This window comes from Bifidobacterium adolescentis ATCC 15703, from assembly GCF_000010425.1.
GTDB lineage: Bacteria > Actinomycetota > Actinomycetes > Actinomycetales > Bifidobacteriaceae > Bifidobacterium > Bifidobacterium adolescentis.
This window is the reverse complement of record NC_008618.1, coordinates 807,402-922,744: the sequence shown is the minus strand read 5'-3', so window position 1 is coordinate 922,744 and position 115,343 is coordinate 807,402. Positions and strand designations below refer to the sequence as shown.

The window sequence follows — 115,343 nt, the reverse complement described above, 5'->3', positions numbered from 1 at the left end:
GCGCAGCAGACCAGACGACGTGCCAATATGCTCGGATGCCGCTCGGCGATATAGCACGGTCTGACTGGTCGACATGCTGAGTCCCAACACCAGTCCCGCGACAGCGGAGGCGGTCAACGGCAATACGACCATGCCAGCGGATGACGTGCAAGTCAACAACATGCCCACCGTCACCATCGCCGAACAGCACACCATCAACGGCAGGCGCACTATCGGCTTCTTCGCGATGGATAACGAAGCCACTGTCGCCACCACCCCCATCGGAATGATGAACATGCCGGAAACACCGGCGTTCATATGGCAGGCATCCTCCAGCCACTGGGGCAAGGCGTACATGACCACATAAGCGCCAAGCATGGTGAGCATCGCACGCAGAAAATTCAACGTCATCACACTATCCGCCGCGAGTGAACGCACATCGACGAAAGGCGTTGCCGCATGCAACTCCCACGCGACAAAAGCCAACAAAGCGATGACAGTGACGCAACCGGACACCTTGTCGAAAGTAGGCAAACTCATAAGAACAATCAGCAGCGCGCTGATTGTGATGGAGAATAGCAACAGACCCATGACATCGAGATGCGCGATGAAGAAGGATACGGTCATGCGATGTTCATGCTTCGCATCGGGCTCGATGCTTGCCAATCCCAGCACAATCGTGATGATGCCGACCAACACGTTGACGAAGAAGGTGGAGCGCCATCCCAAAAAGGTGACCAACAGGCCGCCCAACGGTGGACCGACAGCGATGAGCACCAGTCCCACCATAGCGAGAATGGAAAGGACCAACGAAGGCGGTTCCGCCAATCCCATGCGATCGGCCCGTCTGCGAACCAGCAGCATGGCAGCAGGATAGCCACAGGATGTGCCCGCACCAATAAGCACACGCGACGTCAGCAGCACGCCGAGATTCGGAGCGAAACCACCCAGTAGTCCTCCAATCATGACCAATGCCGCACCGGCCATGAACACCGAGCGAGGACCAATGATCTCAGAAAGCTTGCCCGCCGTCGGCTGCGCGATGGCACATGTCAGGTACAGCGCAGATATCAGCAGGGTCGCCCTTCCGGCATCAATCCGCAAATCATGTGAAATCGGTGCGAGCGCCGTCGAGATAAGCGTGCTGTTGACAGGGTTGAGACCGACCCCAAATATCATCGCCATGATGAAGGTCTTGGGAAACGCGGGAGTTTCTCTTGTCTTATCAGCCGTCTTCATCGCGTGTCGCCTCCCGTCGGCAGCGATTCCGTGGCGGCGATGCGTTCGATCAATGTGGTCGCAGCGGCGAGGTCCCCGCGCTCGCCGTCATCCAATGCATATTCGATGGCATGCGCCAGCCAAGTTGTTTGGCTAGCGGTTACGTGGGCGAGGAACGCATGTCCTTCATCGGTCAAGCCGACCAGTCGACGACGACGATCTTTCGAATCGGCATGCTGTGTGACATACCCTGTGGACCTCAGTAGTTCAAGACGCTGGGTGATGGCCTGTTGCGATACGTGTTCGTACGCGGCCAAAGTCGATACCGACAGTTCTCCCTCGGTATCCAGCCGCTTCAACATGGCAAGCTGCGAAGCGGTGATGCCCCGTTCCGCGATGCCGGCCTCATGCTTCATCCGAGCTTGCAGCCTGCTGACCGCAATCGCCAATTCCATGGCGACATCCGATGTCGAATATTCGTCTTTCGTATCCATTTCGATTGCCTCCAGCTGGCCGCCATAGCACTTACACAAGCTACTTGTACAATCTGCTTGCGGATTTCCTCGCATGACGCCACTCGCCGCAAGGCTTCAAACCGTTATCGCCCTGAACAACAAAAAGGGCCATCCCACTTTTGCAGGATGGCCCTCCATATAAGAACAACAGACCTCAGGCAAGTTTGCCGTAGGCTTCGGCATCCACCGGCTCGAGCCATTCGTTGCTCATGGATGCCGGATCGCCCGCAGGGACCATGAAGGCTAGATGCGAGCATGATTCGCCGGGGGCGGCGCCATGCCAGTGCTTCGTATCCGCGGGGATGCAGACGGCCTGCCCGGCCTTGAGCTCCTTTGGCTCCTGTCCCTCGATCTGGTAGTAACCGCGACCGCCGACCGCGATGAGTACCTGCGCCGCGTTGTGATGGATGTGCCAGTTGTTGCGGCAACCCGGCTCGAAGGTCACGTTATGGATGGCAATCTGCGGAGTCTCGAGCACCGGAGCAAGGTAGCTCTGTCCCACGAAGTACTGCGCGAAGCCGTCGTTCGGTTCTCCCATCGGGAATGCGCTCGGATTTTCCATTGTCGACCCGTCCTTTCATTTATGCTCTGTACCGTTCCCTATTCAACGCCCGGCGAAAAAGAATGTCCAATGTGAGTATGGTATATCGTTCCATGCGTCGATTGCATATCAAACCATTCATGCGAGGTATTGGTTCTGCCAATCGAAACGGGATATGCTGACCTTCCGAACATCAACGGCAGAAGAGCTTCAGTATGACTGACATGAGCTACGCCCCACTGGGATGGTCCGGCATCCAAGTTTCCAAGGTCTGCCTTGGCGGTATGAGTTTCGGCAAGACCTCCCCGTAGTTCCATCAGTGGACCATCGATGCCGACGCCACCGAACAGCCGTCAGTACAACATGGCGCTCACCCCATACTCCCCATGGCGTCCGGCCATCTGACCCATCCGTCCTGGGATTCCGATTCCAAACGCGGCACCACCGACGGCACCATGCGCAACAAGTACGATCAGGCACGTGCGCAGGATATGCCGATCATCGAACGCGTGCACGGGCTCGCGGAACGGCTCGGCGTGCCGATGGCGCGGATCGCCCTCGCCTGGCATTGGGCCAAGGACGTCACGGCACCGATCGTCGGCTGCTCGAAGACGGAGCGCGTGGATGATGTCATCGAAGCACTTGGAGTAAAACTCAGCGAATCCGACATCGCCTATCTTGAGGAGCCGTACACGGCGCATGAACTGGTCGGCCCATTGGCCAGGCCGGGCGAGCGCGCGCTGGCCGGCACCCTTGCGCCGACCCTGAAGGAGAAAGCCAAGTAGCGCCACACGTCGCCGGAAAGTGGCTAGCGCACCGGGATGCAGATCTCGGTCACGAACTGGGCGGGATCCGATGTCAACCCTTCATCGATCAACGCGATCTCACGTGAGAACCCGGTGATGTCGAGACCCTGCTCTGCGGTGTACCATATCAGCTCGCGATACCGGTCGGGGGCATCGCCATGACTCCCCCGGAACCGGATGCGCACGCAATCGGTCTCCGGCAATGCCACGGTGTCGCCCTCATATTCGTCCTCGTCGTCAAGCAATAGGAACACCAACCCGTAATCGGCATATCCGCCCTGTTCCAACGATTCCTTGTCAATGCCGACGCCGACCTTGCCGAGGAAGACCAGCGAATCCTTCTGATGCTGCTCCAGCTTGCGGATCGAATATTCCAGGCCGAGATACGAGTCGACCTTCGGTGAATCCCTGATCCAGACGATCCTGCAGGCGGGTTGCCGCACAACACGTATCACGTCGAATTCGGACTGCTCAGCGTCCCGCAGCCGCTCCAAGCGATGGTCGATCTTCCGCTGGACCATTTCCAGCTCATGCTGTTTGCGCTCGATCAGGGCTTTCTGTGCAACAAGCTTGTCCTCGATGACATGCACGTCGCGATTGTGCAGGAACTCGGCTATCTGCGTCAACGGCATATCCAGCACACGCAGGTACCGGATGGTGTTCAGCACCTCGAACTGCTTGGCACCGTAATACCGGTACCCGGTGCGCGGGTCGATATATTCGGGTTCCAGCAAGCCGCAACGCTCATAATGCCGAAGCGTGCCCAGCGACACATTGAACATATCTGCAACCTTGCCTATACGGAACAGTCTGCCGTCACCCGGCAAAGCGTCGCGCCCTCCACTTCGCTCACTCGCCGTCATGCACGCGCCTTCTCCGAAATTACGCCGTGACGCTTGAGCCACGCGTAGAAGCCAAGACAGATCAGCACGGAAAGCAGCGATCCGGCGGGTGCGGCGACGCCCATGGGGAACAAGGTGTTCGGGAACAGCTTGGATGCCAGATACGCCCCGGGCACACGGACCAGGGTGATGGCCACGATATTGTGGATGAATCCGATATAGGAGCGCCCGCATGCGGCGAAGAAGCCGCTGAAGCAGAAGTGGATGCCCGCGAAGATGCTGTCGACGATGTAGCTGCGGATGTACTGTGTTCCCAGCAGGATTACCGTCGCATCGGTGGTGAACAGGCCGACGATGGAGCCCGCCGTCAGTTCCACCACAATCGATATGACGATGCCGTAGACGACGGTGATCGCGGTGGCGTATCGCAGTGTCTTCGTCGCTCGCTCCATCCTGCCGGCACCGATGTTCTGCGCCGAGACGGCGGATACCGTGGCCAGCATGGACGACGGTACCAGGAACAACGCGCTGATCACCTTTTCGACGACGCCGACAGCTGCCGCATCGTTCAGGCCACGGTAGTTGGCGATGACCGTGATGATGATGAAGGCGATCTGGATGCAGCCGTCCTGAACCGCCGTCGGCACTCCGATGCCGAGAATGCCGCGGAGCATGGCCCTATCGGGGCGAAGATCGCCGAACTTCAGTCTGATGCCCGTACGCCGGCGGCGAATCGCCACCAATGTCACGGTCACACTGATGGCCTGCGCCAGTGTGGTGCCCAATGCCGCGCCCGAGGGACCAAGACGCAGCCAGCCCATAAACAGGTAGTCGAACACGATGTTGCAGAAGCATGCAACCGCAATGAAATACATGGGGCTTTTCGAATCGCCCATCCCACGGAACACCGAGCTGATAATGTTGTACGCGACGATGAACGGGATGCCGATATAGCAGATGGTCAGATACTGCGCGGTTCCCTCGACGGCTTCGACTGGCACGCCGATCAGCGAGATGATGTTGTGCACGTTCAACAGCAGAACGACCGTCAGCGCCAACGCGATTCCTGCGAACAGCGTGATGACGTTGCCGATGGCCTTGGCCGCACGGTCGAGCCTGTTCGCGCCGACCGCACGGCCGATGGTGACGGTCGCGCCCATGGCAAGACCCACGATGACCACGGTGAGCATGTACAGCACCTGGCTGCCGTTCGCCACCGCGGTGATGCCGTCGATGCCGATGAACTGTCCGGCGATGAACAGATCGGCCATGCCGTACAGCGTCTGCAGGAAATACGACAGCAGATATGGCAACGCGAAGGTGACGATCGTTCTGAACACGCTTCCCGTTGTCAGGTTCTTTCCCATGGGTTGTCTCTTATCCTCCCGTTTCGGCCTATGTCTTCCAGCAGGAAGGCTAAACCTTACAATGGTTGTAGAGTCAATCCCAAAGCATTGTCATGTCCAATATGCGGAAAACCGTCTTTCACCCCATGACCGGAGCGGTGGCTTCGTCTTCCCCGTCCGGCTCGTCGGCGAGACCCATGAGCTCTCCCATCTTGTCCGCGTACACGCCCGTCTCATGCATGAGCAGGGCCCGCACTGCCCGAAGCGATTCGCGATCCCGAGGAAGACGGTACAAGGCGATGGTCGCGGCCATTTCGCCAAGCTTTTCATAGTTGTCCAACATGCGTTTGCGATCCTTGTGCGAAGCGAGCATCGCATCCATGCGATCCTCCGGTTCGGCGAAAAAGATATATCCGGCAAGGGTAAGCAGCAGACCAGCCTTCCTCACATTGCGTGCCTGGCTGTCAAGTTCTTTGACACCATTCTCGAACATGGTTCGATCACGCAGTCTGAAGCCTTCCTGGAGAAGACCCGAAGCCGACGGCCCCATAAGGGAGATGGCAAGGTCATGCAGATAGAGCGGGTCTTTCCATATATCCTCCACTTCATATACGCCATTGTCCTCGATCTCGGCCAGTAGTTGGGCGACGGGCTTAGTGTTCTCATCCCACAGATTCCGATATGCCTCCACAATGTGTTCGGCGTCATACAGATATCTGGCATCGAGGCAAGCCGGATATTCCAATGAGCTGGTGACGCTCAGATCCACAGAACAGGCATATTCCAGATCCGCCTTGATCCGCATATCCTGCAACTGGGCGCATACATGCCTGTATCGGAAATCGGGATCACATCCCAATTCGACCACTTTCGGATCATCGCGGAGCATACACATACCCAATCCCCCATAAGCGAGAACCATCAGCGCCGCATCAGCGGCCCTAGGCTCGCCCCCTCCCCATCGCAACAGAGTGTATGCGGCCAGACGGTAGGTCTGTCGCAGGTATTCCATCATGCATTCGAGCCGTTTCCTCCTTCCGCCTCCGCTCTTCTTCCCCTTGGTCTTTTTCCTTCGGAACACCTCACGTGTATCGAACAGACCAAGCTGGAACGGCATCCTGTTGCTCGGCCGATGCGTCGCCACCGCGACGGAAGCATCATTAATCATTTCATACAGCCATGCGCTCATGCCGTATTTACGAACCACATTGCGGCATCCGGTCAGGAATTCGGCATCATAGCCTATTTGGAACCGATCCAATATGATCATATCCATGTCGAGGTTCACCGGCCATGACGTGCCGCCGAACAAGTCATCCGCAAGCTCGTGCACCACGTCATCGAACAGGGAAAGCGGACCTTCCATATCGTGTTCGAGACGTATCCGATCAAGGTCCGCGAAACAACGCCCCGAGCTGTACCGGTCGAAGCGCTCGATCAGCCGATCCATCGTTTGCAGGAAAGCCTGTTCGTCCATATTGAATGGCGTGGCCACGGCAACTGTCATATGCAACTCCTTCGTCGTAGAGATGCACCTACTGTCGCATATCCGTCCACCTCTCCGTCACAATCCTTTGAAAAAAGTGAATAAGTGGACAATTTCCACCTATCCACACCCCCATACCTGTCTGTGGACAACTTGCGCAATAACAAAAGGCCCTTCCTCCAAAAAGAGGAAGGGCCTGATCTTCGCGTAGGCGACGAGCCGGTCCGTCAGTTGATGAGTTCCTTGACCGCTGCGATGACGGCCTGCAGACTCGCCTTGGCGTCACCAAACAGCATCTGCGTGTTGTCTTCGAAGTACAGCTCGTTCTGGATGCCGGCATAACCGGTGCCACGGCCACGCTTCATGACCACCACGTTCTGCGCCTTGTCGACGTCGAGAATCGGCATGCCGGAAACCGGGGTGCCCGGCTTGCGGGCGGCCGGATTGGTCACGTCGTTGGCGCCGACCACCAGAGCCACGTTGGCCTGCGGGAACTGCGGATTGATGTCATCCAGGTCGACGAGCTCCTCATACGGGACGTTGGCCTCGGCGAGCAGCACGTTCATATGGCCAGGCATACGGCCTGCCACCGGATGGATGGCGTAGGAGACTTCGACGCCGTGGTCCTTGAGCAGGGTGCCAAGGTCAGCGAGCTCACGCTGGGCCTGGGCCTGGGCCAGACCGAAGCCCGGCACGAAGATGACCTTCTCTGCGTAGACGAGCTGGACGGCCAGATCGTCGGCGGAGGTTTCCTTCATGGTGCCTTCAGGACCTTCACCAGCGCCGGCAGCGGCGTTGGATCCGCCAAAGCCGCCGGCAAGGACGGACAGCAGCGGACGGTTCATGGCCTTGGACATGGCGATGGACAGGGTCACGCCCGCCGCACCGACGAGCGCGCCGGCCACGATCAGGGCGATGTTGTTGATGGCCAGACCGGACATGGCCACTGCGGTGCCGGTGCAGGCGTTCAACACGGAGATGACGACCGGCATATCAGCGCCGCCGATCGGGATGACGAACACGAGGCCGTAGCACAGGGCGAACACGGTGGTCAGGATCGACCAGAGCAGACGCTGGTTCGGCTGCACGCACAGCATCACGAAGGACACGATGGTGAGCACGACGAACAGGATGTTCCAGAAGCCCTTGCCCGGCAGGCTCAGCTTCTTGACCCACTTGATGCCCTGCAGCTTGCCGGCTGCGATCAGCGAGCCGGAGAAGGTGACGGAGCCGATCATAATGCCCAGTCCAGCAGTGATGAGCACCACAATGGACGGAGTTTCGGCGGAGGTCAGAATGTCGTTCAGAGCAACAAGCGCAGCCGCGCCACCGCCTACGGTGTTGAACACGGAGACAAGCTGCGGCATGTCGGTCATCTTGACCTTCTTGGCGGAGACCACGCCCGCCACGGCGCCGATGACGATGCCGACGATCAGCACCACGACGGCGACGGAGTGTTTGAAACCGTTGGAGATCTCACCGGCGAACAGCACGATGAAGGCCATGGCCACGGCGAACACCATGCCGATGGCGGAGACCATGTTGCCCTTGCGGGCGGTCTTCGGGGAGTTCATCAGGTGCAGGCCGATGACGAACATCACTGCGGCCAGCAGGTAGACGAACCATTCGATGACGCCGAGCGGCGTGCTCAGCATTTCGGCCAGGGTACCCATTTACTTGGCCTCCTCTTCCTTCTTCTTGCCCTTGTCGGACTTGAACATCTCCAGCATGCGGTCGGTGACGACGTAGCCGCCGACGACGTTCATCGTGCCCAGCACGGCGGCCAGGAAGATGAACACCCAGGCGAGCGGACTGGTGGCGTGCGCGGCGACGATGACGACGCCCGCGATGACGATGCCGTGGATGGAGTTGGCGCCCGACATCAGCGGGGTGTGCAGGGTGGCGGGCACCTTGCCGATGACCTCGACGCCGATGAGCAGCGCGAGGACGAACAGTGTGATCGCAACGACGATATCCATTGCTTTACTCCTCTTCCTTCTTGGCTTCCTCGCCGCGGCCGGCCACGACCATGGCGTTGTCGAGCTCTTCGTTCAGGTCGATGGCGAGCTTGCCGTCACGCACGAAATGCGCCAGCACGTCGGCCACGTTGCGGCTCAGCAGGTTGGATGCGGTGGTGGACACGCCGCTGGCCAGATACGGGGCGCCGATGATGGTCACGCCGTTGTCGGTGACCTGGGTGCCGACGGAGGAGCCTTCGACATTGCCGCCAAGGTCGCTTGCCGCGCAATCGACGATGACGGCGCCACGATGCAGACCGGCCACACCGGCCTTGGTCAGAAGGACCGGAGGCTTGCGTCCCGGCACTTTGGCGGTGGTGATGACGATGTCGAAGCCGGCGGCCTTCTGATCGACCGCGGCCTGCTGCTGGGCCTGCTCTTCGGCGCTCAGCGCGCGTGCGTAGCCGCCTTCGCCCTGGCCCTTGGAGAAGTCAAGACCAAGGTCGAGGAACTTGGCGCCCAAGGATTCGACTTCGCCCTTGGATGCCGGACGCACGTCGTACGCGGTGACGACGGCGCCGAGACGCTTGGCGGTGCCGATGGCCTGCAGGCCGGCGATACCGGCGCCCAGAATAAGCACCTTGGCCGGGCGGATGGTGCCAGCGGCGGTGGTCATCATCGGCAGGAAGGAACCGTACGCGTTGGCTGCCACGATGGCGGCCTTGTAGCCCATCACGGAGTTCTGCGACGTCATTTCGTCCATGGACTGCGCGGAGCTCAGCTGACGCGGCAGCTTTTCCATGGCGACGCCGACCAGACCGGCCTTCTCGATCGCGGCGACGTAATCGGCATCGGTGAACGATCCCAACATGCCAATGATCCATGTGCCCTGCTTGACGCGGGCGAGCAGCTCATTGCTTGGACGGTCCACAAAACCCAGCGCGTCGGCGCGTGCTATCACATCGTCGGCGGAGACGACCTGCGCGCCCGCCTTCGTATAATCTTCATCAACGTAGTGCGATGCGACGCCCGCACCGGACTCAATCAGACATGTAACACCTGATTTACGCAACCTCGTTACGATATCCGGTGTCAGAGCAACACGGGACTCGTGTTCGGAAGTCTCATTGAGAACTCCGAAGACCACGGTGGCTTCAGCTTTTTCAGCCATAGGTGCCCTTTCTTCCTCGTTAAAGAAATCTAATGAACAGATACAGCGCCCAAGTGTAACGTACACGGCAACATCGCGGCCGCAATCGTTCATCTTTCGAATCACGGGCTGTATCCGGCATGCGCCGCCCGTTTCCCTGATGGCCTGTCACCTTACGCTACCGTAAGGTGACGTGTCGCGCGCGACGGGCTATCATTCCTTCTTTAGATACCGTTTATATACGTAGGAGAGTCACGTGTCCATCATCACCTCGTTGAACAAGCAGGCCACTAATCTCGCAAGAAAGGCGTTGCGCCTGGGCAACGATTTCGTGCACCCGGTCAGCGACGATTCCGGCAATACACCGGATTACAACGACCCGAACAGCATCCTCTCCCCCGATGGCCATATCGAGCTGCCGCACACCGCTGAATGGGGACCGGGATACCCGTCCACCACGTTCCTTGACCCCGAAACCGGACTGTTGACCACGAAGACAGAGGGCAATCCGCCGCTAGACGAAGGCACCTCCATCTACGATATCTACGCCGACCGCGCCGCTCGTATGGGCGACGAACCATTGTACACGTTCAAGCAAGATGGCGATTGGCACACCAAGACCGCAAATGAGACGCTCGCCGACATCCGCGCCGTCGCGAAGGGCTTGCTGCATTATGGTTTGAAGAAGGGCGATGGCGTGGCTTTCATGTGCCGCACCTCCTACGATTGGGATGTGTTCGACGCGGCCGTCATGGCCTGCGGCGGCGTGCTCGCCACGATTTACGATACCGATTCCGCCGAGCAGATCCGCAATATCGTCAACAATTCCGATGCGCGTCTGCTGGTCGTGGAAACCACTGATATGAAGGCGAAGGCGGACGGGGCCGAAACCGAATGCCCGACTTTGGAGCACATCGTCTGCTTCGAGACCGGTGGTCTTGACGAGATCAAGGCGTATGGCTCCGGTGTGAGCGATGAGGCGCTCGATGCGCGAATCGATTCCGTGCAGAAGACCGATCTGTGCTCCATTGTGTACACGTCCGGTTCGACCGCCGCGCCGAAGGGCGTGGAGATGACGCATGAGCATTATTGCGCCACCGCGTTCAATCTGCCCGATTATATGCCGGAACTGCTGCATGACAAGAAGAACACCGTCCTGCTGTTCCTGCCTCAGGCGCATTCCTTCGCCCGTGCCATCAACTACATCTGCGTAGCAAGCAATCTGCATATTTATATCGCGCAGGGCATCAAGACGTTGACCGCCGATTTGCAGGTGGCCAAGCCGACCATCATGATCGTTGTTCCGCGTGTGCTGGAGAAGGTGTACAACGCTGCTTCCCAGAAGGCCGGTCATGGCGCCAAGGGCGTTGCTTTCGCCGCAGCCGTGGTCGCCGCGCAGAATTATATGAAGGAAGTCAGCACCAAGGGGAAGACCGGAACGCTTACCAAGGCACGTCGCGCGGCGTTCGATCCGGTGGTCTATGCCTCGCTGCGTGAGGTGCTCGGCGGACGCGCCAAGTGGATCGTCGCGGGCGGTGCGCCGCTTGATCCGGAGTTGTTGGCGTTCTTCCGTGGTGCCGGCGTGCCGGTCTACGAAGGCTACGGATTGACCGAAACCACCGCGCCGTGCGCGTTCAACGTGCTTGGCGTGCCGTATCATCAGGGTTCCGTCGGCATCGCGTTCCCTGGTTTCGAGCTGCGTATCGCCGAGGATGGGGAGATTCAGGTCAAGGGCGCTTCGGTGTTCCCGAAGTACCATAAGAACGGCGAGGCCACCGAGGATTCCTTTACCGAGGATGGCTGGTACAAGACCGGCGACTTGGGCCGCATTGACGACGATGGCTTCCTGTACATCATCGGACGCAAGAAGGATCTCATCATCACCGCCGGCGGCAAGAACGTCTCCCCTGGCCCGATCGAGGATGTCATCAAGCGTTGCGAATTCGTCTCTCAGGCGTTGGTGCTTGGCGACAAGCGTCCGTTCATCTCCGCGCTGATCACGCTTGACGAGGAAGCGTTGCGTCCATGGCTGGAAAGCAAGGGTCTCAACCGAGATATGTCGATGGAGGAGGCCTCCAGCAACGCGGCCGTCCGCGCCGAAGTCCAGAAGTGGGTCGATCAGGCCAATGAGGGCGTGTCCCGTGCCGAATCCGTGCGTAAGTTCATCATCCTGCCGGAGGAGTTCACACAGGAGAACGGTTTGATGACCGCTTCCATGAAGGTCATCCGTCCGAAGGTGATCAAGCGTTACGCCACCCTGCTGAACACGCAAATGTACACCAAGAAGAAGTGACCATCCAGCACCAACAAGCTTAGAGCATAAGAAAGCCTGCCGCATAAACAGCGGCAGGCTTTATTGTTCCCACCCGGAAAAAAATCAGAAGCCCAGCTTCTCAAGCTGCTTGGCTGAGCCGTCAAACGGGCAGCCCAGTGGGCTGACCGTAGGCGAAGTGAGCGGCTTCGCCGCGAAGCGGATCCTAAGCGGCTTAGAAGCCCAGCTTCTCAAGCTGCTTAGGATCCGACTGCCATCCCTTGGCCACCTTGACATGCAGGTCGAGCTTGGCCTTCTGCCCGACGATGCGGTTGACCGCGGTGCGCAGCTTCTTCTTGACGCGTACCAGATGCTCCGCGTTATGTCCGATGATGATCGGCTTCTGCGAATCACGTTCCACGTAGATCGACACAATCACCTGCGCCTTGCCCGCGTAGGATTCGCCGCTGTCGTTGTCTTCCGGATATTCGATGGAATCCACCACCACGGCGAGCGAATGCGGCAGCTCGTCATCCAATTCCTCCAGGAACGCGCCTCGAATCAGTTCGGCGATGGTGTCTTCCGGACGTTCTTCGGTGATTTGCTCGGCCGGATACATCTGCGGTCCTTCGGGCATGTTCTCCACCAGCACGTTGCGTACTTCGGCGAGATTGTCGTGCTCGAGGGCGCTCACCGGCACAATGTCGGTGAAGTCGGCGAACTCGTTGATTTCGATGAGCTTGTCGATCAAAGCGCTTCGGTCCAATTCGTCGATTTTGGTGACGATGGCGATCAGCGGCACCTTCCATTTGAATGTGCCGTCGTCGCGTTTGACGGCGAAATCAGAACGCAGCCTGCTCAGAATGCGTTTGTCGCCGGGGCCGATTTCCTGGTCGGCGGGTAGCAGGAAGGCGATCGCGTCGACATCGGATAGCGATTCGTCGACGACATCGTTCAGCCGCTGTCCGAGCAGCGTACGCGGACGGTGGATACCGGGGGTATCGACCAGCACGATCTGCGCGTTGTCTGTGGTCAGAATGCCGCGGATGGCCTTACGTGTAGTCTCCGGACGGGATGAGGCGATGGCGATCTGCGTGCCGATAAGCGCGTTGATCAGCGTCGATTTGCCGACGTTCGGACGTCCGACCACCGCGACGAAGCCGGAACGATATGGAACGGGGGCTTCGGCGTCGGAATGCTGGGAAGCCGGTTCGGTCACATCTGCGTCAGTCATGCTTGTCCTTGGAATCCTTGTCGTCATGGGATGCCTCTTCGGCACCGTTCGTATGGTCTTCGTGTTGTTCAGTTTCGTCCACGCCCTCGACGTGGGCCGGTTCCACCACGATGGTGGACACTTTCTTGCGGCGTCCCGCGGAGTCGACCGCGGTCAGGCGCAGGCCCCTGGTGACGGCCGTCGAACCGACGATCGGCACGCGGCCAAGCAGCTTGGTGAGCAGACCGTATACCGTGTCGACGTCGTCCTCGTCGATGTCGATTTCGAAGATCTCCTCCAAGTCGGCGATGGGCGTGCGTGCCGGCATGCTCCATTTGTTCTCGCCGATTTGTTCCGGATCGGCATGCTGGGTACGGTCGTGCTCGTCCTCCAGTTCGCCGACGATCTGTTCGATGGTGTCTTCGATGGTGACCAGGCCGGCGATGCCGCCGTATTCATCCACGACGATAGCCACATGCTGGCGGGTGCGCTGCATCTGGTGGAACAGGTCGTCGACCGGCTTGGATTCGGGCACCAGCATCGGGTCACGGACGATGGATTCGACATCGCGGGATATCGCCGCGGGATTGAACGCCGTGGCGCGCACGGCATCCTTCAGGTATGCCACGCCGACCAGATCATCCACATCATCGCCGATGACCGGTATACGGGAGAATCCGGAACGGGAGCACAATTTCAGCATGTTCTCCAGCGTCTCCCCGCGTTCGATGCAAATCATATCAGTGCGCGGCACCATGATCTCACGCGTCAACGTTTCGGACAACGTCAATACGTTGCGCAGCATTTCGGAAACCTCAGGGTCGAAATCATTCGCCTCGACCAGACGATCTATGGTGGCGCGCCCTTGTTCGAGTTGGATTTTTTCAAGCTCCTCATCGTCCGACAGATCATTCGAATGACGTTTCGCATCCTTCTGTCCGCCGATTTTAGCGAACGGCGTCAAAGCCACCGCGACCGACGCCGCATCGGCATGCTTCAGCATCAGATCGACCGGTTTGGAGGCGCCCGCGCTACGTGGACGGACCAGCAGCGAAATCACCGCGACCACCAGCGCGAACACGAAGCCGACAAGCAGTCCCGCCCATAACGGTGCATCGCACAACGACGCGATCGCGGCGACCAACACACCGTCAAGCACATTGCAGGTGATGCGGAAGAACGCGCATGAACCGGCGGTCGCGTAGCGGTCGGCGATCAGCCGCTGCACCTTGTGGATGCGTTTGATCTTCTTGTCGCGTATGAATTGCGACGCCTCCGTATCCGTCTGAATCTCAAGAATGAGGTTGTTCAGACTTGCCCTCGTGACACGTCCCACCGCGCCTTCCGTCGCGGCCATCGACAGCGACAGCCAGACCAGCAGCAATGCGATGACGACGAGAATCGCAATCATCGTGATAGTCGTTGTTTCCATGGTTCGTCAACCCCCACTTTCGAAACCGTCGGATGATGCATCATGCCGTCATTTGGCCGTTTTGCCGCCGGCCGCGTGTTCGCGGTCCCATTCGGCGAGCGCATCCGGCGTGCCGGCGGGAAGCGTCGCCCGCGCGCCGGCTCCCTGTCGAAGCGCGAAGAACGTCAATAGCAGCTGGCGTTGCAAGCCGAACATCTGCCGTTCCTGTTCGGGTGTGACATGGTCGTATCCGAGCAGGTGGAGGATGCCGTGGATGGTCAGCAGCATCATTTCCTCCATGGTGCTGTGGCCGGCCGCGAGCGCCTGCTGGGCGGCCACCCACGGGCATAGCACGATGTCGCCCAGCACGCCTTCCATTTCGGTTCCGCCGTCTCCGGGGCGCAGTTCGTCCATTGGGAAGCTCATGACGTCGGTGGGGCCTTCGAGGTTCATCCAACGCATGTGCAGTTGGGCGATGGGATCCGGGTCCACGAACATGATGGTCAGGTCGGATTGTGTGCTGACCCTCATCTGGCTCATGACCCATACGCCGAGGTCGGAAAAGATTTTGCCGTCGATCTGCCAGGCGGTTTCGTTCGTCACTTCAACGCTCATTTATGCGTTTTCCTTGTTCTTGTCGTCGAATGGTTGCGATGATGCGGCACGCGCGCTTCTGCTGTGGTCTCCCGCTATGGCCGTGTGCCTGTCGTAAGCGGCGACGATTTTGCCCACGAGCGCGTGGCGGACCACGTCTTCGGGCTTCAGGTGGGCGAAGGCGATGTCGTCGATGCCGTCGAGGATGCGTTCGATGGTGGCCAGACCTGATTTCGGCACGGTCAGATCCACTTGGGTCACGTCGCCGGTGATGACCATTTTGGTGTTGAATCCCAGTCGGGTCAGGAACATCTTCATCTGCTGTTCGGTGGTGTTCTGGGCCTCGTCGAGGATCACGAACGCGTCGTTGAGCGTGCGGCCGCGCATGTAGGCGAGCGGCGCCACTTCGATGGTGCCGTCGTCCATGTATCGCTTGAGCTGGTCCGCTCCGAGCATGTCGGACAGCGCGTCGTACAGCGGTCGCAGGTACGGGTCGACCTTTTCGTTGAGCGTGCCCGGCAGGAAACCGAGGTTCTCCCCTGCTTCGACGGCGGGACGGGTCAGTATGATGCGCCGGACCTGCCTGTCTTGGAAAGCACGTACCGCTTTGGCTACGGCAAGATAGGTTTTGCCGGTGCCTGCCGGTCCGATGGCGAAGGTGATGGTGTGCGATTCGATGGCGTTGACGTAGGCTATCTGTCCGGCGGTTTTGGCACGGACCGGTTTGCCGAGCGCGAAGGTGATGACGCCCGGCACGTGAGGACGCCGCCTGTCGGCGGTTTCCTCACGATGGGACGCGTGCGACTGTTGCCTGCCGGCCATGCGCAATTCCTCCACCACGCGGCCGTGGCCGGGATGTGTGGCGCGGACCGGATTTTTAAGCACGTTCTGGTCGAGCATGCGACGGACGGTATCGGCGTCCATCGGCGCGGTATAGGCGGCTTGGATGATATCGGCAACCACCTGTTCGGCTTGGGCGGCTTGGGATTCGGATTTGCTGGAATGCGACATGATGGCGATGCGGTTGCCCCGTACGATGATGGTCAGGTCGGGGAACGCACGTTCGACTTCCCGAAGTACCTCGTCCACAGGGCCGAGCACGGTCACCGGATCAAGCTGTTGGGGTATCGCGATGGTGCGTGTAGTGGTGGGCACAGAACCTCTTCCGATGTCGGTATTGGCGGTAGGCAGTATGTGGACTATTCGTCGAGCTTTTCGCCGGTAAGCACGTGGGCGTGCACGTGGAACACGGTCTGTCCGGCGTCGATTCCGGTGTTGAAGATCAGACGGAAGGCGCCATGGAACTCCTGGTCGGCGATTTTCTGCGCCACTTCGGCCATGTGGGCGAGCTGTGCCGGATCCTCTTTGGCGAGTTCGGCGACGTTCGCGTAGTGCTTGCGCGGCACGATCAGTACGTGCACCTTGGCTTTCGGATTGATGTCCTTGAAGGCGTAGGTGGCATCGTCCTCGTACACCTTCTCGCTGGGAATCTCACCTGCGATGATCTTGCAGAACAGGCAATCCTTGTCGCTCATAACGCTCCTTATCGGTATTGGAAAAACCTTCGCTACCATGCTACACCAGCAGGAAACGGGGCGATTCCGGCAATTTCACGCAATGGAGCCGGGATCAGACGAAACGTCCCAATGCTCGCGCGAGCAATGACAGCGCGACCGGACCGGCGGTGGACGCACGTAGGATGTTGCTTCCCAGCACGCACACTTCGGCGCCGGCTTTCGTGAACGCCTCGACTTCGGCGTCGCTGATGCCGCCTTCCGGACCGACGAGCACATATATGGTGCGCGGACGTCCGTCCTTCAGACACGTATCGGACAGTTTGGCGATACCGGTTTCCAGTTGTTCCCAGGTCTTCGTGGCATCTTGATGCAGCACGATCACCATGTCGCCATGCACGCATGCGCGCTTGCAGATGGCGACCACCTGCTTGCTGGTCACGCAATCGTCCAGCTGGGGCGTCCACGATCTGCGCGACTGTTCGGTGGCGGATTCCAGCACCTGCCTCCACTTTTTGTCAGTACGTCCTGCCTTCCATTTGGCGATGGAACGGTCGGCCTGCCAGGGAATCACCTGATCGACGCCGATCTGCGTGGCCATATCGATCGCCTGCTCGTCATGGCCGGTTTTGGCGAGAGCCTGCACCAGCGCGAGCCTGGTGACCGGCTGCGGCTCCTTGCCGAATCGCAGCACTTCCGCGATTCCCTGCTGCACGTCGCGCAGTACGGCGTGGATGCGCAATCCCCTGCCGTCGGAAAGCTGCAGTTCGTCGCCGTCCTTCAATCGCATGGCCTGGATGGCGTGCCTGCGTACGGATGAGGGAAGCGTCAGCCTCCATCCGGCGTTGAGCTCGTCGCTGTTCACCGGTACGTCGTCATGGTCCGTATCAAGCAGAAAAAGGGCATCAGTCATAGCTTCCGAGCCTATCAGGAACCCCACATAACCCATATCGGACCTATCGCGACACGCCGGGATTTGCATCATGGATTTCAACTGCTATAGTTTTCATTCGTTGCCGCTGAGCAACACACCTGTCCGGGTGGCGGAATGGTAGACGCGCTAGCTTGAGGTGCTAGTGCCTATTTTATACAGGCGTGCGGGTTCAAGTCCCGCTCCGGACACCGGAATAAACCCCTTGGAGACAAGGGGTTTTCTTGTATCTGACGAAAGATTGGCGGAATACGGGCAATGCGGTTCATTCATCTTGACTCCATCGACGACGAGCGTGTGGCGGCTTATGTGAATCTCACGGAAATCCAGCTGCGCAACAGGCTGGAGCCCAGCAAGGGATTGTTCATCGCCGAATCGCCCAAAGTGATAGACCGTGCCCTGGCCGCTGGACGCGAGCCGATTTCCCTGCTGGTCGAGGAGTCGTGGATCGACGGCATGAGCGGCATGTTCGATGTCATCGAGAAACGTTGGGGCGATGGCATTCCCGTGTATGTCGCTTCGCCTGAGCAGCTCAAACGTCTAACCGGCTACCGGCTGCATCGCGGAGCCCTTGCCGCGATGAAACGCTGGTCCCTGCCCAGCGTCGAAGAGGTCTGCCGTGGCGCTCGACGGGTCGCGGTCATGGAGAATATCGTCGACCACACGAATGTGGGCGCTCTCATGCGTTCGGCTGCGGCGCTCGACGTGGATGCGGTGCTCGTCACTCCGTCCTGTGGCGACCCGTTGTACCGGCGCGCGGCACGCGTGTCCATGGGCACGGTGTTCCAAGTGCCGTGGACGCGCATCGGAGGGGACGACAAGCATTATTGGCCGTTCACCGGCATGCGGGAACTGCATGATCTGGGGTTCACCACCGTAGCGATGGCGCTTGAGGATGATTCCATTTCTTTGGCCGAATTGGTCCGCCGTCTCAACAACGCCGAGACTGAAAGCGACCATATTGACAAGCTCGCGTTGATTTTCGGTACCGAAGGAGATGGACTGTCGCACCACACCATCTCCCGCGCCGACCTTACGGTGAAGATTCCCATGAGCCACGGCGTGGACAGTCTCAATGTCGCCGCATCAAGCGCGGTCGCCTTCTATGCGACGCGTCGAGTGGACCATCATGCGTGAGACGCGCATGAACGCATGGTGAAACGTTGCTGAAACGAACTGGAAATTTTCAAGACTCGCGCTGCAAACTCCTTGCGATTTGCTGAATTTATGCAATCATAGTGTGCGTAAGCGGTTTCGTGATGAAGCGGACCGACCGTGCGTACGGTGTCGCAAGACGCTCTCAGAGAGGAGTTCCCATGGCGAAGAACCCAAAGATTCTTTCCATCGTGCTGGCAGGCGGTGAGGGCACCCGTCTGATGCCATTGACCAGGGACAGGGCCAAGCCTGCCGTCCCATTCGGCGGCGTGTTCCGTCTGATTGATTTTCCGCTGAGCAATCTGGTGAATTCCGGCTACATGCAGACGGTCGTGCTTACCCAGTACAAGTCCCATTCGCTTGACCGCCATATCTCCACTGTATGGCGTTTCTCGCCGCTGTTGGGCAACTACGTCTCCCCTGTGCCGGCGCAGCAGCGTCTCGGCAAGCATTGGTATCTCGGCTCGGCCGACGCCATCTACCAGACCATCAACATCATTGAGGACGTGCAGCCCGACATCGTGGTGATTGTCGGCGCCGACCATGTCTATCGCATGGATTTCCAGCAGATGGTGCAGCAGCACATCGAATCCGGCGCGGAATTCACCGTTGCCGGCATCCGTCAGCCCATCAGCCAGTCCAACCAGTTCGGTGTGATCGAGGTCGATCCCGATCATCCGAATATGATCAAGAGCTTCCAGGAGAAGCCGCAGACCACCACGGGACTGCCGGACGACCCGAATTCCATCCTGGCCTCCATGGGCAACTATGTGGCCAACACCGATGCCTTGTTCGCGGCGCTTTCGTTGGATGAGAAGGCCGAGGATACGAAGCATGATATGGGCGGCGACATCGCGCCGTATTTCGCGGCACGCAACGAGGCCGGCGTCTACGATTTCAATTCCAACGAGATTCCGGGAGCCACACCGACCGACCACGCCTACTGGCGTGACGTGGGCACGCTGAAGCAGTTCTACGATGCGCATATGGATCTGATCTCCTATGTGCCGGAGTTCAACCTGTACAACACCGAATGGCCTATCTACACGCTGTCCGGCAACCTGCCGCCGGCGAAGTTCGTGCATGCCGGCCGCGACCGCCTGGGCCATGCCACCGATTCGATCGTCTCCCCCGGCGTCATCGTTTCCGGCGGCGAGGTGCACCATTCCGTCCTGTCGCCGAACGTGCGCATCCATTCGTGGTCTCAGGTCGTCGATTCGATTCTGTTCGACGGTGTGGTCGTCAACCGTCGCGCGCGGGTCTACAAGGCGATTCTCGACAAGAACGTCGTGTTGACGGAGAATTCGACCGTTGGCATCGATACCGAGCATGATTTGGCGCGTGGCTTCACCGTCACGCCGGAAGGCATCACCGTGGTGCCGAAGGGTACCGTGGTCGACGACTGACATACGTCGTAATACGAAAGGCGCGCTTCCCCGTTCGGGAGGCGCGCCTTTCGTATGTTGTTCCGTTTTTCTTACGTTTGGCGGCTGCGGTTCACTGCACGGCAACCGCAGCAAACGTCAGTATTTCGGCAGATTGTCGAAATTGAAGCCGAGCGCGGCGAGCTGGTCACGGCCTTCCGGCGTGATCTTGTCCATCGTCCAACGAGGTTGCCAGGTCCAGTCGATGCGGAATTCTTCGACGAGACCGGCGAGGGTGCTGGCGCATTCGTCTTCGATCAGGTCGGTCAGCGGGCAGGCCGGCGTGGTGAGCGTCATCGTGATGATGGCTCGGCCCAGTTCGTCGATTTCGATGCCGTAAACCAGACCAAGGTCGATGACGTCGATGCCGAGTTCCGGGTCGATGACCTGGTGCAGGGCTTCTTTCACGTCAGCTGCCGTGGCACGTCCGATATCGTCGACGGCTTTCAGCGGAATGTCGTCATCCTGCGGTTGGGAGCATCCGCACGCGTCGGCATGATTGCCACAGCCGCAAGTGTCCTGCCCGTCTTTTTTGGATTCCTTGTTCACCGGTTTGCCGTCCTTGAACCCTTTGGCCAGGTTCGGATTGAGCATGACGCGACGGGCCGCGTCCTCATCGTTGCCCAAGGCCTTGGTCACGGAATCGAAGATCGACGCCTGCGGTTCGGGTACCAGGGTGTCGCTCATTGTCTCTCCAAACTGTTGATGGACGTTGCTTGTATCTGTTGAGCAAGAATAGCGCGTCGCTTGGGGTTTGTCACTAGTGTTTTTCCAAACGCCGAGTTGAAGGCTCAGGCTTTCGCGGCCAGAGCCTTGGCCACGGCGTCCTTCATGCCCTCCCAGCCGAGCAGCGCGCATTTGATGCGCATCGGATACTGGGAGACCCCTTGGAAGACGATGCCGTCCTCCAAGGATTCCTCGGCCTGTTCGTCATTCAGTCCTTTGCCGCGTGACTCCATAAGCTTATGGAAGGTTTCGGCGAGTTTCATGGCCTCGTCCACGGTTTTGCCTTCGACGAGATCGACCATGACGGACAGGCTGGCTTGGGAGATGGAGCATCCGTGGCCATCCCATACGAGCCGTTCGATGGTGTATGGCTCGGCATCGGAGACTTCGGCATGGATGGTGGCCTCGTCACCACAGGTCGGGTTGAATTGGTGCGATTCTCCCGGCGTGCAGTATTCGTGGCTGGCCTGCACCGTGGTTTCGGCGGCATGCGAGGCGTTTTCCGAAGCGAGGTCAGGTGCGAAATGCTCCTTGCCGTGCGGGTTCTTCGCGGCTTCGAGGATGACTTCCTGGTACATCTGCTCAAGGTCGCTTCCGGACATCTCAAAATCACTCATATTTCGTTACTCAACTCCAAAGAACGGACGAACTTTGCCGAGCGCCTCGATGAGGGCCTGCGCGTCTTCGACCGAATTGTAGATGCCGCTGGACGCGCGGTTGGAGGCATACACGCCGAAGTGGCGGTGCACCGGCTGCGCGCAGTGGTGTCCGACGCGGATGGCGATGCCCTGCGCGTCGATGAACTGGCCGACGTCGTGCGGGTGCACGCCTTCGACTTCGAACGCGACGGTACCGATGCGCTCCTTGTTGGAGCGGGGTCCGAGGATTCGGATGCCGTCGATATCGCCCATTTTGAGCAGTTCGTCGGTGATGGTGCGTTCGTGCGCCTCGAGGTTTTCCATGCCGATGTTCATCAGCCATTCGGCGGCGACACCGGCGGCGACGACCTGTGCCACCGGCTGCGTGCCCGCTTCGAATCGTGCGGGAGGCTCCATGTACTGGGCTTCCTGGTCCATCCAGGCAAGCTCCACCATGGATCCGCCGAAATTGGCCGGAGGCAATGCCTCAAGCATTTCACGCTTGCCATAGAGGAATCCGACGCCGGTCGGGCCATACATTTTGTGGGCGCTCCATGCGGCGAAGTCGACGTCCAAAGCGTGGAAATCCACTTTGAGGTGCGGCACGGACTGGCATGCGTCGAGCACGAACACGGCACCCACCTCGTGGGCGCGGCGGATAATCGGCGCGATGTCGGTAATCGCTCCTGTGGTATTGCCCACATGCGTGACGGCAACGATCTTCGTGCGGTCGGTGATTACTTCGTTCGCGGTGTCGGAACGCACACGGCCTTCCTCGTCCAAGTCGAACCATTTGAGCGTGGCGCCGGTGCGCAGCGCAAGTTCCTGGAACGGCAGCAGCACGGAATGGTGTTCCGCCTTGGTGACGACGATCTCATCGCCCGGTTTCAACGCGAAACGCTTGGCGGCCTCTCCCCCGCGTCCAAGCGACGCGTTGCCGAATGCGGTGGCCAACAGGTTCAGTCCTGCGGTGGCGCCGGCGGTGACGACGATCTCCTCTTCGCCTTCCGCCGAATCGGCGCCAACCAGCTTGGCCACTTTGGCGCGCGCATCCTCGAACGCCATGGTGCTACGCGCGGCAAGCTCATGCGCGCCTCGGTGCACTCCGGCGTTGATGGTGCGGTAGAAGTCCGATTCCGCGTCGATCACGCACTGCGGCTTCTGCGATGTCGCGGCGGAATCGAGGTATACCAGCGGATGGCCGTGGATTTCCTGGTCGAGAATCGGAAATTGGCTGCGGATCGCTGCGAAATCGGTCATGCCAATGCGCTTTCCGAATCGGAGCCTTCCGGCAGGTATGCGTCGTAGCCGGTCTCCTCAAGCTCGTCGGCGAGTTCCGGACCGCCGGTCTTGATGAAGTGGCCGTCGGCGAACACGTGCACGATGTCCGGCTTGATGTAACGCAGGATGCGGGTGTAGTGGGTGACCATGAGGATACCGAACTGGTTGGCTTCTTTGGCACGGTTCACACCTTCGGAAACGATGCGCAGCGCGTCGACGTCGAGGCCGGAGTCGGTTTCGTCGAGGATGGCGAACTTCGGCTTGAGCAGTTCGAGCTGCAGCACTTCCGCGCGCTTCTTCTCACCGCCGGAGAAGCCTTCGTTCACGGAACGGGTGGCGAACTTCGGGTCCATCTTGAGCCGCTTCATGGCTTCGGACAGTTCCTTCGTCCACGTACGGATGGCCGGCGCCTTGCCGTCCACTTCGGTTTTGGCGGTGCGCAGGAAATTGGTCATGGACACGCCCGGCACTTCGACCGGGTACTGCATGGCCAGGAAGATGCCCGCCTTGGCTCGCTCGTCCGGGGTCATCTTGAGGATGTCCTCGCCGTCGAGCAGCACCTGGCCGGAGTCGACGATGTACTTCGGGTGGCCGGCCAGCGTGTATGCCAGGGTGGATTTGCCGGAACCGTTGGGGCCCATGATGGCATGGGTTTCACCGGAGTTGACGGTCAGGTTCACGCCTTTGAGGATCGGCTTGATGCCGTCCTTGGTTTCGACGTGCGCGTACAGATCTTTGATTTCAAGGGTTGACATGGTTTCTCCTGACGATTATTTCTCTTCCAATACCTGTGCGATCGCGTCGCTTTCGCCGCGGGCCAGGCGCTTGTCGATGACGTTCATAAGATGCTCGGAAATCGCCGGAATGCCGATTTCCTCGACGAGCTCGCCGAAGAAGCCACGCACCACGAGCTTGCGGGCCTCGTTTTCCGAGATGCCGCGCGATTCGAGGTAGAACAGCTCTTCGTCGTCGAATCGTCCGACGGATGAGGCGTGGCCGGCACCGATGATGTTGCCGTTTTCGATTTCCAGATTCGGCTCGGAATCGGCGATGGCACCTGGGGTGAGCACCAGATTGCGGTTGAGCTCGTAGGAGTCGGTGCCTGGCGCGGTAGGCTCGATCAGCGCGTTGCCGACCCATGTGGAGTGCGCGCCCTTGCCGTCGAGCGCGCCCTTGTAGACCACGCGGCTCTTGCATTCGGGATGGTTGTGCACCACCATCGTGCGGTGTTCGATATGCTCGTCCGGGTCCACGAAGTAGATGCCGAGCATGTTGAGGTCGCCCTGTTCGCCGCCGAAGTCCTGGTCCATGCGAATGCGCACGACATCACCACCGAGGGTGACCACGGAATGGCGCAGGGACGCCTCCTCGCCCACGTGGATGCGCTGGTTGCCGACGTGTTTGGAGTCCTTGTTCCATTCCTGGATGAAGGTGGTGGAAATGTGGGAGTCCTTGCCTGTGGTGATTTCCACGCCTTCGGCGAGACGTGCGTCGCCGTCATGTTCGACGACCACGTCGGCATGGGCGCGGTCGGCTGCGATGATCGACAGGTGGAACGCGTCGAGGTCCTTGCCGGTGCCATGCATTTTGACGAGCACCGGCTGGTCGATCTCACCGTCGATGGTCAGTATTCCAGCGCGTTTGCCGGAATTCCATTCGACTGCGGACACGCGGTCGTTCGGCTTGGAGACGATGCCTGTGCCGGTGTCCCCCACCGTGCCTTCGGCATACGTGACGCCTTCGGCAAGCGGCGACCCGTCGATCATGGAAACGGTGACCTGCGTTTCATTGGATGGTTCGAACACATCGAAGAACTCCTCGATGCGCTCTATCGGCGTGTAGCGCCAGTCCTCCTGTTTGCGGTCCGGCTTGGCGAACGCTTCGATGTCGAATGAGCGTGGAGCGCGGTCCGCGGATGACGGCATGGCCGCCGGATTCGCGTACGGATCGGACGGATCCGCGACGGGGATGTTGATTTCCTGAGTTTGTGCCATGGTGATCAGCCCACCGATCCTTCCATCTGCAATTCCACCAAACGGTTCAATTCGAGCGCGTATTCCATCGGCAGCTCGCGACTGATCGGTTCGACGAAGCCGCGCACGATCATGCCCATGGCCTCGTCTTCGGACAGGCCGCGGCTCATCAGATAGAACAGCTGGTCTTCGGAGACCTTGGAAACGGTGGCCTCATGCGCCATGGAGACGTTGTCCTCACGCACATCCACATGCGGGTACGTGTCGGAACGGCTGAATTCGTCGACGAGCAAAGCGTCGCAGACCGTCGAATTGGAGGACCCTTCCGCGCCCTTGACGATTTTGACGAGGCCACGGTATGCGGAACGTCCGCCGCCACGGGAAATCGACTTCGCCACGATGGTGGAGCTGGTATGCGGGGCGAGGTGAATCATCTTCGCGCCCGTGTCCTGGTACTGTCCCTTACCGGCGAAGCCCAACGACATGGTGCTGGCCTTCGCATACGGCTCGGCGAGGATGCATGCCGGATACTTCATGGTGGCTTTCGAGCCGATGTTGCCGTCCACCCATTCCATGGTGCCGCCCTCACGCACGTAGGCGCGCTGCGTCACCAGGTTGTACACGTTGTTCGACCAGTTCTGCACGGTGGTGTAACGCACACGGGCGTGCGGCTCGACGAAGATCTCCACCACGCCGGAATGCAGCGAGTCGGTGGAGTAGATCGGCGCGGTGCAGCCTTCCACGTAATGCACGTAGGAGCCTTCATCAGCGATGATCAGCGTGCGTTCGAACTGTCCCATGTTCGGCGTGTTGATGCGGAAGTATGCCTGCAGCGGGATGTCCACGTGCACGCCCTTCGGCACGTATACGAACGAGCCGCCCGACCATGCGGCGGTGTTCAATGCCGAGAATTTGTTGTCGTTGCTCGGAATGCATTTGCCGAAATACTTCTTGACGAGTTCCGGGTACTTTTGCACGGCGGTGTCGGTGTCGACGAAGATGACGCCCTGCTCTTCGAGATCCTTCTGGATTGAATTGTAGATGACCTCGGACTCGTACTGCGCGGCGACGCCGGAGACGAGTCTGCTTTTCTCCGCTTCCGGAATGCCGAGCTTGTCGTACGTGGAGCGGATTTCGTCGGGCAGTTCCTCCCAAGTGGTGGCCTGCTTGTCGATCGGCTTGACGTAGTACTTGAAATCGTCGGCGTCGAAGTCCTTCAAATCGACGCCCCACTGCGGCATTGGACGGTTGATGAAATCGCGATACCCTTCCAATCGCTTTTCCAGCATCCATTCCGGCTCGTGTTTGTCGGCGGAGATGGCACGCACGACGTTCTCGTCGATGCCTTTCTTCGCCGCCTCGCCGGCGAAGTCCGTATCGTGCCAACCGTAGTTGTAGTCACCGAATTGCTCGATGATCTCGTCATCCTGCTTGATCTTGTCTTCGTTCACGCGCGTGCGATCAGCCACATACTGGCTCATCTCCACGTCGGCCGCGGCGTTGGACGCTTGGTTCTCTGCCACCGTACGCTGCCTCCATTCACTCATTGATACCTATGACAACCTAACAGAACACACAGCGAAACACTAGACCTTATTCGAAATTCGACAGTATTCGCCCGTGATTTGCCTTACAAAAAAGCGGAAGACCATGCAGATTCGGTCTTCCGCTTTGCGATGAATCGAGCTTATGCGCTCAAATCGTCTCAGCGCGCCTGCTGGTGGTCCAGAGCGGCCTTGACCAGACCCGCGAACAGCGGATGCGGCTTGGTCGGACGGGACTTGAATTCCGGATGGGCCTGGGTGGCCACGTAGAACGGATGCACCTCGCGCGGCAGTTCGACGAATTCGGTGAGTTCGCCGTCAGGGCTCTGGCCGGAGATGACCAGACCGCCTTCGCGCAGACGATCCTTGTATGCCACGTTCACCTCGTAACGGTGGCGGTGGCGTTCGGTGACATGCGTGGTGCCGTACAGTTCGGCGACAATGGAGCCTTCCTCCAGTTCCGCCGGGTAGGAGCCCAGACGCATGGTGTGACCCATGTCGCCCTTGCCGGCGACGATGTCCTTCTGCTCTTCCATGGTGGCGATGACCGGGTTGGCGCAATCCGGATCGAATTCGGAGGAGTTCGCGTCGGTGATGCCGAGGACATCGCGTGCGTATTCGATGACCATGGACTGCAGACCGAGGCACAGGCCGAGGGCCGGCAGCTTGTGCTCGCGGGCGTAACGCAGGGCGCCGATCTTGCCGTCGATGCCACGGATGCCGAAGCCGCCCGGAATCACGATGCCGTCGACCTGGTCGAGGGCCGCCGCGGCGCCTTCTTCGGTGGCGCACTTGTCGGCGGCCACCCACTTGACGTTGACCTTGGCCCAGTTGGCGAAGCCGCCGGCCTTGATGGCCTCGGTGACGGACAGGTAGGCGTCCGGCAGGTCAATGTACTTGCCGACGATGGCCACGTTGACCTCGTGCTTCGGATGGTGCACGCGTTCGAGCAGGTCCTCCCACTCGTCCCAGTCGACGTCATGGAACGGCAGGCCGAGTTCACGCACCACGTAGGCGTCGAGGCCTTCGTCGAACAGGGTCTTCGGCACGTCGTAGATGCTCGGAGCGTCCACGCAGTTGACGACGCCTTCGGAGTCCACGTCGCACATCAGGGAGATCTTGTCCTTGATGGACTGGTTGAGCGGCCGGTCGGAACGCAGCACGAGCGCGTCCGGGGAGATGCCGAGCTGGCGCAGCATCATGACGGAATGCTGGGTCGGCTTGGTCTTGAGCTCATGCGCGGCGGCGATGTACGGCACCAGGGAGACGTGCACGAACATGCAGTTTTCGGCGCCCAGGTCGCGGCGTACTTCACGAGCGGCCTCCAGGAACGGCTGGGATTCAATGTCGCCGACGGTGCCGCCGATTTCGGTGATGATCACGTCGACGTCATCGGACGCCTGCGCGCGCATACGGGACTTGATTTCGTTGGTGATGTGAGGGATGACCTGCACGCACTGGCCGAGGTATTCGCCGGCGCGTTCCTTGCGCAGCACCTCCTGATAGATCTGGCCGGTGGTGACGTTGGCCTTCTGGCTCAGGTACACGTCGAGGAAACGCTCGTAGTGGCCGATGTCGAGATCGGTTTCCGCGCCATCTTCGGTGACATAGACCTCACCGTGCTGGAAAGGATTCATCGTGCCCGGATCCACGTTGATGTACGGATCGAGCTTCTGCTGCAAAACCTTGATGCCGCGGCTACGGAGCAGGCGGCCAAGGGAGGAGGCGGTCAGGCCTTTGCCAAGGGAGGAGACTACGCCGCCGGTAACGAAAATATGCTTGGTGACGTGCTCTTGAGAATTGCCATGTTGTCTTCTAACCATGGAACTTCAGTTTATCAGCGGTGTGAGACGTGGCGTGTTTCGGACTATATGAAAAGATGGGGCCGCGCTTCATGCGCGGCCCCATCTTCCAGGAATAGGAGATGCAGTCAGACGATTATGGTCTTATCGGTTGCTGACCTCCTTCCTGTGGGAGACGATCAGCGCGCCCGCTGCGATGACGAGCGCCGCGATCGCCAGGGCGAGGCCCATGACGTTGGAGCCGGTTGCCGGACTCTGCGCCCGTGATGCGTTCTCGTTCTTTTTACCGCTGGCTGCATTCGCCTCGGCCGTAGGGACGACAACCTTCTTCTGGACATGGACCGTTCGGGTAAACGTTGTGGTCTTGCCGCGGGAATTGCTCACGGAATAGACCAGCTTGTAGTCGCCCACCTTGCCGGCGTCCACAGTGCCTTCGACCTTGATGCCGTCGGTCAGATCACCATCAATGGAGTCATCGGCAGTGACGCCGGCCATCGAATCGAACTTGGATCCCACGGTGATGGTCGTCGATTCGGTCATTCCGCTGATAACGGGAACGACATCGTCGGCAGAGGCGACCTTGAGCACGGTGGCGGACAGCGCGCCTGCAGTGTACGTGGAGCCCTTGCGGACGAAGGCATCCTTGGCGTTCTCGTCGTACACGGTGCCGTCGCCGGCGAGCACGTTGTACTTGCCGGCGCCTATGCCTTCAACGGCGGCGGGCTCGTTGTTGGCGTTGAAGATCACCATGTAGGTGCCGCTGGAATCCTTTGCCTGATAGGCTACGACGCCTTCATCGGACTTGAGCATCGTCACACTGTCGTTGATGTCGTCGTAGTTGGTCAGGCGCAGCGCCTTGATCTGCTTACGCAGCTTGATCAGACCCTTGACGTAGTCGACGGAATCGGCGTATTGCGCGGCGCGGTTCCAGTCGATGGCGTTCGCCGCGTCACCTGCGTTGTAGCTGTTGCCGTTGCCGCCCTTGGTGCGCAGGAACTCCTGGCCGAGCTGGATGGCCGGAATGCCTTCGGACAGGTAGACCACGGAATCGGCGAGCTTGGCGCGGGCCACGGTGGTGGCCTCGTCATCCGTCGGAACGGATGCCTTGAGCTTGTCGTACAGGGTCAGGTTGTCGTGGATTTCGGCGTAGTTGACCACCTGGCCGGCATCCGCGTAATGATCCTGCGCATTGCCGTTCCAGCAGGTCGTTTCCGCTTCGGCGTCATACTGGCAGCCCAACGCATTGTGCGCGATGAGCTTCTCCTGACCGGCCTTGCCGGACACGAAGCCAGTGTCGGCGCTGTCGAACACGGAGCCCTTCAGACCATCACGGATGGAATCGTTGAAGAAGGCAATGCCGTTGTTCTTGCCGTCCGATGCGACCTGGTAGGCGTTCGGCTGGATGGTCATCTTGCTCTTGTCCATCGTGGTGTTCATATCCCAGCCTTCGCCGAGGATGATGATGGACGGATCGATCTTGTCGAGCGCGGCGCGGACTTCCTTCATGGTTTCGGTGTCGATCAGGCCCATAAGGTCGAATCGGAAGCCATCCACGTTGTAGTTCTTCGCCCAATAGGTCACCGAATCGACGATATATTTGCGCATCATCTTGCGTTCGGAGGCCGTATCGTTGCCGCAGCCGGAGTTGTTGACCAGCGAACCGTTGGCGTCATAGCGGAAATAGTAGCCCGGAACCGTCTTGTTGAACGAGTGGTTCGCCGCATTGTAGACGTGGTTGTACACCACATCCATGATGACGCGGATGTCGTTCTTATGCAGTTCCTTGACCATCTGCTTCATTTCGGCGACACGGGAGCTCGGGTTGGACGGATTGGAGGAATACGAGCCTTCCGGCACGTTGTAGTTCTCCGGATCGTAGCCCCAGTTCTGCGCGCCATTCGCGTTGTAGCTCAGGTCGCCGGTCTCATCGACGGAACCATAATCGTACATCGGCATGATCTGCACATGGCTGATGCCCAGCTGCTTCAGGTAGTCAAGGCCGGAGGTGGCGCCTTCCTTCGTCTTCGTGCCGGATTCCACGACACCCAGGTACTTGCCCTGCTTGTCTGCGGAAATGCCGGAATTCGGGTTGATGGAGAAGTCGCGAATGTTCATTTCCGCGATGGTGGCGTCAGTGGTCTTGCCGAAGGCCGGCATGCGCTTGCCGGCGGATCCCATATCCTCCTTGGACAGCACCACGGAACGCTCGCCATTGGCGACCGCGGCGGTGGCGTACGGATCGGAGGAGGTGTTGACCGTGCCATCGGCGAAAGTGAGCTTGTAGGAGTATGCGGTGCCGGAAGCGAGCTTCTTCACCGTGGCGCTCCACACGCCCTTGTCTTCGCCGGTCATATCGATGGTCTTGTCGACTTCGGCGTTCGGATCGGTGGACTTGTAGATGACGAGCTCTACCTTGGTGGCGGTCGGAGCCCACACCTTGAAACCGGTCCGAGCCTCCTTGAAGGTAGCGCCCAAATCGTCGCCATCATAGGCGTATGCCTTGTCGAAGGCGTCGGTACGCACCAGAGCGCCGGCGATGGCCGTCTGAGAGCCCATGCCCTCGATCTCAATGGTGTACTTGCCGGTGACGGCGAGCTTCTTGGCGGTCTTGATCTTCACCGTGCTCTTATTGACGGTGACGTCCTCAACATCGACCTTGTTGCCATCGGCGTCCTTGACGGCCACCATGGCCTTCGTGATGGCGCCATCGGCCGGCTTCTTCGACAGACGCGCGGTCAGTTCCTTGAAATCGGAGATCTCAGCGGACTTAAGTGCGATCTTCAGAGACGGACGGGAGGAATACACCGTGGGATCGCCGCCGACCAGCCACACTTCGGCGGAAGCGTTGCCGTCTGCGTCGAATACGAGCGCGTCGGACGGGATCATATGGTTGGCGTCATCCGGGTCTTTGGAAGCCCATGCGTCAGAACCATACCTGCGCAGCATGCCGATGTCGGAATTGCCATCCGCGTTGCTATAGGTGTAATTCGGCACGGAATACTTCGCGACCTCGCCCCAATCGTCATGGGAATCGAAGGTGGCGTTGCCGCCGTTCCAATTGCTCGACCAGGTCCAGATATCCCACTGCGGCACGGTCACCTTGGTGTCCTTGGCATTGTAGTAGAGGCCGTCATCGCGGTAGTAATGCACGGTGACGTTCACGGTATCGGCCTTGCAATTGTAGTCGGCGGGAGCGGAGTCGAGGGTTTCCACTGTGGTGGATTCGCCCTTGTCCTCGTTCTTGGTGCCGTCGATCCACACTTCTGCGGTGCCGGTCTTATTGACCGTGGCCTTACGGTCACCACCGTACTTGTTCCAGTCCTCGGTGGTGATGATGAAGCCGAAATCGGTGAATTCGCCATCGAAGTCGAGCGTCGCCACCTTGCCCCAGCAATCGGTTCCGGTGAACGGATGGTTCGTGGCCGTGATATCGGTTCCGTCAGTGGAGGTGCCCCACACGTATACGCCTCGCTGGCCATCAGCCTTTGCGGGCTTGTAGTGCACTACGAGACGGGTCTTCTGCCCGACGGACTCGGGATTGCCGATGGACAGCTCCTGGCCGGCCACACCGACCTGGATGATACCGGCGTTGGCATGGTAGTTGCCTCCACCGTCCGGGTTCTCCCACTGATCCGTGTCGGCGTCATGGAACACGAAGTCGATCTTCTTGCCCTTCGTATCGATGGTGGCACGGTAATAGCCCTGCTCATCGAGCGTCATGTCGGCTTCCGGCTGGTTCCAGTCGTCGCCAAGACCATAGTGCACCTTCGGGGTTTTCCATGTGGAATCCGCGGGCTTGTAATAGATGGTGATGGTCTTGTCGGTGGCCGTCACCTCGTCGTCGATTTTGCTTACGTCCGGATCGGACGGATCGGTCGCAGTGGAGGCGGCGGGATGCGAGGCCTTGGTGGCACCTGCATACAGCGCGATCGCGGAACGTGCCGGAACCTTCGTCTCGACCTTGCCGCCCTTGACGGTCACCGTCTTGGAGCAGTCCATTGTGGCATACACGTCGCAGTATTCGCCGTCGGCGAGGGACGTCGTATAGGTGACGTCCTTCTCTTTCTTGCCGTTGTTGATGGCGATGAAACCACGGTCGTCGCGGGAGAAGGCGATGTTGTCGCCGCCGTCATCCTGCCAATCGGTCATTTCGGCGTCACCTACGTAATTATGGAAGGCGATCATGCCGCGGGTGGAGGTCCAACGCTGCTCGCAGTTCCATGCGGAGTTGTTCGTGGAGCATTCCTTGTTCATATCCACGTCCGGCACGGAAGCCGCGGTGGCGCCAGGCGCACCGTCATCATTGTGGCCGTCATCCCACTTGTAGTCGGAGAGCAGTCGCGGCGTGCCGTAATCGTAGGCGAGCATAAACGCGTTGGCCAGCTGATATTTCGCACCGTCCTTGTAGGTGAGCGCGCCCTGGTTGCGGGCGGTGTCCCAGTTGGTGACGAACACGTTGGCGTCCTTGGAGGCCAGATCCTTGCTCAGTCTTTCGTTCAGTCCTTTGAGCTTGGCGACCTTGTCCTTGAAGTATTGGTTCATTTCGGACTTGAAGCCGAACTCGGTCACGGTGCCGTTCTGCACATAGTTGCCCGGCTGGATGCCTGCGGCTTCGGAGGAATTGCCGATGACCTCCTGAATCCAGTAGATGTCATTGGCGTTCTGGCCAATCTTCTTGGCGAACTTCTCCTTGATGGCCTTCATGCTGTCCGTGTGGATGTGCTTGACGGCGTCCATACGGAAGCCACGTACGCCAAGATTCCACAGCTTGACGAGATAGTCGGACTGGATGTCCTGCACCTTCTCGTTTTCGGAGTTGAAGTCCCACATGGAGCTCAGGCGGCATTCCTGCACTTCCTGCTGATTGGTGTAGTTGGAGATGTTCTTGTCGCAGCTGTGGAAGTCTGCTGCGGTGATGCCGTCCGGATACTGCTTGGTGGCGAATCCCGGGTAGTCGCCGGTGGAACCGTTGTATTTGCTTCCAGCAACGCCGGCCTGTTCGCCTTTGGCCACATCGGATCCGGTGGTTTGGTTCAGAACCACATCGGCGATGACGTTAACGCCGGCGGCGCTGCACTGCTTGATCATGCTTGCGAATTCCGCTTCGGCGCCGAGTTTGGAGTCAAGCTTGTAGCTCACCGGCTGGTAGCTCGTCCACCATTGGGTGCCTTGGATGGATTCCTGCGGCGGCGATACTTCGACGTAGCCCACGCCTTCGGGACCATATGTTTCGGTGCATTCCTTGGCGATCGTGTTCCATGTCTGTTGGAACGCGATGACCTGCACATCCTTTTTGGCGCTGACCTGCGCGTTGGATTGCGCTTGGGCCATAATCGGCGCCGCGACCAGCGAGGCGCACGCCATGGCTGCGGTGGCTCCTATTGCCACCACACGGCCAAACGGCCGGTTCGTCTGAACGACCATTGTTCTCCGTTCTCATCTGTGAGGCCGGTTCAAGCGCCCATGGCAGGCTCCGCAACCGGCAACGTATGCGCCATGGACATCCGCATCCACGCGGATGATTCAGAATCCACTCGACGATGAATATGCATACGTTTACACTCTGAATCAGAGTTAACTGTATGCCAATGGCTGCGCGTGGCAATGAAACAGCGTGACCCTCTGCTGCACATGCACTTCATATATGCCGAAGTGCAACCTGTTGCTGCAAGCAAAATTTTTTTCTGCAAGTCAAGCAGAAAACATTCAGAAATAGCTGCAAAAACAGCAAACGATTGCAATCATTGTCTCACGGTATACGGTGTCGCGGCGATATGGAAGGCCACTGCACTACCGGCAGGAACCGTCAGTGTGGCATCCCCGTCGAAACGCACATGCACGCTGCCGGAACAGTCGGCGGAAGCATAGACATCGCAATACTCCCCTGCCGGCAAAGCCGTGTGGTACGTCACAGTACGTGTGCGCACGGAATTGTTGATGGCGATGAAGGCACGTCCCCCTCGACCGAAGGCGATCATGTTGTCGCCGTCATCCTGCCAATCGGAGAGCGGCGCGTCGCCTGCGACATTATGCCAGCCGACCATACCGTGCACGTCAGGCCAGCGTTCGGTGCAGCTTCAGCCGGAGTCTTTGGAGCAGTCAATATCGGGCACGCTGGTTGCAGTGGCGCCTGGAGCTCCCGAGTCGGTGTCATGGAATTCGTATCCGGAGAACACGTTGGGGTGCCATACGGGTAGGCCAGCATGAACGCGTTCGCTAGCTGGTAGGCGTCGCCGTCCTTGTAGGTGAGCGTCATGTTGTTGCGTTCGGTATCCCAATTCGTCACGAATACGCTGGCCTTGCCACTGTCGGTGATGTTCTGCGGAATGTCTTTGATCGACAGGCTTCCGCCTGCCAGCGAGTTGGAGAACAGGGACTTAAGCCGATATGCGTACTGGAATTCGTTCACCTGGCCGGTTTTGAGATAGTTCCTCGGTTGGATTTCGGCGGCTTCCGCATTGTCGCCAATCACTTCCTGCGTCCACCAGATGTCGTTCATGGAACGTCCGGATTTCTTCGCAACGAGTTTCTTGATGGCCAGTACGTCTTCCGGAGGCATGTGTTTGACGGCATCCACGCGGAATCCGGCGACGCCGTAGTCGAGAAGCTTCACAAAATAGTCAGACAGCACGTCGCGCACGTGCGGGCTTGATGTATCAAGGTCCTGCAAACCCGATACCTGGCAGTTCCACACGCTTTCGGCGTCGCGGTACGTCCAGATAGAACAGGGGGCATGGAAGTCCGATGGCGTGTATCCGGCTTCAGGGAAATCGCCTTTATTGTCGTAGGGGCTTCCGGCGGTGCCGGTCCCTTGTGTTTTGTCGACGCCGGTGGTGTGGTTGATGACCGTATCCGCGATCACGCCGACGCCCGCGGCCTTGCATTGCCGGACCATGTTCTTAAATTCAGCTTCGGTGCCTTCTTTGGAGTCAAGTTTGTAGCTTACCGGCTGATAGCTCGTCCACCACTGCGCGCCTTGGATGCTTTCCTGCGGCGGCGAGACCTGTACGTAGCCGACGCCTTCGGGTCCCAACACTTCGCCGCATTCGCGGGCGACGGATTTCCAATTGGCTTGGAACATGGTCACGATCACGTCGCTGCGGTATCGCGCGGGATTGAAACGTTCCCCGCCGCCTTCACGTGTCGGCACGTGAAGCGTGGCGACTGAGACACCGACCGATACCGCGACGCATACGACCGCCGTAATGACACGTGTGATTCTTCTTGCGATTGCGCCCATAGTCATCGACCTCTTCGTCACTTCGCCATGCTCCCGGTTTGCATACGTTTGCAATATCACTGTATACCAATCCGGGGAGACCGGGATATGCGTCGTCCTCATTGGCACGAAAAAGCCGGATGCCTTAAAGACAGGCATCCGGCTGAATCCATGACGGAATGTCGATGTCAGCGTTCTTCCAACAAGTGCGCAACCGCTTCGATTGCCAGCTTGTAGCCATAGAATCCCATGCCGGTGATGGTGCCGGTGGCCACCGGAGAGATCACGGAACGCTTGCGGAACTCGTCGCGTGCGGACGGGTTGGAGATATGCACCTCCATAAGCGGCAGACCTTCATCGATGACCATATACGCCGCGTCGGCGAGTCCATAGGAATAATGGGTGAAGGCGGCAGGGTTCATGACGATCGGCGTTTTTTCGTCCGCGGCCTGATGCATCCAATGAATCATCTCGGCCTCGTCGTCGCTTTGACGCACTTCCACGTCAAGCCCCAGTTCATGACCCCATTCGGTGCACAGTTTGCGCAGGGTCTCAAGATCCTGCTTGCCGTATACGTCAGGCTGGCGCACTCCGAGACGGCCGAGGTTCGGTCCGTTGACAACCACTACTTTGGTCATATTGCTTCCTTTTGTGTTCGTTCTTGCGATTGCGTCCTACCGCTGGATGCGTCGGAACGCCTCCTCGACGGCGTCCGCCGGCGGATCCTCGAGGTGGATGGGATGGCCGAGCGAGCCGAGTATGACGAAACGCAGTTTGTTGCCGCGGGCCTTCTTGTCTCGGTGCATGAGCGCCAGCACATCATCCCAGCTGCCATTGTTCCATGATGTCGGCAGGCCGAGCGAGCCGAGCAGCGAACGATGGTAGTCGACCAGATCCTGGTCGATGTAGCCGAGCAGATGGGACAGTTCGGCCGCATAGACGCAACCGACGGCGACGGCGTTGCCGTGCCTCCAGCGGAAGTGTTCGAGTTTTTCGATGGCATGGCCAAGCGTATGTCCGTAGTTGAGGAATTCACGCAATCCGGCTTCTTTGAGGTCGGCGGACACATGGTACGCCTTCACCGTCACGGTACGTTCGATGAGTTCGGCGACCACATCCTTCAGATCGGAGTCAAGGAACGTCGAACCGTCGAACGAGCGCAGCTCGTCGGCATGGTCTTCAAGCATGCGCAGAATCTCCGGATCCATGATGAAACCGGATTTCGCCACTTCGCCCAGACCTTCGATGAAGATGTCGTTCGGCAACGAGGCGAGTGCTCCCATGTCGGCGAGCACGCCGGCCGGCGTATAGAACGAGCCGACGAGGTTCTTGCCTTGTGGAGTGTTGATGCCGGTTTTGCCGCCGGTGGAGGCGTCGACCATGGCCAGCAGCGAGGTCGGGCAGTTGACGTAGCGGATGCCACGCATCCATGTGGCGGCCACGAAACCGGCCAGATCGGTGGCTGCGCCACCGCCGAGACCGACAATCGCATCAGAACGGGTGAAGCCTTCCTCCCCCAGACGCTGCCAGATGCCGTTGGCCACTTCGATGGTCTTGCCGGCTTCAGCATCGGGAATGACGATGTCGTGCACGTCATAACCGGACTGGCGCAACAGCGTGCGCGCGCGGTCGGAATGCCGTTGCACCGGCTGGGTGTGAATCAATGCCACTTTGGCGGGCTCGTCTCCCAACACCTGCGCAAGCTGGCTCATCACACCTTCGCCTATGCACACATCGTATGGTTCGATGGTGAATCCGGTGACGTGGACGATACGTTGATCGATCATTTCCATCAGCTTTCTCGCGGCCACTTGCGGGGTTTGTCCGTGGGTGCGCACCTGCACATTGGCCACGCGTCTGAACACCGGGTCGCGTTCCTTGTACAACTTCTTCCAACGCTCGTTGGCGTCGCCGTTGAGCATCGGACGGCCGCCGCCGCGGTTGGCGCGTTCCATGGCTTCCTTCGGATCGGCCATCAAATACACGACCTTGCCGCCGTCGGCGATGTATTCGGCGAGCCCCTGCTGGATGGACGGGGTCATTGGAGCGCCCCCGCCCAAGGAGAAGATGCCGTCGAAATCCTCCAGCATGTCAAGCACAACGTCGCTTTCCAGCTTACGGAACTCCGGTTCGCCGTACCTTTCGAAATATTCGGGAATCTTCATTCCCGCGTCATGTTCGATCTCGTTGTCGGCGTCGGCGAACGGCAGTTGCATCATCTGCGCCACTTCCTTGCCGACGCGGGTCTTGCCCGCGCCCATCATGCCGATGATGACGGCGACGGGTCTACGCATTCCAGCCATCGAATCGGTCACCTCATGTGCTCCGGCCAGGACGCCACATAGGATTCGGCGTTGCGCTTGGTTTCGGCCACACTGTCGCCGCCGAACTTCTCCAGCACGTATTGCGCGATGGTGAGGCGCACCATCGCCTCGGCCACGACGGCCGCCGCGGGAACGGCGGTGTTGTCGGAACGCTGGTTGATGGCCTGGGCCGCCTCGCCGGTGGTGACGTCGACGGTGCGAAGCGCCTTTGGAATGGATGGAATCGGCTTCATCGCGGCACGCACCACAATCGGCTGGCCGTTGGACATGCCGCCTTCGATTCCGCCCGCACGATTGCTCAGACGTGTGATGCGGCCATCGTCGCCAACCGCCATTTCGTCGTGCGCCTGGGAGCCAGGACGCATCGCCTCAAGGAAACCGTCCCCGATCTCCACGCCCTTGATGGCCTGGACGCCCATGACGGCACTGGCCAATGCCGCGTCCAGCCTGCGGTCCGATTCAACGTACGTGCCGATTCCAGCCGGAACGCCGTATACCACGACCTCGATCACGCCGCCTAAGGTATCGGCGTTCTCCTTGGCCTCGTCGATGCGTGCGATCATCTGCTGTTCGGCCGTCTTATCCAATGTGCGCACCGGCGAAGCGTCCAATGCTTCGAGGTCCTCAGGCTTCGGCAGCACCGCATTCTGCGGGTCGGTGATGCCAGCACCACCGATTGACAGCACATGAGAGACGGTACGTATGCCCAACGTCTGCTCAAGGAACTGCTTGGCGACCTCGCCTAAGGCCACACGCGACGCGGTCTCACGTGCGCTGGAACGTTCCAGCACTGGACGGGCGTCGTCGAAACCGTACTTGCGCATGCCAGTCAGATCGGCATGCCCCGGACGGGGACGGGATAGCGGCGCGTTGCGGCCTTCGCGCGGAATGTCATGGTCAAGCGGATCGGCGCTCATCACCTCGGTCCATTTCGGCCATTCGGTATTGGCGATCTCGATGGCGACGGGAGAGCCGATGGTCTCGCCGAAACGCACACCGGTGAGCATGCGGACCTTGTCCTGTTCGAATTTCATGCGCGCACCACGGCCATATCCGAGACGTCGGCGTGCCAATGCGCCGACGATATCCTCAGTAGTGACGTGGATGCCCGCAGGCAGCCCCTCGATCATGGCGACAAGCGCTTCGCCGTGCGATTCACCTGCTGTCTGCCAGCGCAACATGCCAACACTCCTTTTCTGCCAAATACGATTCGTGGACTATCTTAACGGTATGTGGTACATGATTTGCCTGCCGAGTCTGCTCTGTGGAATGGCCGTCAGCGTTGAGGATATCCGGGCACGACGCATTCCACGCATGTGGATCGCCGTAGGGTGTTTGGCGCAGGTCATTGTGGACATCACGTATGCGTTGTCCGTTAATTCACTGTTTCTGGCATTGCAGGCTCTGTTGTTCGCCGCGTTATCCGCCGTGCTGCAATGTGCGCTTGCGCTCATCAAGCCAGGGGCTTTGGGATTCGGCGACGTCACCACGACGTTGCTTATCGGCTTGGCCGTAGGCATGTTCGGCCTGTTTCCAGTGATGTTCTGGTGGTTTGCGATTAGTGTGCTGGGGCTGCTGTGGCTTGCGATTTGGACACGGTTCGACCCGCAGAAGCATACGCGATTCGCCGGTAAGACGCCGTTCGCCCCGACCATTGTCGTGGCCGGGGCGATAAGCATCGCGATGCACGCGTTGTGTTAATGCGTGATACCGTCAGTTGGCATTCGCGTTGTTGCTTTTGTATTCGTCGCGAATCTTCCAGAATTCGTCTTCGGTTTCCACGAACTTCGTCTCGCCGGTCTTGAGGTTGGTGGTGACGAAGTACAGCCATTTGCCTTCCGGAGGATTCATCGCGGCTTGGATAGCGGAATCGCCGGGATTGCTGATCGGCGTCGGAGGAAGTCCTTTGTTCACGCGAGTGTTGTACGGGTTGCTTCCATCCTCAAGCTGCTCGTCTGTCAGCTTGCTGCCTGTGGTGTTGAACCCGTAGGCAACGGTGCTGTCCATGCCCAACGGCATGTCCTGGTCGATTCTGTTCAGGATGACCCTCGCCACCTTACCGTAATCGTCAGGATTGCATGCCTCGGATTCGGCGATGGACGCGATGTTCATGATACGTTCGCGTTCGCTTCCATCTGGCACGCCCAATGTGTCCAGTTTGCTGACGCGTGCCGTGACCATTTCCTTGAGGATGTCCTTGGCGGACTTGTCCTGGACGCTGTAGGATCCGGGCTCAAGCCATCCTTCGAATTTGCCACCCGCTTCATCTGGCAGAATGCCCGCGCCGCCACCGTCGATGACCGCTTGGAATTCGGACACGTCCTTGCCTGACATCTTGGCCGCGTTGGCGATGACATCGGACACCCGTTCGCCGGCCTTGACTTCGGCGAAACCGCCGGCCTTGCTTTGGTCGGACAGGATCTTGACGACATCGGCCGCCTTCATATGCGTCTTCAACGCGTACGAACCCGGGTAAAGCGTCGCGCCGGCGGCCGCGACTGCGGAGGTGAACGCCGATTCGGATTTGACGATGTCCGCCTTGACCAGATTTCGTGCGATTTCGGCTGCGCCTTGTCCGGTTTCCACGGTGAACGTCGTGTCTTTGTCTCCCGAACCGGTGTAATCCTCAATCTGGATTTGCGAGCCGTTGGCGTTCATCTGCCTGAGATGTTTAACCATGCGCACGCCGAAAAAGCCGCCGACGACGACAAGAATGACAACGACGGCAGCCGCGATGATTGTGACATAGCGACGACGACGTTGTTGCTCACGTCGTTTACGCATGTCGCGTCGCGATTTCGGCGGTTGCGGCGGCAACGCGGCATCGAATGACGAGCCCGCTGACGTATCATCGACCCACTGCGCGTTATCGGAGAAAAAATCGTTCAGATTATCGGTCAAAGGTCTCTCTCCCCTTACTCTCTGCTTCGGTCGAGCGCCGTCTGCAAAATCACCACCGCAGATTGCTGGTCGACCATCGGACGGTGCTTGCGTCCGCCGATGCGCGCATCGAACAACTGATGATGTGCGGTCACTGTCGTCAGACGCTCATCCACCAATTCAATGGTGGGAACCCGCGTCACCGAATATGATTCATCCTCCACGGCCGCATGCAGTCGTTTTTCAAGATTGACGGACCAGCGTCTCGCTTTTTTGGCGCTTTTCCCCTCTTCGCCGTTCAGCAGCAACGGCAGGCCAATCACCACATGGTCCACCGACTCGTCCCCAATGACGTCGATGACTTCATCCAACGCGCGGAAAGAATCCCCATACACTTGAATATTGCCTATGGGATGTGCGAGGGTGAGCTCGGGATCGGACAACGCAAGTCCGACCCGAGCATCACCCAGATCGATACCAAGCCAAACCATGCTTGGAGAATCAGCCCTTCAGAGCCTGGCCGGCCAATGCCTCAAGTGCCTCGTCGATCTTGGTGGCGTCCGCGCCGCCACCCTGTGCGAAGTCCGGCTTGCCGCCGCCACCACCGCCAAGAACCTTGGAAGCGCCACGGACCAGATCACCAGCCTTGATGCCTTGCTTGCGTGCCGCTTCGTTGGTTGCCACGGCGACCATGGGCTTGCCGTCCTCGTTCATGCCGGCAAGAGCCACCACGACCGGAGCATCTTCGCCGAGCTGGCCGCGCACGTCGAGCACGGTCTTGCGCAGCGCGTCGAAGGAGCCGAAATGTCCAACGTTCTTCTTGGCGACCTTGACCGGAGCCGAGGAAGCTTTGGCCTCAGCCACCAGCGTCGGCACAGAGGCCGCAAGCTGGGACTCGTACATTGCGGCAAGACGACGGTCGGATTCCTTGAGCTTGGCAAGCAGCATGTTCACACGCTCGGCGAGTTCGTCGGGACGGGCGTTGACCATGTCGGAAAGCTGGGAAACCAGCGCGTGCTCGCGGGCGTTGAACTCATACGCGCCCTGGCCGACGACCGCGTCCACGCGGCGCACGCCGGAACCGATAGACGCCTCGGACATGATGTTGATGGCGCCGATCTTGCCGACGTGGTCGATATGGGTGCCACCGCAGAGCTCGCGGCTCCAGCCGTCCTCGCCGATGGACACCACACGCACGATGTCGCCGTACTTCTCGCCGAACAGATGCATGGCGCCAAGAGCGATGGCGTCATCGAACTTCATTTCCTGAGTGGTGACGGCAAGGTTCTCACGAAGCTTCTCGTTGACGCGGGCTTCGACGGCGTTCATGGCGTCCTTGCTGGGGGCGCTGGACCATTGGAAATCGAAGCGCAGACGGTTCGGAGCGTCTTCGGAGCCACGCTGGGTGGCCTGCGGACCAAGTTCCTCACGCAGCGCCTTGTGCACCATGTGGGTGGCGGTGTGGGAACGTGCAATGGCTCCACGGCGCTCGAGATCGATGTTCGCGTTGACTTCGGCGCCCACAACCAGCGTGCCTTCGGTCAGACGGCACTGGTGGACGATAAGGTCCTTGATCGGCTTCTGCACGTCGTCGACCTCAAGCACCGCGCCATCGTCGGACAGAATCTCGCCCTGATCGGCGAGCTGGCCTCCGGCCTGCGCGTAGAACGGCGTGCGGTCGAGGATGACCTCGATGTTGGCCGGGCCGGTGACGGCGGGAACGGAACCCTTGCCCTCCTGCATGATGCCCAGAACCTTGGCACGTGCGGACATGTCGGTGTAGCCAAGGAAGTCGATCGGCTGGAGCAGGGTCTTCTTGAAGTCGTCATAGACGGACAAATCCACGTTGTGGCGCTTCTTCAGCGCGTCCGCACGGGCACGGCTCTTCTGTTCGGCCATCAGCTCGCGGAACTTGGCTTCATCCACCTTCACGCCCTGGTCGGCGGCCATTTCGAGCGTGATTTCAATCGGGAAGCCGTAAGTGTCGTGCAGCTTGAAGGCATCCTCGCCGGACACGAGGTCCGAGCCGCCCTGCTTGGCCTTCGTCACGGCCATGTCGAAGATCTCGGTGCCGGATTCGAGCGTGCGGCGGAACGCGTCCTCCTCACCGTAGGCGGCTTCGGACACGTCGTGGAAGGTGTCGTTAAGCTCCGGATAGCTCGGTTCCATCGCGGCCTTGGAGGTCGGCAGCAAGGTCGGCATGACCGGCTCTGTCACGCCGAGCTCGCGCATGGCCTTGACGGTTCGACGCAGCAGGCGGCGCAGCACATAGCCACGGCCGTTGTTGGACGGACGGACGCCGTCGGACATGATCATCAGCGCGGAACGCACGTGGTCGGCCACGATACGGAAACGCACGTCCATGGCCTCGTCATCGCCGTAGGTGCGGCCGGAAAGCTTCTGCGCGGCTTCGATGACCGGGAAGACCTCGTCGGTCTCATAGATGTTCTGCTTGCCTTGCATCAGATAGGCGAGACGTTCCAGACCGGCGCCGGTATCGATGTTCTTGTTCTCAAGCTCGCCGACGATATGCAGGTCGGTCTTGGACTTGACGTTGTCGACCTCGTAGTTTTCGAACACGAGATCCCAAATCTCAATGTAACGGTTCTCGTCGGCGATCGGGCCGCCTTCGACACCGTACTTTGGACCACGGTCTACATAGATTTCGGAGCACGGACCGCCAGGGCCAGGGCCACCGGTGGTCCAGAAGTTATCTTCCATACCCATGATCTGGATATGTTCAGGATCGACGCCTTCGTTCTTCCACATCGAGCGGGCTTCCTCGTCGTCGGTGAAAGTGGTCATCCACAGTTTCTCCGGATCGAAGCCGTAGCCGCCCTTGTCCTGCGGGGTGGTCAGCAGCTCATACGCATAGTGGATGGCCTCCTCCTTGAAGTAATCACCGAAGGAGAAGTTGCCAAGCATCTGGAAGAACGTGCCGTGACGGGTGGTCTTGCCGACCTCGTCGATGTCCAGAGTACGCACGCACTTCTGGTTGGAAGCCATGCGGTGCTTCGGCGGGGTCTGCTCACCCATGAGGTACGGGATGAACGGGACCATGCCAGCGATGGTGAACAGAGTGGTCGGGTTCGGAGAAATCAACGATGCCGAAGGAACGACAAGATGATCGTGCTGTTCGAAATAGTCAAGAAAGCGCTTCGCGATTTCAGAAGTGCGCATGTGGATTTGAGCTCCTTTGTTGTTGGAGGCCTGATGCCTTCCAAACGTGTGATTGGTTGCTTGAGCGTATCTGTCGGGCGGAAAACGACTACTCGTTCCGCGCCGCATATTTGCTGTTAAGTTCAGCCTCGCGGGCTCGACGCGTGGCATTGAACTCATTGACCAGACCTTCAAGCGTGCGCATGGTCACATGGTCCTGGTCGGGACCAAGCAGGAATTGGCGGGCGGTGTCCGGTGTGTTGGCTTTAACGTATGCCTGCGCTTTTGTGACAGCGACGACACCGATGCCCACGCCGATGGAGACCCAGAAAAGACGCTTGAACATCACTCCCCCTTATTGCCTGCCGCGTGATTGACGTCTCTCTTAGCCAAGAAAGACTGCACAGTGGACTTCAACGCATAGGTGGCGGACGCAACCTTGATGACGGGCTTGCCCAAGAACGATCCATATAGATCAGTCAGCGCGCCGACATTATTGGCCGTGGTGGACGCCGCGGCGGAGATCTTGTTGACATCCTCCAGGGACTTGTTCACCTGCTGCACCGTGGTCACGCCCTCGTCAAGCGCCGGAATCGCATGGTCTCCGGTGTCTTTGACGGTCTGCGCGATCTGGTCGAACAATTTGCCGAGACGGATCAGCGGGTAGATCATGAAACCGGCAAGCACCGCGAATGCAATTGCCGCAATCAGACCGGCGATCTCTCCAACACCCATCTTGTACCTCTTTTCAGCTCCACGGTTGCCCGCGAACACAATACCCGCATAAGACTAGTAAAAAGCCACGACTGTGGCAAATACGTTCACTGGTTGTACGAGACCACACTCACCGCGCGGTCCATGGGTTCGTTCGTGTCAAAATCAAGGCAGGTCACCGAACCGTTGGCCGGACGTTCGCTCAAATCGTATCCTTCCGGGGCGAATCGGTGCATAAGGCTCAACAATGTATTGCCGTGGGAGATCTGCAGCACGTGGTCGCCGTTCTTAAGCCGAGGGTTGTCCGCAATCAAAGCGAAGCCGTCCTCCACACGATGCCAATACTCGTTATCGGATTCGGCGTCATGGAACGGATCGGCTTCTTTGAGAAAGTCGCGGGTGGCGGCAAGCCCGTATTTGCGGACGATGTCGTTGTAGTTCTTCGCACCATGGGGACCACCGGCAGCGGTCCATGCGACGGACATGTCCTGTCCCTCGAAATAACCGTAGAACTGCTCACGGAAATGCATGTCGCTGACCAGTGACGGACGAACGTGTCCTGCGGCTTCGTTCGCATCGAGGATCCGTTGTGCCGTCACCTGGGCGCGTGTGGTGTCGGAGCAGTATGCCGCGGCGAACTCAATGTCCCGGAGTTTGGCAGCGGCCTTGTCCGCATCGGCAAGTCCCGCATCGGTCAACGGGGAATTCGACCATCCCTGGAGTCTGTTATATCGGTTGAAAAACGTCTGTCCGTGACGGACCAGATGAAGATGAAGCAACATGGTTTCCATGGTACCTGTGGAATCAGCCAAACGACATGCCGCCGGAAACGCCATAAAAAACGAGAAGCCTCGCAACCGTAACGGCTGCGAGGCTTTCGCTGTATGTCCTTAAACTGTATGTTCTTACAGTATGGTAATCCAGATCAGCGGGCGTAGAATTCGACCACGTACTGGATGTTGACCTGCACCGGGATCTCCTCGGCTTCAGGCTTGCGGGTCAGGGTGGCCTTCAGGGAAGGCAGGTTGACGTCCAGGTAGCCCGGAACCGCCGGCAGCACATCGCGGTGCACACCTTCGGCAGCGGCCTGGAACGGAACCATGGTCTGGCTCTTGGCCTTGACCTGGATGGTCTGGCCCGGCTTGACGCGGTAGGACGGACGATCGACGATGTTGCCATCGACGAGGATGTGGCGATGGACCACGAACTGGCGAGCCTGGGCGGTGGTGCGGGCGAAGCCTGCACGCAGGACCAGAGCGTCGAGACGGGTCTCAAGATCGGTCAGCATGGCGTTGCCGGTCTGGCCGGCGGTGTGGGTGCCCTTCTCGTAAGCGGCGCGGAGCTGCTTCTCGGAGATGCCGTACTGGGCGCGAAGACGCTGCTTCTCGCGCAGACGCACTGCGTAATCGGATTCAGTGCGGCGACGGGTGCGGCCGTGCTCGCCAGGAGCATACGGACGCTTTTCGAAGATGCGCTGAGCCTTAGGGGTCAGAGCGATGCCGAGGGCGCGGGAAAGACGCACCTGACGGCGGGAACGCTGAACGTTCGTCATTGGTTTAATCCTTTGTTTGTTCTGTCGTTGTCTGAACGGAACGTATGCCGAAGTCCGGCATACGCTGAGCCAGCCTCTCCAGTGCTTCTTCGCGCAATGCGCGAACGGCTTGACCCGCAATGCAGAACACCACGGATGGCCGCCGACCCACTGATGGGCTAAGACTCCAGACGGCATACGTCCTTCCGGGCGCACACCAATCGCTAATCATACACATGGGGGACGGACGAGATGCTCCGATTCACCTACATCGGCATGTCTTAAAAACGTCAGGCCCGAGTAAGCACTCCCCTATCCATACGATAGGTATGGTCCACATAAGCAAGCGTGTCCGGATCATGGGTAACCATAAGCACCGAGGTACCGTCATCCGCTACTTGCCGCAGCAGCCGCATGACGATTGCGGCGCTTTCGGCATCCAGATCTCCTGTCGGTTCATCGGCGATCAGCAGTTTCGGCTTGTTCATCAACGCTCGGGCGATGGAGACGCGGCGCATCTCGCCGCCAGAGAGCTCCTTCGGATAGCATGTCGCAAGCTCGCCTACAAGCAGTTGATCCAACAGATGTTGCGCGCGTTGCGTCAAATGGTCGGGCTGAGATGAAGAAGCCATCTGCGTCGAAGCTGGTTGGATGACGTCGGGAAGGCCATCGACCACGACGGAAGACGCCGTCTGTTCCTGTGATTGTGCGTCATTCGTCCGTTCATCGATTTCGGTTTCATACCGAGACGGGTTGCGATGCAGCACTGCGGGAAGGACCACATTGTCGATTGCGGTGAGGTTCGGCAATAGTGTCTGGATCTGCGTGACGAAGCCGATGGTGCGGTTGCGCAAAATCGACATCTGTTTGTCGTTTAACGTGGTCACCTCGTTACCGGCCAGCAGAATCGAACCGGATGTAGGTTTCAGCAATCCCGTGACGAGATTGAGCAAAGTGCTTTTGCCGTTTCCGGATCGGCCGACGATCGCCATGAATTCGCCTGGATCGAGCGTGAGATTCACATCATCCACCGCGGGGAAAGGTTTGCCTCGGCGTACGAATTCACGGGTAAGGCCACGAACCTCCAATATGGACTGTTCCGGCATCACTCCCCCTCCCTCAGCGTCAGGTATGCCTGTGGGGCGGAAAGACGCACCGTTGTGGCGAGGGATGCGACCAGGCCCGTAAGCACGGCGAACAGGAGAGCGACGACTATCAGTACCGCCACTTTACCGACGCCAATCTGCAGATACGGCAATTGAAGTTCCTTAGCGATCAGACCACTGAACGGAAACACGACCAACGAGGTACAGGTCACACCGATCACACCTCCAATAGCTCCGATGGTTGCCGATTCCTTGACGATAATGCCCACCAGGGTCGCACGATCGGCGCCGAGAATACGGTACGCGGCGAATTCACGCTTGCGTTCGTTCATAGCCGACGAAAACACCGCCAACATCACGACCAATCCCATAGTCCAGAACACCGTGATGAACACCGCCACATAGCGGATGATCACCTTGAGATTCGTTTTCGTCGTAGCCGTGATGCCGCCCGGATACACATATCCCAAACTTTCGATCCCCGTGGCTTTTGCGATATTCGAGGCGACCTGTTGTGCGGAATATCCGTCCTTGACTTTGACGAGCACGGCGGATACCGCTTTGCCGGCGTATTCTTCAGGAATCGCGGCATGTCCGACCTGCGCGGAATAGGAAACGACATCCGGCACCGTGTCCATGTTCACGAATACGGAATTGTCCAGTGACGTTCCGGTATCGGCCAGTTGCGCGGCCACGGGGAATTCATGACCGTACAGTTTGACCGTATTGTTGTCCGACACGTTGATGCTGGCGCCTGCTATGATTTGGCCGCGACGGAGTGTGCCGTCGAATTGCGAAGCCACCCAAGGAGTGATGACGAAGTCGGTGTCGGGGTTGAAGCCGATGATCTGCACCTTTTCGTCGCAGCAGGCTGCCGCAAGCGAGGAGATGTACGTCTGCACCGTGCTTTCGCCCACACCGTCCGCTTTGGCGATTTGGCCTCCAATGTCATTGGTGAAGTAGAACGTGCTCGAAGAGTTTCCCGTGAGCAACGCCTCAGCCTGGTTTTTCGTGTTCTGCGGCGTGACCATCAGATCGGCGCCCATACGTTCCCGCATGCTGTTCAACCCGTTGTTCAGGTTCATGGAAAGCAGCGCGCCTCCATAGAACGCCACAGTGAGCATGACGACCACAATGACAAGCGCCGAAGTGCGGAATGGTTTGCGACGCAGATTGGCCAGCGGTAGTTTCGCAAGGGTGATATGCGGCACGTCAGCCACGCTTTGCCGGCTTGAGATCGAGATATGCGGCGACTGCTGCGAGCGCCGCCAGCAGCACGCCCAATACGATAAGCGTCGGCATCGTCACCATATGGCAATGCATCATGGAGCCTCTGCATACGCCTACCAGCATGGTCGGCACCAGAACGACAAGCACGCCCAGCACGGCATTGGCGATATCCAATCCGGCCCTGACCCGGCTTGGCGCGAAAAATCCGATTATTGCCAGCAATGCGATGACGACGCCCAGTCCCAGAGCGACCCGAGCGGTGTAGTGGCATGCCATGGGCATGTCTTTGACGGCACACACATGCGCGAAGGTCTGTGGGGCGATGGCAATCAGCGCGCCCAGAACAATCTGCGATATCGCGGCGAACAGTTTTCTTGGCATGGTTCTTCCTCTCGAAAAGCAAACATCGCCGATTATCGCAACAAATGCTCCGAAAGAAAAGACTTGTTTTTTCACTCAATCCGTGTTATGAGCCCACAACGGCGCCGCCACGAGGGGCGCCTATTGGAAAAAGACGTCAGAGCTTTTCAATAGGCGCCACACGAAGCAGCAATCGTTTGACGCCATCCGTGCCGAAATCGACGGTGATCACCGAATTCGCGCCCTTGTCCTGCGTTTCGATGACCTTTCCCAAACCGTAATGGTCATGGGTGATTCTGTCGCCTATCTGGAAATCCGAAATGCTCAATCCGTTGTTGCCGTCCAACGAACTTGCCGGAGCCGATTTCGTCAGATCCTTTGGCTTGGCGCGGCGCGTGGTGACCTTACCGGATTTGCCGGAGGGCTTGCCGGAGCCGTATGACGACCGGGATGAGCCATACGAACCGTATGAGGACGAGCCAGAGTGCGATCCGCCAGAGAAACGGCGGCTTCCCGAGCCGTAGGAGGACCGTCCGGAACCATACGAGCTGTGCGATCCATGAGACGACCCATAAGTGGGATGCGATCCGCGAGAACCAGAACCATACGATGAGGAACCGTATGTCGACGATCCGTACATCGATCCGCCGAAGGAAGTGGATCCGAAATCGTCATCATCGTCCCACCCGCCGAACTCGTCGTCATCTCCCCAGCTGGCGCGCATGCGCTCCACACCGGCCTCACGACGTTTCCAATCGATGAGTTCATCCGGAATCTCATCCAGGAACTGGCTGGGCATCATGTCATTGGCCTGCCCCCATTGGGCACGCACCGCCGCACGGGTCACATACAGCCGACGCTTCGCACGGGTGATGCCCACGTATGCCAGACGACGCTCCTCGGACAGCTCGCTGGTGTCCTCCATGGCACGCTGGTGCGGGAACGTGCCCTGTTCCATACCCGTAAGAAACACATACGGATATTCCAAACCTTTTGCCGTATGCAAGGTCATCATCGTGACCTTGCCGGAATCCTCGCCCTCTCCCGGCAACTGATCCGAGTCGGCGACCAATGCCGTAGTCTCCAGGAAACCGGCCAACGTGGCATCCGGCGTGTTCTGCTCGAATTCGGCGGCCACGGACTGCAACTGGGAAAGATTGTCCACACGCGAAGCATCCTGCGGATCCTCGGAACGTTGCAATTCCTCCAGAAGACCGCTTTTGTCCAGTACTTCGGCCACCACTTCGGATGGTTTCGAATCATGTTCCTTGGCGAAATCGGCCAGCTCGTGCATCAGATCACGGAATGCGCCCAACGGTTTGGTGGTACGGCCTGTCATGCCTTCAATCTGGTCCATATGTTCAATGGATTCGAAGAACGTGAGGCCATGCGCGTCCGCGTAGCCGGCCACCAATCCCTCCGCGCGTGCGCCGAGTCCTCGTTTAGGCACATTGAGGATACGCCGCACGTTCACATTATCCGCGGGATTCACGATGGCCTGCAAATACGCGATGGCGTCCTTGACTTCCCTACGTTCATAGAATTTGGTGCCGCCGACCAGCTGATACGGCAGATTGGCGTTGATCATGGCCTCTTCCAGCGAACGTGACTGCGCGTTGGCTCGGTACATGATGGCGATGTCACGGTAAGCGACGTCTTCCTCGGTGTGGATTCGTGCGATTTCGTTCGCTATCCATCCGGCTTCCTGCTGTGCGTTGTCGGCGGCATAGCCGACGATTTTGTCGCCTTGACCAAGCGCCGTCCACAGTTTCTTCGGCTTGCGGTTTTCGTTTTTCGCGATCACCGCGTTCGCCGCGTCGAGGATGGTCTGCGTCGAACGGTAGTTCTGTTCGAGCATGATGGTTTTGGCGTTCGGGAAATCCTGTTCGAAATCTTGGATGTTACGGATGTCCGCACCTCGGAACGCGTAGATGGATTGGTCGGAATCACCCACCACGGTAATCCAGCTCGGTCCCACACGGCCCGCTCCCCTCGCCTGCGGGTCGGGCTGTTCGTCCGAATCGATGCCGGACAATTCACGTACGAGCACATATTGGGCATGGTTGGTGTCTTGATACTCGTCCACGAAGATGTAACGGAACCTGTGCCGATAGTATTCGCTCACCTGCGGGCAGGTTTGGAGCAATTCCACGGTGCGCATGATCAAATCGTCGAAGTCGACTGCGTTGGCGAGCGCCAGACGATGCTGGTATTCGGCGTAGACGACGGCGACCAGTTCGTCGACGTCGCCGGCGCTCACCTGGTATCCACGCTGTCCCGGGGTGTAATCGCAGTTCGCTTTTTTCAGCTGGTCTTTCCAGGAAACCAACGCGTTCTTGCAGTCGGATATCTTGCCCAGCAGCATGCGTGGCGTATACCGCTTCGTATCGATGTTCAGGTCGGCTGCGATCAGTTTGACCAGTCGCTCGCTGTCCGCGGTGTCGTAAATCGAGAAGCCCGATTTAAGGCCGATTTCCTTGCCGTCGCGGCGTAGGATGCGTACGCAGGCGGAGTGGAAGGTGGAGATCCACATATGTTCGGCTTCCGGCCCGACCAAAGTCACGAGACGTTCACGCATTTCCGCGGCCGCCTTGTTGGTGAAGGTGATGGCGAGGATGCTGCTTGCCCAGAAGCCATGCGCCAGCAGCCATGCGATGCGACGTGTCAGCACACGGGTCTTGCCTGAGCCTGCGCCGGCGCCGATGAGCAATGCCTGGCCGTAGTATTTCACCGCTTCTTCCTGTTGGGGGTTGAGTCCCTCTATCAGGCTCCGCGGATCGCACATCACAGGTCCCATGCTCTGTTCCACCGATTCCTCTTTTCTTCGCGCACGCTCATATTCAAACATTTGTTCGCAGCATTCATGTTTATCACATGAGCAGGTCAGGGGTCCGACTCGCACGGTCAATTGGGGCGCGTATGCTGAACTCCTATATACGGCTCGCCGTATGCCATCATCTGATGCCGCTTTCGCGGCCGACAAGATTAAGGGGTTTCATGAAGGAGCTTGAAGAGCGCATTGTGCAGCAGGGTACCGTCAAACCCGGCAATGTGCTGAAAGTGGACGCGTTCCTCAACCATCAGTGCGATGTCGAGCTGTTCGACCATATGGGCGCCGCTTGGGCCGAGCATTTCAAGGGCAAGACCATCGATAAGATTCTGACCATTGAGGCTTCCGGCATTGGCATCGCCTGTGTCGTGGCCCGTCATTTCGGCAATGTCCCGGTGGTGTTCGCCAAGAAGGCGCAGTCCATCAATCTTGACGGCGACCAGTACACGACCACCGTGTATTCCTTCACCAAGCAGAAGGAGTTCCCTGTCATCGTGTCCAAGCGCTATCTCAATGAAGGTGACCACGTGCTGCTGATCGACGATTTCCTTGCCAACGGCAAGGCGTTAAAAGGCCTGATCGAGCTATGCCATGAGGCCGGAGCCACTGTGGAAGGCATCGGCATCGCAGTGGAAAAGGGCTTCCAAGGCGGTGGCGACCAGCTGCGTGAGGAAGGGTACGACGTCGATTCCCTGGCAATCGTCGAATCGATGGATCCGGAAAACGGCACCATCGAATTCCGCTCCTGATTTTTTTCAGCACGCTCAAACGATTATAAGAGAGGATGTAACAGTTGAGCGAAGAGAAGAACACAGAGAAAACCGAAAAAAAGACGAAGGCAAAAGACACTAAAAAAGGCGTGTCTTTTGAGGCGTTGAGCAGTCTTGACGCACCGGTGTCGTTCTGGAAGGGCATTCCGTTCGGCCTGCAGCACGTCATGGCCATGTTCGTGGCGAATCTCGCGCCTATCTTCCTGGTGGCCACGGCCGCCAAGATGGATGCCGCGCAGTCCGCCGCCATCATTCAGGCCGGCCTGCTGGTCGCAGGTCTCGGCACCTGCCTGCAGCTGTACGGTGTGTGGCTGATTGGTTCCCGTCTGCCGATGGTCACCGGCATTTCCTTCACCTACGTCGCGGCCGCCATGTCGATCGCGCAGCATCAGGGTTATGGCGCAGTCGCCGGCGCCGTGGTGCTTGGCGGCCTGTTGGAGGTCGTGCTTGGTTTGACGGCCAAGTATTGGCGTCGTTTCGTCCCGCCGATCGTTTCCGCGATTGTCGTCACCTCGATTGGTTTTTCGCTCCTGTCCGTCGGCGCCACGAGCTTCGGCGGCGGTTCCGGCGCGAAGGATTTCGGCAGCTGGCAGAATCTGACGCTTGGCCTGATTTCGCTGGTGGCTTGCCTTGCGTTCCAGCTGCTCATGAAGGGCACCGCCAAGCAGCTTTCCGTGCTGTTCGGCCTTGTCGTGGGCTATGTGGTCGCGATTTTCATGGGAAAGGTCGATTTCTCCGGTTTCGCCAATCTGCAGGTCGTGTCGGTGCCGCATTTCATGCCGTTCAAGCTTGAGTTTGATCCGGGTGCGATTATCTCCTTCGCTCTGCTGTATGTCGTTTCCTCGGTTGAGGTGTTGGGCGACACAGCGGCGCTTACCAAGGTCGGTCTCGACCGTCAACCCACCGACAAGGAAACCGCCGGAGCTATTGCCGGCGACGGCTTAATCTCCTCCGTGTCCGGTTTGTTCGGCTGCCTGCCATTGACTTCGTTCGCGCAGAACATCGGTCTGGTGGCGATGACCAAGGTGGTCAACCGCAAGGTGATTCTTTCCGGCGGTCTGATTTTGGTGCTCGCCAGCTTCGTTCCGGCCGTTGCAGAGGTCTTCAACTCCCTGCCGCAGGCTGTGCTTGGCGGCTGCACCATCATGATGTTCGGCAATATCATCCTGTCCGGATTCCAGATGATTTCCGAGGCCGGTTACACGCAGCGCAACATCACCATCGCCGCGTTGAGCCTGACCATTGGCATCGGTTTCACCCAGGTCGGCGACATTTTCGCCAACTTCCCGGCGCTGTTCCAGTCCATCTTCGCTTCCAACTGCATCGCGGTGTCGTTCGTGGTGGCTGTGATTCTCAACGCCGTTCTGCCTAGCGAGGAGCACTTCCTGTCCGCTCCTCAGCATCAGGAGGCCTGATTTCCCTAATATCGGCATCGTCCGCATATGAATGATCCCCATTCCGATTTCCACGGAATGGGGATCATTCATATGCGACGGCATGTGGCGGACCTCGTATGGAAGTCGTCAACGCATCAATCAGTGCCCTTGCTTGATCCAAGCGGCAATTGAATCCTTGACCGCCTGCGCGTAGATCGTATTGGACATTCCCGGATGGATGCCATCTCCGGCAAGTTCGTCAGCATGCTGGGAAATGGTCCCGTCCCAATCGACCAGTACGACGTTGTTGGAATGCGCCGCGGCGAATTGCTTCAACACGGCATTGGTGCCAGGAACCCATGAAACGGGAGCGTGCGCGTTAATGAGCACCAGCACATGATCGGGGCCGACATCATTCAGCAGATCGTCAAGCTGATCATTGGTCACCACGGAGTTGGTGGCAAGTCCCACCAAGACCCAGGGGCGCAGATTCCCTTGCGCTTTCAATTGATCGACAAGACCCTGTCCCTTCGCCATCGACCGTGAGACTTCGGCATCCACAATGATGTTGGGGAACGTGTCCCGCAATCCTTTGCTGGACGCCAGCATCACCGAATCTCCGATGGCGGCCATTTGCGAACCATCCGGCATCTTATGCCGTGGCTTCCTTGGCATCGGTGTTCTGCGTCGTTCCAAAGCGGCATGATTGCGTTGCTGCAACAGCCTGGCGCTGATACCCAAGGATTGCGCCACACTGGTTTGTTCCGGTGCCGTCGCCACAGCGTATCCGCAGAAGCTCCATGAGCATGCCAGCACCACGACCGTGGATATCAGACGGCCGCAATGCTCGGCTTCGTCTCCACTGATCGGACGAATCAACGCGATGAATCCCGCACGAGCGACTGGCTTCTCGAACAGCCGCCAAGATGCGAACGCGAACAGCACGGTGAGGATGAAGGTGAAGGCCAGCAGCCTGTCGGCATGCCATGCGCCCCACTGGGGCAGCAGGGACCTCAGCAGCAGCCATAATGGCCAATGCCACAGATAAATGCCATACGAATAATGACCCAAAGCGGCAAGCGGCTTGAACACAAGCAGATCCTGCATCCAGGATCCGAATGGTATGGTTCCTGCGATCAGCACCACAGCAAGCACGGAGGCGACGAAGATACCGCCATGGAACGCCGCTGGGCCTTGAGTGATATGCCGCATCATCCACAGCAATGCCAGCAATGAGCCAAAGGCAACTATCGGGCCGAATTGAATCCATATCTTATGGAATCGTTCCATTATCCGCGATTCATTGGCTCGCCCATGCTCATGTCTGAGAATCGGCAGTATCCAAGCCAGCGCGGCACCGAGCCATAGGCCCATGGCGTGCGTGTCGGTGCCGAAATACACACGTGTGGGGTCAGCGCCAGAGTGGTATAGCAGTCCCATGGATACCGCGCTTGCTCCGGCAAGGGCTGTCAGTATGCATACCGGAGCCCATCTGATGATGATTTTTCGCAGCAGCAAAACCACGAATGGAGCGATCAGATAAAACTGCATGAGCAACGACATGAACCATAGGTGACGGAATATGTCAGGGTTCATCTGGGAGAAATAGCTGGCTCCGCTGCTGATGGCATACCAGTTGTAGCATCCCAGAAGCACGGTCATGATCTGGTTCCGGATGCCGACAAGCATGTCGCGGTTCACCAGCCATGCCAACGTCACCGAAATCGGGATAAGAGCAAACAGCGCGGGATAAATCCGGCGGAACCGTTTGAGGAAGTACTCCCCCAGTTCCAAGCCTTTACCTGAATCGATACGATTGAGCAGCGATGAGAAAATCAGGAAACCGGAGATGGTGAAGAACACATCCACACCGAAAAACCCGCCTTGAAGCGAAAGCTCATCGCAGTGATACAGCACAATCGCAATAAGGGCTATGCCTTTAAGCCCGTCCAAACCGACGAAACGTCGTTTAGCAGCCACGAATAACCAACCGTTCTCTCTTACATCATTGCACGGTACAGTGCAACCTGTCGTATCGTACTACCAAGCAATCCCTTGCGAATCGCGGAAAGGGGGGCCCAACGCACTGCGCCGCCGTGCCTGATTGACCGATGATATCGATTATCAGGCACGGCGGCGCAGATTCATACCGTTTGCCGTCACGTTCCTCTACCAGCCGAAACGTGACACGTCACTCACTTGGAGAAGACGTTGCCGTAGGAGTCCTTGCCTTCTTCTGCGATGGCGGCGGACTTGCGGGCGATGGCCAGCTCCTCGTTGGTCGGGATGACGCAGATGGTGACTGCGGAATCCGGGGTGGAGATGATGCGCGGTTCCTTGGAACGGGTCGCGTTCTTCTCCTCATCCAACTTGACGCCGAACGGAGCGAGCTTGTCGCAGACCATCTTGCGCACGACGTCATCGTTCTCGCCAACGCCTGCGGTGAAGGTGATCACGTCGACGCCACCCATCTGAGCGGTGTAGTTGCCGATGTAGCCGACGATGCGGTGCACGTAGATGTCGAGAGCCAGCTTGGCGTCCTCGTTGCCCTCTTCGACCAGACGATGCACTTCACGCAGGTCGCCGAAGCCGGTCAGACCCATCATGCCGGAACGCTTGTTGAACAGGGTGTCCAGTTCGTCCACGCTCATGTGGGCGTTGCGAATCAGGTGGAAGACGACGGCCGGATCGATGTCGCCGGTACGGCCACCCATCACGAGGCCTTCCAGCGGGGTCAGACCCATGGAGGTCTCAACCGGCTTGCCGGAGATTTCGGCGGAGGCGGAAGCACCGTTGCCGATGTGCAGCACGATCTGCTTGAGGCCTTCGGCCGGCTTGCCGATGACGGACGGCACGACGGAGGAGATGAACTCGTGGGAGGTGCCATGGGCGCCGTAACGGCGGATATGGTACTGCTGGGCGACTTCCTTGTTCAGCGCGTAGGTGCTGGAAGCCTTCGGCAGCTGGAAGAAGAAGGAGGAATCGAACACGAAGATCTGCGGAACATCCGGCAGCAGGGAGCGCATGACCTCAGCGCCCTTGGCCTCCGGACCGTTGTGCAGCGGGGCGAGCACGGCGAGGTCCTTGACCTGGCCGATGGTCTTGTCGTTGACCAGAGCCGGCTTCGGGAAGATGGAACCACCCTGCACCACGCGATGGCCGACGGCCACGATGCCTGCGTCGGCGAGCTTCGGGCCGAACTCGTCGAAGAAGCCGAGCACGCGCTTCAGACCCTGCTCATGGTCGTGAATCGGCTCTTCGAGCTCATGCTTCTCGCCGTTGTACTCGTGCTTGTAATGACCGTCAACCGGCTCGCCGATCTTCTCGACCAGACCGGAAGCGATACCTTCGCCGGTTTCAAGATCAACCAGCTGATACTTGATAGAGCTGGAACCGGAATTGATGACAAGGACGGTTTTCGCCATTGTGGGCATCCTCCATGTGTTAATCGATGTGCCGCTTACGCGACTTTCCAAAACCTTAGATTACTCGTTGCTTGCTACAAAATGCCCGATTACTGGGCCTCGATGGCGGTCAGGGCGATGGTGTTGATGATGTCCTGGACCGTGGCGCCACGGCTCAGATCGTTCACCGGGCGGTTGAGACCCTGCAGCACCGGCCCGACGGCGGCCGCTCCCGAGGAACGCTGTACCGCCTTGTATGCGATGTTGCCCGCGCACAGATCCGGGAATACGAACACATTGACATGGCCCGCCACCGGATCGCCCTTGGCTTTGGTCGCGGCCACGGTCGGAGACCATGCCGCGTCGAACTGGATCGATCCGACCACCGCAAGGTCGGGAGCCTTGTCTTTGACGATGGTGGTGGCTTCCTCGACGAGGTCGACGTCGGGTCCTTTTCCGGAGCCCAGCGTGGAATAGGACAGCATGCCCACCTTCGGTTCAAGGCCGAACGCCTTGGCCGTTTCGGCGGATTGGATTGCTATTTCGGCGAGCTGCTCGGCATTGGGGTTAAGGTTGATGGCACAGTCGGCGAACACGGCGGCATGGTCCTTGAAACACATCAGGAACGCTCCGGAGACCAGCGACGTTCCTGGCTTGGTCTTGATGACCTGCAGGGCCGGACGCACGGTATTGGCCGTGGAGTTGACGGAACCGGACACGAGACCGTCCGCCATGCCCATCACCACAAGCATGGTGCCGAAATAGCTGTCATCGGCCAGCTGTTTGCGCGCCTGCTCTTCGGTCATGCCTTTCTTGGCGCGCAGCTCGCACAGCTTCGCCACCATGGGTTCCAGCACCGTTTCATCATCCTTGGCTTGGAATTTCGCCTTGCCAAGCGATTTCAATCCCAATTCCTGGCCGCGGGCGAGAATGGCGTTTTCGTCTCCGACGATGATCAGATCGACGATGTCGCGCTCCAGCAGATAATCGGCGGCTTTGATGATGCGATCCTCGTTGCCCTCCGGCAGCACGATGGTCTTCTTGTCCGCCTTCGCCTTGCCCAGCAGACCGTATTGGAAAGCATAGGGTGTGGTCGGGGCGTCGAATGGCGATTCGAGTGCCACGGTCAGTTCCACGGCGTCGACGTTCGTCGCGAACGCTTCGTCTGCCTTGCTGATGGCGTCATCGTCGTTGAAATCGACGGCAGGTAGCGTCCACACCGGCACCGGGTAGTCGACGAAGCATGCTTTGAGTGGATTCGGCTGCGTGTCGTCACACCCAGTAATGAACACGCCGACGACTTTGCTCCCGGCGTCTTCGATGACCTTGGTGGATGCCTCAACCGTGCTTTTGACTTGTTCCGGTGTGCGTTCGATAGTGCATACGGCCAGCAGGACCGGCGATTGGAGGTCTGCCGCGACGTCAGCGTTGAAAGAGAACATCGCGGGATCATTGACTGCTGACCTGTCGGTGCCGACAATCACCATGGCATCCGGTCGGGCTGTTTCTACGGCTTGGGTGTAGGCCGCAACGATATCCGCCCGCGAACCTTCCTTATCGTTACGAGCGCGCTTGGGGCACACGCCGACGGACTGTTCCCGGCTCAAACCGGCATTGGAAGCTTCGATCAGCACGTCCGTGAAGGTGTCTTTTCTGCAGACCGCCGGACGGAACACTCCGGTCTTGCCGGCTGCGGCAAGTGTCTTGGTGACTCCAAGGGCGACAACATTACGGCCGTTAGCCGCTTCGGGACTGATGATGGTGACGCTGGTAAAACTCACGGTGTCTCCTATGTACTTCGCATTATTCGGGTGCGATACCGCATCGTTCGCACAATGAGCAATTGTAATGTGCAAACGGTAACTGACACGCGCTAGCGGTTTTGCTGTTTTAAGCCAAGCATATCGCACCGTAATACGAAAAAGCCCCAAGGGAACAATCCCTTGGGGCTTTTATCAAGCAATCAGGCCAAATAGCCTAGGCTCACTCGTTATCGCCAGCGGTTGCGGCGGTAGCGGAGATAGCACCCTGCTTGTTGGTGTTGACACCGGAGTAGACCCAGTCGGTGTAATCCGGGTGATCGTAGCCGTTGTCGACAGCGAACTGGAAGGCTTCCTGACGGAAGGCCTCGAGCTCGTTGATCTTGTCGGCGTACTTGTCAGCGTCAATCATGCGCAGAGCTTCAGCCTGGAGCTCGTAGCGATCGATGTTGTTCACGCGAACCATGTCGTACGGGGTGGTGGTGGAGCCCTGCTCCTCGTAGCCGTGAACGTTGAAGTTGTCGTGGTTCGGGCGATCGTAGATCAGACCACGCACATCGCGGGCATAGGAGTGGTAAGCGAACAGGACCGGCTTGTCCTCGGTGAACAGCTCAGCGAACTCCTCATCGGAGAGGGCCTCGTTGTTCTCCTTGGCGGACTGCAGCTTGACCAGGTCAACCACGTTGACGACCTTGAACTTGATGCCCATGGCGTCCAGCTTGTCGGCAGCGGCCATGATTTCCTGAGTCGGAACATCACCGGTGGCGGCGAGCACGATCTGAGCCTCATCGTTGGACTTCACGTTGGAAGCCCACTTCCACTCGGCAGCACCCTTCTCGAGCTCGGCGCGAGCTTCGTCCAGGGTCAGCCAGGTGGCGGCCGGCTGCTTGCCGGCGATGATGGCGTTGATCTTGTTGGTGGACTTGTAGCACTTCTCAGCCACAGCGAGCAGCATGTTGGAATCCACCGGGAAGTAGATGCCGATCACGTGATCGTTGTTGAAGCACTTGTTCAGCAGGACGGAGGTGACACCCGGATCCTGGTGGGAGAAGCCGTTGTGATCCTGACGCCACACGTGGGAGGAGACGAGCAGGTTCATGGAGGAGATCGGCTTGCGCCACGGAATCTCGCGGACGGTAGCCTCGAGCCACTTGGCGTGCTGGTTCAGCATGGAGTCGATCACGTGCACGAAGGACTCATAGGAGCTCCAGATGCCGTGACGGCCGGTCAGCAGGTAGCCCTCGAGGAAGCCTTCCATCTGGTGCTCGGAAAGCTGCTCGGTGACCTGGCCGGTGACAGCCATGTGCTCGTCGACCTGAGCGGACAGGTAGCCGGCGTCCCACTGCTTGTTGGTGACGTCGTAAGCGGCCTGCAGACGGTTGGAAGCGGTCTCATCCGGTCCGAAGATACGGAAGGAGTCCGGGTTGTTCTTGATGATGTCGCGGGTGTAGACGCCCAGACGACGGGTGGCCTCGAGCTGGCCCCAGCCGTGGCCGTACTCGGCGACTTCCTTGACCTCGTAGTCTTCCAGCTTCGGCAGCTTCAGCTCTTCGCGGATGCGGCCACCGTTGGCGTTCGGGTTCTCACCGATGCGCAGTTCGCCGGTCGGCATGAAGGCGGTGACTTCCGGCTTCACGGCGCCGTTCTCGTCGAACAGCTCTTCCGGCTTGTAGGACTCGAGCCAGTTCTTGAGGACCTCGAAGTGGGCCTCGGTATCGCGGGCGGAAGCCAGCGGCACCTGGTGGGAACGCCAGGAGCCCTCGGTCTTCTTGCCGTCGATGAACTTCGGGCAGGTCCAGCCCTTCGGGGTACGGAAGATGATCATCGGGTAGAACGGACGAGTCATGTCGTCGGTCTGAGCGGCGGCCTTGATGTCGCAGATCTCGTCGAAGACGGTCTCGAACAGCTCGGCGAAACGACGGTGGATCGACAGGTGATCCTCGTTGTCGAAGCCAGCGACGAACTCGTACGGCTCATAGCCCATGCCGTGGAAGAACTCGTGGAGCTCTTCGTCGGAGATGCGGGACAGGATGGTCGGGTTGGCGATCTTGTAGCCGTTGAGGTGCAGGATCGGCAGCACGATACCGTCGGTGCGCGGGTTGATGAGCTTGTTGGACTGCCAGCCGGTGGCCAGCGGGCCGGTCTCAGCTTCACCGTCGCCGACGATGGCCGGGACGAACAGGCTCGGGTTGTTCATCACAGCGCCGTAGGCGTGGGACAGGGCGTAACCCAGCTCGCCGCCTTCGTGGATGGAGCCCGGGGTCTCCGGAGCGTAGTGGGACGGGATGCCACCCGGGTAGGAGAACTGGCGGAAGAACTTCTGCAGGCCAGCCTCATCCTTGGTGATGTTCGGGAAGTACTCGGTGTAGGTGCCGTCCAGGTAGGACTGAGCGGTACCAGCCGGGCCGCCGTGGCCCGGGCCCATGATGATCACAGTGTTCTGCTGGTGATCAGCAATGAGACGGTTGATGTGGCCGATGAGGAAGTTCAGGCCCGGGGTGGTGCCCCAGTGACCGACCAGACGGTGCTTGACGTCTTCGCGGGTGAAAGGCTCCTTCATCAGCGGGTTGCTACGCAGATAGATCTGGCCGATGGAGAGGTAGTTGGCTGCGCGCCAGTACTTATCCACGCCTTCGATAGCTTCCTCGGAAACCGGAGCGTTCAGCTTCTTCCAAGGGGTGCCAATAACAGGACTCGTCATGTGTACTCCTGTACTCCTGCACTGTGATGTGCGATTGTTTATTTCCTTAGGTCATGAGCCATGCCTAAAACCTTGCGGTTACGCGGTATGCCTCATTTCCAGTCACTTGCACATATTACGAGCGCGGTTCGACTTTTTGCTGTTTTTTTGCGACTGTGTGTTCAATTGTTATTTTTCTGTACGCAAATGTGTGCTTTTATCGAGATTTTTGTGCGTACTTCACACTCTATCAAAAAGATTGAAAAACGGCTCAAAATCAACGTTTTTAGTCGGTTAACACATGTTTCCCACGTTCGTTTCCCTAGATACACACGCGGCGTGTTGAGTAGGTGGGAGTAAGCAATTGTGAGATTCGTTCATTCTCCGTTCACGTGTTTCCAATGTCTCCTTGCAACGTCACAATAGAGCAGTTAGTATTGTTCGTTTCTTGATACCTCATATTAAAGGGAGAGTGTTATGGCTGCAGGTCCTGTGCTCGTTGTCGATTTCGGAGCCCAGTACGCCCAGCTGATCGCACGTCGCGTGCGTGAGGCCAATGTTTATTCGGAGCTCGTGCCGCATTCCATGCCGGTCGATGAGATGCTGGCCAAGGATCCGCAGGCCATCATCCTGTCCGGTGGCCCCGCTTCCGTGTTCGAACCGGGCGCTCCGCGCGTCGACAAGAAGCTGTTCGACGCGGGCGTTCCGGTGCTCGGCATCTGCTACGGCTTCCAAGCCATGGCATACGCGTTGGGCGCGGATGTCGACAAGGCCGCCCTGGGCGAATACGGCAAAACGGAAACCACCATCGACAAGGCGGAGGGTCTGCTCGACGGCTCTCCCGCAGAGCAAAGCACGTGGATGAGCCATGGCGTGGCCGTCAAGACCGCGCCGGAAGGCTTCGAAGTGCTCGCCCACACCGAAGGCGCACCGGTCGCCGCCATGCAGGACGAGTCCCGCAAACTGTACGGCGTGCAGTGGCATCCGGAAGTCAAGCACACTCCGATGGGCCAGAAGCTCATCGAGAACTTCCTGCACAAGTGCGCCGGCCTCGGCGATAACTGGAACGCGTCCAACATCATCGAGGACCAGGTCAAGAAAATCCGCGAGAAGGTCGGCGACGCCCAGGTGATTTGCGGCCTGTCCGGCGGCGTCGACTCCGCCGTCGCGGCGGCTCTGGTGCATAAGGCCATCGGCGAGCAGCTCACCTGCGTGTTCGTGGACCACGGTCTGCTGCGCAAGGGCGAGGCCGAGCAGGTCAAACATGATTTCGTCGAGGCCACCGGCATCAAGCTCATCGCCGTGGACGCCTCCGAAGACTTCCTCACCGCCCTGAAGGGTGTGAGCGAGCCGGAGAAGAAGCGCAAGATCATCGGAGAGAAGTTCATCCGCACGTTCGAGAAGGCCCAGCGTCAGGTCATCGAAGAGGCCGGTGCCTCCGGCAAGGAAGTCAAATTCCTCGTGCAGGGCACGCTGTATCCGGACGTCGTAGAGTCCGGCGGCGGCGATGGCGCGGCCAACATCAAATCGCACCACAATGTGGGCGGCCTGCCGAAGGACATCAAATTCCAGCTCATCGAGCCACTGCGCACCCTGTTCAAGGATGAGGTGCGCGCCATTGGCACCGAACTCGGTCTGCCGGATGAGATTGTCTGGCGTCAGCCATTCCCGGGTCCGGGTCTCGGCATCCGCATCATCGGCGAAATCACCAAGGAACGTCTTGACTTGCTGCGCGAAGCTGATGCCATCGCACGTGAGGAGCTTTCCAAGGCCGGCCTCGACCGCGACATCTGGCAGTGCCCGGTCGTGCTGCTTGCCGACGTGCATTCCGTGGGCGTGCAGGGTGACGAACGCACCTACGGCTCGCCAATCGTGTTGCGTCCGGTGTCGTCCGAAGACGCCATGACCGCCGACTGGTCGCGTATCCCGTACGACGTGCTCGCCACCATCTCGACGCGTATTACCAACGAATGCCGTCAGATCAACCGCGTGGTGCTTGACTGCACTTCCAAGCCGCCGGCAACCATCGAATGGGAGTGAGCCCGCAGGCTTAGACACGTAATGGGAGGGGCTTCCCGCGGATAGCCCGCGGAAAGCCCCTCCCATTATGCGGCGAAAAGAGTCCACTCTCGTTAGAATCGAACAATCTCCTTCACAACATCTCTTTCATACATCCGTCAGGAAAGCATGTCGTTCCACATATTCACGAAATTCGGCAAGGTTTTTGCCGTGGCGGCGATGTTCTCCACTTGGATGCCTTTGATGCGCAAACCAAGCATCGCAGCGAACGTGGCCATGCGATGATCGGCATAAGTCTCCATCACGGCCGGTCGAAGGCAGCCCGCGGATACGGGCGTTATCTTCAATCCATCCGGCAATTCACGAGCTTCTCCCCCAATACGCGTGATTTCATTGACCAACGCCTCAAGACGGTTCGTCTCGTGTCCGCGTAAATGGCCGATGCCGATCATATTGGTCGGTTTGTCGGCGAAAGCCAGAATCGCAGCAAGCGATGGCGCGATTTCACCGGCAGCGGTCAGATCGAAATCACCCAAACCGTTGATGGCATGTCCACCTGTGACTTCGCAATAACGGATGCCGTTCTTTTCCGGGAAAGACACTTGCGCTCCCATGCGTTCAAGATACCCCGGCAGCAAACCACCAGGTTGCGTGGTGGTTTCCGGCCAATGCGGCACACGCACGGTTCCGCCGGCGATCAACGCGGCGCCCAGGAACGGAGCGGCATTCGACAAATCCGGTTCGACCGTCACCTGTCCGGGTAGTTGAACCGTTCCCGGAGCGACTCCCCAGACATGAACGTCTTCATCTGCAATCGCATCCACACCAGCACTTTTAAGATCGGCCACCGTCATTCGGATATGCGGCAGGCTTGGAGTCTTTTTCCCCGTATGGTGCAGCTCAAGGCCGCCTGGCACACGCGAGCCGATCAGCAACAGGCCGGAAATGAACTGCGAAGAGCCGGACGAATCGATGGAGACCACATTCGGCGTTTCGCGCACGGCCGAATCAAATGCGGGCGGAGTGATTGTGAACGGCAGACGGCCTTCTTCACCGTGGTATTCAATGGTCGCACCCAACTGCCGCAAGCCATCCAACACCGGTTTCATCGGGCGGGCATATGCCTGCTCATCGCCATCGAAATCGACGGGACCATCGGCGAACATCGCAAGTCCCGGCACGAAACGCATCACCGTGCCGGCAAGTCCGCAGTAAATTTTCGCATTGCCATGGAAGTGGCCATCCGCTGGCGGCGTCACCGTTACCGTCGTATCAGTTTCGACATCAACCTCACAGCGGACGCCAAGCGCACGTAACGCCTCCATCATCAGCTCGGTGTCACGCGAGCGCAGCAGCCCTACCAAACGCACCGGCTCCGATCCGAGAGCCGCGAGAATGAGATACCGGTTCGACAGGGATTTGCTACCCGGCACCACCACAGTGGCGTTGAGCGGTTTGCCGGCATACGGTGCCGGCCATAGGTTCTCTTGAAGTGCTTCCATGCGACCCATGGTAACCAAAACCTGCGGAAAAAGACGTGTCCATCTCGTCAGCGACATGCTGGTATCCATATGGGATGCAAACTATACAACTCCTTCCCCATCTGCCCATCATTGCGTGTAGGCGTCCTTTGACGACGTCCGTTCTTTTTCACCTCAATGTGGAGAAGAGCGAGCGCATAGAAGAAACGAGCGCATAGAAGAAAGAAGAGAATATGACATCGCCACAGCAACCACAGCCATATGTGCCTGTGCCGCAACCCCAACAACCGAATGCGGCCGTGCCGCAGCCGCAGCTCTACGCGTCCGCATCACAGCAATATTATCCGCCTGCCGCTCAACAGCCTCAGCCAATGGCTCCGGTTCCCGTTCCGGCGGGAACGGCGTTGCGTACCAAACGCGGCCTGCTCAAATTCGTGCTGCTTGGTCTCATCACTTTCGGCATCTACGACATTTGGCAGATGAGTGAGGTTGGGGAAACCTTGAACCTGATCGCCACGCGTCGCGACGGCAAGCGCACCATGCACTATTGCCTCATGTTCTTCATTGTCGGCTGGCTGACTTTCGGCATCGGCTGGCTTGTCTGGAACCATCGTCTCAGCGCTCGAATCGGCACCGAACAGGCCGCCCGGCATTTGCCGGTGACCGTGACGGCCGCGACATACTGGCTATGGAGCGTTCTCGGCACGTTGATCATCGTCGGGCCGTTGGTCTACACATACAAGATCCTGCATGCCATGAATGATCTGAGCGCCGACTACAACATGTGTGGCATCTGAGTTTCTTTTGTGCGCACAATCATTGAAGCCCGGAATTCCAAGTGGCAAAACCATTGGAACTCCGGGCTTTTTGTCGGGCTGACAGGATTTGAACCTGCGACATTCTGCTCCCAAAGCAGACGCGCTACCAAACTGCGCTACAGCCCGTTCATGCACTCCCGCACGTGGCAGGTGAACACGAGTTTCTATTGTAGCGTATGGTAGGACAACGACAGGCTAGAATGGCAAATACTGGAGGGAACGCGCATGGGACGTCATCAGCAAGCCGAGGCTTCAGGCATCATTTCCTTCATGGCATGCGCCACTCTTGCATGGATCGCCATGGACCTATATCTGCAATTCGCTCCCGCCATCTGGCGTGTCACCCAACGCCTGTTCACCGTGTGTGCCGGAATCACCGCGGGATGTGGAGTCATCTCGTTCACCTTGGGGTATGCGCGCAACTCCAGGTCGATGACGTTGAAACATGGCTGGACCATTCCTATTCGCCGTATCTTCGAGATACTCGCTTTGTCCGTGGTCTACGCGTCGACCATTTTCGTCACGGCGTTCATGCTGCTTTCCATTGCCAGCAACATGATGGGGTTGCGCACGTTAAAAGGCTATCTGACTGCACTCTGCGCCGCGATCTCGGGGGTCGTAGGCTATGTCACGTTCGTACAGGCGGAACTCATGAATGCCAAGACCATCGCATCCTTGTTGCCGTTCTTCGTGGTTTCCGGTGTCAGCATCGCAGGATTGACGTCCGATGATCCATACTGGTACAACAACAATTTCTCCCAATTGGGCGATCGAACCACTTTTGCTGCTCGTATGTTCAATTCGACATTGATGTTGGCCGGCGTCTGCATCGTCATCATCAGCTATTTCGCGATTTCGGAGCTCATCACCACGCACCGTCTGCAGATGCAGTATCTGTCTGCAAGCGATGAAAAAGAAGCTCCCAAACACTTCAAGGCGCGGATTCTTCTGCTATCGACCATGCTGACGCTCGCAGGCATCGCCTTCATCGGCATCGGCATGTTCCGTTACACGCCGCATCCGATTCTGCACAACGTATTCGCCCGCGGTCTTCCCTGCCTGATGAGCGTGCTGATGATCGCGCTGCCTTGGCTGGCCCCGCAGCTTTCAAAAGTAGTATATGTGATTTCAGACCTAGCTATCGTGATCGGGGCTCTTGCCGGGTTCCAGTGGCTGGCGGGGCGTAACACGTTGACGAACGTCGAGGCTCTTGCCGGCATGATGTTTCTGGGCTGGTTCATCATCTTTTCACGGCAGATTGCGGCCATCGAATCCGATCGTGTGCAGACGCAGCTTATTCTGGCGCAAACCAAGCGGCCAGAATCCGTCGAGGATCTTGCGGAGGTCAGCGAAACCGTTTCTGGAACCGTTTCCCGACTCTCGTCGGAAGTCTAATTCTCGTAACGGTTCACGAGCACAGTCCACAAACAATACGGCGAGGTGTGTCACCCGTACGGATGGTACCTCGCCTGTTCTCATGGCTATCAGAAATCGTAGTTCTTTGTGGTGGGCTTTCTATCGCTCATCAGCAACAGGAAGCTTCTCGACTGCGCCGTGATCGCGAAGCCGGCCTCATAGTTGAGTTCCGGACCCTTCGGATTATGCGTGTCAACGACCAGACGCCATTTCTTGCCATACCGCTCGTCCGGCAAGGTGAACATAATCGGCTCGTAATGCGCGTTGAAAATCAGGATGAAGTTATTGTCCACCATCTGGTTGCCATACCAGTCGGCTTCCGGAATATCGGAACCGTTCAGATAGATCATCACCGAGAACGCGTGGGTATTGGACCAATCTTCCATGTCCATGATGGAACCGGTGTGGTCCATCCATTCGACCTGCGGAATCTTATCGTCCGGGTCTCCTGGCTCGCGGCCGGTGAAGAAACGACGACGGTGGAGCACCGGGTGCTCGAGTCGCAGATGAATCAGCTTCGAAACGAACTCAAGCAAATCCTTCTGACTATCGTCAAGATCCCAATTGGTCCATGAAATGGCGTTGTCCTGGCAATAGGCATTGTTGTTGCCCTGTTGCGTGCGTGCCACCTCATCGCCGCCGCAGATCATCGGAATGCCCTGACTGCACAGCAACGTCGCGAACATGTTGCGCATCTGCTGTTGCCGCAGGTCGTTGACGTCCTTGATGGTGGTCGGGCCTTCGACACCGCAGTTCCAGGAACGGTTGTTGCTTTCGCCATCCCTATTGCCTTCGCCGTTGGCGTCGTTATGCTTCTCGTTGTAGCTCACCAAATCGTTCATGGTGAAGCCATCATGTGCGGTGATGAAGTTCACGGAAGCCACCGGACGGCGGCCGTTCATCTGATACAGGTCGGAGCTGCCCATCAGACGGCTGGCGAATTCCGGTAGCGTCGATGGTTGCGAACGCCAGAAGTCACGCACGCAATCACGGTAGCGGCCGTTCCATTCGGACCAGCTGGACGGGAAGCCGCCCACCTGATAGCCGCCGGAACCCAAATCCCAAGGTTCGGCGATGAGCTTGACACGGGAGATGACCGGATCCTGTTCGACGATGTCGAAGAAGGCGGACAGCTTGTCGACTTCCTGGAATTGGCGGGCCAGCGTGGCCGCAAGATCGAATCGGAAACCATCGACATGCATTTCGGTGACCCAGTAGCGCAGGCTGTCCGTGATGAGCTGCAGCGCGTGCGGCGAGCGCATCAGCAGGGAGTTGCCGGTGCCGGTCGTGTCGAAGTAGTGGCGTCGGTCGTTGTCGACCAGACGGTAGTAGGCACCGTTGTCGATGCCTTTGAAGCTTAGGGTCGGGCCGAGGTTGTTGCCTTCGGCGGTGTGGTTGTACACCACGTCGAGGATCACTTCCATGCCGGCGCGATGGTAGGCCTTGACCATGGATTTGAATTCGTTGACCTGCTCGCCGCGTTGTCCGGAGCTTGAGTACGCGTTATGAGGCGCGAAGAAGCCGATGGTGTTGTAGCCCCAGTAGTTGCTCAGGCCTTTTTCCTGCAGGAAGCTGTCGTTGACGAACTGGTGGATCGGCATAAGTTCGATGGCGGTGACGCCGAGCTTCCTCAGATATTCGATGACCGATGGATATGCGAGGCCCGCGTAGGTTCCACGGATGTCCGGCGGCACGTCCAGGTTGAGATTGGTCATGCCACGCACATGGGCTTCGTAGATTACCGAATCATGGTAGGAGATGTTCGGATGTTGGTCGTTGCCCCAGTCGAAATACGGATTGACCACGGCCGATTTCATGGTATGCGGCGCGGAATCCAGCGTATTCATGCTGGTGACGTCCTCAGGGCTTTTGAACCAATACGAATAGAGGCTTTCGTCACCGTCGATGTTTCCCTCGATGGCTTTGGCGTACGGGTCGAGCAGCAACTTGTTCGGGTTGCACCGCAGGCCCTTTGCTGGATCATACGGACCGTACACACGATAGCCGTACCGTTGCCCGGGTTGTATTCCCGGCAGATAGTTATGCCATACGTAGGAGTTCTGCTCCGTCATTTCCACTCGGGTCTCACGATCTTCCTCATCGAAAAGACAAAGCTCGACTTTCTGGGCCACTTGAGAGAAGAGGGCGAAATTCACGCCGGCGCCGTCGTAGCTCGCACCGAGTGGATACATCGATCCAGGTCTGATTTGCATAATTCAAGTATCGCACGTTTTGCGAGTTGAATTCGTTATTTCGTTTATTCCGGCGATTGTTTTTACAATTCGAAACCTGCAGGCCGCTATTGTTGCCGCATTCTGCGAATTTGCTCATGCAAAATGGCGATCTCCGAATTGGAGGCCGTGATGTGCGTGTCTCGTAGCTGCTTCCACGGGATCCAAGCAGATTCGACATGCTCGTCGGCGTCGAAATGCCGTTCGACGGCCTGCCAGTGGCGCAGGTGCATCACCATGATGTTGGCCAGTTCGTCGGTCATGCCCTCGGATGAATAGAATTGCCCGACATGGTCGATATCGCAACTGTTTTCGTCGATTGGCTCGACGCCGGTCTCTTCGCGCAGCTCACGCAATGCGGCCGCATCGACGTCTTCCCCGTCATCGATGAGTCCTGCCGGCAGACCGTAGGCGAAGGCGTCGCAGCCGACACGGTATTCTCGTTCGACCAAGTACAAATCCTGCGCGCAGTCATGCACCAGCATGACCACACAGGGCGCGTGCCGCATCACCTGTCTGCGGATCACGGTTTGTCCGCCGTCTCGTGTCTGCAACGCGATACGCATGTCCTCCACGCCGAAAATCGCGCCTTGATACACGTGCTCTCTGCTGAGTACTGTGGCCGGTCTGGTCATGTCCACGCCATCGCTGGATTCGTTCAGCGACATATCCATGCTGGTCGTATCGGACATCGTCGTTCAGCGTTCCTGCCCGCAGGACGGCAGTACCAGATTCCAGGGATCGGTGTTCATGGAAATCCAGCGGACGGTGGGGATGTCTCCGGTCGCCTCAGATACGGCACGAGGCACATCGCCCATGGCGTATTGGAACCATATGGATTCGATGGCGCTGTGTGGCGTGTTGATGAACATCGGACGAACAGTGGCGTCGCCTCGGCCGAGTTCGATGTCCGCGGCACGCATGGACGCCTCATAGCGCGCCTGCTCGATGGCATCGGTCACCGGATGATGGCGCAGATCGCTGGTCACATACACATCGACGCCTGCGGCACGCACTTCATCGAACAGGGAATCGCCCGAGCCCGGCAATATCGCCACCGTGCCGATCGTCGCGTCAAGGTCGCCGCACACCTGCACGCCAAGTTCGGTGTATGGCAGCGCGTCGGCCACACGACGGGCGAAATCACGCAATGCGATCGGCTCCTGCAACCGGCCGACACGGCCCAATCCGACCGGATGTTCGGCTTTCGGATCTTCGATGGGTACCAGCGGACGCTGTTCGATTAGGCCGAACGCGTCGGCGGCGGCCATGCCGACTCCTCGGTAGGAGGCATCGGCATTGGTGTGCCCAACCCACAGCGCGCAACCGGCGAGGTTGAGCTTCCGGACGATCTCACCACGGAATCCTAGTCCGGAGACCGCATGCACGGAACGGAAGAACAGCGGATGGTGGCAGATCAGCAGGTCGATGCCTCCGGCGATAGCCTGGTCGATCACCGCCATGGATGGGTCCGCCGCGAACGCGATGTTGCGCACGTCGTGGCGAAGGTCTCCCACGATGAGTCCCGGCTCATCCCATTGTTCCGCGTAACGCAGCGGATACAGCGTTTCAAGCACATCCACGACCTGCTTCAGCGTTGCCACAATCTTCCTTCTTTCTTTTTTAATCAGCCTTCGATTATCCGACGGGAACGGATCAGTGGGCCGCCAATTGCCAATCGGAACCGATGCCCGTCGATACGTCCAACGGAACGGCCATGGTAACGGCATGCTCCATGGCATCCTTCACCAGCGCGGTGGCCTGCTTCTCCTCACCGGGCGCGATCTCCACTACAAGTTCATCATGAATCTGCAGTATGAGGCGACTTCCAAGGTTCGCTTCCTGCAGTGCGTCATACGCACGAATCATGGCGATTTTCATGATGTCCGCCGCCGAGCCTTGGATAGGCGCGTTCAACGCGGCGCGTTCGGCCGCGTCCCTCACGGCACGGTTCGGCGATTTGAGACCGGGGAAATACCTGCGCCTTCCGAAAATGGTTTCGGTATATCCTTTTTCGCGTGCGGACGAGACAAGCGATTCAAGGTATTCATGGACTTTGCCAAAAGTGGCGAAATACTGGTTTTTCAGCGATTCGGCTTCTTTGGGCTTGATCTTGAGCTGCTGGGCAAGTCCATACGTGCTCAGACCGTAGGCAAGTCCATAGCTCATCGCCTTGACGTGGCTACGCTGATCGGACGTGATGTCGTCAACGGGAATGCCGTAGACCAAGCTGGCCACATACTTATGGAAGTCCTTGCCGGAGCGGAAGGCCTCTATCAACGCCTCATCACCGGAAAGGTCGGCCATGATGCGCAGTTCGACCTGCGAGTAGTCGGAGCTCAGCAACGATTCGAAGCCCTCTCCCGGCACGAACGCGGATCGAATCTCACGACCTGCGGGATCCCGGTTCGGAATGTTCTGCAGGTTTGGATCGACGGAGCTCAATCGTCCGGTGGCTGCCACCGTCTGTTCGAAAGTGGTGTGGATGCGACCGTCATGACGGTTTGTGGCGTCGATCAACGTCTGCACGATCTGCTTGAGCTTGTTCTTTTCACGATGCATCAGCAACGCGTCAAGGAACTGGCATGCGCGGTCGTTATCGTACGAGCGGTCACGCAAGGTCTGCAATGCCGCGGCATTGGTGGTGTATGAACCGGACTTGGTTTTTTTCGTCGGTTTCAATCCCATGTCTTCGAACAGGATCTTCTGCAGCTGTTTGGGGCTTTGCAGGTTCACCTGCTCCCCCGCGAACTGCCACGCCGTTTCCTGTGCCTGGGCAGCGTCGGCGGCAAGTTGGTCGCGCATCTGCACCAGACGTGCCATATCCACTTGGGCGCCGACCTGTTCCATGCCATGCAGGACCTGAGAGACCGGAAGCTCAATGGATTTGAGGAGACCGAATTGTTCGCGCTTATCCAGCACACCGGCCAAATATTCGGCCAAAAGCCCCACGATTGCGGTGCGGGTGAGTATCAGCTCGTCGTTCTTGGAATCGTTTTCCTCAGGCTCGTCGAAGTCCAAGGTCCCCTGTGTCGCGGCTTCGGCTTGTGCTTCGATGTGCAGATCCAGGAAATGGGCCGCAACCTGTTCCAGCGTGTCCGCGTGGAAATCCGGGTGGGCAAGATATCCGGCGAGCTTGGTGTCAAACAATGGTTCCGGAAGTTCCACGCCGATGCTGCCCAGCAGATGCGCATGTTCTTTGTAACCGTGCACGACCATGGAATGGTGATAGCGGTCGAACAGCCTTTGCAGGCATTGCACCATATCCGGACTGAATACGTCGATGCGAATGGCTTCGCCGTGCACGGCGATCATCAATGCCGAAAGAGAGGCTTCTCCGGGTTTGCTCGTACCTTCGGCGTAAAGCGTCCAGGACTGTTTCACCTTGTCCGTGCAACGGGTCGAAGAATCGATTTCGAAGCCGAATTCCGGAATGTCGTTGGAGGAGCGTTCATGGCGTTCGTGCAGATGTTCCTGCACCACGGGGAAATGGTTTTGGACCCATGTCTCCACCACATGCGGATCGTTGACGTCTTCGACATGTGGCAGCTCGAGCTTGCTGGATTCGTGCACGTCCCCGGATGGTTTGTCCGCATTGAACGTTTTGAGCACGCGATTCTTGGTCCGAACACCGAATTCGAGCTTGGTGAATAGATCGTCGAGTTGACCAGCGTCGACTTGTCCAAATGTCAGGTCGGATACCGACACGCCAAGATCAAGGTCACGAACCAAAGCGTTCACGGAACGGTTCAGTTTGACCTGTTCGATGTTTTCGCGCAGGGCTTCGCCTTTTTTGCCGCTGATCTCGTCGGCGTGTTCGATGATCTGCTCAAGTCCGCCGTACTGGTTGATCCATTTGGCCGCGAATCCGTCGCCGACTCCGGGAACGCCGGGGATGTTGTCAGCGGTTTCTCCGCGCAAGGCGGCCAGATCTGGGTATTGCGCGGGAGAGACATGATATTTCTCCTGCACGGCATCCGGGGTCATATGTTTGAGGTCTTTGAAATGGTGGCCGGGATACAGCACGGTGATGTCGTCGTTGATCAGCTGGAAAGCATCACGGTCGCCGGACAGCACCAATGTGCGGTAGCCTGCCTGGTCGCCCATGCTGGCGAGCGTGCCGATCACATCGTCACCTTCGTAACCGGGTTTTTCGATGTATGTGACGCCCAAGGCCGTCAGCATCTGCTGGATTAATGGCAGCTGGCTGAGCAGTTCCTCGGGGGCCGCGTCGCGAGTTCCTTTGTACTGCGGCAGCATCTGGTTGCGGAACGTGCCGCCCTTCACATCGAATGCGACGGCAAGATGGTCTGGATGTTCGGCATCGATCACCTGCGAAAGCATGGTGGCGAATCCCCAGACCGCGTTGGTGGCCTGACCTGATGATGTACTGAAATTCTCTACGGGTAAGGCAAAAAAAGCGCGGAACGCCAAAGAATGGCCGTCAACGACCAATAGCGTTCCGCGTGAAGTGCCTTCCACAGTTGGTGTGTTAGCGCGCATCCTCTGCTTCCGACTTCTGTTCGCCATACTTGGCGATGATGGCCATGGCCAGACGCTTCTTCGGAATGCGCTGGTCCATGGAGGTCTTCTGAATCCAACGGAAAGCGCCCTGTTCGGAGAAGTCCGCCTTGTCCATCAGCAGGCCCTTGGCGCGGTCGACGAGCTTGCGCTCCTCCAGCGTTTCTTCGGCCTTCTTCAGCTGCTCTTCGGCCTTCTTCAGCTGTTCCTCGGTTTCCTGCAGTTTGGACTCGCTACGTTCGACATTGTCAAGCAAATCGTTGATTTCGGCGAAACGGCCCATGGCGACTTCCAAAGCCGGCAACAGCTTGGATTCCTCATACGGCTTGGTGACATACGCCATGGCGCCAGCGCCCGTGGCCTTTTTGACCAAATCAGACTGGGAGAATGCCGTCAGCATGACGACCGGAGCGATGTTCTCATCACAGATGATGCCAGCGGCCTCGATGCCATCCATGCGAGGCATCTTGACATCCATGCACACCACGCTCGGGCGGAACTTACGGGTCAGTTCAACGGCTTCCTCACCGTTGGCGGCCTCTCCGACGACCTCATAGCCGTTATCCTCAAGCATGGCGACCAAATCCATGCGGTTCACGGATTCGTCTTCGGCAACGACGACGGTGCGCTTGTGCGCCTCGTTATTATTGGCAGAATCCGGCTCGGGAGCCGCAGCAGCTTGGAGCTCCTCATCAGTGAGTACTTCGTCCGGTTCCGTGGTCTTCTCTGCAGCCATGTCGGTCTCTTTCCACTGTCACACCCAAAGCCGGCCTAACATGCCCCAACCCGGGCCTGGATTGATATTGATTTCTTACGTGCCCTCGGTGGGACTCGAACCCACACTGCGCAGATTTTGAGGCTGCTTCCTCTACCAATTGGGATACGAGGGCTTGCACGCAACTCTGGAAGAATACCACATGATTGCGATTTGCGCCAAATCTCGGCGTTGTCATCATTCGGAGACATCGCGTAAAAACAATAATCCTCCCATCGGGAACCAATGGGAGGATTATGGAATCAGCGTTTAACGCGACGATTCAAATCTCAGTCGCAGGCACCAACGGTGTGGACGTAGATGGAATCGGTGCGACCCGGCTGGTGTTCGCCCTGGGCGGAGCTCAGCACGACGATCTTGTCGCCATCGGAGACCTTGCCGGCGTCCTTGAGGACCTTGTCGGTGAAAACCATGAGGTCCTTGCGGGACTTGTCATGGTAATCCTCGTCGACCAGGAAGGACTCGGTGCCCCAAGACAGGGCCAGCCAGTGGAAGGTGTGCTCATTGTTGGTGATGCCGTAGATCGGGGTGGCCGGACGTTCACGGGACACGCGGTGCACGGTAGAACCGGTCTGGGTGTAGGCGACGATGGCCTTGGCGTTGAGCTTGTCGGCCAGGTCGACGGCGGCGGAAGAGACGGCACCGGTGGAGGACATATCCAGGTTCTTCAGCTCCGGGATGCGGTCGAAACCATGCTCGGTGGCGAAGGTGGAGATGCGGCTCATGGTGTTCACGGTGACTGCCGGGTACTTGCCGACGGCGGTCTCGTTGGAGGTCATGGTGGCGTCGGCACCGTCGAGGACGGCGTTGGCGCAGTCGGATGCCTCTGCACGGGTCGGGACCGGGGAGCTGACCATGGAGCCGAGGACTTCGGTGGCCACGATGACCGGCTTGGCGTACTGACGAGCCAGCTCGATGCAGCGCTTGGTGGCCAGCGGGACCTCTTCCAGCGGGCACTCGACGGCCATATCGCCACGTGCGACCATGATGCCGTCGAACGCCTTGACGATCTCCTCGAGGTTCTCGAGGGCCTGCGGCTTCTCGATCTTGGCGACGACCGGGATACGGCGGCCTTCCTCGTCCATGATCTCATGGGCGCGATCGATGTCGGTGGCGAAGCGCACGAAGGACATGGCAATGATGTCGGCGCCGGTGCGGATGGCCCAGCGCAGATCCTCTTCGTCCTTCTCGGTCAGAGCCGGCAGAGACACGGCGACGCCCGGAAGGTTGATGCCCTTGTGGCTGGAGACCGGTCCGGCAACGACAACCTTGGTGTACACGTTGTTGCCTTCGACCTTGGTGACCTCGAGGCGGACCTTGCCGTCGTCGATGAGGATCGGATCGCCTGCATGGCAGTCGCCCGGGAGACCCTTGAAGGTGGTGGAGGTGATGTGCTCGTCGCCTTCGATGTCATCAGTGGTGATGACGAACTCCTGGCCTTCGGTCAGCTGGACCTTATCCTCGCCGTCGGCGTTCTTCTTGAACCAACCGCAGCGGATCTTCGGACCCTGCAGGTCAACCAGGGCTGCGACGTTGCGGCCAGTGGCCTTGGCGGCGGCACGGAGGTTGTTGTAGACCTTGAGGTGGTCTTCCGGAGTGCCGTGGGAGCGGTTCAGACGAGCGACGTCCATACCTGCTTCGACAAGGCTGGTGATGCCTTCCAGGGACTCGGTAGCGGGACCGATGGTATCTACGATCTTGGCTTTACGCATGAATGCCTGCCTATTCTTGTTGATATTGATTTTGGATCTGACGACCCTGTTTCCAATGGCATAGCTTACTAGCAAAAAGCGCCCACTTCCACCTCAGAACTAGGTGTGTTGTGAGCGCTCACAATTTCGTAGGAGAATAGAAAAGCTCTATTCTCCCAACGTTTGCCGGACTGTCACTTTTCGTTCGCTTTCATGGTGCGCATCTTAATAACACTTGCCAAAGCCGCACCACCAATCGCAAGAACGATCACGACAAGCGACAGCCATGTGGGCACTTCCGGAACCCAGGAAATCGGCTGGCCGCCATTGAGGAACGGCAGCGAATTGCCATGCAGGGCCTCCATGATGAGTTTGACGCCGATGAAGCCCAGTACCACGGACAGGCCCAGCGGAAGATAGACGAGCTTGTCAAGCAGCTCTCCGAGCAGGAAGTACAGCTGCTGCAGACCGAGCAATGCGAACACGTTGGACGTGAACACGATGAACGGATCTTTGGTCAGACCGAAAATGGCGGGGATCGAATCGAAAGCGAACATCACGTCGGTGGTGCCGATGGTCAGGAACACGATGAGCATCGGGGTCCAATGCTTCACACCGTTCTTGATAGTACGCAGCTTTTCGCCGTCGTATTCATCGGTGATCTTGATGACCTTGCGCAGCGCGTGAATCAACGCGTTCTCATGGTATTCCTCGTCCTCGTCTCCCCCGGTGACGAGTTTGATGGCCGTGACGATGAGGAACGCGCCGAATAGGAAGAACACCCAAGTGAAGCGCGAGATGATGGCAGCGCCCACCAAAATGAACATGCCTCGCAGTACGAGCGCGACGGTGATGCCGACTGACAGCACGAATTTCTGTAGTTCCTTCGGCACCGCGAAATTCGACATGATAATGACAAACACGAACAGGTTGTCTATGCTCAGCGAATATTCGGTCAGCCAACCTGAGTAGAACTCGATGGCAGGCTTCGAGCCGGCGAAGAACCACATGAGTCCGCCGAAGATCAACGCCATGACCACGAAGAACGCGATATGCTGCACGCATTCCTTGGTGGACGGCACATGCGGTTTGCGCCCGATGATGAACAGGTCCACCACGAAGAAGACGGCAAGCACCGCAAACGTGGCGATTTCAAAAACAAGTGGTGTTTCAGCCATAATCCACTATGGTACGGATGCCGTATGACCGGTCGAGAACTATTTGCTCGCCTCCGTCATCTGCCGAAGTTCCTTTTTCAGGTCACGGATCTCGTCACGCAGACGAGCCGCAAGCTCGAATTGCAGTTGTTCTGCGGCGGTATGCATCTGCTCGGACAGTTGTCGAATAAGATCAGCTAGATCCTGCGCGGGCAATCCGGCCTTGAGAATCTCCTCGTGCCGCCTGCCGGATTCCTCCTTGCTGGTATGTGGCACGCCGAGATGCGAATTGCCGGCTTTGTCCGCGTTTCGGTATCCGGTACCGAGCAATGTCTGGGTGTCGACGTCCTCCTTGGCGAGCATGTCGTTGACATCGGAGATCTTCTTGATGAGCGGCTTCGGATCGATGCCATGTTCCTTATTGTAGGCGATCTGGATGTCACGGCGGCGGTTGGTCTCGTCGATGGCCTTGCGCATGGCTTCGGTGATGTCGTCCGCATACATGACGACGGTGCCGGACACGTTTCGCGCCGCACGGCCGATGGTCTGGATGAGCGAACGGTAGGAACGCAGGAAGCCTTCCTTATCCGCGTCGAGGATTGCGACCAATGACACTTCCGGCAGATCGAGGCCCTCTCGTAGCAGGTTGATGCCGACGATGACGTCGATCTTGCCTTCACGCAGTTCACGCAGCAGTTCGACACGACGCAAGGTGTCCACATCGGAATGCAGATATTCGACTTTGATGCCGCGTTCCAGCAGATAGTCGGTCAGATCCTCGGCCATTTTCTTAGTGAGCGTGGTGACCAGCGCACGTTCGTTCCTTGCCACGCGGTCTTTGATTTCGGCGAGCAGGTCATCGATCTGCCCTTCCACCGGCCGCACGTCGATCTGCGGATCGACTAGTCCGGTCGGACGTATGATCTGTTCGACCACGCCGTCGCTCAAACCGAGTTCGTAATCGCCGGGCGTTGCCGACAGGTACACCGTCTGACCGACGCGTTCCTGGAACTCCGGCCATTTGAGCGGTCGATTGTCCATTGCCGACGGCAGGCGGAAACCGTGTTCGACCAGCGTGCGTTTGCGGCTCGCGTCGCCTTCGTACATGGCACCGATCTGCGGCACGGTGACATGTGATTCGTCGATGACGAGCAGGAAATCATCGGGGAAAAAGTCAAGCAGCGTGTGCGGAGGCGTGCCCGGCGCGCGTCCGTCGAAATGCCGCGAATAGTTCTCCACGCCGGAGCATGTGCCGACCTGCGAGAGCATTTCCAGATCGTATGTGGTGCGCATGGTGAGACGCTGCGCTTCAAGTTCCTTGCCTTGCTTATGCAATTCGGCGGTACGCTCGTCAAGTTCCTGTTGGATGGTTTTGAGCGCCCGTTCCATACGTTCCGCTCCGGCAACGTAATGCGAGGCCGGGAAGATGTGCACCTGCGATTCGTGCGCGATCACGTCGCCGGTCAGCGGATGCAGAGTGGAGATGCGGTCGATTTCGTCGCCGAAGAATTCGATGCGGATGGCCAGTTCCTCGTATACGGGGATGATCTCAACGGTGTCGCCGCGCACGCGGAATGTGCCTCGCGTGAAGGCGATGTCGTTGCGCTTGTATTGCATGTCCACGAATTTGCGCAGTAAATCGTCACGGTCGATCTGCTGGCCTTCCTGGAGGAACAGCATACGGCCAGCGTATTCTTCCGGCGTTCCCAAACCGTAGATGCAGGAGACGGTGGCCACGACCACGCAATCGCGACGGGTCAGAAGGTTCGCGGTGGCGGCGTGGCGCAATCGCTCCACATCGTCGTTGATGTTGGAATCCTTCTCGATGTAGGTGTCGGTCTGGGGAATGTACGCTTCCGGCTGGTAGTAGTCGTAGTAGGAAACGAAGTAGCTCACCGCATTGTCCGGCATGAGTTCGCGGAATTCGGCGCACAACTGCGCGGCGAGCGTCTTGTTCGGCTCGATGATAAGCGTCGGTCGCTGCAGACGTTCAATCAGCCACGCTGTAGTGGCGGTTTTGCCGGTGCCGGTGGCGCCCATGAGCACCACGTCGTTCTCGCCATTCTCGATGCGCGTGGCCAGCTCCTCGATGGCCTTCGGCTGGTCGCCTGAAGGCTTATATGGAGATTTGACCACAAACGGCTTGTTCACTCGTTCAATGTTGAATCCCATGGTTCCGTCTCGCTTCCTTACGCCACTGTTCCATCAGCCTATCAACACAGTCGAACATGTGTTCTACATCCTGGGATGAGTCAATCACCGCATCGGCTATGGATTCTCGTGCCGCACGCGTGGGCTGATGCGCGATACGTGCCTTCGCCTGTGCCTCACTCATGCCACGGGTGCGCATCATACGTTCCACACGCGTCTGTTCCGGTGCTTCGACTGTTACGATATGGTCGAAACGCATGGGTATGTCATCGATTACTTCCGCCAAAAGCGGAATATCATGTACGACCACGGCATCCGGATTCTTTTCGACCGCCTGCCGTTCCTCCGACAATGCAAGATCGTAGATCAACGGATGTTCGATATCGTCAAGGATTCTACGTTCGGATTCGGCATTCGGATCGGAGAAGACGTGTTCGGACATCCATCGCCGATTAAGACCACCTTGCGCGTTCATCGCATCCGGCCCGAAATGTTCCACGATTCGTTGCAGGCCCACGCTTCCGGGTTCCACGACTTTTCGGGCGAGCACATCATAATCGACAAGCGTCGCGCCCAGTTCACGCAGATGCGTAGCGACGGTGCTTTTGCCGGCGGCGATGCCTCCGGTCAACCCAATTCGAATCATCACAACCGCCATTGTAATGTTTGACGGACTCGCAACATACGCAAATGGCCCCACACCATCAGGTGCGGGGCCATTTATCAGCGGTTTACGCGAATCAGTTTATTTTGATTCGTCGAAACTCACTTGCCGAGCAGCTGGTCGCGCAGAGCGGCGAGCTGGTCGGAATCGGCGAGGGTGCCGTTGGAGGTGTTGTCGGAGGAGTAGTTGGACACCTCTTCGACCTTCTCTTCCTTCGGAGCCTGGCCGTCTTCGGCTGCGGAAGCCTCGGCGTTCTCGAGTTCCTTGGCAACGAATTCCTTGTGCTGCTCCCACAGATCGTGAGCGGTGGCGTACTGGGACTCCCACTCCTCACGCTGCTTCTCGTAACCAGCGATCCACTCGTTGGTTGCCGGGTCGAAGCCTTCCGGATACTTGTAGTTGCCCTGCTCGTCGTACTCTGCCGGCATGCCGTACAGAGCCGGATCGAAGTCCTCGGAAGCCGGATCAACGGAGTCGTTGGCCTGCTTGAGGGACAGGGAGATGCGGCGACGGTCGAGATCGACGTCAATCACCTTGACGAAGACTTCCTCGCCCGGCTTGACGACGGTCTCCGGGTTCTCCACGTGGCGGTTGGCCAGCTCGGAGATATGCACGAGGCCTTCGATGCCGTCTTCGACGGAGATGAAGACACCGAACTGAACGATCTTGGTGACCTTGCCCTTGACGATCTGGCCAGGAACGTGGGTGCGGGCGAAGCGCTGCCACGGATCTTCCTGGGTGGCCTTGAGGGACAGGGAGATGCGCTCACGATCGAGATCAACGTCAAGCACCTCGACGGTGACCTTGTCTCCGACCTTGACGACCTCGGACGGGTGATCGATGTGCTTCCAAGACAGCTCGGAAACGTGGATCAGGCCGTCAACACCGCCCAGATCGACGAATGCGCCGAAGTTGACGATGGAGGACACGACGCCTTCACGGATCTGGCCCTTCTTAAGCTGGGACAGGAAGGTCTCGCGCACTTCGGACTGGGTCTCCTCGAGGTACTGGCGACGGGAGAGGACCACGTTGTTGCGGTTCTTGTCGAGCTCGAGGATCTTGGCCTTGATCTTCTGGCCGATGTACGGGGACAGATCGCGGACACGACGCATCTCGACGAGAGATGCCGGCAGGAAGCCACGCAGACCGATGTCGACGATGAGGCCACCCTTGACAGCTTCGATGACAGTGCCTTCGACAACGCCATCGGCTTCCTTGATCTTCTCGATGTCGCCCCAAGCGCGCTCGTACTGCGCACGCTTCTTGGACAGAATCAGACGGCCTTCCTTGTCTTCCTTGGTGACGACAAGGGCCTCAATGGTGTCGCCGACCTCGACGACTTCGTCAGGATCAACGTCCTTCTTGATGGAAAGCTCGCGGGAGGGGATGACGCCCTCGGTCTTGTAGCCGATGTCGAGCAGGACCTCGTCATGATCGACCTTGACGACGGTACCTTCGACCAGATCACCATCATCGAAGTTCTTGATGGTGGAATCGACTGCCTTGATGAAGTCCTCTTCGGTGCCGATGTCGTTGATGGCGACCTTGGCGACTTCGTTATTGTTCTCTGCCATTAATGTGGTTTCTTACAAAATAGTGGATGGATAAAATCGTTCTTCAGTTATACGTGTGCGCAAATACACACAAGGCGAAAGTCTACAAGAAGCCATGCACAAAAATCGGGCGTGTCGCATGTCACGACACGCCCGAAAGCACTATCGCGAAACTCACAACTGACGTTCGGCCATCTCCACAACATTCTGCAGCAGCATGGCACGCGTCATCGGCCCTACGCCTCCAGGATTCGGCGTGTATGCAAAAGCCTTCTCGTAACAGGCTTTATCGACATCACCCTTGACCTTGTATCGGCCGGATTCCTCGTCGAACACGCGGGATACTCCGACGTCGACGAGAATCGACCCTTCCTTGATGTCTTCCGGCTTGACGAAACCAGCCACTCCCATGGCTGCGACGATCACATCGGCCCGTCGCATGTGGTCACGCACATCCTTGGTTCCCGTATGGCACAGCGTGACGGTGGCGTTGACCGCCTTACGAGTCAACAACAGACCGATGGTGCGGCCGATGGTGATGCCACGGCCCAGCACGCACACCTCCTTGCCGTCCAAATCGATGTCGTAGGCGCGCAACAGCTCGATCACGCCGCGAGGCGTGCATGGCAACGGCGTGGTGATGTCTCCTCGGGCATGCAGCACAAGTTCGCCGAGATTATACGGATGCATCCCGTCGGCGTCCTTCTTGGGATCGATCAGATCGATGATGGCGTTCTCGTCGATTCCCCTTGGCAAGGGCAGCTGCACGATATATCCGGTACAGGCGGGATCCGCATTGAGCTGGCGGACCGCATCGGCGACCTGATCGAACGTCGCATTCTCAGGCAGCTCGCGCTTGATGGAATTCACGCCGATTTCGGCGCAATCGGCATGTTTGCCGGCGACATATTTCACGGAGCCGGGGTCTGATCCGACCAAAATGGTACCCAATCCAGGTTGGATTCCCCTCGCCTTCAGCAGTTCCACGCGTTTGGCGAGGTCCGCCTTGGTCCGTGCCGCCACCTTTTTGCCATCAATCCTTGTTCCCATGTGGTCCACTTCCTCGCTAAGTCGCTTGTCGTATTGGCATTTGCAAGTATCGTAGGCTATCTTGGTTTCAGTCGTAAGTCGCGCATGTGCTATATGAGATGGACACGACCGAAACGACGGACGACCCAAGAGGAAGGCAATCGACATGCGCTCTCACCAGCGTCCATTTTTCCGCATCCTTGCCGCGGGAATCACATTGTGCACTGTGCTGGGCACCGCTTCCTGCTTTGGCGCTTCTTCGGAGCCCAATCAACCAACGGCACCCGACGCACCAAAGGAGCAGACCACCCCGATCAACGTGGTGGCGTCGGTCAACCAGTGGGGGGCTCTGGCGGAGCAGATCGGCGGCGCGCACGTCAAAGTCACCTCGATTCTGTCCTCCACAACAGAGGACGCCCACACGTTCGAACCGAAGACCACTGCTGTCGACACCCTGCAGAAGGCACAGGTCGTCGTGTCCAACGGAGCGGGATACGACTCCTGGGCCACAAAAAACCTGGAAAGAGACACCGTTTCCGTTTCGGCCGCGCAAATGGTCGGAGCCGTTGAGGGAGACAATCCCCATCTCTGGTTCTCCAGCGACGCACGCAACGCCATGGCGAAGGAGCTTGCCGACACCTACAGCCGCATCATGCCCAAGCAAAGGAAATATTTCACAAACAAACTCAAGGCGTGGAACAGACGCGAGACGGTAATCGAGAGAAGCATGAAAGAGTTCTCCGATACGCATAAGAACGTCTCCTACGCAGCCACCGAGCCGGTCGCATATTATCTGCTCAGCGACATGGGCCTATCCGATAAGACTCCCGAAAGCTACACGCAGTCCATCTCGGAAGGCTCTCAGCCCTCGTCCAAGGAACTCCAGGACTTCCAGAAGATTCTGGAGGGTCATCAAGTGGATATGCTGATCAACAATGTTCAGAAGGCGGAGGATGCCACAAATATTCTGACCGGCACCGCACACAAATCCGATGTGCCGGTCATCGACGTCACGGAACAGATGCCGGCCGACAGCAAAAGCCTGATCTCATGGATCGCGCAGCTCATCAAGCAAATGAATGAGGCGGTTTCCTCCAAAGATGATGCGACATCATCAGATTCGGACGTCTCTCCCTCTGAATCGAATGGCGAGCAGCCGTCGAGCGACAATCCCGACTCCGATTCCGACGCCGCAACGCCGGACAACACAGGGCAGACGGATCCTGGTAAATAAAGCCACGGCCATCCTCCCTCCCCCCGATTCGCCGATGTCGAGCAATTCCCCGACATCGGCGAATTCTTTTTCCCAGCAACAGTTACGATCCAGGCGGATTCATCATGAGACTTTTCATCGTCCATGCATGCTTCTTATTGAGAATGATTGTCAACACCGTTTGTGAGAATACTATCGTTGACTTATCAAGGGAGCGAGCCATGCACGACAAGGCATCATTCTGTATCGAATTCGACGACGCAGGGGTCTCACGCGGCGGACACATCATCTGGCAGCATGGCACCTTCCGTATCCCGCAAGGCTCGGTGACAGCCATCGTCGGCACCAACGGAACCGGGAAAACCACCATGATGAAAGCCGAACTCGGATTGATTCCCATCGCCCACGGCGGCATAACCGTACTCGGCAAGCCGGCCGGCGCCATGAATCACCGTATAGGGTATGTGCCGCAGAGCTACGCATCCGACATCGAATCGAACATCACCGCCGAACAGTCGGTGCTGCTTGGCCTGACCGGGGCAAGGTTCGGCATTCATCCCATCACCCGCCTGCAAAAAGACAAAGTACGCAATGCGCTGGAATTCGTCGACATGCAGGACAAGGCGAGATACCGGCTGTCGGAGCTCTCGGGAGGCCTGCGGCAACGCGTCGCCATCGCGCAGGCGCTGGTGTCGGACCCCCAACTGCTCATGTTGGATGAACCGCTCGCCAATCTTGATCTGGCCAGCCAACGTGCCACGGTGCACGTGCTCGCCAAACTCAACCGAGAACTCGGCATGTCCATTCAAGTAGTGGCGCACGATTTGAACATGCTTCTGCCGATTCTCACCGGTGCCGTATATCTGCTCGACGGGCATCCGCATTATGCGAAGATGAACGAGGTGCTGGATTCGAAGCTGCTCACCCATCTATATGGCACCACGGTGCAGGTGGTCACCACTCCCCAAGGAGATATGTTCGTCACTCCAAGCGAGGATGAGCCTGATGACATTGACGTCGACGCCCACGCGCCGGAGGAAATCGCAAGATTCCACCGACACAACCGCATTTCGCAGGAGGCATGATCATGAACGAAACCGCTTTCTCCTTCGATCCGGATTGGATGGGCACGCTGACCGCGCCATTCATGACAAACGCTTTCCTCGCCGGCCTGTGCATCGCCTTGGCCGCTGGAGTGATGGGTTACTTCACCATCGCCCGTCATTCCACGTTCGCCGCGCATGCGCTGGCGCACATCGGGCTGCCAGGAGCGACCGGAGCCGTGCTGTTGAGTCTGCCGGTCAGTGCCGGTCTCGGCGTGTTCGCTCTCGGCGGAGCATTGGTGATCGGCGCATTGGGCAAAAAGGCATCGCAACGCGAAATCGCCACAGGAACCGTATTGGCGTTCGCCACAGGCATGGGTCTGTTTTTCGCACGCTTGTCCAGTTCCGCCTCGCAGCAGATGCAATCGATTCTTTTCGGCTCCATCCTGACAATCACGGACGGGCAGATCGTCGGGTTTGCGGTTTTCGACGTGTTGTTGCTGGCCGTTTTGGCCGTTATCTATCGACCGCTGCTGTTCAGCTCGCTTGATGAACAGGTGGCGCAGGCAAAAGGCGTGCCGGTGAATCTCATGAACATCTGCTTCATGGCCATTATGGCCGGTGTGATCACCATCGCGGTGCCCGCCGTGGGCACGTTGCTGATATTCGCTCTTGTGGTCACGCCCGCCGCGACTGCGAACATCATCTCACGGTCCCCATTCGCCGCGATGGTCGTCTCCACCGTGATCTGTTTGATCTCCATTTGGGGTGGACTGTTGGTTTCCGCCATGTTCCCCGCTCCCCCGAGCTTCATCATCGTGACGATTTCCACACTGTTCTGGATTGTCGCCAAAATAATCGAATCGGCACGCCGCAGGTAGCGAAAGTATCAGCCGATCGGTTCCACCAAGGCGCTGGCGATGGCCGCGATGCCCTCGCCCGAACCGGTGAATCCCATGCCGTCGGTAGTGGTGGCCGTCAGCGACACTTCACAGCCGATGGCATGGCTCAACGCCTGTTGCGCCTCGTCACGGCGCTTGCCGATTTTCGGACGATTGGCCACGACGACCACGCTTGCGCTCACCGGCCTCATGCCATGCGCACGCAAATACGCAACCGTCGCGCGGAGCATCTCGTCGCCGTGTTTGCCGGCACCGGCGGAATCGGAACCGACTCCGAAAAGCATGCCTATATCACCCAATCCGGCTGCGGAAAGCAACGCGTCAATCAACGCATGGGCTGCGACATCACCGTCCGAATCGCCTTCGATGCCGTCACCATCCCAACGCAAACAGGCAAGCCATAACGGCTTGCCTGCATCATGGGACGCGAATCGATGGGCGTCAAATCCCTGACCGATACGCATGGAAATTCCCTTACTTCTTCTTGGACTTCTTGTTCTCCGCCTCGACGCGCGCCAAAGTGTCCATGGCCGCCTCTTCAGGAGCTTCGGTGTGATGATCCTCGTCGCCAGGGCGCGGCGGTTCATAACCAAGGTTCACGTCAAGCAGACGCTGGGCCTCATTCTCATCAAGATGCTCCGACAACGCGATCTCGGAAGTCAGGATGCTGCGAGCCTTGGTGAGCATGCGCTTCTCACCGGCGGACAGCCCATGCTCGTCGACATCACGCTGGGCGAGGTCTCGCACGACTTCGGCGATTTTATTCACATCGCCGGTGGCGATCTTCTCGACGTTCAGCTTGTACCGGCGGGACCAGTTCATTTCCTTTTCGATGATCGGAGTACGCAGAATCTCGAAGACCTTCGCGACCTCCTTGGCGCCGACGATGTCTCGGACACCCACTTTCTTGGCGTTCTCCACCGGAACATTGATGACCAGCCCGTCGGACGACAGCACCGACAGCTGCAGATATTCTCGGGTCACACCCTTGACCGTTCGCTCGGTGATGGCCTCCACCTTCGCTGCGCCGTGACGCGGATAGACGACCATGTCGCCGACCTTGTAACCCATGAATCCTCCGTGAAAAGCTTACACAAAACCCGAATTATTGTGCCATCAGGGTTGGACTTGCCTAAAAATCCGCCAAAAAACCAAAAAAAGACGCGACACGGGCCAATTTTCAAGCATTTCATGCTTACACTTTTCCCATGGCTACAGAATCCAAGATCAAAGAAGATAGCGTTGCCGTTCCTGTTGCACAGGGCGACCTGGATGCAGTAAGCAACGGTACGTTCTACAATCCACACGAGGTGCTCGGCGGGCATCTCGGTCCCGACGAGCATGAGGATGTCGTCACGATCCGCGTGCTTCGTCCGTTGGCGAAATCCGTGACGATCATCACCGAAAATGCCCGAACCCAGGCGGTGCATGAACACAATGGCGTTTTCATGGCACTCATTCCGGCCATCAAGACCGATGACGGCTTCGGCGTGCCCGATTATCGCATCAGCACCGAATATGAAGACGGTTCCACCGTGGTGTCCGACGACCCGTACCGTTATCTGCCCACCATCGGCGATTTGGACATGTACCTGTTTGGCGAGGGACGCCATGAGCGCCTTTGGGAGGCTTTGGGAGCGCGCGTGCTGCGCTATGACGATCCGTTGGGCTCCAATGACGGCGTCAAGGGCGAACAGCTGGCGGGCACCGCATTCACCGTGTGGGCTCCGAATGCCCATGCGGTACGTGTGGTGGGAGATTTCAACGGCTGGAACGGACGCACCCACGCCATGCGTGAACTGGGCTCCTCTGGAGTCTGGGAGCTGTTCATTCCTGGTGTCGGAACGGGAACGATTTACAAGTACGAGATCCTCAACGCCAACAACGAATGGGTCATGAAGGCCGATCCGATGGAGCGTTCGCATGAGATTCCGCCGCGCACCGGTTCCATCGTCGTCGACTCCGTCCATGCGTGGCATGACGAGAACTGGATGGACCAGCGAGCCAAGACCGACCCGCACAACGGTCCGGTCAGCATCTACGAGGTCCATGCCTCTAGCTGGCGCAAGGATGTGAAGAACTATCGCGAACTGGCCGACAAGCTGGTCCCCTACGTCCAGAAGGAAGGTTTCACCCATGTGGAATTCATGCCGCTGGCCGAGCATCCCTTCTCCGGCTCGTGGGGTTATCAGGTAACCGGCTATTACGCGATTGATTCGCGCCTTGGCGGCCCTGACGACTTCAAGTATCTCGTCGAGAAGATGCACGAGGCCGGCATCGGCGTGATCATGGACTGGGTTCCGGCGCATTTCCCGAAGGACGCGTTCGCCCTTGGCAGATTCGATGGCACGCCTCTGTACGAGGATCCGGACCCGACCCGTGGCGAGCATCCGGATTGGGGCACCTACGTGTTCAATTTCGGACGCCGCGAAGTGCGCAACTTCCTGGTGGCCAACGCCTGCTTCTGGCTGGACGAGTACCATATCGACGCGCTGCGCGTGGACGCGGTCTCCTCGATGCTGTACTTGGATTACAGCCGCAAGCCGGGCCAGTGGCATCCGAACATCTACGGTGGACGAGAAAACCTCGAGGCCATCGACTTCCTCAAGGAAGCCACGGCGACCGCGTACAAGAACAATCCGGGCATCATGATGATCGCCGAGGAATCCACCGCGTATCCCGGCATCACCGCACCGACCGATGCCGGCGGTTTGGGCTTCGGCCTCAAGTGGAACATGGGTTGGATGCACGACACCCTGCAGTATCTGCACGAGGAGCCGATCAACCGTAAGTGGCACCACAACGAGATCACCTTCTCCATGGTGTACGCATACTCGGAGCATTATGTGCTGCCGATCAGCCACGACGAGGTCGTGTACGGCAAGGGCTCGCTGTTCGGCAAGATGCCGGGCGATGACTGGCAGCGCTATGCCGGCGTGCGCGCGCTGTTCGCCTATCAGTGGGCCCATCCGGGCAAGAAGCTCTCCTTCATGGGCAATGAGGTGGCGCAGTACGGCGAATGGGATCATGACGGTTCGGTGGATTGGGATGTGCTCAATTGGCCTGACCACCGTGGCGTGCAGAAGCTCGTCGCCGACCTGAACACCCTGTACAAGGCGTCTCCCGCATTGTGGAGCCAGGACTTCGATCCTGCCGGATTCCAATGGCTGACCAGCGATGACGCCGACCATAACACGCTCAGCTTCGTGCGTATCGGCAAGGATGGCGAGCAGATGGTCGTTGTCGTGAACTTCTCGGGCGAGGCATGGGAGGATTACCAGGTTCCGCTCACCAAGGGTGGCAAGTGGACCGAAGTGCTGACCACGGACGATAAGAAGTACGGCGGTTCCGATATTCACAACGGCACCTTCAAGGCGGTCAAGGGTGAGTATCATTCCCGTGATTGGTCCGCGAAAATCACCGTTCCGGCACTGGGAGCAGTATTCTTGAAGCCGGAACTCTGAGAAAGGCGGAACGCTATGCTCAATTCATCAGCACAATCCACAGTAATTCCACGTACCGTTCTGGTGGTCGAGGATGAACCGACCTTGGCCACCGCCATCGCGCAGCGCATCACTGCGGAGGGTTGGACCGCGCGCGTGGCTTCCGACGGCGCCAGCGCCGTCCAGGCCGCTTCCACGCTCCGTCCGGATCTGGTCATCATGGATATCATGCTGCCCGTGATGGATGGTCTTGAGGCCACCAAGCGCATCGTGGCTGAACGTCCTGTGCCTGTGCTGATTCTGACGGCGCGAGACGACGAGGCCGACAAGGTCATCGGTCTTGGTGCCGGAGCCGACGATTACATGACCAAGCCGTTCTCCATGCGCGAGCTCATCGCCCGGTGCAAGGCGCTGCTTCGTCGTGTGGACAGGGCGAAGGTCATCGCCAAGAACTCCGAAAACGAGAAACTGCTTGATTTCGGCTCTCTGGTCATCGATCCGGCCCAGCGTATCGTCACCGTCAATGGGGAGCAGGTGCATTTGACCCCAACGGAATTTGATTTGCTGGCCACTTTGGCCCGCAAACCGAAGTCCGTGCTCACTCGCGAGAAGCTGCTCGAGGAAGTGTGGGATTGGGTGGATGCGTCCGGCACCCGTACTGTGGATTCGCATGTCAAGGCGCTACGTCACAAGCTGGGTTCGAAGACCATTCGAACCGTGCATGGCGTAGGCTACGCGTTCGAACCGCCGGAAGAATAGTATGATGCGCTAAGATCCGGAAGAATAGTATGATGCGCTAAGATTTGGTGGTATGCGTACCACTGATTCAAAACCAGGGCGTTCGGTCAATCCGTTGGATACCGAACGCCCTATTGGTTTGTTCTCTTCGCTCAAAATGGAATTGAGCGTGCTGATCACCATTTCCACCATCATCGCGTTCATCATGGCTTGGTTCCTGCTCAAAGTCGGATTGAGCCTGTGGATAGCCATGCCGATCACCCTTGCCGTGGCTTTGGGCATCACCTATTTCTTCTCTAGGGGACTCACCTCTCCCCTGCGCGAGATGCGGGATGCCGCGGAGGCTATGGCGGACGGCGACTACACCGTCCGGGTGCATGTCGATGCCAACAGCCGCGACGAGGTCGGACAGCTGGCTTTGTCTTTCAATGAGATGGCGGAGGAACTGCAGCATGCCGACCAGATGAGACGGGACATGGTGGCCAATGTGAGCCACGAGCTACGTACGCCTGTATCCGCGTTGCAGGCCATGGTCGAGAACATGGCCGACGGCGTTGTGGAACCGACCCCATCGAATCTGGAAAGCATTCTCAACCAAACGCACCGTTTGTCGGATCTGATCGCGTTTCTGCTTGATTTGTCCCGCATGGAAGCCGGTGCGGCGAGCCTGCAGATCGATAAATTCAATTTCGCGGATTTCATCGACGAAACCGTGGAACCGTTGGAAATCGCCGATGCCGGGCATGCCCACAATATCGAAATCCACGTGCCCGACGACATCGAAATGGAAGGCGATCAGGATCGTCTGCGCCAGTTGTTCACCAATATCATCGCCAATGCGCTCAAACACTCCGCAGACAATACCGCGGTGCTCATCGAAGCGCATGAAAACAAGGATTTCGGCACGATTGTGACGAATGTCGTCAACTTCGGCTCGCAGATTCCCCAAGAAGCGCGGTCCGATATCTTCCGTCGATTCGTCAAAGGCAAGACGGGACCGGGTACCGAATCGGGAGGAACCGGTCTTGGACTGTCAATCGCCCGATGGGCGGCGCAATTGCATGGCGGCACGGTACGAGTGGTGGATGATCCGCGCGGCGCCGATTTCGAAATCACTTTGCCGAAATATCACATTTCCGATGACGAGTGACGATTTACGCCGCCAAAGGTCTGCCGGCCGGAGTGTGTGCCAACGCCAGCACGGTAATGACCAAAGCTCCCTGTGAAGTTAGAGCGTCAACACAACGACGCATGGTGGCTCCAGAGGTGACGATGTCATCCACCAGAATCACCGCCTTGTTTTGAAGGGTGACGCCCGGACGAACCATGACATGCCCCTTAAGGCGTTGCGCCCTCTGTTCCGTGCCCTTGGTCTCGACGGATTTGCCTTTGATTCCTTTGTTCGTCAACGCATCGCATACCTGTACGCGGAAACCTGTCCGGCACCGTAGAAACGCCGACAACCGTTTTGCCAGCGGCATCATGTGCCGTCGTCCGCGCTGACGCATGGAAGCAATCGACGACGGCGCGGGAACGACCAGTATGGTATCGCAGATCTCACGAACGCCATCCATGGCATCAATCACACCGGCGCGTTCCGCAAGCCTGCACAACGCATCCGAGAACGGACGGTCGCATTCCTCGTCTCCGTGGTCTTTCCATGCCAGAATCGACTGTCTGGCGGCACCCCGATACCATCCGCACGCGAACCATCGACCCATCTCAGCCGTTTCCAATGGCTGGGACAGTTCGCAGTCGAATGACGCAAGACAGGCATCGCACAACACGTCATCAGGCTTGTCGCATCCCGCACAGCCTCGTGGGAACAACAGATTCGCCATATGCGCGAATGAGCCCGCCATCAGATTCACACCGGCTCCGTCATCGGGACAATCTGGCGATAATCTCGCCGCATAATTTCACGGTATCCGCGGGACCGTTCACTTTGACAGCCCTTGTGCCGGCCTTCGCCGCGGGATAATCATTGCCGTTGGGTTCCATCCGGTCTCCGATGAACACGATCTGACCGACCTCGATATCGAGAATATCCGCGAGTTCACGGACGGCGAACGACTTATCGACGCCACGCTGTGAGATATCAACACTGCTGGAGCCTCCAGGTCTTACTTCAAGATTCGGTAGTTCGGCAGCAACCGCACAGGCCAATCGGTTCTTCTTCTCGTTGGTGGGGTCCCATGCCTCCTTGGCCTCGACGGGGGCAAGCTGCCCCAATGCGGAAAAGGTGATCTGACTGCCTCTGTCCTCGATGCGCTCGCCCCAGACATGAGTGGCCCAAATGCCCTGCTCACGAGCATTCCGTTCCAGCGATTCCTTCGCCTTGGCACGGTCCTCGTCGCTTAGATCGTGGGAGAACACTTTCCCCCACCGTTGCCCGTCCCACCGGTAGTAGCGGGTTCCGCTGGTCGGCATGAGGTGAAGTTTCGACTTGTCGGCATGGTCGGACAGCCTGTCCACCACCTGACTTTGCAGCAACGAGTATTTGCCGCCGGTGATCACCGCGACGTCAATCAATGATGTCAATGCAGAGAAGCATTCGGCCATGTCCGCTTTCATAGGTTTCTTGGACCGCGCCAACGTGTTGTCGAGGTCAAACCCAATCAGCCGCGCGCCTTCGCACAACATGTTGACATCAACGATGTTCCAATAAGGTACGGAAATATCCGCCATGATCATTTCTCCCCTTGTCGAGCAGCCCATACCATGGTATCGCATGTTTCGAATAAGCCCTGATAAGGTAGAAACCATGCAACAGATGCCTTGGGAGACCCCGATATACCGCAACCGCCATGGACGTGGCACGCGTACGCCCATGTTTGGTACCAGACTGCCCCGGTACCGTACCAGAAGCGGTATGTTCGACGATATGCTGGTGGCGCAAATCCGCAGACTCAACGGGGCATGGCCTGAACTCATAGCTCCGGTCCAATTCGCTGTGGAGGATGTTCCGCCATCCGATCCCGCGCCTTGGGAGGACGTTCCGCATCTTGGATCGCAGTCATTCCCCGCCGGACACGGCATTCCACCCCGTATCGTGCTGTACCGCATGCCGCTGCAATCGCATGCCCGTAACCGTATGGACCTGCAATTCGCAATCAGGGACGAGGTGGTCTCACGTCTGGCGGAAATCTACGGACGCCGTCCGGAAGAAATAGATCCTGATTGGGGCATGTGACTTTCAACGGACAACAGTCATATCCTGATTCGCCCAGATCTGCTCTCTGGCCTCCTTCAAATCGACGGCGCCGATGATGGCAAGTCCGGCGAGTTTCGCACCGGACACATCTTTCTGTCCGACACGAAGATTCCAGACCACGGCTTGGGCGGGATCCTTCAAACGGATGGCGGCGACATCGCCATCATTAATATCGGCGATGCGCACCGACGTCGAAGCCGAGGGACGGATGGCGATTTCACGCCTGTCCACTTGTTTGCCGTCCGTGTCGTAAGCCGTCATGATCGCTGTCCGATCCTCATCCGCGGTGTTGACGAAGCCTACCGTCGCGGTGGATTGGTCAGGAACCGCGATGGCGGAGATCTTCGCCGGAGCGGACGCATTGACTAGGGCGAAATCGGATTGTCCATCGGGGCCATCGTCTGAAATCTTCGCCGTGGCAGACACCGGTTCGGAAGCGGCTATGGCGATGCCGGTAGCGGATTTTGGAACGTCTCCAAGATCGATGGCGGACGCGCGGTTCGCCTTCAGCTCCTGCTGATTGGTCTGCTGCGCCCCCTTGGAGTCAATCCAGGATACGGTGACATCCGTTTTGCGGGACGTATACAGGTACAGTGTCGCATGGTCTCCGCCATTCAAGCCGTAGAGGGCCAGAGATTTCGCGAAAGCGTTATTCGGAAGCGCATAATCCGATCCCTTTGGGGTCAATCCGTCCATGGAGACGGTGCGGACGATTGCGGCCACAGGAGTGTCAGTTCCAGTCACCGTGGCATACAGCGCGTCTTGGCCGGAAGCAGCTGCGGAAAGATTCAGTACCGTTTCCTTGCCTGAGGCCACGGTCAGCGTCGATCCGGTGGAGAGCGCCAGCGCGCCGGATTTGTCGGAGCCCCAGATTCTGATGGTCACCGATGTGTCCTTGGCGGAGGGATTGGCCACAACAAGCTGTTGCGTCAAGCCGGTCTTCGTACCGGAAAGCAGGAACGCCTGTTTCAGCGCCGGCACGACGCAGGAGGCTGCTGATACGCCCTTCAAATCACCGTCCGTGGCCCATGACATCACTGAGGAAACCGCGCCGGTACCGTTCGAAGCCGTCAGCAGACGCGTGTCTTGCAATCGAGAGCCGTCATCGACATTGCCGGAAGCCACAAAGATGTCATCGGACGAGTCGTCTTTTTTGTCCAGCATCGACACGGATGCCGTCATGTCGGCTCCCATCGAGGCGACGGATGAATGGAACACCGAACCGAAGGCGGCGTATCTCGCGGAAGACGCGATATTGCCGTTGGATGCCTGGTATTCGCTATCTCCATAGGCATCGGTATCGGCAATGGTCATGCGAGACGGGCAGTACGTCTGCCGCTGCCGGGGGCTGACGGTACGACCCACCGAGGAGCGTTCCACCGTGGGCGTGTCCGCATGCAGCCATGATGGCCGGTATATGAGCGTCACGGCCATCAGGACCACGATGAGCAACACTGAGATTACGGCAAGCGCAATACGCAAAGGCGTATTGGGACGAGAATGTCTGCTCATGCTTCCTCCAGACCCTGACGACGAATGCGCGGAAGCGCCACCAGGCAATACGCTACAAGAACGACGCCCATGCACCACAGCCATGAACGACGCCACACACTTGAGCCGGCCTTATCAAGCCCGCTTCGATCGATATGCTGCTTGGATAGATCCTGAACCGTCAAACGATAATACGTGCCATTATCCAGACTGACGACATTCTGTGTCCCGTCGGAGGCTCCAATGTTCGAATTGAGCTGGTTCGAGGCCTCTCGCTGCGCTTTGTCGCCGTTCTGCTTGATAACGTAAATGCCGCCGAAACCCAACTTGCCAAGCTCGTTGATGGCATCGGAATCGGCATTGGCCAGCAACTGGGCGCAATCCTGCGCAATGGTTCTGCTGGACCCGTCGGAACGTCCCGAAACCACTTCGACGCGTTGCGCGGGAGAGCTGTCAATCAAGTCGCCACGACCGGTACGCATCACACTGTAGCTGACCGACTCGGCGCTATCGGCACGCAAGGCAAGCACGCGACGTGCATCATCCTGCCCAAGGAAATCGGTCGCCACCATCGGCAGTCCAGCATCGCTGGTCTTTACCTGGCTGTGATCGCATTCGACATAGTTGAATCCCGCACAGGCCACGACGGAGACGGCCAGCAGGCAAACCAATACGGCACGACCCACATGCGAGGCAATCGACACTGCCTTCGAGCCGCGTCCTTCGATTTCGACGGCGCCGGTCTTCTCATGCTGTCTCAGCATGACGAAACGTCGAACCGCGCCGCCCGACATCATGCAGATGCAGGCGAGCAAGCCCATCATCGCATATGTGGTTCCCGGAAGCATGGAACCGGAGACCGGACCATCCACATCGACGGCCACCGCAATCGCCGCGGACAGCAAGGCCGTCGCCAATCCCGCGAACACGGCGACCCACATCATACGGGACACGCGCAGCACGAAAGGCAACACCAATGACACCGCGGCCAGCAATACGATCAACGCCAGTATGGAAACCGCCACATACCGCCATGCACCACCGTCGGCGCCGATGCCGAACACCCGCAGCAACAGATCGGACAGATTCGCGACGACCGGTTTGCCATCATACGCGGAGGAGGGCAGCATGACGCTGCCGAACAGCTGACGCCATGTACCGTCGGAAGTGAAACGAACGGCATTGACCAACGTCGGCGCGCATACGAACGCCGCCGGAAGCGGAATCAGAAGCAACGCGGGCTTATGGGAGCGGACGAACAGCAGGAATCCCAGGAAGGTGAGCATCAGCGGCAGCAACAACTGCGGCTGCGCGGCGACGACCGGAATGAAACACAGCGCCGCAACCGCCGCCGCCTGGACCGACGCGTGGGGATTGACCAGATCCTCCGTCCGATACATGCCGACCGCACGGAACGAGAAGGCGAAAGCGGCCGGAAGAAACACCATGACCGTCAGCATCGTGACATCCGCGTCATCATAAAGTCCCATGGACAACGCCAACGCGAACCACGCCAACGCGACCACGCAGCGCACCGCATCCGAGCGGGTGAAGATGCCGGCCAGCGCCCAGAAGGAAAACACCATGAGCGGGGCTGCAAGGAAGAACATCAGTCCGACAGCTCCGGCAACATGTCCACCAGTGAGCACCGACGCCAGCGCAAGCACCAACAGCCATGGCGCGTTAGGCGCACTGATGCCCGTGCCTGAGGCATACGACCATGACGTGGTCGCGGTATGAAGCAACTGGGTGAAGCTCGCGCCCGTGGGCAACAGCTGTGCGGAATACATCGACGCACCCGAACATACGGAACGAAGCACGTCCCAATACAGCACGACTATCCATATGCCGGCAATCAGCGCCGCGCCGAAGGCCAATCCCCATCTACGCAGCAACCGTTTACGCAGATGGTCCTTCTCAAGAGGACTGAGCAGCACGACATCCCTCTGGTCGCGCAACGCACGGCGACGGTCGAGCCATTCCCTGACCTGCCGATGATTCGCAGACAGCGTGGATAGCGATTTAAGCGTGACCTTGCTTTGCCTGCGTAACCGCGCACGGGCGCGCCAAGCACCCCGCAGACGCAGCAGCGCACGCCACGGCATCGCCAGCTCGCAGCATGCATGATACGGCTGTTTGCGCGCCAAGCAAAGCACGGCCAATCCCAACGACTGGATGATGGACCACAGCCAAAGCAACGGCCACCATGAACGGTGCATGTCAGTGTACGCGTATTTGGCATTCGCCTCGCGTACGGCAAGATACGGATCGATGCGACCGTCCTCGTCTTCCACAGGGCGCCCGTTCTTGGAACGGATTCCTTCGAATCGGGCTCTTCTGTGGGCGATGCGAGCCTGGGGAACCACTACGACACGCCCACCGCCAAGACATATGCGGCGGCACAGGTCCGTGGATTCCGCGAAGGTGCCGAACCAGGGGTCAGCCCCTTCGAACGCACGCAACGTAGCCAACGGCACCAACGCGCCCGATAGGGAGACCGACAGCACATCCTGACGCCCGTCATATTGCTCCTGGTCAGGCTCGCCGTCGACCACCAAGGAAACGACATCATGGTGCCCGGCATACAAACCCACATTGTGCAGGTTCTTCGCCTGCCAATCCAACTGCTTGGCACCGAGCAGCGCGGCTGTCGGCGTGTTTCTCCACGCATCCAGCAACGTCTCGAAGCACCGGTCATCCGCCGGCCGCGAATCGTCATGCAAGGTCCACAACGCGCGGATGCCGGCATCAATGCCGATCTGATCCATCGCACGCGTTACAGCGTCCATGAAGGACGCCGCCTGCTTCACTCCCACCAGAATGACCCTCACCGTTTTGGCTTCCGGCACTTCCGTAAGCACATCCTGTGATGAGTGAATGACATCGAAGGTCATCTGCATGGGCTGCTCGATCTGCCCCGTGCAATCGGCGATAACGATCATTCCTGGAAGCATGCGCTGCGCAAGCACCGCTCCAACGGTAGAAGCGAGGAATCGAAGGTCATGCTGCGCGGTGATCACCGCAGCCACGGACATATCGACGTCCTGCCGATGCGTATACGGTCTGCTGTTCAGCACATCGGTCACGATTGTCTGGATATCGCTGCTGGCGTTAGAATTCATAATTTAAGTGTACGCACGGGACGCACCATGCCTTCAAGCCCGTTCCTTGTGCTCTTTTTTGTAGCGACGACGCTCACGCTCGCTCATACCGCCCCAGATACCGAAACGCTCATCATGGTCGATGGCCCATTCCAGGCACTGTTCACGGACTTCACACTGGGCGCAAACCCTCTTCGCATCCCTGGTGGAACCGCCTTTTTCCGGGAAGAATGCTTCGGGATCGGTCTGCGAGCACAGCGCTTTGTGCTGCCAAGACACGTCATCATCCCGCTTGAACAAACCCCACAGTTCAGCAAGCGGATTCTCAGAAGACTCATCAGTCACGCCCCACATGAGTCCTCCCATAATTGTGTGCGCACCTTTTATGCGCATACTTTCACACCGCTTCAAATTACACACACGCAATGTAATTTTGTCAAGTTTCCCCGTGTCAATGCCTATATTTCAGAAAATCCATGCTAAAGTTCAGCCCAATCTGGGGTCTACAGTCGCAGAATCGGTGAAAATCGGCCATTAACCCTATAATTGCCCATTTGGATAGTGGTAGGTTCTAAAAGCATTGCGTCAAACGCGCATCTCAATCAGGAAGGCAACACCGTGGCAACGTCATCAACCGGCAATAAGCTTCCTAACATCAATGGTCTTCAGGATGCGAAACCACGTCACAGCCTGGGATATCGCGTGCAGCATCACGTCAGGACCGCAGTCGCCGCGGCAATCGCCGCGACTCTGGTGTTCGTCGGCACTGCAGCTGCCGCTACTTGGATGGACGTCAATGGCATCATCAAGAACAATTCGGTCGGCGTGATCGGCCAGGGTTCCCTGAATACGGACGCATCCATCATCGATCCGAACTCCGGCAAGCCGATCGAGTTCGTGCTGATCGGACAGGATTCCCGTGACGGCGCGGAGAACCAAGCCATCGGAGGCAGTTTCGATGACGTCATCGGCAACCATCAGGCCGACACCGCCATGATTGTGCAGATCTCCGCCGACCGCAAGGAAATCAACCTGGTCTCCATTCCACGAGATTCCCTGGTGGACGTGCCTCAGTGCGAAACGTCGAAGGGCACGATTCCCGCACAGTATAACGTCATGTTCAATTCCATCTTCGCAGGTGCCTACAAAACCGGCGGAGATCTCTCCTCGGCGGCCAGCTGCACGCTGAACGCCGTGAACAGTCTCACCGGGTTGAATATTCAGAACTTCATCGTCGTGGACTTCGCCGGCCTGGTCAAGATGATTGATTCAGTCGGCGGCGTGGACCTGTGCATTCCGCAGAACGTCAACGACCCGTACACCGGACTCAATCTCGACAAGGGCATGCACCATCTTGACGGCGTTGCGGCGACGCAGTACGCCCGGATCCGTCACGGCATAGGAGACGGATCCGACACCTCGCGTACCACACGTCAGCAGTATCTCATCAAGCAGCTGATGAGCGAGGCGCTCAGCAAGAATCTGTTCACTGATACCGCGCAGCTGTACCAGCTGGCGAAATCCGCGCTGAAATCGCTCAACATATCCCAAGGCATGGCTGATACCGCGGCTTTGGCGGGACTTGCCATGAGCCTGAAGAATTTCACCATGACCAACCTGCAGACCCAGACCGTCCCCGTGGTCCCAGCACCGTCCGACCCCAACCGTTCCGTCTGGACCGACGAAGCCGACAATCTCTGGGAGAAGATGCGAGCGGGCAAGCCGATTTTCGATACCGCCGATTCAAACTCGGGCGGCTCCTCCGACACCAGTTCAGATAATTCAGCCAGCTCCGACGATTCCGGCACGACCGACAGCAACCAGTCGGACACCACTGCCGAGACTCCCGATCCCGTCACGGGACTGATCACCAAATCCGACGGCACGTTGGTCGATCCGAGCACTGGCGGCACCGTCGACCCGGATGACGGCTCCATTCATGACGCGACCACGGGCCAGTACATCGGGCTTGCGGATCGATACCTTAATGCGACCGTATGTGCCGTTCCGGCAAAGAACTGACGTAGACCACGCAATCACGTCCCCTTTCAACGTATGACACAGGGACGAATCTTTTTGGAGGAACCATGAGTGAAGGCAAAGGAGCAAAAGAGCCTACGAGCGTGCCACCAAGTTTCATTCCGTCATCAGGACGCAAAAAAACCATGCCGTCCACGGATTCCTCCCGCTCGCAAAGCGCACCGAGCCAGCCAGCGAGTTTCGCACCGGCGAAACGTTCCGACCATGCATCATCCGTAAAACCGGCCAAACGCACGGCGCGTCCTTCTTCCTCGGTTCCGCAAAGCTTCCAGCCTGCGGCACGGGCAACGAGCGAGACAAGAAGAAACCCTTCATCATCTCCGGTGTCCTTCGCTCCAGAACATACCCGCACGGCCAATCCAACGCAGCAGTTCCGGGGGTCATCCTCCGTCTCCACGGCGCTCCGATCTGTTCCATCCTCTCCAGCGACGGCTTCCGTGCCAAAAAGAAGACCTCGCGTCGGACGTATCGTCCTTTCCATTTTCCTTGTACTGATTCTCGCACTGGGAATAGGGGTATTCTCCGCTTGGAACTGGGTCGATGACCAGCTCAACAAACAGACCTGGCTGACATCCAAAGCGGACACCGCCGGCGAAAGCTGGCTTATTCTTGGCTCCGACGAACGTGAGGGCACCATCGGAGATGCCGGTGACGTCGAAGGTTTCAGAACCGACACCATTCTTGTACTCACCAAGCCGAAAACAGGATCGTCCTCGCTGATTTCCATTCCTCGCGATTCCCTGGTGGAAATCGATGGGAGCTATATGAAGATCAACGCCGTGGCGCAGCTGTACAGCCGCAAACAGTTGGTCAATGAGGTGGAGGACATCACCGGCCAGAAAATCAACCATGTGGCAATGGTCCGCTTCGGCGGACTCGTCAAAGTGGTCGATGCCTTGGGAGGCGTGGACCTATGCTACGACCAGAATGTGAATGACCCTTATTCGGGTATGAACTGGACCGCCGGATGCCACACCGTGGACGGCAACACCGCTTTGGCGTTCTCCCGTATGCGATATGCCGATGTGCAAGGCGATTTCGGCCGTGCCGCACGTCAGCGCCAGGTGATCAACGCCATCGTCAAGAAGGGCGCTTCCAAACAGACGCTCACGAATTTCAACAAGACCAAAAAGGTCGCCGCAGCGGCGTTGAGCTCCGTAACCGTGGATGAGAAAGCATCGACTTCCTCTCTGCTTCGGATGGCGTTGGCTTTCAAAAGCGCCTCAGGCAAGGATGGCATTTCGGGAAGCGTGTATTGGACCGATCCGGACTATTACGTCGATGGGGTCGGATCGTGCGTTCTGCTGGATGACGCGAAGAACATCCAGCTTTTCTCCGAACTCTCACACGGCACGCATTCCGCAGGAACCGTGGGCACGCTGGCCGAACAGCAAAACTGACGACACGCCGGAGGATGTGGATAACCCACATTCTCCGACCACAACCCTCATATTGGCTTGCGGCATGCCGCCGCTCTTGCCCATGCTGGCCGTATGAACAAAAAGGCCCCTCACCGTATAAGCGAACAACATCTCACTGTATTGAGTTGGAGCGCGCCTTTGCTGGCGCAGCTCATCATGCTGATTGTCATGTGCATGCAACGTCATTGGCTCTATGCGGCGATGCTCGCTCCGAGTCTGCTCGGCAGCGCATTGATGCTCATCACCATGATCATGCGCGTCAGGCATGAAGAAACGAACAGCAACACCATTACTGGAAGCGATTCGCCGGTTCCAACGCATCATAACGGAAACGAAATCGACCATGCTCAGCTTTTCGCCGACATGCCGTCCATAAGTTTTGAGCATCTGCATGGCCTGGACAACGACCCGCTCATATGGCGCACCATCGTGCGTAATTGGCTTGTCCGTTCCCCAACGAACGGCATCGGCATGTCAGAACATGGCATATTCCATATAGATCTGGCATCATCCGGACCACATGCCATGGTCGCGGGGACCACAGGCTCGGGGAAATCCGAACTGCTGATCAGTTGGTGCATGGCATTGGCGATTCGGCATAGTCCTCAAACCCTCCATTTCGTCTTTCTGGATTTCAAAGGAGGATCGACCTTCAACGCTTTGGAGCGTCTGCCGCATACCGTGGGCAACGTCTGCGATCTTGACCTCGCCCATGCCGTCCGTGCGCTGAACGCCATAGAACAAGAATTGGCACGCAGGGAGGCCTTGGTAAGTGCCGAACGCGTTTCCAGATTCGACCAGCTTTCCCATCCCCCTGCACGGCTCGTGGTGGTCATTGACGAATTCCATGCATTGCGCGACCGTCTACCCGACTATATGCAGCGACTCAATCGATTGGCGTCGCTCGGACGCTCTTTGGGTATGCATCTCATCGTATGCACGCAAAATCCCATGGGTCAGGTCCATGCCGATATGAAGGCCAACATATCGCTGAGCATCTGCCTACGCGTCACCGACCAAATGCAATCGAATGAACTGATCGGCACCAAGGATGCAGCTTTGATTCCACCGGCCTTCCCCGGTGCCGCTTACTGTCATGACGGTCAACGCACTGTTCCTTTCCGCTGCAGCGCGGTCCATGACATTGATTCCTTGGTGCATGCCATCAACACCGCATCGGCATTCAGCGGCACCACCAATCCCTCCCCTTTGTTCTCCGCGCCGCTCGCACCACATGCAGGCAAAGACGATTTGACGGCGCCACAGCGAGAGGCATGGCACCATGTGCCTTTTGCTTTGAGCGACGACGGTGTACTCATCTCCACCGCATTCCTTGACGTAGGACACGGCAACATCGCCGTGATTGGCGCATGCGGAAGCGGCAAAACCAATCTGCTGCTCTGCTGCGCCAGCCGTCTCTATGAATCCGGTCGCTGCACCATCCGGTTCACACGCAAGACGAACAGCGAATGGACCACCGACGACGGCAGAACATCGCCGCAGCACGAACGCACCATATGGTTCGTGGATGACGCCGACGAATTGCTCTCCCCTTTCGCAGCCATGCCCGAAGCCGATAAGCTCAAGACCGCACTCGCCGATCCGTCCGTCACGGTAATCGCAGCTGTGGAAAAGCCGCAAAGCACCCTACTTGAACGTTGCCTCACACGTGTTGCGTTTCCTTGCGGAGAGAGAGCCACCGATGTGATGATGGGGATTCCCAGCGCGGTTCTCGACGGTTTCGGCGTCGATGACTATGCCATTGCCGGGCGTGGGGTCTTCATCCAACAAGCACGGGCATGTCCCGTGCAATGCGCGGAATTCCAAGGATTCTAAAAAAACTTGGTTTCTTTTGCGAAAAAGTCTTGAAAAATCATCCGATTCGTGGTTATCTAAATAACGGATAGAACGCCACTTATGGCAAGAGGAAGGCGATTACATGAGCAGTGCTTTCGATTGGCGAGCCAAGGCCGCGTGCCGGGATAAGGATCCGGAACTGTTTTTCCCGGTCGGCAACACCGGTGCCGCCTATCAGCAAATCGAAGAAGCCAAGGCCGTTTGCCGTACCTGCAAGGTGATTGACGCGTGCCTGAAATGCGCGCTCGACACCAATCAGGACTACGGCGTTTGGGGCGGTCTGAGCGAAGACGAGCGGCGCGCGCTCAAGCGGCGCGCGATGCGTGCACGTCGCTCGCAGGCCATGCAGATGCAGGTCTGATTCTTTTCAGGGCATATGGAAGGGCCGGTCGGATTCGATGGAATCCGACCGGCCCTTCCATATGCCATTCCAGTTCTAGAGGTCAGTTATCTTGCGCGGCACGCAGTTTCATGTCGAGCACCACACGGGTACCACCACCGCGACGTGGCTCCCAATGCACCGTTCCGCCAAAATCATTGGTGACGAACGTGTTGATGATCTGTGTTCCAAGCCCTGATCCGGAAGAGCGAGCCATGCCATCATGCTCCTCATCCGCCAAGCCGGTGCCATCATCCTCCACCACCACGTTGAGGTTATTGCCACCGCGGCCCACGGAAATCGTGATATGTCCTTCCTTACGTCCTTCGAAACCGTGTTCCACCGAATTGGTGATCAGTTCGGTAAGCACCAACGATAGCGGCGTGGCATCCTGTGCCGGCATCATGCCGAATTTGCCTACGAAATCGACATCGATGTGCTGGTCGCGCATCGTAGCCAAATCGACGGCCATCTTAAGCAGGTTGGAAATGACCTTGTCATAGTCGACGATCTCATCGGCGGTCTGGCTCAATCCCTCATGCACCATGGCGATGGTCTGCACGCGGCGCTGTGCTTCCTTGAGCTCCTTTTTGACCTCTTCGGACTTGGTCTTGCGCGCCTGCAAGCGCAGCAACGCGGATACCGCCTGAAGATTGTTCTTCACACGATGGTGAATCTCGGAAATGGTGGCGTCCTTGGTCTGCAATTCCTTCTCGCGGCGGCGCAATTCGCTGACGTCACGGCACAGCACGATACCACCCACGCGACCATTGGCGTCCATCAACGGCAGAGAGCGCATGGACACCGCGGCTTTGTTGGCGTCCAATTCGGAATCTACCGCGGCTTTGCCGCTCAGTACCAATGGCAGCGTTTCCAGCACCGGATCGTTCTCATGCAGCAGTTTGGTGCCGATCTCGCTCAGATACTCCCCCTGCATGGTGCTGACCGATCCCAAACGACGGAAACAGCTGATGGCGTTCGGAGACGCGTATCGGACGATGCCGTCGACGGTGAGCACGATGAAGCCATCCGCCACACGTGCGTTATGGCGCTGGTTCATAACCGGGTTACGGTACGGGAACTGGCCGCGCGGAATCATCTCATACAGCTGTTTGCCGGCGCTGATGCTTTCGGACTCATAACGGCCGTTCGATTCGCGTGTGGCCATGTTGGTCTCGCGGACCACCAAGCCAAGCGTCTTGCCATTATGACGCACCGGGGCGTACACGTTGCAGACCTTGGCCTTGCCGACCGTACGCAGTTTCGAGGAGCGGAACACCGATTCGGAGTCCATGGCCGCGTCAAGCTCGGCGCACAGGGATTCCGGGACGACGTTGCCGACCACATCCTCGGCTCTCAGACTCATCACCGTGGACGGACGGCATTGCTCGGCAATGATGTACTTGCCCTCGCCGTTCTGCAGGATTAGCAGCAAGTCGGCGAAACTCAAATCGGCAATCACCTGCCAATCGGCCACCAACTGGTGCAACCATTCACGATCGTCGTCACCGAAATCCGGACGGGTCATCAGGATATGTGAGAAATCAGCCATGCAACCATAATACGCATCAATGGCGAGGTTGCATACCATATGCCCACGTATAATGCGGAAACGCCGATTGACATATCCGACGGTTACGCTAACGTAGGTTACGGTTCCGTAACTTATAGTGGAGGCATCCGATGGCGAAACCTACAAACGCAGAAATCGAGGCGAAACGCGCGGTCATCGCCGAAGCACGCGAGCAGGCCCTGCAGGCGAAAGCTGAGACCATTCGCGTGAAGGCGCACAATAAGGCCGAGAACATTCGACGCAAGGCGGATGCAAAAGCCAAACGTGCCATCGCCAAAGGCGAAGCCCATGCCGCAAAAATCGAAGGCATCGTCCCCGCCGAAATCGAACGCAAAATCAGACTCGACGTGCATGGCAGGCCAAAGCCGCTCCTGCGTGGCTGGATCCACGCCATCGCCACTCCCCTGGCTCTTGCCGCGGGCATCGTGCTGATCTGCCTCGCTCATGGCACCGGGCTCAAATGGGCGTGCGCCGTGTTCATGACCTGCTCGCTGGTACTGTTCGGCAATTCCGCCTGTTATCATCTGGGAGATTGGTCACCACGGGTTACCGATGTGCTCCGTCGCATCGACCATATGAACATCTTTTTGCTGATCGCCGGCACTTATACGCCCGTTTCCTTCGCGCTCACGCCATTCTGGCGTGATTCCATCATCGCGGGCATGTGGATCTGCACCACGGTGGCGCTCATCATCCATGTCATCTGGATCAGCGCGCCTCGCTGGCTTTATGTTCTTGTCTATATTATTTTCGGTGTGTCCGGCGTCGCGTTCATGGGATTGTTCTGGATGTCCCCCTATGCCGGACCTACCGTGGTGATACTGCTGTGTGCCGGCGGCGCCTGCTATATCGCCGGAGCCATCGTGTATGCGCTGCGCAAGCCCGACCCCTGGCCGAAGGTGTTCGGCTTCCATGAGATCTTCCATACCGGAACCGTGGCGGGATACGCCTGCCACATGGTGGCCATCTACATGGTGATCGTGCAATTGTGGCCCTAAGGCGTAATCAACCCCACATGGACAAAACAAAATAAGCCCGTCCCCTCATCGTACGAATGCGATGGAGGAACGGGCTGTTGTTTTCGTCACACGTATGTCAGGCGAGCGGCTTGGCTTCCTTGATGGTCACGGAAATCTCACGGCCGTTCGGAGCGGTATAGGTCACCGTATCTCCGGCATGAGCGCCATTGATGGCGGCGCCAATCGGCGATTCAGGACTGATGATGCTGTAATCCGTGGCGATGGACAGGTCTCGCGTGCCAAGCACGTACACCATTTCACGTCCGTTGACTTCAAGGGTCACTAAGGATCCGTCACCGACCTCACCGGCCTTGGGCGCAGTCAGAATCTTCGCATTGCGCAGTTTGACGGTCAGTTCGTCGATACGTCCCTGATTCACGCGCTGCGCCTCACGGGCAGCCTGATAGCCGCCGTTCTCGCTCAAATCGCCTTCGGCACGCGCCGCGGAGACCTTGGACAGAATCTCGTCACGGTACTCGCCCTCACGCCAGGCGAGTTCTTCTTTCATCTTGTCGTACGCCTCCTGCGTCAGCAGGATCGTCTTTTCTTCGGCCATGTTATCCTCCTTGACCTTGGAAGAATGATACCCGTCAATCAGCGGGTGGAGATGATGTCGATCACGAACACCAGCGTGTCCTCGCCGCCGATGCCGGCCTGCGGAACGCCACGGGAGCCATAACCGTACTCCGGCGGAATGGACACCACCAGGCGGGAACCGACGTTGTGTCCCGGAACGGTCTGATCCCAGCCCTTGATGACCTGTCCCACACCGATGCCGAACGTGGCCGGCTGGTGACGGTCGAAGCTGGAGTCGAACGGGGTGTCCTTGCCCCAGACCACACCATGGTAGTTGACGGTGACGGTGTCTCCACGGCGGACCATCGGGCCATTGCCTTCAAAGAGCTCCACGACCTTCAGGCCGGCGGGAGCGATCTCAGTCGGGAATTCGATGGTCGGGCGATCGCCGAATTCGGCATTGACAACAGGCATTTCAGATGCCATGGTGAACCTCCTTGAAAAAACACAGTGTCACCAAGATTAGCACCATCCATCGCTAGCATTCAACAACATTGACCGCAAGACCGCCTTTCGACGTCTCCTTGTACTTGGCCATCATGTCCTCGCCGGTGTCCTTCATGGTTTTGATGGCTTGGTCAAGACTCACGATATGCGTGCCGTCGCCCAGCATGGCCATACGGACCGCGTTGATGGCGGTATTGGCCGCCATGGCGTTGCGTTCGATGCAGGGAATCTGCACCAGACCACCGACCGGATCGCAGGTCAGTCCCAGATTGTGCTCGATACCGATTTCCGCGGCATTCTCCACTTGGTGAGGCGTGCCGCCCATCACGGCGCACAGCCCCGCCGCGGCCATGGAACAGGCTGTGCCGACCTCGCCTTGACATCCGACTTCGGCACCGGAAATGGACGCGTTGCGTTTGAACAAGTATCCAATCGCCCCTGCGGTCAGCAGGAACGTCACCACACCATCCTCATCCGCATGATCCACGAAATGCCAATAATAGTGGAGCACCGCCGGAATGACGCCAGCCGCACCGTTGGTAGGCGCGGTGACGATGCGTCCGCCTGCCGCGTTCTCCTCGGAAACCGCCAATGCGAACAGGTCGACCCATGCGGCGTCCGATGATTCGAGTACAGCGTCGGAGCGCCTGCCGTCCCGTTTGAGCACGTCGCTGTTGGATGCGAGCCTTGCATACATTTTTGGCGCCCTGCGGGGCACGTCAAGGCCGCCAGGCAGAACGGTTTGGTTGGTATTGCAACCGTGCTGCACGCAGCGGCGCATCACATGCCATACAGTGTCCAAATCGCTGCGCACCTGCACGGCGGACCGCATGGCCGTCTCATTGGCCCACACCACATCGGCCACACTCATGTGATGTTCATCGCACAGCGAGATCAGTTCGTCGCATGTGGTGAACGGATAGGGCATATCCATATCGATATCGGTTGAGGAATCGTCGGTCTGATCGGCGAAGGCCGTTCCCGCAGGGGGTTTCTCATGGATGCCGATCATCAGGTCGTCGGCGTCGCCTTGTCTGACGAATCCACCGCCAATGGAATACCAGACCTGTTCGTCGATGAGATTGTTCTGCCGGTCGAAGGCTTGGAATCGCATGCCGTTGGGATGGGCCGCCATGCGGTGCCATACATCCATCACCACATCGCGTCCGTAATCGAAATCGATGCGATGCGTGCCGTTGAGCATCAGCTCGCCGCCTGCCTCGCATTCCATACGGATATTGCTCATGTGATCGGTATCGACGGTTTTCGGTACGTTGCCTTCCAAGCCCGCCACCGTGGCGCGATCGGTACCGTGCCCAAGACCGGTCAGGGCGAGCGAACCATACAGTACCGTTCGCACGCGGCCGACCCGGTTCAGTATGCCGTCACGTTCAAGGGAGGCAGCGAATCTGCTGGCCGCGACCATCGGTCCTACGGTGTGCGACGAGCTGGGGCCGACGCCGATGGTGAACATCTCCAGAATGCTGAACATGTATATTGCGCTCTCTTTTCCGCGTCTTCGCCGTCACGCCGCGTAAAGCACGCTGAACATGCGAATCATGATGAGTAGGCCGATGATGGCAATGACGATTTCCGCGATAAGCAGAATTATCGCAACGGTTTTGCGATTGCCGAGTTTGACGTCGAGCAGTTTTGCGAAAAGGAAAGCGACGAAGCCCAAGGCTGCTCCGTTCAGCGCGATCGCGCCGATCTGGCCGTTGGTAAGAACGCTTTCCCCGACTTTGGCGAGTATCGAATTGATGGTGGCGGTGAACACCAGCAGGCTCCATACGCCGTATCCAATCAATCCTACCGCCGCATAGCCGAACGGGCGGAATCGTTCCTTGAGTTTGAAAGTGAACGATTCGGCGCACCACAACAATGCGAAGCCCACGACGAAGGTGAACGCCACGGCAAGGAATGCGGCTTCCAATGCCCACGGAACGAGTGCCAACGAATGGTCCATCAAGGTAAAGTACAGCGGAGAACATGCGATTTCGCCGATAGCGAGCACGCCGGCAACGATAATCGCCTGCGCAAGCATCAGGGGGATTTCAGTGGCGGGCTGTTCGATTACAGGCTTGATGTCTTTCGAAGTCATGCGTCATCCGTTTCAGTCGGTGTCATACGGTTTGTAATGTCCGACAGTGTACCTACGGAATGTTTCGGGAACGATATGCCACATTTTGCCTACACATTGCCCACATTTTTCCATAACCCACCGTGGAAAAGGGTTGAATCGCAGTGAATCGCGATGATGCCAAAACCGTTGGAGAATAAAGGAAAACCGCCATCTCTGGCGGTTTCCAAAAGTGCCTCCAGCGGGACTCGAACCCACAATCCGAAGAGGTCGATTTTAAGTCGACTGCGTATACCGATTTCGCCATGGAGGCTTTGCGCCGGCCAGAAGAAAAAGCCGACGCCAAGCTATTATGCCACGTCAGCGCGCAGCAAGCAATCTCTTGCCGTAATCCAGCACGATGCCGTCCAACAGACCATGCTCGCTGGCCATGAAGGAGTCGATGCGCTGGCCATGATCCTCATATGCGGCTTCAGACACCTTGGCAAGCACACGGTTCCACACCAATGCGCCGCCGCCGACCACATCGACGCGTCCGGGATGAATGGTCTTGTAGGTCAGACGCTCCTCACGAGGCATGTGCAGGAACCGGTTGTCAACGGCATAGGCATCTTCCAGCGTGCAGCGTGCGCCGTCCACGGCGGTGTGGTCGTATTCCGTCAATCCCATAGCCAATGCGGTCATGGTGGTGACCGTTCCGGACACGCCGATGATGGTGTGGGTCTTGCCGGCGGGAACGGTCTTGAACGCCTCGTCGATATGCGCGTCGATATCCGCGACCGCCTCGGCGATCTGCCCCTCGGTCGGCGGGTCGTTTTTCAGATGACGCTCCGTCATACGGACAGACCCGATATTCATGGAGAACGCGGCCTGCACCTGCGTGCTCGGATGGGTGACGCCGTCGCCTCCCAGCACCAGTTCGGTGGAACCTCCGCCCAAATCGACCACCAGATAGGGGGCCTCGACCTCGCGATGGACGATGCTGGTGGCACCAAGGAAGCTTAAATCCGCTTCCTCCGTGCCTGGAATGACTTCGGGACGCACGCCCAAGATCTTCTCGATGTTGTCTTCGAATTCCTCACGGTTCTCGGCATCACGGGTGGCCGATGTGGCCACGAAGCGGATGCCGTCCACGGGATGTTCGGCAAGCACGCCGGCGAATTCTCGGGCGGCCTCATAGGCGCGCGCCAACGCCTCGTCGGCGAAGCGATGGGTTTTGTCCACATCCTGACCGAGACGAATCACCCGCAGGATGCGCGGAACGATGTCTTCCACACCGTCCTCGCTCACACGCGAGACTTTCAGACGAATCGAATTCGTGCCGCAATCAATACCGGCAACGGTTACCGACTTCATTACTCCCACCTTCTACTCTTCGTTTTCCACTGCGCAACGGCATACGGCCGGATCGAACTCATGTTTGATGGCGGACAGGGCCATATCACCGATGGGGTTGGCGCCCTCACCCATCACCAGCGTCTGGGCCAACAACGCATGCAGGCATTTGACACGCACCGGCATGCCGCCGGCACTGGTGCCTTCGATGTGTTCCTCGCTGTCTTCCAAGGCCAAAGCGATTTCATGGCGGAACGCGAGGTACAGTTCGTGGGCACGTTCGTATCCGGCACGCAGATCCTCGTTTTCGGCCAGCATATCGTTGTATTCCTTCATCTTGCCTTCGGCTTCGATGTGGGAGATGGCCTTCACCGCTTCGGGCCCGGTCAGATAGCAGGTCGTCGGGAACGGGACACCGCCTGGAAGCAACGGCCGGGTGACCACAGCCAAAGGCCGGCCGCATACGCAACGGGCTCCGACGGCGACCATGCCGCGCGGGTAACGTCCAAGCTGACGCTCCACCACGGCGATATCATGTTCGGTGGCGGGTTGGGCAAGCACTTTGTCCGCCAAACCCTTGGCCTGTTCGATAATCGTCATGTCCATGTCACTCCTGTCCGTCTTCTGACGGCTGCTGACCGTCCTGTTGCGATTGGCCAGTCTGTTGTTGACTGTCCTGTTTGTCTTCTTCGCCGGCATGCTGCGACTGTTTCGTCGAGTCGGCCTTCACGGGATCCGACCGATCCGCCTGCTTGAAGGAATATGCAAGCTCCTTATACCACGGCAGGGCGGTTTTCGGTGATTCGTCGTATGTCGTCCCTTTTTTCGGCTCGCTCTTGCCGGTCACCGCTTCGGGATGCTCGACACGAATCGCCTGTTCGCCGGGGAAGACGAATCCCAAACGATCCCTGGCCTGGGCGGTGACATACGCCTTGTCATCCCATCTTGCGATATCGTTCTCCAGCTCGCGTTTCTGCGCGACCAACGCCGCTTCCTGTTTTTTCAGTCCGTTAAGCTCTGCCAGATTCAACGCATAGGTATGGAATGTCGATGCCAACTGGATGGTTCCCAAAGCCACGATGAACAATGCCACGAAGAACGCGACCGGGCCGGCGCCGCCGCGTTGTGATGGTTTTTTTCGTGCCTTCGAACTCATAGCAACGAAAATACCCGTCGCGTTCGACTTGGAACACGACGGGTATTTCTATGTCAACGCATTCATGATGCGCTGGCTACGCTCACTCGGCGATGTACTTCTTGCAGGCCTTGAAAGCGCTGTAGCCGGCGTACTGAGCGGTGGAGCCGAGCTCCTCCTCAATCTCGAGCAGGCGGTTGTACTTGGCGATACGCTCGCCACGAGCCGGGGCACCGGTCTTGATCTGGCCGGTGTTCTTTGCCACAGCCAGGTCGGAGATGGTGGTGTCCGGGGTCTCGCCGGAACGGTGGGAAACCATGGAGGTGAAGCCGTTCTTGGTGGCCAGCTCGATGGCGTCGAGGGTCTCGGTGACGGTGCCGATCTGGTTGAGCTTGACCAGCAGGGAGTTGGCGGCGCCGAGCTTGATGCCCTTGGCCAGACGTGCCGGGTTGGTGACCAGCAGGTCGTCGCCGACGAACTGCAGGCGATCGCCGAGCTTGGCGGTGATGGCCGCCCAGTCGTCCCAGCCTTCTTCCTGGAACGGATCCTCGATGGAGACGATCGGGTACTCGTTGATGAGGTTCTCGTAGAAGTCGAGCATGTAGCCGGCCTCACGGTCGTCGCCTTCGAAGTGGTACTTGCCGGTCTCCTTGTTGTAGAACTCGGAGGAAGCCACATCGAGGGAGATGCCGATCTGCTTGCCCGGCTCGTAGCCGGCGGCGGAGATGGCGTCCATGATGTAGTTCAGGGAGTCCTTGTTGGACTTCATCTTCGGAGCGAAGCCGCCCTCGTCGCCGAGGCCGGTGTTCAGGCCCTGCTTCTTCAGGACGTTCTTCAGGGTGTGGTAGACCTCGACGCCAGCCTGCAGAGCCTCGCTGTAGGTGTTGAAGCCGTACGGGGAGATCATGTACTCCTGGATGTCGGTGGCGAAGTCAGCGTGGGCGCCACCGTTCATGATGTTCATGTTCGGGACCGGCAGGATGTGGCCGTTGGTGCCGCCGATGTAGCGGTACAGCGGCTGATCCGCGGACTCGGCGGAAGCGTACAGAGCGGCCAGGGACACGCCGAGGATGGCGTTGGCGCCCAGACGGCCCTTGTTCGGGGTGCCGTCGAGCTCGATCATGGTCTCATCGAGAGCGCGCTGATCGGAAGCGTCCATGCCGATGACCTTCGGAGCGATCTCCTCGTTCACGGCCTTGACGGCGTTGAGCACACCCTTGCCCTGGTAAACAGACTTGTCGCCATCGCGACGCTCCCAAGCCTCGGCTTCGCCGGTGGAAGCACCGGACGGAACGAGGCCCAGGCCCTGAGCACCGTCATCGGTGTCAAGAACGACCTCGACGGTCGGGTTGCCGCGGGAATCGAGAATCTGACGCGCGTAAACGCTTTCAATTACTGCCACAACTACTCCTTATAAACGTTAGGTTGTGATGACAATGCCAAGAATAGTGCGATTTATGGACGTATGCCAAACTTTGCCCGCATGTTCCATGTGAACGCTCACACTCTTTTTTGCATCCCACTGTCATTGACGCGGTGTCGGTTTCCAGTCCAAATCGTCAAGCAATTGACTGGTCCATCCGACCACTTCGTCCGAGCTCATCGGCTTGGAACCAAGCGAGCCTGCGAATGGAGCCGGTACCAGATACGTCTTGGTCAACGGCCGGTACTGGATGCCTTTGTAGATTCTGGCCATGCGCATCTGCACGGATTCACGCGGCTCGAACTTCGACACGCGCACGTTGCGTCCTTGCGCGATGATCTCGGAAATGCCGAGCTTGCGAGCCTTGAACCGCAACCGCGCCACGTCGAACAGCGCCTCGAAATCGACGGGCGGCTTGCCGTAACGGTCGGTGAGTTCGTCGCGCAGCTCGTCGAGATCGTCTTCGGTGCGTGCGGAGGCGAGTTTCTGGTACGCTTCCAATCGCAGTTTGTCCGAATCGATGTAGTCGACGGGAATGGACGCCTCGATCGGCAGGTCGATGGTGACGGCAACCGATTCCTTGCGTTCCGGCTCCTTGTACTGTTCGACCGCTTCGGACACCATACGCACGTACAGGTCGAAGCCGACGCCTTCGATATGGCCGCTCTGCTCATCGCCCAGCAAATTGCCGGTGCCGCGCAATTCGAGATCCTTCATGGCTACGTCGAAGCCAGAGCCGAGCGCGGTGTTCTGCGCGATGGTGGCGAGCCTGTCATGCGATTGCTGGGTCATCGGCTTGGTCGGATCGTACAGGAAGTACGCATACGCGCGCTCACGTCCACGACCGACGCGGCCACGCAGCTGATGCAATTGGCTCAAGCCGAAGCGGTCGGCATGGTCGACGATCAGCGTGTTGGCGTTGGAGATATCAAGGCCGGTTTCGATGATGGTGGTGCATACCAGCACGTCGATGTCGCGATGCCAGAAGTCGCGGATCACACCGTCAAGCTGTTTCTCCCCCATCTTGCCGTGGGCTATGCCGACATGCGATTCGGGCACGAGCTCGTGGATTTTCGCCGCGACGGAGGAGATGTCCTGCACACGATTGTGCACGTAGAACACCTGCCCACCACGCAACAGCTCGCGCCGGATGGCGGCGGTGACCTGCGCGTCCTCGTAAGCGCCGACGTAGGTGAGCACCGGCAGGCGATCCTCCGGCGGCGTGGCCAGCGTGGACATTTCGCGGATACCGGTGACAGCCATTTCCAACGTGCGCGGGATAGGCGTTGCCGACAGGCTCAGCACGTCCACATTGGTGCGCAACGCCTTGAGCGTCTCCTTGTGCTCGACGCCGAAACGCTGTTCCTCGTCGATGATGACGAGTCCCAGATCCTTGAACTTGATCTTCGGATTGAGCAGCTTGTGCGTGCCGATGACCACATCCACGGAACCGTCTTCAAGCCCCTTGATGGTCTCGTTGATCTCCTTGGCGGTCTGGAATCGGCTCATGGCAGCCACGTTCACGGGGAAGCCTTCGAAACGTTCGGTGAAAGTCTCGAAATGCTGTTGCACGAGCAGTGTGGTCGGCACGAGCACGGCCACCTGCTTGGAATCCTGCACCGCCTTGAACGCGGCGCGCACCGCGATTTCGGTTTTGCCAAAGCCCACATCGCCGCAGATCAGACGGTCCATCGGAATGGGTTTCTCCATATCCGACTTGACCTCGTCGATGGTGGTGAGCTGGTCGGCCGTCTCCTGATAGGGGA

93 protein-coding genes, 4 tRNA genes and 1 pseudogene (2 of these 98 cut by a window edge) are annotated in these 115,343 nt (G+C 58.5%); 23 read left to right on the top strand and 75 right to left on the bottom strand.

All coding sequences use genetic code 11. The features are described from left to right. The 3 genes from BAD_RS03910 to BAD_RS03900 form a co-directional block, all read right to left on the bottom strand. Positions 1-1,218, bottom strand: partial view of an MFS transporter gene (locus BAD_RS03910; protein WP_011743138.1) — the 5' portion only. Its footprint begins 159 nt before the window's first position; 1,218 of the gene's 1,377 nt are visible here — the first part of the coding sequence; the start codon lies at positions 1,216-1,218; its stop codon lies beyond the left edge, outside the window. Continuing rightward, a complete protein-coding gene (locus tag BAD_RS03905; protein ID WP_003809417.1) occupies positions 1,215-1,691 on the bottom strand; it encodes a MarR family winged helix-turn-helix transcriptional regulator in 477 nt (158 codons plus the stop codon). Before BAD_RS03905 ends, BAD_RS03910 begins: the two co-directional genes overlap by 4 nt. Before the next feature lie 175 nt (positions 1,692-1,866). Continuing rightward, positions 1,867-2,274 (bottom strand): cupin domain-containing protein, encoded by a 408-nt coding sequence (locus tag BAD_RS03900; protein ID WP_011743136.1) that lies wholly within the window; start codon positions 2,272-2,274, stop codon positions 1,867-1,869. Positions 2,275-2,639: 365 nt separating this feature from the next. On the opposite strand from BAD_RS03900, the gene BAD_RS03895 reads away from it, so the two are divergent. Next, positions 2,640-3,038 (top strand): aldo/keto reductase, encoded by a 399-nt coding sequence (locus BAD_RS03895; protein ID WP_003809420.1) that lies wholly within the window; start codon positions 2,640-2,642, stop codon positions 3,036-3,038. 23 nt (positions 3,039-3,061) lie between these two features. Here BAD_RS03895 and BAD_RS03890 read toward each other — a convergent pair whose 3' ends face one another. From BAD_RS03890 to BAD_RS03865, 6 genes are all read right to left on the bottom strand, one after another. Continuing rightward, on the bottom strand, positions 3,062-3,841 hold the full coding sequence (locus BAD_RS03890) for a MerR family transcriptional regulator (RefSeq protein WP_229026954.1): 780 nt from the start codon (positions 3,839-3,841) through the stop codon (positions 3,062-3,064). Positions 3,842-3,918: 77 nt separating this feature from the next. Next, entirely contained in the window at positions 3,919-5,241 is a 1,323-nt protein-coding gene (locus BAD_RS03885) for an MATE family efflux transporter (RefSeq protein ID WP_231837109.1), read from the bottom strand. A gap of 145 nt (positions 5,242-5,386) precedes the next feature. After that, complete coding sequence (locus tag BAD_RS03880; RefSeq protein ID WP_003809428.1) at positions 5,387-6,754, bottom strand: hypothetical protein; 1,368 nt, start codon at positions 6,752-6,754, stop codon at positions 5,387-5,389. 206 nt (positions 6,755-6,960) lie between these two features. Next, a complete protein-coding gene (locus tag BAD_RS03875; protein WP_011743133.1) occupies positions 6,961-8,406 on the bottom strand; it encodes an NAD(P)(+) transhydrogenase (Re/Si-specific) subunit beta in 1,446 nt (481 codons plus the stop codon). Continuing rightward, positions 8,407-8,712 (bottom strand): NAD(P) transhydrogenase subunit alpha, encoded by a 306-nt coding sequence (locus BAD_RS03870; protein ID WP_003809446.1) that lies wholly within the window; start codon positions 8,710-8,712, stop codon positions 8,407-8,409. It abuts the gene before it with no gap. A 4-nt stretch (positions 8,713-8,716) separates the two neighbouring features. Beyond that, complete coding sequence (locus tag BAD_RS03865) at positions 8,717-9,862, bottom strand: NAD(P) transhydrogenase subunit alpha (RefSeq protein WP_003809448.1); 1,146 nt, start codon at positions 9,860-9,862, stop codon at positions 8,717-8,719. A gap of 235 nt (positions 9,863-10,097) precedes the next feature. Between BAD_RS03865 and BAD_RS03860 the strand changes: the two genes are divergently transcribed. Further along, on the top strand, positions 10,098-12,134 hold the full coding sequence (locus BAD_RS03860; RefSeq protein WP_003809451.1) for an AMP-dependent synthetase/ligase: 2,037 nt from the start codon (positions 10,098-10,100) through the stop codon (positions 12,132-12,134). Positions 12,135-12,327: 193 nt separating this feature from the next. Here the strand turns inward: BAD_RS03860 and era are convergent, their stop codons facing one another. The 6 genes and pseudogenes from era to BAD_RS03830 form a co-directional block, all read right to left on the bottom strand. After that, entirely contained in the window at positions 12,328-13,326 is a 999-nt protein-coding gene (gene era, locus BAD_RS03855) for a GTPase Era (RefSeq protein ID WP_003809452.1), read from the bottom strand. Further along, on the bottom strand, positions 13,319-14,737 hold the full coding sequence (locus BAD_RS03850; protein WP_003809453.1) for a hemolysin family protein: 1,419 nt from the start codon (positions 14,735-14,737) through the stop codon (positions 13,319-13,321). Before BAD_RS03850 ends, era begins: the two co-directional genes overlap by 8 nt. A gap of 48 nt (positions 14,738-14,785) precedes the next feature. Continuing rightward, a complete protein-coding gene (gene ybeY, locus BAD_RS03845) occupies positions 14,786-15,331 on the bottom strand; it encodes an rRNA maturation RNase YbeY (RefSeq protein ID WP_011743132.1) in 546 nt (181 codons plus the stop codon). 63 nt (positions 15,332-15,394) lie between these two features. After that, positions 15,395-16,465 (bottom strand): annotated as a pseudogene (locus tag BAD_RS03840) (PhoH family protein); the annotation flags it as partial. Between the two features lie 44 nt (positions 16,466-16,509). Continuing rightward, the gene (locus tag BAD_RS03835; protein WP_011743131.1) at positions 16,510-16,845 is read right to left on the bottom strand and encodes a histidine triad nucleotide-binding protein; all 336 of its coding nucleotides are present in this window, start codon (positions 16,843-16,845) and stop codon (positions 16,510-16,512) included. A gap of 94 nt (positions 16,846-16,939) precedes the next feature. Beyond that, positions 16,940-17,737 (bottom strand): 16S rRNA (uracil(1498)-N(3))-methyltransferase, encoded by a 798-nt coding sequence (locus tag BAD_RS03830; protein ID WP_011743130.1) that lies wholly within the window; start codon positions 17,735-17,737, stop codon positions 16,940-16,942. A gap of 121 nt (positions 17,738-17,858) precedes the next feature. On the opposite strand from BAD_RS03830, the gene BAD_RS03825 reads away from it, so the two are divergent. The 3 genes from BAD_RS03825 (at position 17,859) to glgC (ending at position 20,316) form a co-directional block, all read left to right on the top strand. After that, positions 17,859-17,946: transfer RNA gene (locus tag BAD_RS03825), tRNA-Leu, on the top strand. 67 nt (positions 17,947-18,013) lie between these two features. Then, a complete protein-coding gene (locus tag BAD_RS03820) occupies positions 18,014-18,892 on the top strand; it encodes a TrmH family RNA methyltransferase (RefSeq protein ID WP_003809463.1) in 879 nt (292 codons plus the stop codon). 179 nt (positions 18,893-19,071) lie between these two features. Then, positions 19,072-20,316 (top strand): glucose-1-phosphate adenylyltransferase, encoded by a 1,245-nt coding sequence (gene glgC, locus BAD_RS03815; protein ID WP_003809465.1) that lies wholly within the window; start codon positions 19,072-19,074, stop codon positions 20,314-20,316. A 117-nt stretch (positions 20,317-20,433) separates the two neighbouring features. Here the strand turns inward: glgC and BAD_RS03810 are convergent, their stop codons facing one another. The 13 genes from BAD_RS03810 to aroC all read right to left on the bottom strand — a co-directional run bounded on the left by BAD_RS03810 (position 20,434) and on the right by aroC (position 39,022). Then, on the bottom strand, positions 20,434-21,021 hold the full coding sequence (locus tag BAD_RS03810; protein WP_011743129.1) for a metal-sulfur cluster assembly factor: 588 nt from the start codon (positions 21,019-21,021) through the stop codon (positions 20,434-20,436). A gap of 104 nt (positions 21,022-21,125) precedes the next feature. Further along, positions 21,126-21,677, bottom strand: a complete 552-nt coding sequence (sufU, locus tag BAD_RS03805) for a Fe-S cluster assembly sulfur transfer protein SufU (protein ID WP_011743128.1) — start codon at positions 21,675-21,677, stop codon at positions 21,126-21,128. A 6-nt stretch (positions 21,678-21,683) separates the two neighbouring features. Further along, positions 21,684-22,958 (bottom strand): cysteine desulfurase, encoded by a 1,275-nt coding sequence (locus BAD_RS03800; protein WP_011743127.1) that lies wholly within the window; start codon positions 22,956-22,958, stop codon positions 21,684-21,686. Continuing rightward, a complete protein-coding gene (gene sufC, locus BAD_RS03795) occupies positions 22,955-23,734 on the bottom strand; it encodes a Fe-S cluster assembly ATPase SufC (RefSeq protein ID WP_011743126.1) in 780 nt (259 codons plus the stop codon). The genes BAD_RS03800 and sufC overlap by 4 nt, the downstream gene beginning before the upstream one ends. A gap of 15 nt (positions 23,735-23,749) precedes the next feature. Continuing rightward, positions 23,750-24,973, bottom strand: a complete 1,224-nt coding sequence (gene sufD / locus BAD_RS03790; protein ID WP_003809475.1) for a Fe-S cluster assembly protein SufD — start codon at positions 24,971-24,973, stop codon at positions 23,750-23,752. Between the two features lie 5 nt (positions 24,974-24,978). Further along, the gene (gene sufB / locus BAD_RS03785; RefSeq protein ID WP_011743124.1) at positions 24,979-26,499 is read right to left on the bottom strand and encodes a Fe-S cluster assembly protein SufB; all 1,521 of its coding nucleotides are present in this window, start codon (positions 26,497-26,499) and stop codon (positions 24,979-24,981) included. Positions 26,500-26,657: 158 nt separating this feature from the next. Then, positions 26,658-28,319 carry a CTP synthase gene (locus BAD_RS03780; RefSeq protein WP_003809478.1) on the bottom strand — a complete coding sequence of 554 codons (1,662 nt, stop codon included), beginning with the start codon at positions 28,317-28,319 and terminating at the stop codon, positions 26,658-26,660. A gap of 123 nt (positions 28,320-28,442) precedes the next feature. Continuing rightward, positions 28,443-33,722, bottom strand: coding sequence for a type I pullulanase (gene pulA / locus BAD_RS03775; RefSeq protein ID WP_011743123.1), 5,280 nt, complete (start codon positions 33,720-33,722; stop codon positions 28,443-28,445). A gap of 317 nt (positions 33,723-34,039) precedes the next feature. Further along, positions 34,040-34,342 (bottom strand): alpha amylase C-terminal domain-containing protein, encoded by a 303-nt coding sequence (locus BAD_RS09250; RefSeq protein ID WP_231837108.1) that lies wholly within the window; start codon positions 34,340-34,342, stop codon positions 34,040-34,042. Next, the gene (locus BAD_RS03770) at positions 34,273-35,544 is read right to left on the bottom strand and encodes an alpha-amylase family glycosyl hydrolase (RefSeq protein ID WP_011743122.1); all 1,272 of its coding nucleotides are present in this window, start codon (positions 35,542-35,544) and stop codon (positions 34,273-34,275) included. Before BAD_RS03770 ends, BAD_RS09250 begins: the two co-directional genes overlap by 70 nt. 161 nt (positions 35,545-35,705) lie before the next feature. After that, positions 35,706-36,155 carry a type II 3-dehydroquinate dehydratase gene (locus tag BAD_RS03765; RefSeq protein WP_011743121.1) on the bottom strand — a complete coding sequence of 150 codons (450 nt, stop codon included), beginning with the start codon at positions 36,153-36,155 and terminating at the stop codon, positions 35,706-35,708. A gap of 36 nt (positions 36,156-36,191) precedes the next feature. Continuing rightward, positions 36,192-37,811 carry a bifunctional shikimate kinase/3-dehydroquinate synthase gene (locus BAD_RS03760; RefSeq protein WP_041777289.1) on the bottom strand — a complete coding sequence of 540 codons (1,620 nt, stop codon included), beginning with the start codon at positions 37,809-37,811 and terminating at the stop codon, positions 36,192-36,194. Positions 37,812-37,828: 17 nt separating this feature from the next. Then, positions 37,829-39,022, bottom strand: coding sequence for a chorismate synthase (gene aroC, locus BAD_RS03755; protein WP_011743119.1), 1,194 nt, complete (start codon positions 39,020-39,022; stop codon positions 37,829-37,831). Positions 39,023-39,071: 49 nt separating this feature from the next. Between aroC and BAD_RS03750 the strand changes: the two genes are divergently transcribed. Next, entirely contained in the window at positions 39,072-39,542 is a 471-nt protein-coding gene (locus BAD_RS03750; protein ID WP_041777499.1) for a prepilin peptidase, read from the top strand. Between the two features lie 12 nt (positions 39,543-39,554). Here BAD_RS03750 and mltG read toward each other — a convergent pair whose 3' ends face one another. The 11 genes from mltG to BAD_RS03695 all read right to left on the bottom strand — a co-directional run bounded on the left by mltG (position 39,555) and on the right by BAD_RS03695 (position 51,618). Beyond that, positions 39,555-40,742, bottom strand: a complete 1,188-nt coding sequence (gene mltG / locus BAD_RS03745; RefSeq protein WP_011743117.1) for an endolytic transglycosylase MltG — start codon at positions 40,740-40,742, stop codon at positions 39,555-39,557. 14 nt (positions 40,743-40,756) lie between these two features. Then, on the bottom strand, positions 40,757-41,212 hold the full coding sequence (gene ruvX, locus BAD_RS03740) for a Holliday junction resolvase RuvX (RefSeq protein ID WP_003809494.1): 456 nt from the start codon (positions 41,210-41,212) through the stop codon (positions 40,757-40,759). A gap of 10 nt (positions 41,213-41,222) precedes the next feature. Then, a complete protein-coding gene (gene alaS / locus BAD_RS03735; protein WP_003809495.1) occupies positions 41,223-43,901 on the bottom strand; it encodes an alanine--tRNA ligase in 2,679 nt (892 codons plus the stop codon). Between the two features lie 88 nt (positions 43,902-43,989). Further along, complete coding sequence (locus tag BAD_RS03730; protein ID WP_003809496.1) at positions 43,990-44,226, bottom strand: hypothetical protein; 237 nt, start codon at positions 44,224-44,226, stop codon at positions 43,990-43,992. Further along, entirely contained in the window at positions 44,226-44,615 is a 390-nt protein-coding gene (locus BAD_RS03725) for a DUF948 domain-containing protein (RefSeq protein WP_011743116.1), read from the bottom strand. The genes BAD_RS03730 and BAD_RS03725 overlap by 1 nt, the downstream gene beginning before the upstream one ends. Before the next feature lie 86 nt (positions 44,616-44,701). Then, positions 44,702-45,376: a histidine phosphatase family protein gene (locus BAD_RS03720; RefSeq protein ID WP_041777288.1), complete on the bottom strand. Its 675-nt coding sequence runs from the start codon at positions 45,374-45,376 to the stop codon at positions 44,702-44,704. A 143-nt stretch (positions 45,377-45,519) separates the two neighbouring features. Next, positions 45,520-46,146, bottom strand: a complete 627-nt coding sequence (rpsD, locus tag BAD_RS03715) for a 30S ribosomal protein S4 (protein ID WP_003809500.1) — start codon at positions 46,144-46,146, stop codon at positions 45,520-45,522. A 269-nt stretch (positions 46,147-46,415) separates the two neighbouring features. Next, the gene (locus tag BAD_RS03710; protein WP_011743114.1) at positions 46,416-47,231 is read right to left on the bottom strand and encodes an ABC transporter ATP-binding protein; all 816 of its coding nucleotides are present in this window, start codon (positions 47,229-47,231) and stop codon (positions 46,416-46,418) included. Further along, the gene (locus BAD_RS03705; RefSeq protein ID WP_041777498.1) at positions 47,231-48,442 is read right to left on the bottom strand and encodes an ABC transporter permease; all 1,212 of its coding nucleotides are present in this window, start codon (positions 48,440-48,442) and stop codon (positions 47,231-47,233) included. Before BAD_RS03705 ends, BAD_RS03710 begins: the two co-directional genes overlap by 1 nt. A 1-nt stretch (position 48,443) precedes the next feature. After that, positions 48,444-48,842 carry a DUF4418 family protein gene (locus tag BAD_RS03700; RefSeq protein WP_011743112.1) on the bottom strand — a complete coding sequence of 133 codons (399 nt, stop codon included), beginning with the start codon at positions 48,840-48,842 and terminating at the stop codon, positions 48,444-48,446. Positions 48,843-48,978: 136 nt separating this feature from the next. Continuing rightward, positions 48,979-51,618 (bottom strand): ATP-dependent helicase, encoded by a 2,640-nt coding sequence (locus tag BAD_RS03695; RefSeq protein WP_011743111.1) that lies wholly within the window; start codon positions 51,616-51,618, stop codon positions 48,979-48,981. Positions 51,619-51,818: 200 nt separating this feature from the next. Between BAD_RS03695 and BAD_RS03690 the strand changes: the two genes are divergently transcribed. Beyond that, complete coding sequence (locus BAD_RS03690) at positions 51,819-52,400, top strand: xanthine phosphoribosyltransferase (protein ID WP_041777287.1); 582 nt, start codon at positions 51,819-51,821, stop codon at positions 52,398-52,400. 44 nt (positions 52,401-52,444) lie between these two features. Beyond that, complete coding sequence (locus BAD_RS03685; protein ID WP_011743109.1) at positions 52,445-53,836, top strand: nucleobase:cation symporter-2 family protein; 1,392 nt, start codon at positions 52,445-52,447, stop codon at positions 53,834-53,836. A gap of 120 nt (positions 53,837-53,956) precedes the next feature. On the opposite strand, the gene BAD_RS03680 is transcribed toward BAD_RS03685, so the two are convergent. The 4 genes from BAD_RS03680 to BAD_RS03665 form a co-directional block, all read right to left on the bottom strand. Continuing rightward, positions 53,957-55,777 carry an acyltransferase family protein gene (locus tag BAD_RS03680; protein ID WP_011743108.1) on the bottom strand — a complete coding sequence of 607 codons (1,821 nt, stop codon included), beginning with the start codon at positions 55,775-55,777 and terminating at the stop codon, positions 53,957-53,959. 215 nt (positions 55,778-55,992) lie between these two features. Next, complete coding sequence (locus tag BAD_RS03675) at positions 55,993-57,222, bottom strand: acetate/propionate family kinase (RefSeq protein ID WP_011743107.1); 1,230 nt, start codon at positions 57,220-57,222, stop codon at positions 55,993-55,995. 89 nt (positions 57,223-57,311) lie between these two features. Continuing rightward, positions 57,312-58,982, bottom strand: coding sequence for a phosphate acetyltransferase (pta, locus tag BAD_RS03670; RefSeq protein WP_011743106.1), 1,671 nt, complete (start codon positions 58,980-58,982; stop codon positions 57,312-57,314). A gap of 202 nt (positions 58,983-59,184) precedes the next feature. Beyond that, a complete protein-coding gene (locus BAD_RS03665) occupies positions 59,185-61,662 on the bottom strand; it encodes a phosphoketolase (RefSeq protein ID WP_011743105.1) in 2,478 nt (825 codons plus the stop codon). A gap of 456 nt (positions 61,663-62,118) precedes the next feature. Between BAD_RS03665 and guaA the strand changes: the two genes are divergently transcribed. Further along, on the top strand, positions 62,119-63,681 hold the full coding sequence (guaA, locus tag BAD_RS03660) for a glutamine-hydrolyzing GMP synthase (protein WP_003809522.1): 1,563 nt from the start codon (positions 62,119-62,121) through the stop codon (positions 63,679-63,681). A 137-nt stretch (positions 63,682-63,818) separates the two neighbouring features. Here the strand turns inward: guaA and aroA are convergent, their stop codons facing one another. After that, on the bottom strand, positions 63,819-65,171 hold the full coding sequence (gene aroA / locus BAD_RS03655; protein WP_011743104.1) for a 3-phosphoshikimate 1-carboxyvinyltransferase: 1,353 nt from the start codon (positions 65,169-65,171) through the stop codon (positions 63,819-63,821). A gap of 203 nt (positions 65,172-65,374) precedes the next feature. Between aroA and BAD_RS03650 the strand changes: the two genes are divergently transcribed. Further along, positions 65,375-65,938, top strand: a complete 564-nt coding sequence (locus tag BAD_RS03650; protein ID WP_080505082.1) for a DUF4234 domain-containing protein — start codon at positions 65,375-65,377, stop codon at positions 65,936-65,938. Between the two features lie 73 nt (positions 65,939-66,011). On the opposite strand, the gene BAD_RS03645 is transcribed toward BAD_RS03650, so the two are convergent. Continuing rightward, a tRNA-Pro gene (locus BAD_RS03645) sits at positions 66,012-66,085 on the bottom strand. A gap of 99 nt (positions 66,086-66,184) precedes the next feature. Here BAD_RS03645 and BAD_RS03640 point away from each other — a divergent pair. Then, on the top strand, positions 66,185-67,354 hold the full coding sequence (locus tag BAD_RS03640) for a hypothetical protein (RefSeq protein WP_011743103.1): 1,170 nt from the start codon (positions 66,185-66,187) through the stop codon (positions 67,352-67,354). Positions 67,355-67,443: 89 nt separating this feature from the next. Here the strand turns inward: BAD_RS03640 and glgX are convergent, their stop codons facing one another. The 12 genes from glgX to BAD_RS03580 form a co-directional block, all read right to left on the bottom strand. After that, the gene (gene glgX, locus BAD_RS03635) at positions 67,444-69,588 is read right to left on the bottom strand and encodes a glycogen debranching protein GlgX (RefSeq protein WP_011743102.1); all 2,145 of its coding nucleotides are present in this window, start codon (positions 69,586-69,588) and stop codon (positions 67,444-67,446) included. Between the two features lie 86 nt (positions 69,589-69,674). Continuing rightward, on the bottom strand, positions 69,675-70,298 hold the full coding sequence (locus tag BAD_RS03630; RefSeq protein ID WP_011743101.1) for an NUDIX hydrolase: 624 nt from the start codon (positions 70,296-70,298) through the stop codon (positions 69,675-69,677). 6 nt (positions 70,299-70,304) lie between these two features. Then, positions 70,305-71,210 carry a Nif3-like dinuclear metal center hexameric protein gene (locus BAD_RS03625; RefSeq protein ID WP_011743100.1) on the bottom strand — a complete coding sequence of 302 codons (906 nt, stop codon included), beginning with the start codon at positions 71,208-71,210 and terminating at the stop codon, positions 70,305-70,307. A 52-nt stretch (positions 71,211-71,262) separates the two neighbouring features. Then, on the bottom strand, positions 71,263-74,109 hold the full coding sequence (gene polA, locus BAD_RS03620; RefSeq protein WP_011743099.1) for a DNA polymerase I: 2,847 nt from the start codon (positions 74,107-74,109) through the stop codon (positions 71,263-71,265). Beyond that, the gene (locus tag BAD_RS03615) at positions 74,099-74,863 is read right to left on the bottom strand and encodes an ANTAR domain-containing response regulator (RefSeq protein WP_011743098.1); all 765 of its coding nucleotides are present in this window, start codon (positions 74,861-74,863) and stop codon (positions 74,099-74,101) included. The genes polA and BAD_RS03615 overlap by 11 nt, the downstream gene beginning before the upstream one ends. Positions 74,864-74,943: 80 nt before the next feature. After that, positions 74,944-75,017, bottom strand: a tRNA-Leu gene (locus BAD_RS03610). Between the two features lie 154 nt (positions 75,018-75,171). Next, on the bottom strand, positions 75,172-76,614 hold the full coding sequence (gene pyk / locus BAD_RS03605) for a pyruvate kinase (RefSeq protein ID WP_021913704.1): 1,443 nt from the start codon (positions 76,612-76,614) through the stop codon (positions 75,172-75,174). A 173-nt stretch (positions 76,615-76,787) separates the two neighbouring features. Continuing rightward, positions 76,788-77,771 (bottom strand): TerC family protein, encoded by a 984-nt coding sequence (locus tag BAD_RS03600; RefSeq protein WP_011743097.1) that lies wholly within the window; start codon positions 77,769-77,771, stop codon positions 76,788-76,790. A 39-nt stretch (positions 77,772-77,810) separates the two neighbouring features. Then, on the bottom strand, positions 77,811-79,922 hold the full coding sequence (uvrB, locus tag BAD_RS03595; RefSeq protein WP_041777286.1) for an excinuclease ABC subunit UvrB: 2,112 nt from the start codon (positions 79,920-79,922) through the stop codon (positions 77,811-77,813). Next, entirely contained in the window at positions 79,906-80,559 is a 654-nt protein-coding gene (coaE, locus tag BAD_RS03590; protein WP_011743095.1) for a dephospho-CoA kinase, read from the bottom strand. Before coaE ends, uvrB begins: the two co-directional genes overlap by 17 nt. Before the next feature lie 107 nt (positions 80,560-80,666). Then, the gene (gene rpsA / locus BAD_RS03585; protein WP_003809549.1) at positions 80,667-82,139 is read right to left on the bottom strand and encodes a 30S ribosomal protein S1; all 1,473 of its coding nucleotides are present in this window, start codon (positions 82,137-82,139) and stop codon (positions 80,667-80,669) included. Between the two features lie 153 nt (positions 82,140-82,292). After that, positions 82,293-83,168 (bottom strand): bifunctional methylenetetrahydrofolate dehydrogenase/methenyltetrahydrofolate cyclohydrolase, encoded by an 876-nt coding sequence (locus BAD_RS03580; protein ID WP_011743094.1) that lies wholly within the window; start codon positions 83,166-83,168, stop codon positions 82,293-82,295. Positions 83,169-83,313: 145 nt separating this feature from the next. Here BAD_RS03580 and BAD_RS03575 point away from each other — a divergent pair, with 145 nt between their 5' ends. From BAD_RS03575 to BAD_RS03565, 3 genes are all read left to right on the top strand, one after another. After that, positions 83,314-84,381, top strand: coding sequence for a metal ABC transporter solute-binding protein, Zn/Mn family (locus BAD_RS03575; RefSeq protein WP_011743093.1), 1,068 nt, complete (start codon positions 83,314-83,316; stop codon positions 84,379-84,381). Between the two features lie 200 nt (positions 84,382-84,581). Further along, on the top strand, positions 84,582-85,445 hold the full coding sequence (locus tag BAD_RS03570) for an ABC transporter ATP-binding protein (protein ID WP_011743092.1): 864 nt from the start codon (positions 84,582-84,584) through the stop codon (positions 85,443-85,445). Between the two features lie 2 nt (positions 85,446-85,447). Beyond that, positions 85,448-86,284 (top strand): metal ABC transporter permease, encoded by an 837-nt coding sequence (locus tag BAD_RS03565; RefSeq protein WP_011743091.1) that lies wholly within the window; start codon positions 85,448-85,450, stop codon positions 86,282-86,284. 8 nt (positions 86,285-86,292) lie between these two features. Here BAD_RS03565 and ispF read toward each other — a convergent pair whose 3' ends face one another. Both ispF and BAD_RS03555 read right to left on the bottom strand, forming a co-directional pair. Then, positions 86,293-86,769: a 2-C-methyl-D-erythritol 2,4-cyclodiphosphate synthase gene (gene ispF, locus BAD_RS03560; protein WP_003809559.1), complete on the bottom strand. Its 477-nt coding sequence runs from the start codon at positions 86,767-86,769 to the stop codon at positions 86,293-86,295. A gap of 10 nt (positions 86,770-86,779) precedes the next feature. Further along, the gene (locus BAD_RS03555; RefSeq protein ID WP_011743090.1) at positions 86,780-87,376 is read right to left on the bottom strand and encodes a CarD family transcriptional regulator; all 597 of its coding nucleotides are present in this window, start codon (positions 87,374-87,376) and stop codon (positions 86,780-86,782) included. Between the two features lie 137 nt (positions 87,377-87,513). Here BAD_RS03555 and glgB point away from each other — a divergent pair, with 137 nt between their 5' ends. The 3 genes from glgB to BAD_RS03540 are packed head-to-tail and all read left to right on the top strand — an operon-like array spanning position 87,514 to position 91,636. Then, positions 87,514-89,769 (top strand): 1,4-alpha-glucan branching protein GlgB, encoded by a 2,256-nt coding sequence (gene glgB, locus BAD_RS03550; protein WP_011743089.1) that lies wholly within the window; start codon positions 87,514-87,516, stop codon positions 89,767-89,769. 15 nt (positions 89,770-89,784) lie between these two features. Continuing rightward, positions 89,785-90,507 carry a response regulator transcription factor gene (locus BAD_RS03545; protein WP_011743088.1) on the top strand — a complete coding sequence of 241 codons (723 nt, stop codon included), beginning with the start codon at positions 89,785-89,787 and terminating at the stop codon, positions 90,505-90,507. Positions 90,508-90,559: 52 nt separating this feature from the next. Further along, entirely contained in the window at positions 90,560-91,636 is a 1,077-nt protein-coding gene (locus tag BAD_RS03540) for a sensor histidine kinase (protein ID WP_011743087.1), read from the top strand. Positions 91,637-91,640: 4 nt separating this feature from the next. On the opposite strand, the gene BAD_RS03535 is transcribed toward BAD_RS03540, so the two are convergent. Continuing rightward, positions 91,641-92,348, bottom strand: coding sequence for a ComF family protein (locus tag BAD_RS03535; protein WP_041777496.1), 708 nt, complete (start codon positions 92,346-92,348; stop codon positions 91,641-91,643). Positions 92,349-92,367: 19 nt separating this feature from the next. Continuing rightward, positions 92,368-93,174 (bottom strand): HAD-IIB family hydrolase, encoded by an 807-nt coding sequence (locus BAD_RS03530; RefSeq protein ID WP_011743085.1) that lies wholly within the window; start codon positions 93,172-93,174, stop codon positions 92,368-92,370. 76 nt (positions 93,175-93,250) lie between these two features. Between BAD_RS03530 and BAD_RS03525 the strand changes: the two genes are divergently transcribed. Continuing rightward, positions 93,251-93,679 (top strand): metallopeptidase family protein, encoded by a 429-nt coding sequence (locus BAD_RS03525; protein WP_021913619.1) that lies wholly within the window; start codon positions 93,251-93,253, stop codon positions 93,677-93,679. A 3-nt stretch (positions 93,680-93,682) separates the two neighbouring features. On the opposite strand, the gene BAD_RS03520 is transcribed toward BAD_RS03525, so the two are convergent. The 3 genes from BAD_RS03520 to BAD_RS03510 are packed head-to-tail and all read right to left on the bottom strand — an operon-like array spanning position 93,683 to position 98,646. Beyond that, positions 93,683-95,212, bottom strand: coding sequence for a DUF5719 family protein (locus BAD_RS03520; protein ID WP_011743083.1), 1,530 nt, complete (start codon positions 95,210-95,212; stop codon positions 93,683-93,685). Beyond that, a complete protein-coding gene (locus BAD_RS03515; RefSeq protein WP_011743082.1) occupies positions 95,209-98,313 on the bottom strand; it encodes a glycosyltransferase family 2 protein in 3,105 nt (1,034 codons plus the stop codon). Before BAD_RS03515 ends, BAD_RS03520 begins: the two co-directional genes overlap by 4 nt. 33 nt (positions 98,314-98,346) lie before the next feature. Then, complete coding sequence (locus tag BAD_RS03510; RefSeq protein WP_011743081.1) at positions 98,347-98,646, bottom strand: WhiB family transcriptional regulator; 300 nt, start codon at positions 98,644-98,646, stop codon at positions 98,347-98,349. A gap of 348 nt (positions 98,647-98,994) precedes the next feature. Here BAD_RS03510 and BAD_RS03505 point away from each other — a divergent pair, with 348 nt between their 5' ends. The 4 genes from BAD_RS03505 (at position 98,995) to BAD_RS03485 (ending at position 103,971) form a co-directional block, all read left to right on the top strand. Then, positions 98,995-100,314 carry an LCP family protein gene (locus tag BAD_RS03505; protein ID WP_231837112.1) on the top strand — a complete coding sequence of 440 codons (1,320 nt, stop codon included), beginning with the start codon at positions 98,995-98,997 and terminating at the stop codon, positions 100,312-100,314. Between the two features lie 65 nt (positions 100,315-100,379). Further along, positions 100,380-101,732, top strand: coding sequence for an LCP family protein (locus tag BAD_RS03495; protein WP_011743079.1), 1,353 nt, complete (start codon positions 100,380-100,382; stop codon positions 101,730-101,732). Between the two features lie 93 nt (positions 101,733-101,825). Then, positions 101,826-103,589 carry an FtsK/SpoIIIE domain-containing protein gene (locus tag BAD_RS03490; protein ID WP_011743078.1) on the top strand — a complete coding sequence of 588 codons (1,764 nt, stop codon included), beginning with the start codon at positions 101,826-101,828 and terminating at the stop codon, positions 103,587-103,589. Between the two features lie 103 nt (positions 103,590-103,692). Then, positions 103,693-103,971, top strand: coding sequence for a WhiB family transcriptional regulator (locus BAD_RS03485; protein WP_003809589.1), 279 nt, complete (start codon positions 103,693-103,695; stop codon positions 103,969-103,971). Between the two features lie 82 nt (positions 103,972-104,053). On the opposite strand, the gene BAD_RS03480 is transcribed toward BAD_RS03485, so the two are convergent. Continuing rightward, positions 104,054-105,541, bottom strand: coding sequence for a sensor histidine kinase (locus BAD_RS03480; RefSeq protein WP_033500243.1), 1,488 nt, complete (start codon positions 105,539-105,541; stop codon positions 104,054-104,056). A 131-nt stretch (positions 105,542-105,672) separates the two neighbouring features. Here BAD_RS03480 and BAD_RS03475 point away from each other — a divergent pair, with 131 nt between their 5' ends. Then, positions 105,673-106,560, top strand: a complete 888-nt coding sequence (locus BAD_RS03475; RefSeq protein ID WP_003809592.1) for a PAQR family membrane homeostasis protein TrhA — start codon at positions 105,673-105,675, stop codon at positions 106,558-106,560. Positions 106,561-106,657: 97 nt separating this feature from the next. Here BAD_RS03475 and BAD_RS03470 read toward each other — a convergent pair whose 3' ends face one another. The 10 genes from BAD_RS03470 to mfd all read right to left on the bottom strand — a co-directional run. After that, positions 106,658-107,137 carry a GreA/GreB family elongation factor gene (locus tag BAD_RS03470; RefSeq protein ID WP_003809594.1) on the bottom strand — a complete coding sequence of 160 codons (480 nt, stop codon included), beginning with the start codon at positions 107,135-107,137 and terminating at the stop codon, positions 106,658-106,660. Positions 107,138-107,175: 38 nt separating this feature from the next. Then, positions 107,176-107,583 (bottom strand): FKBP-type peptidyl-prolyl cis-trans isomerase, encoded by a 408-nt coding sequence (locus BAD_RS03465; protein ID WP_003809595.1) that lies wholly within the window; start codon positions 107,581-107,583, stop codon positions 107,176-107,178. A 52-nt stretch (positions 107,584-107,635) separates the two neighbouring features. Beyond that, complete coding sequence (locus BAD_RS03460) at positions 107,636-109,096, bottom strand: L-serine ammonia-lyase (protein WP_011743077.1); 1,461 nt, start codon at positions 109,094-109,096, stop codon at positions 107,636-107,638. 33 nt (positions 109,097-109,129) lie between these two features. Beyond that, on the bottom strand, positions 109,130-109,705 hold the full coding sequence (locus BAD_RS03455; protein WP_011743076.1) for a hypothetical protein: 576 nt from the start codon (positions 109,703-109,705) through the stop codon (positions 109,130-109,132). 212 nt (positions 109,706-109,917) lie between these two features. Next, a tRNA-Leu gene (locus BAD_RS03450) sits at positions 109,918-109,997 on the bottom strand. 47 nt (positions 109,998-110,044) lie between these two features. Continuing rightward, on the bottom strand, positions 110,045-111,040 hold the full coding sequence (locus BAD_RS03445; RefSeq protein ID WP_011743075.1) for a Ppx/GppA phosphatase family protein: 996 nt from the start codon (positions 111,038-111,040) through the stop codon (positions 110,045-110,047). Positions 111,041-111,052: 12 nt separating this feature from the next. Then, positions 111,053-111,619 carry a DUF501 domain-containing protein gene (locus BAD_RS03440; RefSeq protein WP_162836573.1) on the bottom strand — a complete coding sequence of 189 codons (567 nt, stop codon included), beginning with the start codon at positions 111,617-111,619 and terminating at the stop codon, positions 111,053-111,055. Between the two features lie 7 nt (positions 111,620-111,626). Beyond that, entirely contained in the window at positions 111,627-112,175 is a 549-nt protein-coding gene (locus tag BAD_RS03435) for an FtsB family cell division protein (protein WP_003808949.1), read from the bottom strand. 82 nt (positions 112,176-112,257) lie between these two features. Further along, positions 112,258-113,556 carry a phosphopyruvate hydratase gene (eno, locus tag BAD_RS03430; RefSeq protein ID WP_003808948.1) on the bottom strand — a complete coding sequence of 433 codons (1,299 nt, stop codon included), beginning with the start codon at positions 113,554-113,556 and terminating at the stop codon, positions 112,258-112,260. Between the two features lie 123 nt (positions 113,557-113,679). Continuing rightward, positions 113,680-115,343, bottom strand: the 3' portion of a protein-coding gene (gene mfd / locus BAD_RS03425; protein WP_011743074.1) for a transcription-repair coupling factor. 1,903 nt of this gene lie beyond the right edge of the window; 1,664 of the gene's 3,567 nt are visible here — the last part of the coding sequence; its start codon lies off the right edge, out of view; the stop codon is at positions 113,680-113,682.

Coding starts and splice junctions, on each gene's coding strand:
- BAD_RS03545 (WP_011743088.1), top strand. CDS start 89,785: ATGCTCAATTCATCAGCACAATCCACAGTAATTCCACGTACCGTTCTG.
- BAD_RS03480 (WP_033500243.1), bottom strand. CDS start 105,541: ATGGCTGATTTCTCACATATCCTGATGACCCGTCCGGATTTCGGTGAC.
- BAD_RS09250 (WP_231837108.1), bottom strand. CDS start 34,342: ATGGTCGGCTGGCATAATGTCGCAGGCGACGCGCCGCTCTCCGATTGG.
- BAD_RS03870 (WP_003809446.1), bottom strand. CDS start 8,712: ATGGATATCGTCGTTGCGATCACACTGTTCGTCCTCGCGCTGCTCATC.
- rpsD (WP_003809500.1), bottom strand. CDS start 46,146: ATGACGAACGTTCAGCGTTCCCGCCGTCAGGTGCGTCTTTCCCGCGCC.
- BAD_RS03730 (WP_003809496.1), bottom strand. CDS start 44,226: ATGTTCAAGCGTCTTTTCTGGGTCTCCATCGGCGTGGGCATCGGTGTC.
- BAD_RS03460 (WP_011743077.1), bottom strand. CDS start 109,096: ATGTTCAGCATTCTGGAGATGTTCACCATCGGCGTCGGCCCCAGCTCG.
- polA (WP_011743099.1), bottom strand. CDS start 74,109: ATGCGCGCTAACACACCAACTGTGGAAGGCACTTCACGCGGAACGCTA.
- sufC (WP_011743126.1), bottom strand. CDS start 23,734: ATGTCAACCCTTGAAATCAAAGATCTGTACGCGCACGTCGAAACCAAG.
- BAD_RS03520 (WP_011743083.1), bottom strand. CDS start 95,212: ATGAGCAGACATTCTCGTCCCAATACGCCTTTGCGTATTGCGCTTGCC.
- BAD_RS03665 (WP_011743105.1), bottom strand. CDS start 61,662: ATGACGAGTCCTGTTATTGGCACCCCTTGGAAGAAGCTGAACGCTCCG.
- guaA (WP_003809522.1), top strand. CDS start 62,119: ATGGCTGCAGGTCCTGTGCTCGTTGTCGATTTCGGAGCCCAGTACGCC.
- BAD_RS03615 (WP_011743098.1), bottom strand. CDS start 74,863: ATGGCTGCAGAGAAGACCACGGAACCGGACGAAGTACTCACTGATGAG.
- BAD_RS03830 (WP_011743130.1), bottom strand. CDS start 17,737: ATGACTGATGCCCTTTTTCTGCTTGATACGGACCATGACGACGTACCG.
- BAD_RS03770 (WP_011743122.1), bottom strand. CDS start 35,544: ATGACTATGGGCGCAATCGCAAGAAGAATCACACGTGTCATTACGGCG.
- BAD_RS03695 (WP_011743111.1), bottom strand. CDS start 51,618: ATGGGACCTGTGATGTGCGATCCGCGGAGCCTGATAGAGGGACTCAAC.
- BAD_RS03445 (WP_011743075.1), bottom strand. CDS start 111,040: ATGAAGTCGGTAACCGTTGCCGGTATTGATTGCGGCACGAATTCGATT.
- BAD_RS03540 (WP_011743087.1), top strand. CDS start 90,560: ATGCGTACCACTGATTCAAAACCAGGGCGTTCGGTCAATCCGTTGGAT.
- BAD_RS03850 (WP_003809453.1), bottom strand. CDS start 14,737: ATGGAAACAACGACTATCACGATGATTGCGATTCTCGTCGTCATCGCA.
- BAD_RS03555 (WP_011743090.1), bottom strand. CDS start 87,376: ATGGGTTACAAGGTCGGCGACATGGTCGTCTATCCGCGTCACGGCGCA.
- BAD_RS03780 (WP_003809478.1), bottom strand. CDS start 28,319: ATGGTTAGAAGACAACATGGCAATTCTCAAGAGCACGTCACCAAGCAT.
- sufB (WP_011743124.1), bottom strand. CDS start 26,499: ATGAGTGAATGGAGGCAGCGTACGGTGGCAGAGAACCAAGCGTCCAAC.
- ispF (WP_003809559.1), bottom strand. CDS start 86,769: ATGCGTATCGGTCAGGGATTTGACGCCCATCGATTCGCGTCCCATGAT.
- BAD_RS03650 (WP_080505082.1), top strand. CDS start 65,375: ATGACATCGCCACAGCAACCACAGCCATATGTGCCTGTGCCGCAACCC.
- BAD_RS03895 (WP_003809420.1), top strand. CDS start 2,640: ATGGCGTCCGGCCATCTGACCCATCCGTCCTGGGATTCCGATTCCAAA.
- BAD_RS03515 (WP_011743082.1), bottom strand. CDS start 98,313: ATGAATTCTAACGCCAGCAGCGATATCCAGACAATCGTGACCGATGTG.
- sufD (WP_003809475.1), bottom strand. CDS start 24,973: ATGGCACAAACTCAGGAAATCAACATCCCCGTCGCGGATCCGTCCGAT.
- ybeY (WP_011743132.1), bottom strand. CDS start 15,331: ATGAGCGTTGAAGTGACGAACGAAACCGCCTGGCAGATCGACGGCAAA.
- BAD_RS03565 (WP_011743091.1), top strand. CDS start 85,448: ATGAACGAAACCGCTTTCTCCTTCGATCCGGATTGGATGGGCACGCTG.
- BAD_RS03530 (WP_011743085.1), bottom strand. CDS start 93,174: ATGGCGGATATTTCCGTACCTTATTGGAACATCGTTGATGTCAACATG.
- BAD_RS03525 (WP_021913619.1), top strand. CDS start 93,251: ATGCAACAGATGCCTTGGGAGACCCCGATATACCGCAACCGCCATGGA.
- sufU (WP_011743128.1), bottom strand. CDS start 21,677: ATGAGTGATTTTGAGATGTCCGGAAGCGACCTTGAGCAGATGTACCAG.
- BAD_RS03810 (WP_011743129.1), bottom strand. CDS start 21,021: ATGAGCGACACCCTGGTACCCGAACCGCAGGCGTCGATCTTCGATTCC.
- BAD_RS03495 (WP_011743079.1), top strand. CDS start 100,380: ATGAGTGAAGGCAAAGGAGCAAAAGAGCCTACGAGCGTGCCACCAAGT.
- BAD_RS03435 (WP_003808949.1), bottom strand. CDS start 112,175: ATGAGTTCGAAGGCACGAAAAAAACCATCACAACGCGGCGGCGCCGGC.
- BAD_RS03880 (WP_003809428.1), bottom strand. CDS start 6,754: ATGACAGTTGCCGTGGCCACGCCATTCAATATGGACGAACAGGCTTTC.
- pulA (WP_011743123.1), bottom strand. CDS start 33,722: ATGGTCGTTCAGACGAACCGGCCGTTTGGCCGTGTGGTGGCAATAGGA.
- uvrB (WP_041777286.1), bottom strand. CDS start 79,922: ATGGGATTCAACATTGAACGAGTGAACAAGCCGTTTGTGGTCAAATCT.
- pyk (WP_021913704.1), bottom strand. CDS start 76,614: ATGCGTAAAGCCAAGATCGTAGATACCATCGGTCCCGCTACCGAGTCC.
- BAD_RS03865 (WP_003809448.1), bottom strand. CDS start 9,862: ATGGCTGAAAAAGCTGAAGCCACCGTGGTCTTCGGAGTTCTCAATGAG.
- BAD_RS03725 (WP_011743116.1), bottom strand. CDS start 44,615: ATGGGTGTTGGAGAGATCGCCGGTCTGATTGCGGCAATTGCATTCGCG.
- glgC (WP_003809465.1), top strand. CDS start 19,072: ATGGCGAAGAACCCAAAGATTCTTTCCATCGTGCTGGCAGGCGGTGAG.
- glgX (WP_011743102.1), bottom strand. CDS start 69,588: ATGCAAATCAGACCTGGATCGATGTATCCACTCGGTGCGAGCTACGAC.
- BAD_RS03710 (WP_011743114.1), bottom strand. CDS start 47,231: ATGCCGGAACAGTCCATATTGGAGGTTCGTGGCCTTACCCGTGAATTC.
- BAD_RS03475 (WP_003809592.1), top strand. CDS start 105,673: ATGGCGAAACCTACAAACGCAGAAATCGAGGCGAAACGCGCGGTCATC.
- BAD_RS03535 (WP_041777496.1), bottom strand. CDS start 92,348: ATGGCGGGCTCATTCGCGCATATGGCGAATCTGTTGTTCCCACGAGGC.
- BAD_RS03905 (WP_003809417.1), bottom strand. CDS start 1,691: ATGGATACGAAAGACGAATATTCGACATCGGATGTCGCCATGGAATTG.
- BAD_RS03890 (WP_229026954.1), bottom strand. CDS start 3,841: ATGTTCAATGTGTCGCTGGGCACGCTTCGGCATTATGAGCGTTGCGGC.
- BAD_RS03490 (WP_011743078.1), top strand. CDS start 101,826: ATGAACAAAAAGGCCCCTCACCGTATAAGCGAACAACATCTCACTGTA.
- BAD_RS03720 (WP_041777288.1), bottom strand. CDS start 45,376: ATGTTGCTTCATCTTCATCTGGTCCGTCACGGACAGACGTTTTTCAAC.
- BAD_RS03835 (WP_011743131.1), bottom strand. CDS start 16,845: ATGAGCGACAAGGATTGCCTGTTCTGCAAGATCATCGCAGGTGAGATT.
- BAD_RS03630 (WP_011743101.1), bottom strand. CDS start 70,298: ATGTCCGATACGACCAGCATGGATATGTCGCTGAACGAATCCAGCGAT.
- rpsA (WP_003809549.1), bottom strand. CDS start 82,139: ATGGCAGAGAACAATAACGAAGTCGCCAAGGTCGCCATCAACGACATC.
- BAD_RS03575 (WP_011743093.1), top strand. CDS start 83,314: ATGCGCTCTCACCAGCGTCCATTTTTCCGCATCCTTGCCGCGGGAATC.
- BAD_RS03820 (WP_003809463.1), top strand. CDS start 18,014: ATGCGGTTCATTCATCTTGACTCCATCGACGACGAGCGTGTGGCGGCT.
- glgB (WP_011743089.1), top strand. CDS start 87,514: ATGGCTACAGAATCCAAGATCAAAGAAGATAGCGTTGCCGTTCCTGTT.
- BAD_RS03580 (WP_011743094.1), bottom strand. CDS start 83,168: ATGGGAACAAGGATTGATGGCAAAAAGGTGGCGGCACGGACCAAGGCG.
- BAD_RS03455 (WP_011743076.1), bottom strand. CDS start 109,705: ATGACTTCGAAAGACATCAAGCCTGTAATCGAACAGCCCGCCACTGAA.
- BAD_RS03700 (WP_011743112.1), bottom strand. CDS start 48,842: ATGCCAAGAAAACTGTTCGCCGCGATATCGCAGATTGTTCTGGGCGCG.
- BAD_RS03800 (WP_011743127.1), bottom strand. CDS start 22,958: ATGACCGATTTCGCAGCGATCCGCAGCCAATTTCCGATTCTCGACCAG.
- BAD_RS03510 (WP_011743081.1), bottom strand. CDS start 98,646: ATGTGGGGCGTGACTGATGAGTCTTCTGAGAATCCGCTTGCTGAACTG.
- coaE (WP_011743095.1), bottom strand. CDS start 80,559: ATGGCGGTTGTGATGATTCGAATTGGGTTGACCGGAGGCATCGCCGCC.
- alaS (WP_003809495.1), bottom strand. CDS start 43,901: ATGCGCACTTCTGAAATCGCGAAGCGCTTTCTTGACTATTTCGAACAG.
- aroA (WP_011743104.1), bottom strand. CDS start 65,171: ATGGGTCGCATGGAAGCACTTCAAGAGAACCTATGGCCGGCACCGTAT.
- era (WP_003809452.1), bottom strand. CDS start 13,326: ATGACTGACGCAGATGTGACCGAACCGGCTTCCCAGCATTCCGACGCC.
- BAD_RS03690 (WP_041777287.1), top strand. CDS start 51,819: ATGAAGGAGCTTGAAGAGCGCATTGTGCAGCAGGGTACCGTCAAACCC.
- BAD_RS03760 (WP_041777289.1), bottom strand. CDS start 37,811: ATGCGTAGACCCGTCGCCGTCATCATCGGCATGATGGGCGCGGGCAAG.
- BAD_RS03750 (WP_041777499.1), top strand. CDS start 39,072: ATGTGGTACATGATTTGCCTGCCGAGTCTGCTCTGTGGAATGGCCGTC.
- BAD_RS03900 (WP_011743136.1), bottom strand. CDS start 2,274: ATGGAAAATCCGAGCGCATTCCCGATGGGAGAACCGAACGACGGCTTC.
- BAD_RS03875 (WP_011743133.1), bottom strand. CDS start 8,406: ATGGGTACCCTGGCCGAAATGCTGAGCACGCCGCTCGGCGTCATCGAA.
- BAD_RS03440 (WP_162836573.1), bottom strand. CDS start 111,619: ATGACGATTATCGAACAGGCCAAGGGTTTGGCGGACAAAGTGCTTGCC.
- BAD_RS03470 (WP_003809594.1), bottom strand. CDS start 107,137: ATGGCCGAAGAAAAGACGATCCTGCTGACGCAGGAGGCGTACGACAAG.
- BAD_RS03570 (WP_011743092.1), top strand. CDS start 84,582: ATGCACGACAAGGCATCATTCTGTATCGAATTCGACGACGCAGGGGTC.
- ruvX (WP_003809494.1), bottom strand. CDS start 41,212: ATGGTTTGGCTTGGTATCGATCTGGGTGATGCTCGGGTCGGACTTGCG.
- BAD_RS03485 (WP_003809589.1), top strand. CDS start 103,693: ATGAGCAGTGCTTTCGATTGGCGAGCCAAGGCCGCGTGCCGGGATAAG.
- BAD_RS03765 (WP_011743121.1), bottom strand. CDS start 36,155: ATGACCAAAGTAGTGGTTGTCAACGGACCGAACCTCGGCCGTCTCGGA.
- BAD_RS03675 (WP_011743107.1), bottom strand. CDS start 57,222: ATGGCGAAAACCGTCCTTGTCATCAATTCCGGTTCCAGCTCTATCAAG.
- aroC (WP_011743119.1), bottom strand. CDS start 39,022: ATGTTGCGCTGGCAGACAGCAGGTGAATCGCACGGCGAAGCGCTTGTC.
- BAD_RS03600 (WP_011743097.1), bottom strand. CDS start 77,771: ATGGCTGAAACACCACTTGTTTTTGAAATCGCCACGTTTGCGGTGCTT.
- BAD_RS03640 (WP_011743103.1), top strand. CDS start 66,185: ATGGGACGTCATCAGCAAGCCGAGGCTTCAGGCATCATTTCCTTCATG.
- BAD_RS03465 (WP_003809595.1), bottom strand. CDS start 107,583: ATGGCATCTGAAATGCCTGTTGTCAATGCCGAATTCGGCGATCGCCCG.